The sequence below is a fragment of the Nonomuraea sp. NPDC050547 genome (assembly GCF_044457345.1).
Classification (GTDB): Bacteria; Actinomycetota; Actinomycetes; order Streptosporangiales; family Streptosporangiaceae; genus Nonomuraea.
The window spans coordinates 1-110,846 of the sequence record NZ_JBITGW010000014.1; the positions used below are offsets into that span (position 1 = coordinate 1).

The following is a 110,846-nucleotide window of genomic DNA, read 5'->3' on the forward strand; positions in this document are numbered from 1 at the left end:
GGGCACACGCAGAAGGAGCCGCCCGGTGGTGTGCACAGCGAACCAGCCGACCACGCTCTGGGCCGCTCACGCGGAGGGCTGACCACCAAGACCCACCTAGCGTGTGAACAGGGCCGCAAGGTGCTGGCCATGGTGGTAACCGCCGGGCATCGCGGCGACAGTCCACAGTTCATCGCGGTCCTGGGCAAGATCCGTATCGTCCGGCCCGGCGGGCGGCCCCGGACCCGCCCCGATCGGGTGCTGGCCGACCGGGCCTACACCAGCAAGGCCAACCGCGAGCATCTGCGCCGACGCGGGATCAAGGCCTGCATCCCGAGCAAGGCCGACCAGGACGCCCACCGGCGCGCGAAGGGGTCGAAGGGTGGACGGCCACCGGGCTTCGACCCCGTCCTCTACCGGCTGCGCCACGCTGTGGAATGTGGCATCAACCAGCTTAAGCACAACCGTGGCATGGCTACCCGCTATGACAAACTCGCCGTCCGCTTCGAGGCCACCGTCACCATCGCCGCCATCAACCAATGGCTCCGCGACTTATGAAACACGCCTTAGGTGAACGGGTTCCCGGCGGGGACCACGGTGCCCGCGCCGCCCAGCGGCGGGAACCACAGCACGAACGTCGCCCCGGCGCCGAGCCGGGAGAAGACCGCGACCCTGCCCCCGTGCGACTCCACGATCTGCCGGACGATGGCCAGGCCCAGGCCCGTGTGCCGGTCGCGGCGGCTGCTCTCGCCCCGCCAGAACCGGTCGAAGACCCTCGGCTGGTCCTCCTCCGCCAGGCCGGGGCCGTCGTCGGCGACCGCGGTCCAGAGCCAGCCGTCCTCCCGGCCCGCCGCCACCCGGACCCGGCCGTCGAGAGGCGAGAGCCGTACCGCGTTGGACAGAAGGTTGGCCACGGCGCGCCGCAGCGCGTCGTGGTCGCCGCTCATCGCGAGGTCCTGTTCCAGCCGGCGGGTCAGTGTGAGGCCGCGGGCGTCGGCCAGCGCGGCGTACTCCTCGCTGGCCTCCTGCACCACGCGGCCCAGGTCGAGGTCGGCGTCGGCGAAGGCGGCGCCCTGGCGTCTGGCGCTGGCCAGCAGGTCTTCGACCAGGCGGGTCATGCGGGTCGTGGCGCGGTCGACGACGGCGACCGCGGGGGTGCGCTCCTCGTCGCTGGCGTCGGGGGTGGCGAGGACGGCGTCCACGTTGGCCCGGATGATCGTGAGCGGGCTGCGCAGCTCGTGCGAGGCGTCGTCGATGAGCCTGCGCTGGGCGCTGAAGGCGGACTCCAGCCGGTCCAGCATGGTGTCCACGGTGTCGGCCAGGTCGCGCAGTTCGTCGCGCGGGCCGTTCAGCCGGATGCGCCGGGTCAGGTCGGTGGCCTGGATCTCCTCGGTCGTGCGCGTGATGGCCCGCACCGGGCGCAGTACGCGGCCGGACAGCACCCAGCCGATGCCGAGGCCGGCCAGGAACAGCGCGCCGAGCGTCACCAGTGAGTAGTCGCGCAGCGTGGCCAGGGTCCTGACGTTGATCGCGTTCTCGACCTCCTCGACGAACACGACCTCCTCCTTGCCCACGTACTCGCCGCCCCGGTAGGCCTTGGCGTACTCGGTGGTGTAGGGGCGCTGGTCGGTGGTCGTGGAGATGCCCCAGTAGATGCCGCCCAGCACCAGCGCGGCCAGCACGAACAGCAACCCCGAGTACAACACCGTCAGCCGGAACCGGATCGTGTGGATCATGCCGGCTCCTTCAGCCGGTAGCCCCTGCTGATGACGGTCTCGATGAGGCCGTCCTCCTGGAGCTTGCGCCGCAGGTTGCCGACCGTCACCCGGACGGTGTTGGTGAACGGGTCGGCGTGCTCGTCCCAGACGTGCTCCAGCAGTTCCTCCGAGGAGACGACGTGCCCCGGCCTGGTCATGAGGTAGTGGAGCACGCCGTACTCCTTGGGGGTGAGCGCGAGCGCGCGGCCGCCCAGCGACACCTCCATCCTGGCCGTGTCGATCCGCAGCTGCCCGACTTCCAGGACGGAGGTGCCGCCGGTGTCTCTGCGCAGGAGCGCGCGCACTCTGGCCAGCAGTTCGGGGAAGGCGAAGGGTTTGACGAGGTAGTCGTCGGCGCCTTCGTCGAGCCCGCGGACCCGGTCGTCGAGCCGGTCGCGGGCGGTCACCATGATGACCCGCACGCCCTTGCCCGCCGCCCGGATCTCCCTGCAGACCTGGAAGCCGTCGCCGCCGGGCAGGTTCAGGTCGAGCAGCACCAGGTCGTACGTGTTGACCTGGAGCTTCTCGTGCGCGACGGGCGCGTCCAGAGCCACGTCCACGGCATATCCGGCGCGGGCCAGGCCGACGCGCAGCGCGTCGACCAGATCCTCTTCGTCTTCGACGACCAACAAGCGCATATTTCCTAGTCTCTGATGATTTGTTCGGCTATGGGAGCTGCGCGATCGATAGGGATCGCGAAGCCGATGCCGATGTTGCCGCCGCCCCGGCTCGACGCGATCGCCGTGTTCACCCCGACGACCTCGCCGCGGGCATTGACCAGCGGGCCGCCGGAGTTGCCGGGATTGATGGAGGCGTCGGTCTGCACCGCGCTGCGGGAGGTGCCGCCCAGCCGTACCCGGCGGTCGAGGGCGCTGACGATGCCCGAGGTCACCGTGCCCGACAGGCCCAGCGGCGAGCCGATCGCCAGCACCTGGTCACCGACCGCCAGGTCGGCCGAACGGCCCAAGGTGGCGGGCGCGAGCCCAGTGACGCCCGCCACCTCCAGCACCGCCAGATCCTCGTCCTGATCAGCACCCAGGACTCTGGCGGAGAACCTGCGGCCGTCGTTCAGCACCACGCTCACCGTGCTCGCCTCGCCGACGACGTGCGCGTTGGTGATGATGTGGCCGGCCCCGTCCACGATGAAGCCGGAACCGCCGCCCCGGCCAACGTCGATCGAGACCACGCTCGGCAGCAGCCGCGCCGCCGTACCGGACAGTCCCGTCGTGTTGGGCGCGGCGGGGGCCGCGCGGGGCAGCGTGACCGGCGCCGGATCCGCCGCCAGCCCCGCGCCGGCGAACCCGGCCACCGCCCCGGTCAGCGCGGCGACGAGCACCGCGCCGAGCAACAGCGCTCCTCCGCGAGGAGCCCGCCCAGCCGGTACGCCTCCTGCCTCCTCCACCCCCGCCCGCTCCGCTCCCGCACCCTCGGCTCCCGCCCTCTCGGCCGCCGGCTCCCAGGGTGCCGGGTGACCCGGCGACGGCGAGACGAAGTCGGGCCCACGCGGCGTCCCCAGCCCTCTGCGCGTCCCGGTCATGGCAGCCTCGAGAACCAGATCATGGACCCGACGGCCGCGAGCAGCGCCGCCACCAGGCCCGCCGCCACGAACCACATCCAGATCTCCTGCCGTTCCGTCCGGTAGCCGACCGAGGTGCCGATGTCCTCGTACACGGCCTGCAGTTCGTCGCCGCTGGCCGCCTCGTAGAAGCCGCCGCCCGCGGCTCCCGCCAGCTCACGCAGCGCCGGGCCGTCCACGGGCACCGGGACCCGGCTGCCCTGCAGCTCGACGGTGCCGCCCGGCGTGCCGTACGCGATGGTCGTGACCGGGACGCCGCGCGCGGCGGCCTGCCCGGCGGCCTCGCGGATCCCGCGCCCGGTGGTGTTGGAGCCGTCCGACAGCAGGACGATGTGCGCGGGCGGCGGTTCCGCCTCGCGGTCCACGCCGGCGATGGCCTCCAGCGAGGAGTGGACCGCGTCGCCGATCGCGGTGCCCGATGAGGTGGTCAGGCGGTCCAGCGCGTTGAAGACGGCCTGCCGGTCCGTGGTCGGCGGCACCGCCACCGACGCCTCCGACGAGAACGTCACCAGCCCGAGGTTGAAGCGCTCCGGCAGCCCGCGCACGAACTGCGTCGCCGCCGCCCGCGCCGCCGTGAACCGGTCGGGGGCCACGTCCGTGGCGCCCATCGAGGCCGACACGTCGAACGCCACCATGATCGTGGCCCGTTCCCTGGGCACCTGCACCTCCGCCGTGGGCCGGGCGAAGCCGACCACGAGCAGCGCGAACATCCCCAGCAGCGCCCCGGCCGGAACGTGCCGCCGCCAGCGCGGGCGCTTCGGGGCCACCTTGTCCAGCAGGTCGAGGTTGGTGAAGCGGACGGCGTAGGCGCTGCGCCGTACCGACATCAGGACGTAGGCGAGCGCGAGCAGCGCGACCGGCACGAGCAACCACAGCCAGACCGGAGAGATCAGCGTCATGCGGCGCCGCCCCCTCCCTGCCCGGACCCACGCGCGCCCAGCCGGGCCAGCCGGCGCCGGCGCAGCACGTGCTCCACCAGGTCGCGCACCCAGTCGCCGTCGGTGCGCAGCCGCAGGTGCGCGGCGCGGGCCCGGCGCAGCGCCGTCTCGATCCCGGCCCGCTGCCCGGCGGCGGCCTCGGCGTAGCGGCGGCGCAGCCGGGCGCCGGCCGTCGCGTACTCGCGCCGCCGGCCCGTCTCCGGGTCCATCAGCGTGAGCAGCCCCACGTCGGGCAGCGCGAGCTCGCGCGGGTCCAGCACCTCGACCGCGAGCACCTGATGGCGTACGGCCAGCCGCCGCAACTCCGGCTCCCACGTCTCCGGCGGGTCCAGGAAGTCGGACACCACCACGACCAGCCCGCGCCGCACCACGGTTCGGCCCAGCCGATGCGCCGCAGTACCCAGGGCGGCGGCCTTCGTCCCCGGCCTGGCCCGCGGCATCGTGAAGATCTCCTGCAGCAGCGCCATCAGGTGCGGCCGGCCGGTCCTGGCGGGCAGCGCCCTGAGGCCGGAGCCGTGCAGGAGGTGGGCGCCGATCCGGTTGCCGGTCCGCTGGGTCAGGAACCCGATCGCGGCCGTCGCGGCCAGGGCCAGGTCCCGTTTCTCCATCGCGGCGGTGCCGAAGTCCATGCTGGCGCTGGCGTCCAGCAGTACCCACAGCTCCAGCTCACGGTCGGCGACCACGTCGCGTACGTGCGGCTCGGCGGTGCGCGCGGTCACGTTCCAGTCGATCCGCCGCACGTCGTCACCCGCCTGGTACGGCCGCGCCTCGGCGAGCTCACTTCCCGGACCGGGCAGCAGGCCGAGATGGTCGCCCTGCAGCAGGCCGTCGAGCCGCCGGGTGATCGTCAGCTCCAGGCGGCGCAGCGCGGGCTCGGCCCGCTCGTACCCGTGAAGGTTCAAGCCGCCGACTCCCCCGCCCGAGCGCCGCGAGGCCCGTCTGCGGGGCGATCACCGGCGTCGGGACCGCCGCCAGGACGCGGTCCACCAGCTGACGGGGCGTGACCCCCTCGGCCAGCGCGTCGAACGACAGCACCAGCCGGTGCGCCATCACGTCGTGCGCCACGTCCCTGACGTCCTCCGGCAGGACGTACTCCCTGCCGCGCAGCAGGGCCAGCGCGCGACCGGCCGCCAGCAGGCCCAGCGTGGCGCGCGGGCTGGCGCCGAAGGCCAGCATCCGCTCCACGTCGGGTACGGCGTAGCGGGCCGGAGCCCGGGTGGCGTAGACAAGGCGGACCGCGTAGTCGGCGACCGCGTGGTGCACGAACACCCGGTCGGCGCGCCGCTGCAGCGCGATCACCCGGGCGGGGTCCAGGATCGCCCGCGCCCGCGGCGGGTCCACGCTCATGCGATAGACGATCGCCAGCTCCTCCGATTCGCTGGGATAGCCCACGTCGATCTTCATGAGGAACCGGTCCCGCTGCGCCTCGGGCAGGTGGTAGACGCCTTCCGACTCAATGGGGTTCTGGGTGGCCAGCACCAGGAACGGCGCGGGCACCGGGTGCGTGACGCCGCCGATGCTCACCTGCCGCTCGGCCATGATCTCCAGCAGGGCCGACTGCACCTTGGCCGGGGCGCGGTTGATCTCGTCGGCCAGCAGCAGGTTGGCCATGACCGGGCCGAGTTCGATGTCGAAGCTCTCGGTGGAGGGGCGGTAGATCCGGGTGCCGACGATGTCCGACGGGACCAGGTCGGGCGTGAACTGGATCCTGGCGAACGTGCCGCCCACCACCCGGGCCGTCGTCTCGGCGGCGAGCGTCTTGGCGATGCCGGGGACGCCTTCGAGCAGGCAGTGGCCACGCGCCAGCACCGCCACGAGCAGGCGCTCGACCATGTGGTCCTGGCCGACGATCACCCGCTTGACGGCGAAGAGCGCGCTCTCCAGCAGGGCGGTGTCCTCCCGGGCATCGTCCGGCGCCTGGGTCACGGCTGGACCTTGCCGTCGGGGCAGTCGTTCAGCACGAGCCTGAGCTCGATCGGTGCGGGTGCGGGGGCGGCGGCGTGGGCGGCGCCGGTGGTGGCCAGGACCGCCCCACCGGCCAGCGCCAGCGCCGCCAGGCGTGGCAGGCGTGCCCGCCGGGCCCCGGAAGCATCGGCCGGACGCGATATGCGAAGCGACATGCTGTTCCTTTCGCGGGATGGGCATCAGGACGACTCCCGATGTCATCGCCCATGTCACCAAGCACCCGCGAAAGCTGCCGTAACGCACACCTTTATACGATTTTTCGCCTGACAGGCCCCCTAGAGGGCTATATCCCGTGCCGATCCCCTTGTACGGAGAAGACAGGACGACCCACCGCCGGCGCAACGGCCTCGCCGGACCCTTGCGGCTCGTCCCAAGCTCTGCGGGTTGTCCCGAGCTTTGCGCTCGCCTCGACCCTTGAGGCCCATCCCGAGCTTTGAGGATTGCCCGGCGCGGCCTTTATCTGAGCTTTCGGTGGCCCGGCGTACGGTCCGGACATGATGTCACCCTTCAAGCGGTATCTCGCGGAAGAGGTGGCCCTCGACCACGCCGAGGGACTCATCCCGCGCCGCGAGGCCCTGAGGCGGCTGGGCCTGCTCGGGCTCACCCTGCCCGCCGCCGGCGCGCTGCTGACCGCCTGCGGCGCCGACCCGCCCACCGGCACACCGGCCACCGGCATGACCCCGGCCCCGACGCGCGCGCAGCCGAGTCCCTCGGGGACACCCGTCGGCCCCTCTCCCCTGCCGACCGAGGCCATCACGTTCCCCGGCCCGCAGGGTGCGGCGCTCCAGGGCGCCTGGGCGGCGGCCGCGAGCCCCAAAGGCGCGGTCCTGGTCATCCACGAGAACCGCGGTCTCAACGACCACACCCGATCCGTCGCCGGGCGCCTGGCCGCGAGCGGCTACTCCGCGCTCGCCCTCGACCTGCTCTCCCGCGACGGCGGCACCGCCTCCTTCACCGACACCGCGCAGGCCACCGCCAAGCTGGGCGAGATCACGCCGGAGCGGTTCGTCGCCGACATGAAGGCCGCGCTGGGCGAGCTCCAGAACCGGGCGAAGGGCGCCAAACTGGGCATGGTCGGCTTCTGCTTCGGCGGCGGCATGACCTGGCTGCTGCTGTCGTCGGCCGAGCCGCGCCTGGCCGCCGCGGTCCCGTTCTACGGCCCGCTGCCCGCGGGCGCCGACATGACCGGCACGAAGGCCGCCGTCCTCGGCGTCTACGCCGAGCAGGACGACCGGGTCAACGCCACCCGCGACGCCGCGCGGGCGGCCCTGGAGAAGGCCGGTCTCACGCACGAGATCGCCACGTTCGAGGGCGCCGGGCACGCGTTCTTCAACGACACCGGCCAGCGCTTCAACCCCGCGGCCGCGGCGCGGGCGTGGGATCGGCTGCTCGGCTGGTTCGGCAGCCACCTCAGCTGAGGGACGTCACCCGGCCCGGTCGAGTAGCCGCCGCCTCCCGCGGCCGGGTGACCAGCACGAAGTCCGAAAACCGCGCCTCCATTCCGCCCTCGCCGGTGTTCTACTCAACATGAGCATCTACACCACCATCGACAGCCCGATCGGCGAGATCGTCCTCACCGGCACCGGCGGGGCGCTGACCTCCGTCAAGGTGGGCGCGGCCGTGCCGAGCGGGGCCACCAGGGACGACGCGCCCTTCGCCGAGGCCGTGCGGCAGTTCGCCGAGTACTTCGCCGGCGAGCGCACCGCCTTCGACCTCGACCTGCGGCCGTCCGGGACCGCGTTCCAGCACCGCGTCTGGGCCGAGGTCGCGGCCGTGCCGTACGGGAAGACGACCACCTACGGCGAGATCGCCGCGCGCATCGGCGCGCCGCGCGACCGCATCCGCGCGGTCGGCGCGGCGGTGGGGGCCAACCCCCTGCTGATCGTACGGCCGTGCCACCGCGTCATCGGCGCGGGCGGCGCGCTGACCGGCTACGCGGCCGGGATCGAGCGCAAGCGGTTCCTGCTCACCCACGAGGGCGCCCTCCAGCCGGCGCTCATCTGAAGGACGATCATGACCGACATCCAGGACAGAACATCCGACGCCGCGATCCGGGACCGGGTCGCGGCGACCGACTGGCCCGCGGTCGCCCGCGAGGTCGACGCCCACGGCTGCGGCCTCACCGGCCCGCTGCTGACGGCGGCGGAATGCCGGGAGATCGCCGGTCTGTACGACGACGTGGCCCGCTTCCGCTCGACGATCGACATGGCCCGCTACCGCTTCGGTTCAGGGCAGTACCGGTACTTCCGGGAGCCGTTCCCCGAGGTGGTGGCGGCGCTGCGGGAGACGCTCTACCCCAGGCTGCTGCCCATCGCCCGCGAGTGGGCCGCCCGCCTCGGATGGGCTGCCACGTGGCCGGAGGAGTTCGGCGAGTGGCTGGAACGCTGCCACGCCGCCGGTCAGGTCAAACCCACACCGATCCTGCTCAAGTACGGCGAGGGCGACTGGAACGCCCTGCACCGGGACCTCTACGGCGACCTGGTCTTCCCGCTCCAGGTGGTCGTCGGCCTGGACGTGCCCGGCGCCGACTACACCGGCGGCGAGTTCCTGCTGGTGGAGCAGCGGCCCCGGGCCCAGTCGCGCGGCACGGTCACCATGCTGCCGCAGGGCCACGGCCTGGTGTTCACCACCCGCGACCGCCCGGTGAGATCGGCCCGCGGCTGGTCGGCCGCACCGGTGCGGCACGGCGTGAGCACGGTCCGCTCGGGCCTGCGGCACACCCTGGGCCTGGTCTTCCACGACGCCACATGACAGCGGCCGAGCGCGCGTACGCGCTGACCGGGGCCGACGGCCGCACCTACCTCGGCCCGGCGCCCGGGACGCTCGGCGGATACCGGCGACGGCGCATTTACGGGCGGCTGGACTGCCCGTCCGCGCTGCGGGCCATCGCCGCGGGCGGGTACGTCCGGCACCGGGTCTTCTTCGCCGACGAACCGACCGCGCTTGCGGCGGGGTATCGGCCGTGCGCGGTGTGCCTGCCCGAGAAGTACCGGAAGTGGAGGAAAAGTGGTTGAGCCAGGACAGGTCCGGGACGTGGCGGAGCTCGCCGGGCTGTTGAAGTGGCAGGTTCCCGGGGTGGTGAGCGTCACCGTGGGACACGGCCGCGACCCCGGGTCCGTGGCGGCGGCCGAACGGTTCGTCCGGGAGTGGGAGGCCGGGGGCGGGGTGGTGGGCGAGGTCGTGAGCTGGCCGGAGGAGGCCGCCTCGTGGCTGCGGCAGGCCCGCCGGTTCGCCTCGGGCGGGCCGGACGCGTGGGTGGTGATCGCCGGGCCGGCCGGGTGGGCGGGCATGCGGTCCCGCCTCCTGCGGCACACCACCTGGGACCCGGCCCGCACCCTGATCGCCCCCGCAAGCCCCTGACCACCCCGGACCCCGGCAGCCCGTGACCCCCACGAACCCGTGACCGCCCGGACCACGAGGGCTCTGACGCCGCGGCCCGCCGTACCGGAAAGCGCCGTACCGGAAGCGTTGTACCGGAGAAGCGCGGGAGGGCGCCCGGCGGGGAGCCGGACGCCCTCGTATGTCTGTCGGGACCTCAGTCGTTGAGGTGCTGGCGGAGGTAGGAGTCGACCTGGTCGAGCGCGATGCGCTGCTGCGCCATCGAGTCGCGCTCGCGGATCGTCACCGCCTGGTCCTCCAGGGTGTCGAAGTCGACCGTGATGCAGAACGGCGTGCCGATCTCGTCCTGGCGGCGGTAGCGGCGGCCGATCGCCCCGGCGTCGTCGAACTCGACGTTCCAGCGGCGGCGCAGCTGGGCGGCGAGGTCGCGGGCCTTCGGCGACAGGTCGGCGTTGCGCGACAGCGGCAGCACCGCGGCCTTGACCGGCGCGAGGCGGTGGTCAAGGCGCATGACCGTGCGCTTCTCCATGACGCCCTTGGCGTTGGGCGCCTCGTCCTCGGTGTAGGCGTCGAGCAGGAACGTCAGCGTGGCGCGGTCGACACCGGCCGCGGGCTCGATGACGTAGGGCACGTAGCGCTCGCCGGTGTCCTGCTCGAAGAAGGACAGGTCGACGCCGGAGGCCTTGCCGTGGGCGGTGAGGTCGAAGTCGGTGCGGTTGGCGACGCCCTCGAGCTCACCCCACTCCGTGCCGGTGAAGTTGAAGCGGTACTCGATGTCGACGGTGCGCTTGGAGTAGTGGGACAGCTTGTCCTGGGGGTGCTCGTACAGGCGCAGGTTGTCCTTGTTGATGCCCAGGTCGGAGTACCAGCGGTAGCGCTCGTCGATCCAGTACTGGTGCCACTCCTCGTCGCTGCCGGGCTTGACGAAGAACTCCATCTCCATCTGCTCGAACTCGCGGGTGCGGAAGATGAAGTTGCCCGGCGTGATCTCGTTGCGGAACGACTTGCCGATCTGGCCGATGCCGAACGGGATCTTCTTGCGCGCCGACTGCTGCACGTTGAGGTAGTTGATGAAGATGCCCTGCGCGGTCTCGGGGCGCAGGAAGGCCAGGCCGGACTCGTCCTCGACCGGGCCGAGATAGGTCTTCAGCAGGCCGCTGAACTGCCGCGGCTCGGTGAAGGCGCCCTTGTTGCCGCAGTTGGGGCAGGTGATGTCGGCCAGGCCGTTCTCGGGGGCCTTGCCGTTCTTCTCCTCGTACGACTCGATGAGGTGGTCGGCCCGGAACCGCTTGTGGCACGACTGGCACTCGGTCAGCGGGTCGGTGAACGTCTCCACGTGGCCGGAGGCCTGCCACACCTCGCGGGCCAGGATGACGCACGAGTCGAGGCCCACCACGTCGTCGCGGGCCTGCACCATCGACTGCCACCACTGCCGCTTGACGTTGTTCTTCAGCTCCACGCCCAGCGGACCGTAGTCCCATGACGCACGGAGGCCTCCGTAGATCTCGCTCGACGGGTAGACGAGCCCGCGGCGCTTGGCGAGGCTGACGATGGTGTCCATGACGTCTGTACGGCGTGCCATGAGGATGGGTCTCTTTCCGGCTGGAGGTCGGCGAGGGGAAACGGATGAGGTCCCAGCTTAGGGGACGTCCGGTCGCCCTCGCGCGCGACTATTCCTCTTGTCCGGATACGTAGATGTCCTCGAAGGCGCTCGGCTCGTTGACCATGAGAATCATCAACGGATACATCGCCATCTTCGCGGCTGAAAGGGCGCGGCGATAGTAGCCCGCGCCCTCCCATTCGCTCACCAGCGCCCACAGGTTCGGCTCATCGACGGAACGCGCCAGCCTCCCGCGGAGGAATCCCGGCTGGGCGCGCAGGGTGTCGACGATGTTCTGACCTTGCTTGAGGAACTCTTGGGACTGAGCTTCCGGAACCATGTAGCGAATGACGGCGAGCACCTTCTTAGAATGTCAGACGATCTCCCGCAGCCGCGCGATCGCGGCTGACTCCGCCGCGTGGATCGCGCTCACCCGTTCGGCGATTGCGGAGAAATCCACCTTTCTCGGCGCGCGATCGGCTTCCGCCCGCAGCCGCCACAGCTCCGCCGCGTCCTCCTCGCGGGCCGCGCCGTCCGACAGCACCGCCTCGCGGACCGCCACCGTCAGCTCCCGGATCCGCCCGAACTCCTCGTACGGCACCGCCGTCTCCGCCATCTCATGCCACATCCCATGAATCCGCCGGAACGCGGTCGCCGACTCCCCCAGCTCCTCCCTCTGGAGCAGCCCGGCCGCCGCGTCAAGCCCGTCCGCGAACAGATCGCGCAGATTCCCGCCGTCGATGCCCACCGGCTCGACGCACTCCCAGATCGACAGCAGCGCCCCGGCCAGCCGCGTGCCGTCCCCGAACACCTTCGGCCACCCCTTGGCGTTGCGCTCGTCGGTGAGCAGGCGGCTCCACTTGCGCCAGGCGGGCAGCGAGAACGAGTCGGACGCCGACGACAGGTGCTCCGCGCAGTCCCTGAGCCCCTCGAGCACCGCCCCCGCCAGGTCGACCCGCGCAGGAGGCTCCCCCAGCACATACAGACTGTTCTTGTACGAGGTGACCCGCCCCCTGGCCGCCTCCATCCGGTCCTCCGGCACCAGGATCGGCCCGCTGCCCCGGTCGTCGACGTGCACGTAGCCGCCGGACCTGCGGTAGGCGATGACGGGGTGCCCGCCGTACCCGTCGAGCTCCTTCGGCAGCCGCCAGTACCCGATGTGATAGCGGTCGGGCAGCACCACGCACGGCCGCCCCGCGTCGAGTTCCTCCGCCATCCGCCGCGCCGCCCCCTTGGCGCCGCCCGTCGTGTGGTGCGTGTACGGCACGCCGAGCCGGTCGAGCGTCTTGGTCATCCAGCGGTCGTAGTACTGCCACTGGTTGAGGAAGGCCATGACCAGGGCGGCGCTGTTGTGCCGCTTGAACTCCCAGAGGATGTACCCGGCCCCGATCCCGCCGCCCGCCAGGAGCACCAGCGGCTCGGGAACCCCCGTGAGCCGCGACACGACCGCCGTGCTGGGATGCTGCCCGCCCTTGAACTCCCACCCGTGATCGCCGGGCGTCGCCTGGGCGCCGAGCGTGTGCCGCCTGGCGGTGGTGTAGCTTTCGCCGGTCTTCGCCATGCGTGCCCGGACGCGGGCTTTGAGCTGCTTCTTGTCGGTCATAACCGGTGTCCGTGTCCGCGGTCGCGCAGGGGCCCGGTCCACGCCCGCCGACCCCGGCCGCCGCGATGCTCTGGGCTATGCCGAAGATTCGTCCCCCGAGGCGCCTGCGTCCCCTTTGCCTCCGTGGTGCTCGGCGGGCAGCGTGGATGCTCGCTTTCAGGAGGTGCGGCGCTGGGAGTCGCCGTGCCGCCCATCCTAGGGACCCCATGAGCTCCTGTCACGCGCCCCGCCCCCGTTGTCCCGGCACGCCTTGCCCTCCTCCCGTGGACTCGCTGCCCGCCTCAGAGGAGGGCAGCTCGCCTGGCCAGCGCCCTGGGAGCGCGGAGGGTGGCCGGAGGGAGGCGAGGTCCCGGAGGTTGGGTGCGGGGTGGGTGGGCCGGGGAGTTGGGGTTGGTGGGGGCGGGGTTGGGGGGTGGGGGGTTAGGCTCGGGCCGTGGCCCAAGACAATGACCGCAGGCATCCGCTGGCCCAGCCCAGGGCGGCGGCCAAGGCCAAGCGCCCGTTGCCGCCCGGTGAGCGGTTCTTCACGCCCGGCGCGACCGGCCTGCGCAAGGCGGTGGAGCAGCGCAGCGCCACTCCCATGGCCTATCTGTTCACGCAGGTTCCGCGCTGGATCACGCCGGTGGTCATGGTCGTGTTGCTGCTGGCGGGGTTCGCCGTGCAGAACTGGCTGGGCGGGGTGGCGGTGCTGCCGGTGGTCGCCTTCGTGGGGCTTCTGGCGTACCTGTCGTGGCCGTCGCTCAGCACCGGCGGCAAGCTGCTGCGGGTGGCCATGCTGACGTTCCTGCTGCTGGTCGTGGCCAGCCGCTTCGGCGCCTTCTGACCGACCGCACCCTCCGCCGCCCGGTCGCGGGTGGCGCGGCCGGGCGGCGGTGCGGGGTGGGGTCAGCTGGCCAGCAGGGTGTAGGTGGGGAAGTTGCCGGGCAGGCGTTCGCCTTCCGGGCCTGTGGTCACGGCTCGGACCAGGAGGTCGCCGCCGACGAAGGCGCCGCGCCACGACGCCCCCAGGCCGCCGAACAGCTCGTCCCGGTCCCCGCGCGAACGCGGCTTGTTGTGGCCGACCTTGAAGGCGCGCACCTCGGGCGAGATCCGGGCGAAGGTCTCCTCGTCGTCGCAGGACAGGGTGGCGACCAGGGCGCCGTTGCTGGCGTTCATGGCGGCCAGGAGCTCGGCCTCGGTGTCCACGAGCATCATGGTGTCGACGGGCCCGAACGGCTCGGCGTGGTGCAGGGGTGAGGAGCGGGGCGGGTTGAGGATCGCCGTCGGCGCGAAGTAGGCGGAAACATCCTGGTTCGGCAGGAAATGCCCGTCTGACAACCTCGCCCGGTACAACGGCACGCCGCCTCGTGCGATCGCCTGGTCCACCTGGCCGGCCAGTTCGGCCGCCTTCGCCGCGTTGATGAGCGGGCCGAAGTCGAGCTGCGGTAACGGGTCCTCCGGCGACTCCACCGCCAGCGGATGCCCGAACCGCAACGACCCCACCGCTTCCATATAGGCGGCCAGGAAGTCCGGAAAGAGCTCACGCTGTACGACGAACCGCGGATACGCGGTACACCGCTGCTTGGCGTAGTCGAAGGACGCGCGGATCTGCCGCGTGAGCAGTTCCCACCCCGAGTACTCCCAGACGCCCCAGCAGTTGAGACCCTCCTGCTCCAGTACGTGCCGCCGCTCGACGTCGGCCAGCGAGGTCGCCACCTGGGCCCCCGCGTCCCTGCCGCCCACGAACGACACGCACCCCAGCGCGCGCCCGCCCACCAGCACCGGTGACAGCGCCGCCCCGCCCCCGCTGACCAGCGTGAACGGCAGCCCCTCCCGTACGGCCAGCGCACAGGCGAGCGTGAGGCAGGCGAGCCCGCCGTCGGTGGGCGTCTTGGCGATCACCGCGTTCCCGGCCAGCGCCTGGACCAGCATCGCGTGCATGAGCACGCTCATCGGGTAGTTCCAGCTGGCGATGTTGCTGACCGGTCCGGGCAGCGGGGTGCGCCCGGCGGTCATGCGGTCGATCTCCCCGACGTACCAGCGCACGCCGTCCAGGCAGCGGTCCACGTCGGCGCAGGCCGTCTTCCACGGCTTGCCGATCTCCCACACGAGCAGCATCGCGAGCAGGTCGCGGTGCCCGGCCATCGCCTCGACGGCGGCCATGACGCGGGCCTTGCGTTCGGCCACCGGCACGTGCCGCCACTGCCGGTGCTCGGACTCGGCGCCGGCAACCGCGCGGCCCGCGCCCGACCGGTCCAGCCTGGGCGGGACGGCGATGGCGGTGCCGTCGATCGGCGAGAAGACCGGGTTGTCGGGGCGGCCGTCGCGGTGCCAGAAGCCGCCCCAGTGGTTGAGCACCCTGTCGTCGTGGAACGCCTCCGGCGCCGCCGTACAGCATCTGTCGTAAGTGTCCTGCCAGGCTGTGCCCGGTTTGATCCGCATCTGGCCTCCTAGTCCGACCAGTCGACGGTGACGAGCTCGGGCAGCGGCTCGAACTCCTTGATCGCGTCGAGCGCGGGGCCCATGGCCGCGTTGGCCTCCCGCTCGACCATGACCTCCACCAGCACCGGCAGCCGCTTGTGCGCCGCCTCGGCGGACGCCCAGGCCAGGGCGTCGCGGATGTCGCCCGGCCGTTCGACCCGGCGGGCCGGGCAGCCGAAGGACTCCATCGCCTTGACGTGGTCGGCTCCGCCTTCGCCGTCGTGGAGATCCACGGCGTCGTTCGTGTCGTACGGGAGCTCCTCCTGCCTGATCAGCCCGAGGCACTCGTTGTTGATCATCACGATGACGAACGGGACCCGGTACCGCGCCGCCACTCCGACCTCCTCCATCAGGCGCTGGAAGGAGTGGTCGCCGACGATCGCGACGACCTGTCGTTCCGGATGGGCGCATTTGACGCCGATCGCTGCGGGCACCTCCCAGCCCGGCGGCCCGGCCTGCCCGCACACGAGGTAGCGGCGGGGCAGGTAGGTGGTCTGGAACTGGCCCGACCAGATCTGGTGGAGCCCGATCGCGGTGACGAAGGTGGTGTCGCGCGGGTAGAAGGCGTTGATCTCCCTGAACACGCGGGGCGGCTTGATCGGCACGTCGTCGAAGTCGTCGCGGCGTGCCATCGTGCGGCGCAGCTCGCCGACCCTGCGCACCCATTTGCCGGGCCGCAGGGCCGCAGTACGGCTGCGCGCCTCCGCCACCATCTCAGCCAATACGGGCCTGGCATGCCCGAACACCCCTAAGTCCGGCTCGAAGACCCTGCCGAACTGGGTGGGTTCGATGTCGACGTGGATGAAGCGCCGGCCCTTGCGGTAGACGTCCAGCTCGCCGGTGTGCCGCCCGCCGAAGCGGACGCCGACGGCGAGCACCAGGTCGCCGGCCAGGAACGCGGCGTTGCCCCAGCGGGTCTGCGCCTGGATCCCGGGCAGGCCGGCGAACAGGGGGTGGTCCTCGGGAAAGGCGCCCTTGCCCATGAGCGTGACCTGGACGGGGATCTGGAGGTGCTCGGCGAGTTCGAGAAGTTCGCCGCAGGCCCCGGCGGTGACGACGCCGCCTCCGGCCAGGATGAGGGGCCGCTTGGCCGTACACACCATGTCGACGGCCGCGCGCACGACCCGCGGCAGCGGGCGCGGGACCGCGACCGGCAGCGGCGCGTCCAGTGCGCGGTCGTACGGGCAGGTGCCGCGCTGCACGTCGATGGGCAGGTCGACGAGGACCGGGCCGGGCCGGCCGGAGCGGGCGATCCTGAACGCCTCGCGGAAGACCCACGGCGCCTGGGCGGGCTCCTTGAGCTGGACGGCCCATTTGGTGACGGGCCTGGCGACCTCCACGATGTCGGCCGTGTGGCCGGTGACGCAGATCATCGGGACGGAGTCGGCCAGCGCGGCGTGGAGACCGGTGACCATCCCGGCGCCCGAGGTGCCGACGCAGACGCCGGCGTCGCCCGTCGCCCTGGCCCAGCCGTCGGCGGCGTGGGCGCCGCCCTCCTCATGGCGTACCGTGACGTGCCGGATGGAGCTGTGGCGGAGCGCTGCGTACAGGGGCAGGATCGTGGCGCCCGGGGCGCCGAAGACGGTGGTCACTCCCTCCGACTCCAGCACCGCGACCACCGCCTCCACGCAGGGGACGCGCCTCATGTCACGGCCGGCGCCGACCGCAGGAGCCGCGCGGTCTCCGACGGGGTACGTCCGACCCGCACGCCGGCCGCCTCCAGCGCCTCCTTCTTGGCCTGCGCGGTACCCGAGGAACCGGAGACGATCGCGCCGGCGTGGCCCATCGTCCTGCCTTCCGGGGCGGTGAAGCCGGCCACGTAGGCGACGACCGGTTTGGTGATGTTCGCGGAGATGTAGGCGGCGGCCCGCTCCTCGGCGTCGCCGCCGATCTCGCCGATCATCACGATCGCGTCGGTGCCCGGGTCGTCCTGGAACGCCTGGAGGCAGTCGATGTGCGTGGTGCCGATGACCGGGTCGCCGCCGATCCCGACCGCGGTGGAGAAGCCCAGGTCGCGCAGCTCGTACATGAGCTGGTAGGTCAGCGTGCCCGACTTGGAGACCAGGCCGATGCGCCCGGCGGTGGTGATGTCGGCGGGGATGATCCCGGCCGACGCCTGGCCGGGGCTGATCAGGCCGGGGCAGTTGGGGCCGATGATCCGGGTCCCGCCGCGGGCCAGGGCGCGGAACCTGATCGCGTCGTGCACGGGCACGCCCTCGGTGATCACCACGCACAGCGGCACCGCCGCCGCCACCGTCTCCTCCACGGCCGCGCCGGTGAAGCGCGGCGGCACGAAGACGACGGACACGTCGGCGCCGGTCTCGCCCACGGCCTCGGCGACCGAGCCGAAGACCGGAACCGTACGCTCGCCGAAGTCGACCGTGCGCCCGCCCTTGCCGGGCGTCACCCCTGCCACCACGTTCGTTCCCGCGGCCAGCATGCGCGCGGTGTGCCGGGCGCCTTCGGAGCCGGTCATGCCCTGGACCAGCACGCGGCTGTCCTTGGTCAGGAAGATCGCCATCACGCACCTGCCGCGAGTCTGGCCGCCAGCTGGGCGGCGCCGTCCATGGTGGGCACCTGGCGGACCGCCGGGTGCCGGGCGTCGCTGAGGATGCGCCGGCCGACCTCGGCGTTGTTGCCGTCCAGCCGGACCACGATGGGCCGGGCCCGGCCGCGTTCACCCAGCAGTTCCAGCGCGGTGACGATGCCTGTGGCCACCGCGTCGCAGGTGGTGATGCCGCCGAAGACGTTGACCAGAACCGAGCGCACGTCCGGGTCGGACAGGATGATCTCCAGTCCGTCGGCCATGACCTGAGCGGAGGCCCCGCCGCCGATGTCGAGGAAGTTCGCCGGGCCGGCGCCGGCCCCGGCGACGACGTCGAGCGTGCTCATGACCAGCCCGGCGCCGTTGCCGATCACGCCCACGCGGCCGTCCAGCTTGACGTAGTTGAGCCCTTTCGCGCGGGCGCGGTCCTCCAGGCCGCCGGTCAGCTCCTCGGGTACGCGCTCGTGCCGGAACGCGGCGTTGTCGTCCAGGGTGACCTTGCCGTCGAGCGCCACGATCCGCTGGTCGGTGGTGAGGATGAGCGGGTTGACCTCGACCAGCAGGGCGTCCTCCGCCACCATGACGTCCCACAGCCGCTGCAGCGTGGCCGCGGCCGCCTCGGGCAGGCCCGCCTTGGCCACGAGCTGCTGGGCGACGCCGGCGTCCACGCCGGCGACCGGGTCGACCGCCAGCCTGACCAGCGCGCCGGGGTCGCGTTCCGCCAGCTCTTCGATCTCCATGCCGCCCTGCGCCGACACCATCGCCAGGAACGACCCGGCCGCCCGGTCGACGAGGAAGGCGGCGTAGTACTCCTCGAAGGGCACCGTGGCCACCTCCACGAGCACGGCGCGGGTGAGATGTCCCTTGATGTCCATCCCGAGGACGTGCCCGGCCTCCTCCTCGGCGGCCCCCGGCCCCGGCGCGGCCCTGATGCCGCCCGCCTTGCCTCTGCCGCCGGTCTTCACCTGGGCCTTGATGACGACGGGAGCGCCGATCTCGGCTGCTATCGCGCGGGCCTCGGCGGGGGTGCGGGCCACGTCGCCGAGGGGGACCGGGATGCCGTGGCGACCGAAGAGTTCCTTCGCCTGGTACTCGTACAGGTCCATGCGAGCCTCCTTTGTAGACGGTATACCGTATGGAATATTCCTCGTCCAGAGGCTCGACAAGGATCCGATTGTGTGGATATTCCATACAGTATGGAGAATGCAATTCGAGACTGGCGTGGCCGCGCGTACCTGCCCGGCCCCGTGCCCGCCGACCGTCCCCGCACGTTCTGGCTCGCCTGGGCCTCGATGGCGGCCATAGCCCCGCTCCAGTACGGCTACGCCGCCCTGCTCACCCGCGACCAGGCCGCGCTCATCCCGCTGGGCGTGTGGATCGTCTGCCAGGCGGCCGGAGCCCTGCTGCGCCGCCGCCTCTCGCTCACCGCGGGCGCCGTCCTCACCACCGCGGGCCTCCTCGCCCTCGGCCTCGGCGGCTCCTGGCCCTTCCTCACCGTGTACGCCGTGCTCGGCGGCCTGGGCGCCGGACTCGTCTACGGCGTGTGCGGCGAGACCGTCGCCGCCTGGCACCCGGAACGGCCCGCCCTGCGCGTCGGCCTGGTGACCGGCGCCTTCGGCTACGGGGCGCTGCCGCTGCTGCTGTGGGCGGGCCTGTTCCCCGGCACGCTCCCCCAGGCGTTCCTGGCCTCTGGGGCCGTCGCCGCCCTGGTCATCGGCACCGCCGCCCGGCACCTGCGCATGCCGCCTCCCCTGTGGTGGCCCGACACCGTCGACCCCCGCTCGTACGCGCTCGACGCCGCCGTCCTGCGCCGCACGCCCGGGGCGCTCCGCGAGTTCTCGCTGGCCCAGGCGCTGCGCACCAGGGCGTTGCCGGTGCTGGCGGCCATCCTGGTGGGCGCGGGGGCGGTCTCGATCGCCGACGTGGTCATCGTGGCCGCGTCGGGCGCCTGGGGCGCGGTGGCGATCCTGGTGGGGCTCAACGGGGCGGGCAGGGCGCTGGCCATGCGGTGCTCGGAGGCGCTGGGCCGTACGGCGGTGCTGGCCGTCGTGCTCACCCTGCTCGCGCTGGGCCAGCTCCTCCTGGCCGCCCACGCGAGCACCGGCGCCTCTCTCGGGCTCTGGGCGGGGGCCGTGGCGGCGGGCCTGGGTGGCGGGGCCTTCTATCCGCTGGTCGCCAGCCTGGTCCGCGACTACTTCGGCGTGGCCGGCACCGGCACCATCCATCCGGTCGTCTACAGCGCCAAGGCCGCGGCCGGGCTGGTGGCGGTGGCGCTGAGCTGGCTCGCGCTGTCCGGGTCCGCCACGCCCGCGCTCCTGCTCGCCGCCGCGTGCGCGGGGCTGCCCGCGCTGGCCGCCCGGCGGTTGCGCGCGCCCGGCAGGCCGGTCACGATCCCCGTGTGATGAGGCTCACCGGAAAGGTGAGAAGCGCAAACTGTATGCTGTAGGCAGTCGACGACAAACCGTTAGTGGAGCCGCGAACATGTTGCTGTCGGATCAGGCCGGTCAGACCGCGGCCAAGATTCCCCGCCCCGCCACGCTCCGCGAGAGCGTCATCGAGGCCATCCAGGAGCTCATCGTCTCCGGCCAGCTCAAGCCCGGTCAGCACCTGGTCGAGAGCGAGCTGGCCGAGCTGCTCGGCGTCTCCAGGCAACCGGTGCGCGAGGCGCTCCAGCAGCTCAGCGGCGAAGGCTGGGTCGACCTCTTCCCCGGCCAGGGCGCCTTCGTGCACGTGCCGACCCTAGAAGAGGCCGACCAGCTGCTCGCCGTACGCACGCTGCTGGAGACCGAGTCGGCGCGGCTGGCCGCGCAGAACGCCGGCGAGGACGGCGTGAGGCAACTGCGCGCCCTGTGCGCGCGCGGCGTCGCGGCGGTGCGGTCGGACGACGTCGACGGCGCGGTCGCCACCAACTCCGAGCTCCACGCGCTCGTGACGGCGCTGTCGGGCAACAAGGTGCTGGCCGAGCTGGCCGCCCAGGTGGCCAGGCGGGTGCGCTGGTACCACACGCCCGTGGCCAGGCGGCGCGGCATGACCTCGTGGGAGGAGCACACCGCGCTCATCGACGCCATCGAGGCCCGCGACGAGGCGACCGCCGCGCGGATCATGCGCGAGCACACCGAGCACACCCGCGCCTCCTACCTGGAGTCGCGCGCGGGCCAGCCCGTCGAACCCGCCCCCAAGCCGGTACGGCGCCGCCGCCGCACCGGCTGACCCGCCGATTACCAGACCCCTCCTCGGGCAGAGGAAGACACCGGACAGGAGGTGACGTGACGATGAAGGCGTTGTTGAGCTTTCTCCGCGGTGATCCCATGGGCCAGAGCGGAGACGGACGCTCCTTCGGCGTCGGCCTGAGCGCCGCGCTCAGAAAGCACTACTCGGCCGAGCAGGCCGACCGCTACCTGCGCCTGTGGACCGCCGACCGCGATATCCACAGATCCCCTCGACCGTGACAGCCCCGCCGGTACCCTTGTTTCCATGCCGTACCTCGAACAACGCATGGACAGCGTTGAAACCGACATCAAGGAGATGCGAAGCGACATCTCCGATCTGAAAGCGGACATGACGGTCGTCAAGGCCGACATTGCCGAGATGAAGAGCGACATCGTCGTGATGAAGAGCGACATCGTCGTGATGAAGGGCGACATCGGCGTCCTTCAGCGGTCGGTAGGCAACATGGAGAAATCCATGGCCATCATGAGAGATGACATCAACGACATCAAGGCCAATCAGATGGAGACAAGTAACCTGCTGGCCAGGCTCGTAGCGAAGCTCGAAGGCGTCTAGGCCGCGAGCGGACCGGCCGCGCCCGCCCGCGGCCGTGTCAGCGCTCAGCCGGCTCCTCGTCCCGAACGGCACGGGACTTCAGCAGGCTGAGCACGGTGGTGACGGCGAGCGTCCCGAGGATGACGCCGAGAGAGACCACGATCGGGATCTCCGGCGCCCAGGACACCCCGTCGTGGTGCAGCGCCTCCAGGATGAGCTTCACCCCGATGAACGCCAGCACCACCGACAGCCCCTTGCTCAGGTAGACGAGCCGGTCCAGCAGCCCGCCGATCAGGAAGAACAGCTGCCGCAGCCCCATGAGCGCGAAGGCGTTGGCGGTGAACACCAGGTAGGGCTCCTTGGTCAGGCCGAAGATGGCCGGGATGGAGTCCAGGGCGAACAACAGGTCGGTGGTCCCGATGGCGACCATGACGATGAGCATCGGGGTCACCATGCGGCGGCCGTGGTGCACGGTCAGGCGGGCGCCGTGGTAGGTGTCGGTGGCCGGCAGCACGCGGCGTACCGTCCGCAGCGCGATGTTCTCGGAGAACTCCGCTTCCTCCTCCTCGTGCCCGATCAGCTTCCACGCGGTGTAGACGAGGAAGGCGCCGAAGACGTAGAAGAGCCAGTCGAAGCGGGTCACCGCCTCGGCGCCGGCCGCGATGAAGCCGCCGCGCATGACCAGCGCCAGCACGATCCCGATGAGCAGTACCTTCTGCCGGTACTGCCGCGGCACCCGGAACCGGCTCATGATCAGCAGGAAGACGAAGAGGTTGTCGACGCTGAGGGAGTACTCGGTGATCCAGCCGGCGAAGAACTCCCCGCCGTGCGCGGGCCCCGAGAACATCAGCAGCCCGAAGCCGAACAGCACGGCCAGGGCGACGTAGAAGGAGACCCAGCCGACGCACTCCTTGAAGGAGGGTTCGCGCGGGTTGCGGGCGACGAGGGAGAAGTCGAGGGCGAGGATGAGGCCGAAGCCGCCGATCGTGGCGAGCCAGACCCATACGGGCAGGTTCATCGTCTCCTCACGGTCAGGCGTTCGTGCAGCCACACGAAGCCGATGGCGAAGCCGACGCTCACCATCGCCTGGTAGGCCAGGAACAACAGGACGCCGTCCCGCATCCCCACCCCGGCCAGGCTCTCCTGGATGAGTCTGGACATCGGAAACGCGACCATCCAGAACAGGGCGACAGGTGCGAAGGCCCCGGGCCGGAAGAGCCAGCGTCCGATGAGCAGGCCGTACGCGCCGCCGCACAGCGCCAGGGGTACGGCCAGCGCGAGCGCCGACAGCGCGGCCCGTCCGAGAGGCTGCCCCGCGAGCAGGGTCAGCCCCCCGGCGGCCACGCCGGCGACGGCTCCGATCGCCGCCCCGGGCAGGGCGGGTTCGAGGCTGTGCCGGATCGCCATCAGTCCACGACCACGCCGAACGCGAACAGGCTGTAGAAGAGCATGCCCAGGTAGAACACCGCGCCGAAGCCGACGATCACGTTGGTCCACCACTTCGGCCGGATCGGCTTGGGCAGCATGCGGTTGTTGACCAGCAGCAGCGTCACGCAGTAGGCGCCCATGGCGAACGTCGACAGGAACGCCAGCGTGTCCAGGATCCCGCTGGGCCCGTCGGCCGGGCCGAAGAGCAGGATCAGGATGCCGAAGATGATCACACCCCAGAGGAAGCCCGCGTACAGGTGGGACATCTTCCGCTTGCGGGCGCCGGGCACGAAGTTGTAGGTCATGTCGGCCTGCCCGCGCGAGAACGAGTCGAACAGCCCGAGCGTGGCGTTGAGTCCGATCAGCGCGATGAACCCGAGGAAGACCACCCCGAGCACCGAGCTGCCCGCCGAGGAGACGGCGTTCGACATCGCGGTCAGCGCCACCTCCCGGTCGTCGCCGGAGATGATCGTGCGCACCCCCGGGTTCTGCCGGACGGCGGCCTGGGCGATGACCGTGAAGGAGATCGTGACCAGCATGGTCACGCCCCAGAACAGCAGCAGCGCGTCGAAGGTGACCCAGCGCCGCCAGCCCTTCCACTTGGCCATCTCGGCGGGGTCGTCGGTGTCGAACATGAAGCCGCGCGCCGGCATCGCCTCTTCCTCGCCGGCGTGGCGCAGGCCGCGGATGCGCGGGATGTGCGCGCCCATGCCGGCGCCGGAGTCGCGCAGGTGCAGCGTGTACCACATCTGCTGCATCCCGGACGGCCCGGCGAACGCGCACGCCCCGACGATGACCGGGAACCACGCGGCCGACAGCGCCTCGGGCGGCAGGTAGCCGAAGGAGAACATGCCGGTGATCGTGGAGACCACGTCACCCCAGGAGCCGACCATCGCCGCGACCACCGCGGTGCTGAGCACGAGCACGCCGATGAGCACCGACAGCAGGTTCTCCAGCACGTTGTAGATCACCTTGGCCAGGGAGAAGACCACCCCGACCAGGATGAGCCCGATGACCGCGGTGACCACCCAGGGAATGCCGGTGATCTCCTCGAAGGCCGCCGCGCCCGCCGACAGGTGGCCGGGCCAGATGTAGACGGCGATGGCCGTCACGAAGAAGAACCACATGATCGGTTTGAACACGCGGGCGGCGCCGGAGAAGATGCTCTCCCCCGTCGCCATCGCGTACCGCGCCATCTCCAGCATCACGACGGCCTGCAGGGTGACGCCGATCAGGAACAACCACCTGATCTCCGGCCCGAACAGCAGGACGAGCCTGGGCCACATGTAGGACTCGCCCATCCCCACGCCCAGGGCGACCAGGAAGACGGTCGGCCCGAGAATGTGCACCGACGGGGGCGCGTCGGGCAGTTTTCTGATGGGCATCGGCTCCAGCCGGCCCGCTTTCCATACGCGTTCGTCCTCAACCGGCGGCGCCGCGGCCGCCGATGGTTTGGATGTGTCCACCTAAGGACCTCCTGGGGGGAAAGGTTGGTTCCTGTGGGCTGCCCCGATGTGCCCCCTCGCCTGCCGCGTCCGGCTCTTAACGCAGCAGTCCGGCCGCTCTGGCCCAGCGATACTTCGCGCCGAGCACGGCCACCGGCTTCTCAGTCGTGTACGGGTAGGCGATGACTCCGTGGTCGAACAGGTACGCGCAGGCTTCCTCCACTTCGGTGTCACCGGCCAGGGACGCGACGACCGGCTTGACGTTGCCCTTCTCCCGCTCCTCCGCCACCACGCGGGCGAGGAGTTCGGCGAAGACCATGGGCGGGGTGACGATCGTGTGCCAGTACCCGAGGACCAGCGCGTGCACGCGCCCGTCGGACAGCCCGAGCCTGACCGTGTTCTCGTAGGTCGACGGCGGTTCGCCGCCGGTGATGTCGATGGGGTTGCCCGCGGCCCCGAAGGGCGGGATGAAGGCGCGGAAGGCCTCGTCCAGGTCGGCCGGGATGTCCATGAGCGTGAGCCCGGCGTCCACGCACGCGTCGGACAGCAGCACGCCGGATCCGCCCGCTCCGGTGATGATGACGACGTTCTCCCCCTGCGGGGCGGGCATCAGCGGCAGCGCCCTGGCGTACTCCAGCATGTCGTTGAGACCGGGGGCGCGCACGACTCCGGCCTGGCGCAGGATGTCGTCGTAGACCTTGTCGTCGCCGGCCAGCGCCCCGGTGTGGGAACCGGCCGCCCGCGCGCCCATCGCCGTACGCCCGGCCTTGAGCACGATGACGGGCTTGTTCTTGACGACCCTGCGCGCGGCGTCGACGAAGCCGCGCCCGTCCTTGAGGTCCTCCAGGTGCATGGCGACCGCGCGGGTGTTGTCGTCCTGCTCGAAGAAGGTGAGCAGGTCGTCCTCGTCGACGTCGGCCTTGTTGCCGACGCCGACGATCGCCGAGACGCCCATCTTGGTGGTACGGCTGAAGCCCAGGATGGCCATGCCGATGCCGCCGCTCTGCGAGGTCAGCGCGACACTGCCCTTCACGTCGTACGGCGTGCAGAACGTGGCGCAGAGGTTCTCCGGCGTGTAGTAGTAGCCGTAGATGTTGGGCCCGAGCATCCGCACCCCGTGCCGGCGCGCGATCTCGACGATCTCCCGCTGGCCGTCGAGGTTGCCGGTCTCGGCGAACCCCGACGGGATCATGATCGCTCCCGCGACCCCCTTCTTGCCCGTCTCCTCCAGCGCCGGGGCCACGAAGGCGGCGGGGATGGCGAAGACGGCGACGTCCACGTCGTAGGGGACCTCGGCGATGCTCTTGTAGGCGGGCAGTCCCATGATCTCGGTGGCCTTGGGGTTGATCGGGAAGATCTGGCCCTGGTAGCCGCCGTTGATGAGGTTGCGCATGACCGAGTTGCCGATCTTGCCCTGTTCGGCGGAGGCGCCGATGACGGCGATGGCGCGCGGCTTGAAGATGCGGGTCATCTGGGCGAGGATGCGCTCCCTCGGCAGGCGTTCGACCGGCGCGGGCGCGGCGCCGACGAGGATGCGCACGTCGGCGGCGACGGCCCCGGAGGCGCTGGCGAAGACGGGGTTGAGGTCGATCTCCACGATCTCGGGGTGCTCGTCGACCAGCCTGCCGACGCGCTCGATGAGCTGGGCGAGTGCGGCGCGGTCGGCGGGCTCGGCACCGCGCGCCCCACGCAGCACCTCCGCCGCTTTGATGTCGTCGAGCATCGTCAGGGCATCATCACCCGAGACGGGGGCCAGGCGGAAGGTCACGTCCTTGAGCACTTCGACCAGGACTCCGCCCAGGCCGAAGGCGACGACCTTGCCGAAGGTGGGGTCGGTGACGGCGCCGACGATGACTTCGTAGCCGCCGCCGACCAGTTGCTGGACCTGGACGCCGTCGATCTGGGCGCCGGGGTTGTAGGCGAGCGCGCCGGCGATGATCTTCTGGTGGCCCTCGCGGACCTCCTCGGGGGTCTTGAGCCCCACGAGCACGCCGCCGGCCTCTGTCTTGTGCAGGATGTCCGGTGAGACGATCTTCAAGACCACGGGGAAGCCGATTTTTGCTGATATTTCGACCGCTTCCTCGGCCGTGGTGGCCAGGCCCTCTCCCGGGGTGGCGATGCCGTACTCCTCGCAGATCGTCCTCCCCTCGGGGGCGGTCAGGGCCGTGCGGCCCTCGGCCAGCGCCTTCTCGATGACTTCCCTCGCGGACATCAGATGACTCCGTTCGTCTTCAGCTCGGCCAACTCGCCCGCGCTCACGCCGAGCGCACCGTAGATCTCCTGGTTGTGCTCGCCGAGCAGGGGCGGGGTGCGCACGTCCACCGGCGAGTCGGAAAGCTGCAGCGGGCTGCCCACGGTGACGAACTCGCCCCGCTCCGGGTGCTCCACCGCGACGACGATGCCCTCCTCGCGCAGGCTCTCGTCCTGCGCCAGCTCCCTGGTCGACAGGATCGGGCCGCACGGGACGTTCTCGGCGTTGAGCCGGTCGAGCACCGACCACTTGTCGTGGCGGATGGTCCACTCCTCGATGAGCTGGAACATCTTGTCGAGCTTGCCCAGCCGGGCCTCAGGGGTGGCCCACTCGGGGTCGTCGGCCAGCTCGGGGCGGCCGATGATGCCGGCGATCGGCCGCCAGCCGACCGGCTGGACGATCACGTAGATGTAGTCGTTGGGGCCGCCCGGCGCGCAGCGCACCGCCCATCCGGGCTGGCCGCCGCCGCTGGCGTTGCCCGAGCGCGGCACCTCGTCGCCGAAGCTCCTGTTCGGGTACTCGCGCAGCGGCCCGTGCGCCAGCCGCTGCTGGTCACGCAGCTTCACCCGGCACAGATTCAGGACGGCGTGCTGCATCGCCACCTGCACCCGCTGCCCCCGCCCGGTGCCCTCCCGCTGGTACAGGGCGGCGAGGATGCCCGCCACCACGTGCACTCCGGTGCCCGAGTCGCCGATCTGCGCGCCCGTGGCCAGCGGCGGCCCCTCCTCGAAGCCCGTCGTGGTCATCGAGCCGCCCATGGCCTGGGCGATCACCTCGTACGCCTTGAACTTGGCGTACTTCCCGGCGCCGAAGCCCTTGATCGAGGCGTAGATGAGGCGCGGGTTGAGCTCGCTCAGGCGCTCCCAGGTGAAGCCCATCCGGTCGACCGCGCCGGGCCCGAAGTTCTCGACCAGGATGTCGGCGCCCTTCACCAGTTCGGTGAACAACTCCTTGCCCCGCTCGGACTTCATGTTGAGGGTGATGCTGCGCTTGTTGCAGTTGAGCATCGTGAAGTAGAGGCTGTCGACGCCGGGTTTGTCGCGCAGCTGCTGACGGGTGATGTCGCCCGTGGGCGCCTCCAGCTTGACCACGTCGGCGCCGAGCCAGGCGAGCAGCTGGGTGGCCGACGGCCCGGACTGGACGTGGGTCATGTCGAGGACGCGGACGCCTTCCAGAGCCTTCATCTGAGCCTCACTTGTACATCGTCTGGTTCATGGTTCCGGGGGCGTAGACCTCGGGGTCGACCCACACGTTGATCAGCGAGGGCTTGCCGGACTCGCGGGCCCTGCGCAGGGCCGGGGCGATCTCGTCCGGGTCGCGGACCTCCTCGCCGTGGCCGCCGAGCAGCTTGGCGAAGTCGCCGTAACGGATGTCGCCCAGCGTGTTGCCGACGCGGGCGCGGTCCTCGCCGTACTTGGCGGCCTGGCCGTACCTGATCTGGTTCATCGAGGAGTTGTTGCCGATGACGCCGATGAACGGCAGGTCGAAGCGGATCATCGTCTCGAAGTCCCAGCCGGTCAGGGAGAAGGCGCCGTCGCCGAACAGGCAGAGCACCTCCTTGTCGCGGCGGGCCTGCTTGGCGGCCATCGCGAACGCCATGCCGACGCCGAGGGTGCCCAGCGGGCCCGGGTCCATCCAGTGGCCGGGCGACTTGGGCTGCACGACCTGGCCGGAGAAGGTGACGATGTCGCCGCCGTCGCCGATGTAGATGGTGTCCTCGGTCAGGAACTCGTTGATCTCGTGGACGAGGCGGTAGGGGTCGATGGGCGTGCTCGCCGACAGCTGCCTGGGCAGGCGCTTGTCGTAGGACTGGGTCTCGACCGCGCGCAGTTCCTCGATCCACTCCTTGCGCCTGGCGGCGGCGTCGCTGATCCGGCCGCTGGCCGCCTGGACCGCGGCCGACAGGATGAGCCCGGCGTCGCCGACGATGCCCAGGTCGATGTCGCGGTTCTTGCCGACCGTGCGGTAGTCGAGGTCGATCTGGACCACGGTGGCGGCCGGGGACAGGCGCTTGCCGTACCCCATCCTGAAGTCGAACGGCGTGCCGACGATGATGATGAGGTCGGCCTCGGTGAAGGCGTACCTTCTCGAGAGCTGGAAGTGGTGCGGGTCGCCGGGCGGGAGTGTGCCGCGCCCGGAGCCGTTCATGTAGGCGGGCACGTTCAGGCTTCTGACGAAGTCGATGGCCGCGTCGGTGGCCCGGCAGGTCCAGACCTGGCTGCCGAGCAGGATGCACGGCTTCTCGGCGTGGGCGAGCATGTCGGCCAGGCGCTCGATCGCCTCCGGGTCGCCGGCCTGCCGCGTGGAGGCCCGGTAGTTCTTGGGGATGCGCGCCTTCTCCAGCGGGATCTTCGCGTCCAGCACGTCGCGCGGGATCTCCAGGAACGACGGGCCCGGAGCGCCGTGGTAGCACTCGCGGAAGGCCATCGACACGATGTCGGCCACGCGTTCGGTGCTCGGCACCGTGGCGGCGAACTTCGTGATCGGCGTCATCATGTCCACGTGCGGCAGGTCCTGGAGTGAGCCCATCTTGTGCTGGCTCAGCGCGCCCTGGCCGCCGATGAGCAGCATGGGGCTCTCCGCGCGGAAGGCGTTGGCCACGCCGGTGACCGCGTCGGTCGTGCCCGGTCCCGCGGTGACCACCGCGCAGCCGGGTTTGCCGGTGATGCGCGCGTAGCCGTCAGCGGCGTGCGCGGCCACCTGCTCGTGACGAACGTCGATCACCTCGATGCCCTCATCGACGCAACCGTCGTAGATGTCGATGATGTGCCCGCCGCACAGCGTGTAGATCACATCCACGCCCTCGGCCTTGAGCGCTTTGGCTACCAGATGACCGCCAGAGATCGTTTCCGACATCGTGCACCCTTCTCGGCGACTGTCTCCCGCATACTGCATACCGTATGACGCCAATGGTTACTCCCTTGTGAACGGCCTGTCCAGACCTCTACGGCAACTCGATCAACTCCACGGGCCCGCCGCACCACCCCGGCGGCACCGCCGCCAGGGCCTCGGCCAGCGCCGCTCCCCACAACGAACCCGGCCGGTCGCGCCCCACGGGAACCGCGCCCTCCTCCGAGCGCCGGACCGGCACCAGGCGGGTGTCGCGCGGATGCGCCCGCACCGGCCCCGCCAGCGCGCTCATCTCGCCCCGGTACGGCCGGCCGAGCAACGGCACCAGCAGCGTGAGGGCCGCCCCGAACGCGGCGAAGGGGTTCCCCGGCAGGCCCACGAGCATGGCCCCCGACTCCAGCCCGGCCAGGATCTGCGGATGCCCGGGGCGCACGGCCACCCCGTCGACCAGGATCTCCGCGCCCCGCAGCACGGCACGCAGATGGTCGGCCGGACCCTTGGACGAGGCCCCGCAGACCACGACCACGTCGGCGTCCTGGCTCGCGAGCGCCTCGCGCAGCGCCCGCTCGCCGTCGGGCAGCCTGGCGACGCCGGCCAGGCGGCCGCCCGCCCACTCGACCAGGCCGGGCAGCATCGGCCCGATGGCGTCGCGTACCCGGCCGGGCCCCGGCACGCCCGCGAAGACCACCTCGTCCCCGGTCACCAGCACCGACACGGCGGGTCTGGGCACCACACGCAGCCGGTCGTGCCCCAGCCCGGCGGCCAGCCCCAGCACGGACGGGGTCACCACGGTCCCGGCGCCGAGCACCACGGCGTCCTCGGGGATGTCCTCGCCCCGGCGCCTGATGTGCCGTCCCGCCTCGGCCGGGCCCTTGACCCACTTGCCGTCGGCGTCGGCGGCCTCGTAGGGCAGCACCGCCGCCGAGCCCGCGGGCACCGGGGCTCCGGTGGCGATCTCGACGGCCTCGCCGTCCGCCAGCGACGGGTACGCCGCTCCCCCGGCCAGCACTCTGCCCATCAGGCGCCAGGGCGGCGGGCCGCAGACCGCGTAGCCGTCCATGGCCGACACGTCCGTGCCCGGCACCGGGACCAGGGCGCGGAGGGGTGCGGCCAGGCGGCAGCCGTACACCTCGGCGAGGGGGAGATCGGCCGGTGCGGGCGGGCGGGCGCGGGCGGCGGCGAGGGCGCGCGCCCGCTCCCAGGACAGCGTGCTCATGGGGCGGCTCCTTGACCGGCATTTTTCCATACTGTATACCGAATGCAGATTCCGACGCGAGAACGGAGCGCAGCATGAAAGTCGCTGTTCTTGGCGCCGGCGCCATCGGCGCATACGTGGGAGCCGCCCTGCACAGGGCGGGAGTCGAGGTGCATCTGATCGCGAGAGGCGAGCACCTTGCGGCCATCCGCCGCGAGGGAGTACGGGTGCTCAGCCCCCGGGGCGATTTCGTCGCCCACCCCCATGCCACCGACGATCCGGCCCACGTCGGCCAGGTGGACCACGTCTTCCTGGGCCTCAAGGCGAACAGCTACGCCGCCGCGGGCCCCATGATCAAGCCGTTGCTGCACGAGGCCACGAGCATCATCGCCGCGCAGAACGGCATCCCGTGGTGGTACTTCCACGGGCTCAACGGCCCCTACCGGGGCTACCGCATCGAGAGCGTCGATCCGGACGGGGCCGTCACCGCGGCGTTGCCGCTGGAGCGCGCGATCGGCTGCGTCGTCTACGCCGCCACCGAGATCGAGGCGCCGGGCGTCATCCGGCACCTGGAGGGAACCCGGTTCTCCATCGGCGAGCCGGGCGGGCAGCTGAGCGCCCGGTGCGCCGCCTTCAGCCGGGCCGCGGTCGAGGGCGGGCTCAAGTGCCCGGTCGAGGCCGACGTCCGGCGCGATGTGTGGATCAAGCTGATGGGCAACATCGCCTTCAACCCGATCAGCGCCCTGGCCCGCGCCACCATGGCCGGCATCGCCCGCCACCAGGGCACCCGCGAACTGGTCATGGCCATGATGCGGGAGACCGTCGAGGTGGCGGGAAGGGTCGGGTGCGATCCGGGTGTGTCGATCGAACGGCGGCTGCGCGGCGCGGAGAAGGCGGGCGAGCACAAGACCTCCACGCTGCAGGACCTGGAGAAGGGCAAGCCGCTGGAACTGGACGTCCTGCTGGCCGCGGTGGTCGAGCTGGCCGATCTGACCGGCGCCGAGGTGCCGGTGCTGCGTGCGATCCACGCGGTGAGCGACCTGCTGAACGAGAACGTTGCTCCTACGGCCTAGCCAGGCATACCGTAGGCTGTATACAGAATGGAGGGATCATGAGCTACGACCGCCTGACCCATCCACTGGTGCGCGAGGACGGCGTGCTGCGCGAGGCCACTTGGGACGAGGCGCTCGACCGCGCCGCCGAGGGCTTCAGGCGCGCCGTCGACCGGCACGGCCCCGACACCTTCGCGATGTTGTCGTGCGCCCGCTCCACCAACGAGATGAACTACATAGGCCAGAAATTCACCCGTGTGGTCATGGGCACCAACAACGTGGACTCCTGCAACCGCACCTGCCACGCCCCCAGCGTGGCGGGGTTGTCGGCGGTGTTCGGCAGCGGTGGCGGCACCTCCTCCTACCAGGAGGTCGAGGACACCGACGTCATCGTGATGTGGGGCTCGGCCGCCAGGAACGCCCACCCGATCTTCTTCCACCACGTGCTCAAGGGCATCCACAAGGGCGCCCGCATGTTCGCCGTCGACCCCAGGCGCACCGGCACCGCGCAGTGGGCCGACCGCTGGCTCGGCCTGAACGTCGGCACCGACATCCCCCTCGCCCACGCCGTGGCCCGCGAGATCATCCACGCCGGCCTGCACAACAAGGCGTTCATCGAGCGGGCGACGGCGGGCTTCGCGGAGTTCGCCGCCTCGGTCGAGCCGTGGACGCTCACCGCCGCCGAGCAGGTGACCGGCGTGCCGGCCGAGGCGATCAAGGAACTGGCCCACGCCTATGCCCGCGCCGACCGCGCCCAGCTGTGCTGGACGCTCGGCATCACCGAACACCACAACGCCACCGACAACGTGCGCGCGCTGATCAACCTGTCGCTGCTGACCGGCCACGTCGGCCGCTACGGTTCCGGCCTGTCACCCCTGCGCGGCCAGAACAACGTGCAGGGCGGCGGCGACATGGGCGCCATCCCCAACCGCCTGCCCGGCTTCCAGGACATCCTGGATCCAACGGTACGGCGGCGCTTCGAGTCAGCCTGGAACATCGGGATTCAGCCGAAATATGGTCTTAATCTCACCCAGATGCTGGAGGCGATGGCCGAGGGCGAGGTCACCACCTGCTACCTCATCGGCGAGAACCCCGTCCAGTCCGAGGCCGACTCGCTGGCCTGCGTCAAACGCCTGTCCATGCTCGACCACCTGGTCGTCCAGGACATCTTCCTCACCAAGACCGCCCAGCTGGCCGACGTCGTCCTGCCCGCCAGCGCCGCCTGGTGCGAGAGCGACGGCACGTTCACCAACAGCGAGCGCCGCGTCCAGCGCGTCCGCAAGGCGCTCGACCCGCCGGGCGAGGCCCGCGACGACATCTGGATCATGTGCGAACTGGCGCGCAGGCTCGGCCACGACTGGCACTACGACGGCGCCGAAGAGGTCTGGAACGAACTGCGCGCCCTCTCCCCCGCCCACGCCGGCATGACCTACCAGCGGCTGGCCGACCTGCAGGGCATCCAGTGGCCCTGCCCGTCCGAGGACTCCGTCGAACCGCCCTACCTGCACGGGCGGCTCTGGGAGAGCGACCCGGCCAGGCGCGGCACGCCGGCGCCGTTCGCCGTGCTGCGTCACTCACCGCCGGTGGACCTGCTCGACGAGGAGTACCCGCTCCGGCTCACCACCGGACGGCGGCTCGACTCCTACAACACCGGCGTCCAGTCCTCCGGGTTCGCCTCGCCGCTGCGCCGCGGCGAGACCATCGAACTGTGCCCGGAGGACGCGCTGCGCCTCGGGCTCGCCGCCGGGGAGGAGGTGCGGATCACCTCCAGGCGCGGCTCGGTCGTCGCGCCCGTCTTCATCGACCCCGCGCTGCGGCCGGGGCTGGTCTTCATGACGATGCACTTCCCGGACGAGGTCGACACCAACGCCCTCACCATCGAGGCGACCTGTCCCATCGCGGGGACGGCCGAGTTCAAGGCGGCAGCCGTACGCGTCGAGAAGCTTGTGGCGGTGGGCTGATGGACCTGCGCTTCCGCGACGCCGAGCCCACCGCGGAGGAGCGCGCCGCCGTCGACGCGCTGCTCGGGCCGCCCGCCACCGCGTGGGACGGCGGCGACAGAACCGCCGCCGACCTGCGCTCCGCCACCCGCGCCGAACCGGCGCGGGACCTGCTGCTGCCCGCGCTGCACGCGGTCAACGACCGGATGGGCTGGATCAGCGAGGGCGCGCTCGACTACATCTGCCGCCGGCTGACCGTGCCGCCCGCCGAGGCCTTCGGGGTGGCGTCGTTCTACTCGCTGTTCTCCCTGTCCGAGCGCCCCGCCTCCGTGCTGCACGTCTGCACGGACCTGGCCTGCCACGCTCAGGGCGCTTCCGAGGTACGGCAGGCCGTCGCGGACCGGCTCGGACCGCCGGGGAAGTCCTGGCAGGAGAGCCCGTGTCTCGGGTTGTGCGAGCGGGCACCTGCCTGCCTGACGTTGACGGCGGGCGATCCGGCCTCGGCCACGGTGGACGCCCCCTATTCCGCGGGTCAGGCCGGTGAGCCGCCCGTGGCGGCGGCGGTGCCGCAGGCCGGGCAGGACGGTCTCGTGCTGCTGCGGCGGGTCGGGGTCGTGGATCCGCTGAGCCTGGACGACTACCGGGCGCAGGGCGGGTACCAGGCGTTGCGCCGCGCCTTCCAGCTCGGCCCCGCCGGGGTGATCAGGGAGGTCACCGACTCAGGGCTGGTCGGCAGGGGCGGCGCCGCGTTCCCGACCGGCCGCAAGTGGGAGGCCACGGCCCGCCAGCCCGACCATCCGCGCTACCTGGTCTGCAACGCCGACGAGAGCGAGCCGGGCACCTTCAAGGACCGCGTGATCATGGAGGGCGACCCGTACGCGCTGATCGAGGCCATGACGATCGCCGCCTACGCCACCGGGTGCGCCAAGGGCTACCTGTACATCAGAGGCGAATATCCGCGGGCGCGGCACGCGCTGGAGAACGCCATGGCCACGGCCCGCGCCCGGGGCCTGCTCGGCGCGGACATCCTCGGCCAGGGGTTCTCCTTCGACATCGAGCTCCGGCGGGGGGCGGGGGCGTACATCTGCGGGGAGGAGACGGCGATCTTCAACTCCATCGAGGGGCGGCGCGGCGAGCCGCGCAGCAAGCCGCCGTTCCCGGTGGAGAAGGGCCTGTTCGGCAAGCCGACCGTGGTCAACAACGTGGAGACGCTGGTCAACGTGCTGCCGATTCTGGAGAGGGGGCCGTCGGCTTATCGGGGAGCGGAGCCCAAGTTGTTCTGCGTATCCGGAAATATCGTGAAACCTGGGGTCTATGAGCTGCCCTTCGGCGCCACGCTCAGGGAGCTTCTCGACCTGGCCGAGCCCACCGGCACGGTCAGGGCGGTGCTGCTGGGCGGCGCGGCCGGGGCGTTCGTCACCGACCTCGACATCCCGCTGACCTTCGAGGGCACCCGGCAGGCCGGTGCCACCCTGGGCTCCGGCGTCGTGCTCGTCCTCGGCGACGACGTCGACCTCAAAGCCATCCTGCTGCGCATCGCCGAGTTCTTCCGCGACGAGTCGTGCGGGCAGTGCGTGCCGTGCCGGGTCGGGACCGTGCGGCAGGAGGAGGCACTGCACCGCCTCTCGCGCCGCGTCGACCACTCCGACCTGGTCCTGCTACGCGAAGTCGGCCAGACCATGCGTGACGCCTCCATCTGCGGGCTCGGCCAGACCGCCTGGAACGCGGTCGAATCCGCCATCGACCGGTTGGGAGTCTTCAAGTGATCCCGTTGCAGCCCCCCCGGCGGCTGATCGACGTCGAGATCGACGGCGAAGCCGTACGCGTGCCCGAAGGAGCGACGCTCCTCGACGCCTGCGCGACGGCGGGAAAGGACATCCCGACGCTCTGCCACGGCGACACCCTCACCCCGAAGAACGCCTGCCGCGTCTGCGTGGTCGAGGTCGAGGGCGCGCGCACGCTGGCCCCGGCCTGCTCGCGCAAGGCAGAAGCCGGGATGAAGGTCGCCACCGGCACCGAGCGCGCCCGCCACAGCCGCAAGGTCGTCCTCGAACTGCTGGCCTCCTCCACCGACCTGTCCACCACCCCGCGGGCCAAGGAATGGATGGCCGGGTACGGGGCCGACCCGGCCAGGTTCGGCGAGGACGCGGCCACCGTCGAGCAGCCCGCCAAGGTGGACAACGACCTCTACGTACGCGACTACGGCAAATGCATCCTCTGCTACAAGTGCGTGGACGCCTGCGGCGAGCAGTGGCAGAACTCCTTCGCCATCTCCGTGGCCGGACGCGGCTTCGACGCCACCATCTCCACCGAATGGGACGCGGCGCTCACCGACTCGGCCTGCGTCTACTGCGGCAACTGCGTGGAGGTCTGCCCGACCGGGGCACTGTCGTTCAAGACCGAATTCGACATGCGCGCCGAAGGCACCTGGGACGAGGACCGCCAGAGCGAGACCACCACCATCTGCAGCTACTGCGGCGTCGGCTGCAACCTCACCCTCCACGTCCAGGACAACAAGATCGTCAAGGTGACGTCGCCCCACGACAACCCCGTCACCCACGGCAACCTCTGCGTGAAGGGACGCTTCGGGTACGGCTATGTCTAGAGTGACGATCAAGCGCCCCATCCTGCGCGTGCGCGACACCACGACCCGCCGCTTCGACTCCCTGGCCGCCGAGGAACCCCTGGAGATCCGCCTCGACGGCACCCCGCTGACCGTCACCATGCGTACCCCCGGGGACGACTTCGACCTGGCCGCCGGATTCCTCGTCAGCGAGGGCGCCGTGGGCCGCGCCGCCGACGTCGCCGCCATCCGCTACTGCGCGGGCGCCCTGGCCGACGGGACCCAGACGTACAACGTCCTGGATGTACGGCTGGCGCCCGGCGTACCCCGCCCTGAGCCCCGCAACTTCTACACCACCTCCTCCTGCGGCGTATGCGGGAAGGCGTCGCTGGAGGCGGTACGCACCGTGGCCCGCTGGACGCCGCGCGAGGACCCCGTCAGGCTGAGCCGCCAGACGATCACCGCCCTGCCGGATCGGCTGCGCTCGGCCCAGCGCGTCTTCGACCGGACCGGCGGGTTGCACGCGGCCGGCCTGTTCTCACCGGCCGGCGAGGCGAGGTGCGTACGCGAGGACGTGGGCCGGCACAACGCCGTGGACAAACTCCTCGGCTGGGCCCTGCGCGGCGACCTGCTGCCACTGCGCGAAACCGTCCTGATGGTCTCCGGCCGCGCCTCCTTCGAACTGGTGCAGAAGGCGGTCATGGCCGGGATACCGGTGCTGGCCGCGGTCTCGGCACCCTCCTCCCTGGCCGTGGAACTGGCCGCCGAGGAGGGGATGACGCTGATCGGCTTCCTGCGGGGGGAGTCGATGAACGTCTATGCCGGCGAGCACCGCCTCGACGTCACCCCGGCCACCGGCCTCGGCTCGGCCGGTGGACGCAGTCCGGGATGATGACGGGATGCCGAACGGTGCTCCGGTGCCCCCGACACCGTCCGGCATCCCACCGGGCAACCAGCCGCTTCACGCCAATGGACCTACGCGAACAGGCGCTTCGCGCCATTGGGCCCGATGCCTGGCCGCACCAGAAGGTGCAAGGAATCAAACCTCCCCGCGGACGAGCTGCGTCCGGCTCGGGCGCATCAGCCACACGGCGGCGGCGAGCGTGAGCACCCAGCCGATCACTTCGATGAGCAGGTGATCCGTTGCGTTGGGGACGGATTGCAGCAGATACACCCGGACGCTGTTGATCGCTCCGTGCGTCAAGACCGCGGGCCAGACGCTCCCCGACCGCCAGCGAAGCGCGAGCAACATCGGCGCCCATGGCAGCATGCCCGCGTAGTAGATGACGAGGTCCCAAAGGGGTCGATCGCCGATGACGGCGAGGACCGGCAGGTGCCAGACGATCCAGACCAGGCCGCTGACAAGGGCCAGCGGCCAGAATCCCCATGACGCGGCGCGTGTCGCCAGCCAGCCGCGCCAGCCGAACTCTTCACCGATGGCGAAGACCGACTGCATGAGGAAGACCGGAACGATCCAGATGGCCGCCACGAGGATCTGGTCGAGCGGGTTGAGCTGCCAGATCCCCGATGCCAGGGCGATGGCGGTCTGGATCGCGGCGATCGCGGCGATGAGGCCGATGCCGATGCCGGCCCACTTGGGTGTGCCGCGCCACCTGGTGGCGAACGTCTCTCGGAACGTTCCGGGTCGTCGGGCAAGCCACATGATGATCGCCGCGAGCAGCGGGGTCAGTTGCAGGATCGGCGTGATCAGGTTGTTGAAGTCCGTCGAGACGAGCCGGAAGACCATCGGAACGGACAACGCGAAACACAGCAGAACGGCGATCGTGAAGAACCACGTGACATCGAAAGTAGTTGATCTGGCGGAACGGGAGCGCGTGGGAGACGCGGTCATGATGACCTCGATTCGTGCGGGCGAGGATTTAGCTCGATGAACATACGGTGATCTTGGTGTAGCGCGGATCGGCCATCTTGAACTCGGGGAGAACCTCGATGACCTGGTCGTCCACGGAGATCCGGCCCGTCAGCCGCATGATCGCCGTCATCGACTCGCTCAAGGACGCGATACGGGACGGCGTCCGGGGCGTCACCGCGTGGTCGTCCCCATCCCGGCCGCGGGCGATCGCCTCGGCGGACGACCCGTCGATCGGCTCCCGGTCACCGGCACAGGCCGGGGCCGTCCGGCCGATGGGCATGACGACGCCGCGAAGTATGAGACGGAGGAAACGCACGTTCCCGAAGCTAGGCCGGGCGGAACCTGTCCCGCCTCACCCGAAGGGGTGAAACCGGTACCGCCCGTCAGGATGGAATTCGTGCACGCGGTCACGCAGGTCGAGCTTCTGCCGGCCGGCGATCGGCCGGGGGTTCACTCGTGATCACTGTGGTGGCAGGCTCCTAGAGTTGCCTCCACTGGTCCGACGGGGAGACGCCCGGTAGTGGCTTGCCGATGAGGGCCAGAGGGAGGAAGAAGCCGCCGGTGTGCAGGACGGTCAGGTACGTGCTGCCGGCGAGTTGCCCGGCGCGCAACTGGACCAGGCTGATGGTGGTCTGCGGGATCGTGCCGTTGCCCGTCGCCTTGTACAGGGCGCCGCCGATGTCCTTGAGCTCGGGGATGAGCGCGAGGGGGTTGGACAGGCGCGACTGCTGCTCGATGGCGGTCATGGTGGTGGGTTCCCTTCTGAACGGTGGTCTCGCCGCTATGACGGATCGCGCGTGACGAAGGTGACGGCGCGGTGCAGGGCGGCGGCGAGGCGGTCGTGTTCGGGGTAGGACCAGCCGAAGCCGAAGCGGCGCCGGGTGTAACCGAGGACGATGCCGGTGCGGGGGTCGGCGAAGGCCTCGGAGCCGGCCGAGCCGTCGTGGCCGAACGCGTTCGCGCTGAGGAACGGGTAGCGCAGCCCCTTGGCCTGGAATCCGAGCGCGTAGTTGCCCTGGTCGCCGCGGACCAGGTCGGCGCCGGCGAAGTGCGGCTGGGCGAACTCGGCGACGGTGTCCGGCTCGAGTAGCGGGGGACGCCCGTTCACGCCCCACAGGACCGCCGCGTACAGGGCGGCCAGGCCGCGGGCGCTGCCCACGCCGCCGGCCGACGCCTGGCCGTTCGCGCGGACGGTACGGTCGTTGGCGAAGGCCGCCTGGTCGAGCGGAGGCGTGCTGTTGAGCCCGTATCCGATGCCCGGGAGGCTGTGCGGGCCAGGGACGTTCGTCCAGAACGCGGCTTCCTGCTCAGGCGTCGCCGTCCACCATTGGATCGGGCGGAACCGGGCCTCCTCGGACGACGGCAGTCCCAGGTAGAGGTCCAGCCCGTACGGGATCCGGATGCGCTCGTCGTAGACCTGCCGCAGCGTCTGCCCGGCCACCCGACGAACCACCTCGCCGGCCATGGCGAAGAAGACGAAGCCGCCGTAGCCGTAGGCCGCGCCCGGCCGCCAGTACGGGCGCTGCGCGGCCAGGCGGCGCGCGATCACCGCGTCGTCGGCGAGTTCGGCGGCGGACAGGCCGCCGTCGACTCCGATGACGCCGGAGCGGTGGGTGAGCACGTCCCGCAGCGTGATCGTGTCCTTGCCCGCGGCGGCGAACTCCGGCCAGTGCCGGGCCACGGGCTGGTCCAGGTCGAGAACTCCCTCCTGGGCCAGCACCGCCACGACCAGCGTCGTGGCGCCCTTGGTGGAGGAGTAGACGCCGGCCAGCGATCCGTCCCGCTCATCGCGGCCACCTTTCCCGAGTGTCTTTCCCGGGATGACGGTGAGCGCGGGTCAGAGGTGACCGGTCACCCTTTCTCGGTTTGACACGTCACCTGTATGAGGGGAGAGGTACGCGACCCATGACGCGCTGGCTGTCCGGTTCGAAGGGCACCGCCCTCATCTGAGGGCGGTCGCCTACCGTATGCTCGGCTCGCTGAGCGAGGCCGAGGACGCGGTCCAGGAGTCGTGGCTACGGCTGGCGCGCTCGGACCACCACCCGCCCGGCGCTCGTGAGCGGCCTCGCCGGCTTGGTCAACACCATCGACGGCCGGCTGGTGTCCATCATGAGTTTCACCGTCTCCGGCGGCAGGATCGCCGCGATCGACATCCTGTCCGACCGCGACCGGCCGGCCCGGCTCGACCTCGCCCATCTGGAGCCGTGATCGGTCAGGGGGCCAGGAGGTCGTTCAGTTCCGCCTCGAAGAGCAGGGCGGTGTCGATGCGCATGCCGTTGAAGTGGCCGGCGAGTTCCAGGGAGAGGACGCCGTGCACGCGGGTCCAGAAGCTCAGGGCCCGGTGAAGCGCCTCGGGCGGGGCGGAGTGGCCGGCGGCCCAGTCGCGGTGGTCGGCCAGGTGCGCGTCGAGCGGCGTCGCGGGGGCGTGCGCGGGTAGTTTGACGGCGGCGTCGAGCAGGGCCGTCATGATCTCGGAAGAGATGAGCGTGATGTCGTCGGGCGCCCGGTAGCCGGGGACGGGGGTGCCGTAGATCAGCAGGTACCGCTGGGGGTCCTCCAACGCCCAGGCGCGCATCGCGTGTGCCAGCCCGGCCAGGTCGGCACCGGCCGCGGCGGCTTCCTGGACGGTGTCGGCGAGGCTTCGGTAGGCGTCCCTGATGAGCTCGGTGATCAGGTCGTCGCGGCTGGCGTAGTAGCGGTAGAGGGCGGGGCCGCTCATGCCCATCTGTTTGGCGATCGCGTTGAGGGAGAGCGCGGAGGCGCCTGTCGTGGCGATCTGTTCCCAGGCGTGTTCCTTGATCTCCGCGCGTACCTGGGCCCGATAGCGCTCGCGGGGGGTCAGCGTCTCCGCCATCTCCAGCCACCTTACATCGTGAAGATTTCGTTAGAAGGTATCACGAAACCTATTGACGCCTTCTTCCGTTGTTAGTTATAACTTCTAACGTAAGCATGAAGCCCTAACGGAACAGAGGAAGCGCCATGACCACCGCAACCATCCGCCGCACTCCGCTCGCGGTGACCATCTCCGCCTGGGCGGTTCCCATCATGGTGATCGGCCAGTTCGCCATGCTGGCGGTCATCCCGGTCGTCATCGCCCTCGTCGGCGCGCTCCGCAGCGGCCACGACCGGCTGGTCCGGTGGACGGCCGCGGCCGTGGCCGCCGCGTGGACGATCCCGTTCGTCATCTGGCAGGCGCGTCCCGACGGCGCGCCGAGCATGTCCAAGGACATCCACCCCGGCTTCGTCGCCTTGATCGTCGTCGCGTCCGCCGCGCTCATCCTCGCCATCTTCCGCGCCCGCCGCGGCTGACCGCTCCCCACCAGACGCCCCGAAAGGAACCACCATGTCCACGAACCGCACCCGCTTCGCCGCCCTCACCGTCTCCGTCGCCACCGCCGTCCTCGCGGGCAACGTCTCGGCCGCCCAGGCCGCCACCGCGCGTCAGCTCGGCCCCGCCGGGCTGACGTGCCGCGGCGCGGGCGTGGACCCCGGCGCCAAGGTCCGCTACCGGAGCGAGATCCTGATCAAGGCGCCCCTGCGCACCATCTGGAGCCTGCAGACCGACGTGGAGCGCTGGCCCCGGTGGCAGAAGCCCGTCGCCACCATGGAGCGCCTGGACAAGGGCCCGTTCCGCAAGCACTCGCAGTTCCGCTGGACCACCCCGGTGCCCGCCACCCCGGTCAGCCCGCCCACCACACTCGTCATCACCTCCACGGTGAAGCAGGTGAAGAAGGATCGGTGCATCCGCTGGACCGGGCCCGCGATCGGCAAGGGTCTGCGCATCGACCAGGGCATCCACGTCTGGACGTTCGAAAAGGTCAAGGGCGGTGTCCTCGTACGCACCGAGGAGACCCACGCCGGCGAGCAGATCGAATCCGACGTCCCGCTCGCCACCCAGTTCCTCGGCCAGGGCCTGGAGGCCTGGCTGAGTGCCCTGAAGACCACGGCCGAGGCCGGCCACCAGCGATAGAACCGCCGTCCACGAGGCCCGCACCGGCGCGAAGAGCGCCGATGCGGGCCTCGGCGTTACCAAGGCGTCAGCGCCGATGCGCCCAGGCAGGTGTCCAGACCTCGCCATCCTGGCCGCCGGGCCACCTGGAACCGAAGTGGTCGCGAAGGGCGGCGAGTGCCGGGTGCGGGTTGTCGCGGTGCCAGGTCAGCGAGTGCGGATAGACCGGCATCGGACCACGTACGGCGATGCGCCGCAGCCCCTGGTCGGCGGGCCAGACGAGCCGGGTCTGCTCCCCCACGAACGTCGCCAGCGACCGGGAGTCGGCGATCGTGTCCAGCAGCGGCTCGGTCCCGAAGTCGGGCCCGGTGGTCTCGATCGTGAGCCCGAACGCGGCGGCGAGGTCGGCGTAGTAGGCGGCCCACTCGGTTCCGGGGACGATGCCGGGCATCCAGATCCGGTGCCCGGCCAGGCCGGCGGGCGTGACCGTGCGGGCGGCGGCGAGGTCGTGGGCGGGGCCGGTGACGAGCTGGATGGGTTCGTCGTGGACCCGGGCGGCCTCGATGTCGCCGGGCAGCCGCCGGCCGGGCATGGTGACGGCGCGGAAGGACGCGTCGATCGTGCCGGACGCGATGGCGGCGAGGGCCGCGTCGGCGTCGAAGAGGGTCACGACGTCGAGTTCGATCTCGGGACGCGCCCGGTGGAAGGCGCCCAGCAGAGCGGCGGGGGCGAGCCGCCGGCCGATCACGTCGACGCGCAGCGCGCGGCTGCCGGGGCGTACGCTGGCGACCGCCCGCTCCGCCGCCCGCAGGAGGTCGCGGGCGTGCGGCAGGAACGCCTGCCCGTCGATGGTGAGCCGGGTTCCGCGCGCGGCACGCGTGAACAGCCGCACCCCGAGGTCGCGCTCCAGTGCGGCGACGCGCTTGGACACGGCCTGCTGGGTGATCGACAACTCGTCGGCGGCGTCCTGGAAACGCCCCGCGTCCGCGGCGGCCACGAAGGTGCGCACAGCATCGAGATCCACGCCGCCCGATGCTAGCCGCACAACGTCTGGTTGTGGCCGAAGGGCGGACGGGGCCCGGCGTCGTCGCCGCGCCTGGCCTCGTCCGGCCTGCCGTACCGGAGAGTCAGCCCTTGTCGGCTTCTCCGGTGGCGGCTTCCTGAGCTTCTTCCGGGGAGGCCTCCAGGTCCTGCTCGGCGTCGGCGCCCGCCTGGGCGGAGGCCTTGTCCAGGCGCACCCACGAGGTGACGCTCTCCACCGCGAACAGGACGAACAGGTACGCCGTGAGCACCGCCAGCACCGGCAGCAGAATGTCCAGGGCGGCGCCGGCGCCGATGATCAGCAGCCGCACCTCCCAGCCGAGGCCCGCGTGGAAGACCCAGGCGGGCGGCCAGATGCTCTGGCGGGTGCGGTAGACGGTGTCGTAGGTGTGGTAGCCGACCACGTACACCAGCACGAACAGCAGCCACTTCGGCGCGTCGGCGGCCAGGCCCACCAGGATCACGGTCAGGAACTCGGTGCCGCGCAGCAGCGGCGGCGTGAGCCAGTCGAAGCGGCCCAGGTGGTCGCGCGGGGCGGTGGGCAGCACCAGCAGGACCACGACCAGCGGCGCCACGAAGAGCATCGGGCCCGGCTTCAGCAGCCCGGCGACGCCCAGGGCGATGACGACCAGCAGCGCGGCGAGCGTGGCGGGGACCGGAGGGAGGCCCTTGCCGATCTTGCCGGCGACGGCGTGGACGAGGAGCCCGTCGTCGCGGTAGGCGAGCAGACGGGCCGTCTGGATACGGCGCCGCTCCTCGTCGGGGTCGGGTGTGGGGGTGGCGGCGGCCTGCGGCTGAGTGATCATGCGAGCGACCTCATGAGGCGTCCGGTGAGGGTGTAGGCGGCGGCGACGGTGCCCCAGGCCACCAGGGTGATGAAGGTGACGCGGGCGTCGAAGAGGGCGGCGGTGATCGCGATGGCCGCGAACCGCTCGCCGATGGGGAACACGACCATCTTGCGGGCCCAGTGGACGGCCCGGTAGCGCCCGGCCTTGGTCCACATCTTCAGCAGGCCGCGGATGCCCTGGCTGCGCTCGATCTTGCGCTTCTCCAGGTCCTTGCGGAGTTTGCGGTCGTCGGGGGCGTCCAGCGCCAGCGTGGGCAGCTGCGCGGGGGGCTTGCGGCGGTTGGAGATGCCGAAGGAGAAGTCGAGCAGGTGGCGCACCGACTGCAGGCCGAGCGCGGCCAGCGCGAGGATCCAGATGTCGTCGCCGTTGCCGGAGACCACCCAGCCGACGGCCAGGCCGGCGAAGACCACGTACTCCTTGAACCGATCGAAGGTGGCGTCCAGCCACGCGCCCAGCACGCCGAACTTGCGGGCGTAGCGGGCCACCTGGCCGTCGACGCAGTCGAAGACGAAGGCGAAGTAGATGAGCACGCCGCCGGCGACCATCCACGGCCGCTGGCCGGTGGCGAAACAGCCCGCCGCCGCCACGCCGAGCAGGATGGAGATCAGCGTCACCTGGTTGGGGGTCAGGCCGCGGCGCGCCGCCCAGCGGGCGATGAAACGCGAGTACGTCGAGACGAAGTAGGTGGTGAAGAAGCCGTCGGCGCCCTTGACCGCGTTGTCGAGCTTGGCACGGTCCTCGTTCATGCCGGCCATCTCGGAGCCGGCCTCGTTGGCCTCCTCCTGGGTGGAGACCCGGCGGAAGAACAGGTCGCGGCGGCCGCGGATGCCGACCGAGACGCCCTTGCGCACCAGCCCGAACGCGACCAGCTGCGCCAGGTCGTCGTCGGGGCCGAAGCCGCCGGCCAGGTCGGCCAGCTCGCGGCAGGTCTCGGCGAGCACCGGCAGGTGCTGCGCCTTGATGTGGAGCGGGCCGAGCAGCACCGTGTTGGGCCTGGTCACCGCGATGGTGGCGGTGCCGACGGAGACGATGCGGGACTTGCCGGCGCGGGCACGGACGGGCAGGCCCTCCAGGGTGCGGTCGCCGATCTCGGGCTCGGCCTCGTCGATCGGGACGATGTCGGCGGCGCTGTCCTCCTGCGTGTCCTCACCGTTGTCCGGCCGCGGCTCCTTGGCCACGAGCGCGAGGGCGCCCCGCTTGGCCTTGGTGATCTGGTAGATCAGCTCGTCGTGGATGACGGAGTTGGCCGGGAGGATGAGAAGGTTGTCCGTTGCGGATTCTGCGACGTCGGCAAGGGCACGCAAAGCGGCGGCCACGTCGTGGGGCTCGATCGTGGCCGGCTGCGGATCCAGGGAGAGGATCTGACCGCGCAGTCTCTCGCCAACCGTGGGGTTGCCGGGCAGCGCGGCCAGCCGAAGGCCGGTCGGAGCGGTGTCGGGGCCGGGCGAAGAGCCCAGCAGGACCACGCGGGTCATGACTCCCTTTCGAGGCAGTTGCGGGGGGTTGAACAACGGGTAATGCGGGGACAGACGTCAAAGTCTAGTGAGCCTTGAGTAAAGCCGGTCCACCCCTGTGCCCCAATAGGATGTCCTCGTGAGTCTCTATCGTGACGAGGGCGTGGTCCTGCGCACGCAGAAACTGGGCGAGGCCGACCGCATCATCACGGTGCTCACCAAGCGCACGGGCAAGGTCAGGGCGGTCGCCAAGGGCGTGCGCCGCACCACGAGCAAGTTCGGGGCGCGCCTCGAACCGTTCACTCACGTAGATCTTCAACTGCACGTCGGACGCTCCCTCGACGTCGTCACACAGGCCGAGACGCTCAGGCCGTACGGCGAGGCGCTGGCGATCGACTACCCGAAGTACACCGCGGGCAGCGCGATGCTGGAGACCGCCGACCGGCTCACCCACGGAGAGAAGGAGCCGGCGCTGCGGCAGTTCCTGCTCCTGGTGGGCGGGCTGCGCACGCTGGCCGAGGGCGAACACGAAGCCAGGCTGGTCCTTGACGCGTATTTCCTGCGCTCGCTGGCCGTCGCCGGGTACGCTCCGGCGCTGGAGGCGTGCGCCAGGTGCCGTGCCCCGGCGATCAGGGCGTTCGCGATCGTGGCCGGTGGCGTGGTCTGCGGCGGCTGCAAACCGGCGGGCTCCGCCGTACCGTCGATCGAGACCATCGGGCTCATGACGGCGCTGCTGAAGGGCGACTGGGCGGCGGCCGACGCCTCGCTGCCGCGCCACCGCGGCGAGTGCAGCGGGCTGGTGGCCGCCTACCTGCAGTGGCACCTGGAGCACGGCATCCGCTCGCTCCGACACGTAGAAAGAGAACCGGTTTGAACGTCCGTCCCCCGACGCCCCACCCCTCCGGCGTGACGCCGCCGCCGATCCCCCGTGAGCTGGTGCCCAGGCACGTGGCGATCGTCATGGACGGCAACGGCCGCTGGGCCAAGCAGCGCGGGCTGCCGCGCACCGAGGGGCACAAGGCGGGCGAGGCGTCGCTGTTCGACGTGATCGAGGGCGCGATCGAGCTGGGCGTTCCCTATCTGTCGGCCTACGCCTTCTCCACGGAGAACTGGAAGCGTTCGCCGGACGAGGTGCGCTTCCTCATGGGCTTCAACCGCGACGTGATCCGCCGCCGCCGCGACGAGCTCAACGCCATGGGCGTGCGGGTGCGCTGGGCGGGCCGGCCGGGGCGGCTGTGGAAGAGCGTGATCTCCGAGCTGGAGACGGCCCAGGAGATGACCGAGCGCAACCGGACGCTGACGTTGCAGTTCTGCGTCAATTACGGCGGCCAGGCCGAAATCGTCGACGCCGCGGTGAAACTGGCCGCCGACATCGCCGCAGGCCGGGTGAAACCCGGCAAGGTCAACGAGAAGGTCTTCGCTCGCTACCTGGACGAACCGGACGTCCCCGAGGTCGACCTGTTCGTCCGCTCGTCGGGCGAGCAGCGCTTCTCCAACTTCCTGCTGTGGCAGTCGGCCTACGCGGAGATGGTCTTCCTCAACCGCCTCTGGCCGGACTTCGACCGGCGCGATCTGTGGGAGGCCTGCGAAATCTACGCCAAGCGCGACAGAAGGTACGGCGGAGCCGTACCCAACGAAGTCGCCCGCTGAGACGGGAGGGGGCCCGCGCCACGCGGACCCCCGGAATCCGTCAGGCGCGGCGGCGCGCGCGGTAGGCCGCGACGTGCATGCGGTTTCCGCAGGTACGGCTGTCGCAGTAGACCCGCGAGCGGTTGCGGGACTCATCCACGAACACCCGGTCGCAGTCGGGCGCCGAGCAGGTGCGCAGCCGCTCCCACTCGCCCTCGACGAGCAGATGGGCCAGCGCCACCCCGCAGTCGGCGGCCACGTGCTCGGACAGCACGGCATCCTGCGCGAAGTAGTGCATGTGCAGCGGATGTCCGTCGTGCTCGGCCAGCCGGGGCGTGATACGCGTGTCGGCCAGCAGCGAGTTGAGCAGCCGGACCGCGACGGTCTGGTCGGTGGCGAGGAACACCCGGTGGAAGGCCTCCCGCAGCATGCGTACCTGGCCCAGGTCGCGCGGGGTGAGCACGCCGATGCCGCTGACCTGCCGCGACTCGACGAAGGCCTGCAGGTCGCCCAGATCCGCCAGCCCGTCGTCGCCCCCGGTGGAGGGCGAGGTGTTCACAAGCTCGACGACGGTGGCCAGCGAGTGCACCATGTCATGGCCAAACGGCATATTGACTCCTGTCTACGCCTGCTCATAGCGTGGACGAAGCGTATCTCTACAACGGGCGGGCGGGGGTCCTCGGTGAGTGCACATCGCCGTATCGTGCTGATCGCGGTGGTGGGCGCGCTGGTCATCTCCATGTCCGGGCCGCTCGTACGCCTGTCCGGCGTGTCACCGGCCACCTCGGCGTTCTGGCGGCTCGCCTACGCGGTTCCGCCCTTACTCCTGCTGGCCTGGCTGGAGCGACGCCGGCTCGGCCCCCTGCCGGCCAAGGGCCGCTACCTGTCCTGGGCCGCGGGCTTCGTCTTCGCCCTCGACCTGCTGTTCTGGCACACCGCGATCGAGTACGTCGGCGCCGGGCTGGCCACCGTACTCGGCAACCTGCAGGTCTTCCTGGTGGCGTTCGCCGCCTGGGCGATCTTCCGGGAACGCCCCTCCTCCCGGCTCATGATCGGCACCCCGGTGGTGTTCACCGGCGTCGTCCTGATCTCCGGCCTCTTCGACAGCGCCGCCTATGGCGCCGACCCCGGACTCGGTGTCGTGTTCGGCCTCGCCACCTCGGTCGCCTACGCCGCGTACCTGCTGCTGATGAAGGCCGCCGGCCCGCACGCCATGACCCCCCTCGCGCACACCGCCGCGGTCGCCACGCTCTCGGTGGCCGTCCTCAGCCCGCTGTTCGGCGGCGCCGACTTCACACCGGACTGGCCCGCCCACGGCTGGCTGCTCGCCCTCGCCCTGGGGCCCCAGGTCGTCGGCTGGGCGCTCATCACCTGGGCACTCCCCCGCCAGCCGGCCGCCCTCACCGCGCTGCTGCTCCTCATCCAGCCGATGACGACGGTCGCGCTGTCGGCGCTCCTGCTGGACGAACGTCCGTCGCCGTGGCAGCTCGCCGGCTGCGTGGTGATCATCATCGGCGTCCTGTACGGCTCCCGCGGCTCCTCACCCCCGCCACCCGGCCCCCCGCAACCGGCCGAGGCACTCGGCACCTCGTCCCGCCGGACCTGAGGCGCCCGGCACGATCGTCGATCATCCACCACGTGGTGTACCGGCCGAGAATCCGGACGCTATGGTGCGCTTTGCCGCCATTTGATCTCTATCGCATGGAGCGCACGGTGCTGGAGACGAGAGAGCCTGACTGGGCGCATGTGGCCTGGTCGGTGACCAAGGTCCTGGTCGTCACCACGGCGCTGTCCCTGGCCGCATGCGTGGCGGACCGGGCGCTGTGGGTGTTCGTCGAGTTCGGCACCGACCAGACGGCCAGCGTGTACGGCACGGCCGCCCGCATCGCCAATCCCGACAAACGTTTCCTCTACGGCTCAAGCGACGGCTCCGGGCTGCTGGAGAAGACGCACACGCTGCGGGGTGAGCCGCGAAGGGCCGGGCCCAGCGCGGGCCGGACGGAGTACACGATCACGGAGAACGTGTTCGGCTCCGTCAGCGCCCCCCACCTGGACAAGCCGGAGGGGAGACTGGCCGACGCGATCGACTCCGTGGAGCCGGGCCACGACCCGGCCCTCAAGGACGAGGCCAGAGAGATCATCGACGCGCTGCCCCAGACGCTCAAAACCGTCGCCGTCGTGGGGTTCACCCGCGAGATGACCACCACGCAACTCATGGCCTTCAACCGCACGCACAGGATCTGCGGAGGCCCGGACGTCTCCTACATCTACCATCCGTCCTACTACGACGACTCCAGCGAGCCCGACTCCATGAACGCGGTCATCTGGAACCGCAACATGACCCAGGACGCCTACATGCCGGAGGTCCAATACCAGTGCGAGGGGGAGCCCAGCCCGGCGCTGGAGGAGTTCCGCGAATGGGTGGGGCTGCTCGATGAGGGAGACGACCTCTACGCGTTCGAACTGGACCACGAATGGCTCACGACGGCGGCCAAGGAGGGCGTCGTCTACGGACTGCTCCTCGACGGCTGGAAGCTGAGCGACGTCAGGAGGCTTCTCGACGACCCGCAGGTGGACACCATCCACCTCGCCGACGTCGCCCACGACATCAGCGGGACCCGTTAATGGCCGGGAATGCTGATCGGCACCGAGATGTGTTCGTGCGTGATCAGCCACTTGCCGGCTGACCGACGGCAGCACACGGTCGATCGCACCCACACCTCACCTTCGGGACCGCTCTTCCGTGCTCCCGAGTCCAGGTGCAGCATGTGCGCGAACGCCACGTCCCCGCTCACCGCGACGTTCAGCTCGTGCGTTTCCAGGCCGATCGGACCGTCGTAGCTGTCGAACCACCGCACGAAATTGCGGCGGACGTCATCGGTGCCCGCGAACTGGAGCGGCGGTACGACGTCGTAATAGACGATGCCGTCGGCGTAGTGCGACATGAGCCGGTCGATGTCCTTTTTCTGGGCGGCGTCGACGCGGCCTTCCAGAAACGTCCTGAACTCGGATTCGCTCGAAGTCATCTCATTCTCCGTTCAACAACGTGCTGTCGGTAATCCGACGACGCAGCTCTCCGGAACGTCAGGCCGGCGCCGGTAGTTCGACCGATGCGGCCCGATCGTCCGCGCTTCTAGCGTTCAGGTGAGCCACAGAACGGAGAACCCACGATGGGACAGCTAATCGTCCACAACTCCATCAGCGCCAACGGGGCCTTCGAGGCGCCCTCGCCCGAGGACTGGCTGGTGCTCGACGACGACAGCGCCAACGCCTCACTGGAGCAGTTGACGCTGGCCGACGCGATGGTCCTCGGCCGCAAGACCTACGAAGGGCTGGCCGCCGCCTGGCCGCACCTGACCGGCCATCCGGCGATGGGGCGCTTCGCCGGCCGTATCAACGCCATGCCGAAGTACGTCGCGTCGCGCACGCTGACCGGGCCGCTGGAGTGGAACGCCGCCCTGATCGAGGGTGAGCTCGGCCAGGCTGTGCCCGAGCTGAAGAAGGCGCACGGCGGCAACCTGATCGTCTCCGGCGCCGGCGAGTTCGCGCACGCCCTCACCCGGCAGGGGCTGGTCGACGAGTTCTGGATCTGGATCCACCCGGCCCTGTGGGCGACGGGCCCGCGCTTCTTCGACGGTGTCGGCCCCGTCCGCCTGCAGCTGGTGGCGGCGACGCCGTACCGGTCGGGCGTCGTGTGGCTGCGCTACCGGACCGCGAGCGGCTGAACCCACGACCTGCCCGCCTTCGTGGCCATCCCGCTCACGTGCGCGGTGTGGCGTGTGGCCCCCAACGGCCGCCCCCTGGTGTGCCGTAGAACCACTGGGCCCTCGGGATGCGGCCTCCACGTCTGTCCGGCCTTGCCGTCGGCAGGTCATGGGCCCACGACAGTCACCGCGGCTGCTGTTCCGCGATGACCGCCCAGTCGTCGGCCCCGCGGCCGTCGGCGACGGCCTGATCGAAGACGGTTCGCAGGAGTTCTCCGACCGGGAGCGGAATGTCGTGGTCGTGCGCCGCGTCGAGCGCGAGGTGGAGGTCCTTGCGGCCCAGCACGGTAGTGAATCCGGGCGGCTGGTAGCGCCGTTCGCCGCACGGTCATCGGATTCGGCACCGGTGGATCATCGCAACCCACGGCAGGCGGCCGACGCGATCAGGGCCACGGTGGACCAGATCGCCACCCGACGCCGGGCAGCGAAGCCGCCACCGCCGAAGTACGGCAGTCGATGTCTTCCACCACGGCCTGGCCGATCTTGTTGCCGCGCTGCGAAGCCGAAGCTCAGAGGTCGAACTCGTGCTTGCCCGCCCCGTCCAGGAACGCCGCCCACTCACCGTCGGTGAAGATGAGCGCGGGGCCTTCGGGGTCCTTGCTATCGCGGACTGCGACGATTCCAGGGAGATGGGTGGCGACTTCCACGCATTGCCCGTTGTCGCCGCTGGCAGTGGCCTTTCTCCATGCGGCGTTGTCGAGGTTCACCCGGTCCGTTTCTCATCGCATCCTCTAATGCCTGAGACGTGACGCCTTCGGTTGCGTGTCCGCTCTGATGCTGTCACATCTGCCGGTGGGGGTTGGTGCGCGATCCGGCGGATGCTGATGCCCCTTCCGAACGGACTGTCGAACGTTCGATGCGGCGCAACCCTGGAAGAGCTCAAAAGCCACCTGGAGTCCGAGGCCCGTCTTCAAGCGATTCCACGGCCGCGGAAGTTCCGGGGTGTGGCTTGAAGCCAACCCGGCGAACCTGGGCGTCAGCCCCATGAGAAAAGCGCGCGGAGCGGAGCGGAGCACCTTTGGCCAGGGTGGGATCCAACTGCTCAACCACTTGGCTGGGCAACGGGCGGGCCTCAAGAGGGCGGTCCGAGCGCAGCGAGGCCCTCCAGGGGTCGGGGCCGGCCCCGACCGGAAGAACGCGCGGAGCGAAGCGGAGCTCCTTGCTTTTCAGGCCGAGCACCCAGCGCAGGTCCCGAACACCTCGACGGTGTGGGTGATCTCGGTGAAGCCGTGTTCGCTGCCCACCGCCTCAGCCCACCGCTCCACCGCGGGCCCGGCCACCTCGACCGTCCGCCCGCACCGCCGGCACACCAGGTGGTGGTGATGGTCGTCGGTGGCGCAGGCCCGGTACACGGACTCGCCGTCGTCCGTACGCAACACGTCGACCTTGCCCCCGTCGGCCAAGGCCTGAAGCGCGCGGTAAACAGTAGTGAGGCCGATCTTGGCCCCATCCTGCCGCATCTCGGCGTAGACGTCCTGCGCGCTGCGGAACCCCGCGCTGCGGCGCAGCGTGTCGTGGACGGCATCGCGTCTGGTCGTCATGTGGTCTCCTGTGGTCGGCCTCGCCGTACGAACTTACCGACCCCGAGGGCCAGCACGAAGCCGGCGAGCGCGAGTAGGACGATCGAGGCTCCCGGCGGCACCTTGGGCGAGACCGTGGACACGAGCAGACCGCCGACCGCCGCCATCATCCCGAACACCGTCGCCAGCCCCATCGTCGCCTTGAATCCCCTGGTCAGCTGCTGGCTCGTGGCGACCGGGATCACCATGAGCGCGCTGACGAGCAGCAGCCCCACCACCCGCATGGCGATGACCACGGTCAGTGCCGCGGTCACGGCGATCAGCAGGCTGAGGAATCGCACCGGCAGCCCGCTCGCCTTCGCCACCTCCTCATCCTGGCAGAGCACGAACAACTCTCTCCCGAAGAACCCCACGACCGCCAGCACCGCGACGGCGAGCCCGCCGATGATCCAGATGTCCTGGCGGGTGACGCTGGCGATCGCGCCGAACAGGAAGGAGTTGAGTTTGGCGTTGCTGCCGCCGGGCGCGATGGCCATGAGCATGACGCCGCCGGCGATGCCGCCGTAGAACAGCAGCGCGAGGGCGACGTCGCCGCTGGTACGCCCGCGCGCCCGTACCAGCTCGATGGCGATGGCTCCGGCGACGGAGACGAGCACGGCGGTGAGCACCGGCGCCGTGTCGGTCAGGAATCCGAGGGCGACGCCGGTCAGCGCCACGTGGCCGATGCCGTCGCCGAGCAGGGCGAGGCGGCGCTGCACGATGAACGTGCCGACGGCGGGCGCGCACAGGCCCACCAGCAGGGCGGCGATGAGGGCGAGCTGGAAGAACTCCCTCTGGAGAAGGTCGCTCACGGTGCACTGCCAATCGGTCGGGGGTGGCTACGGTTTGACGCGGAGGTCGGTCAGCGGGCCGGTGACGGTTTCCTCGGCGTGCGGGTGGACGTGCTCGTGTCCGGGTTTGGCGCATTCTCCTTCCGGCTGCGGCGGCCGTCCGTCGTGCTCGATGAGCCCGGCGCGTACCACGACGCCGCGTGAGATGACGGGTTCGAGCGGGCCGAGCTCGTGGGCGACGAGCACGACGGTGCGTCCTTCGCGGACGAGCGTGGCGAGCGTCCCGGCCAGCAGCTTCTGGCTGTCGGCGTCGACGCCGGCGGTGGGCTCGTCCATGACGAACGTGTCCGGCTCGCCGGCCAGCGCCCGCGCGATGAGCACCCGCTGCTGCTGCCCGCCGGACAACGACTGCACGGGGTCGCCGGCCCGCTCGGACAAGTCGACCGCCGCGAGCGCGCGCGCCACCGCCGCGTGGTCTTCCTTGCTGGTACGGCGGAGCCTGCTCTGCCTGGCGATGCGCCCGGAGGCGACGATCTCCCTGACGGTGGCGGGCACGCCGCCGCCGACGGCCAGGCGCTGGGGCACGTAGCCGATGCGCCGCCAGTCGCGGAATCTGCCGGGCGGCACGCCGTACAGGAGAGTCTGCCCGCCCGACAGCGGCGTGAGGCCGAGCAGGGCGCGCACCAGCGTCGACTTGCCGGAGCCGTTGGCGCCCATGATGGCGACGACCTCACCGGGGCACACGGTGAGGTCGACGCCGCGCAGGATGGGGCGGCGGTCGAGGGTGACCTGGCCGCCGGTCATCTGGAAGACGGTGTTCACGCGCAGCCCAGGGCGGTCTGGAGTGTCTTGAGGTTCTGCCGCATCTGGGAGAGGTAGTCGCCGTTGCCCGGCTTGCCCTCCAGCGGGTCGAGTACCGCGGTCTTGGCGTGGACCTCCTGGGCCAGTACCTCGGCGACCTTCGGGCTGACCAGGGCCTCGGTGAAGATGGTGGTCACCTTTTCGGCGTTGGCGAGCTTGGCGACCTCGGCGATGCGGGCGGGCGACGGCTCGGTCTCGGGGTCGAGGGTGATGCCGATCTGCTTGAGCTTGTAGCGGTCGGCGAGGTAGCCGAACGCCTCGTGGCTGGTCACCATGGTCTTGGTGGTGCAGTTGGTCAGGCCCTTGGTCATCTCCTGGTCGAGCGCGGTGAGGTCGGCGGCCGTCTTGGCGGCGCGGTCCTTGTACGCCTGTGCGTGCGCCGGATCGGCCTGGGCCATGCGCTCGCCCAGCTTCCCTGCGACGGCGGCGAACCTGGACGGGTCCAGCCACAGGTGCGGGTCGTAGGAGACCTCGTGCTCGTGCGCCTCTTCTTCCCCGGCGTGCTCGGGGGCGGGCAGTGTCTTCACGGCGGTCGCCGCGTCGAAGGCGCGCTCGCCCTGCTGCGCGAGCGCGTCGTCCACGGCCGGCTGGACGCCTTTGATGTAGACGGACAGGGTGGCGTCCTCCAGGTCGGCGATCTGCTGGGCGCCGAGTTCGAGGTCGTGCGGCTCGACGCCGGGGGCGGTGAGCACGGACACGTCGATGTCAGCGCCGCCGACGCGCTCGGCCAGCCACTGCAGCGGGTAGAAGGCCGTGACCACGCGGGGCTTGTCGCCGGCGGCGGCGGGGGCGGCGGCGCCCGAACCGCAGGCGGCGGTGGCGAGGAGTCCGGCACCCGCGAGCAAACCCACAGCGCGCACCCGGAAATGTCCTGACATCATGGGAGTCATTATGCGGCAAAATGAAAATGGTTGTCAAAATCAGGTGTGATCTCCGCACGGCGGTTCGAAGGTCAGACCCGGGAAGTAGTGCTGCCACTCGGCGGCGGTGATCCGCGGCGTCGCCAGCGCGCACAGCCGCCGCGCGACACGTTCCGGATCCATGTCCCACAACCTGGCCGTGCTGTCGCTGCTGCCGGTGACCAGGGTCGCGCCGCCGGGGCCGAAGGCGACGGAGTTCACCCGGTCGGTGTGGCCCGCCAGCGGCACCGGCGGGCCGGGGCTGCGGGGGCGCGTGATGTCCCAGACGCGGGCCGTACCGTCGAAGCCCGCCGTGACGAGCGTGCGGCCGTCGGGACTGAAGGCGAGCCCGTTGACGCTGTTGCTGTGTCCCGTCAGGACCGACAGCGGCCGCGGGCCGCGCGGGTCGGACAGGTCCCAGAGGCGGGCGGTGTGGTCGTAGCCCGCGCTGGCCAGCACATCGCCGGAGGGGGCGAACGCGACGGCGGCCACGCTGTTGGCGTGCGCGCTGATCGTCGACAGCGCGACCGGGCGGCGCGGATCGGACAGCTCCCACAGCCGCACCGTACGGTCGGCGCCCGCGCTGGCCAGCACGCGTCCGTCGGACCTGAAGGCCAAACCGAGCACCCGATCGGTGTGCGCGCGCAGGACGCGGGTCTCGACCGGCTCGCGCGGGTCGGACAGGTCCCACACGCGCACGACGCCGCCGTCCTCGCCCACCGCCAGAACCCGGGCGTCGGGCCGCAGCGCCAGCGTGAACGTGTTGGCCGGCGCGCTCACCATGCCCAGCCGCACCGGGCGGCGGGGGTCGCGCACGTCCCACACGCGGGCGGTGCGGTCGAGGGAGACGGTGACCAGCCGGGCGCCGTCGGGGGTGAAGGCGGCGGTCAGGACGTTGTCGGTGTGCTCCTTCAGCGTCGCCAGCGGCGCGGGACGGCCGGGGTCGGACAGGTCCCACAGGTGCGCGCGGCGGTAGCTGTTGGCCACGAGCAGGCGCCCACGCGCGCCGGGCACCGCCGAGTGGATCGGGCCGCTGTGGCCGTACAGGACCGGGCCCCTGACCTCCCACAGCCGGGCCGTGGTGTCGCGGCCGCCGCTGGCCAGCGTGCGGCCGTCGGGACTGAAGGCGACCGCGTAGACGGTGTCGGTGTGCCCGGTCAGCGTGAGGGGCACGGCGGCGAAGCGGGGCTCGGCGATGTCCCACAGGCGCACGGTGAGGTCGTAGCTGCCCGTCGCGACGGTACGCCCGTCGGGACTGAAAGCCACCGCGACGATGCCGTTGACGTGCCCGGAGAGGGCCGCCAGCGCGACCGGTCGCGCGGGGTCGCGCACGTCCCACAGCCGCAGCGTGTTGTCGAAGCCCCCGGTCGCCAGCGTGCGGCCGTCCGGGCTGTAGGCGGCGGCCAGCACCCGGTCGGTGTGCCGGACCTCGGCCATCCGCCGCGGCTCGCGCGGGTCGGCGACGTCCCACAGGCGCACGGTCGAGTCGCCGCTGGTGGTGGCGAGCGTACGCCCGCCGGGGGCGAACACCGCCGCCGAGACGCCGTCGCCGTGCCCGCCCAGCACCGACAGCCGCTCGGCCCGAGCCGGCGTCGTGACGTCCCAGAGCCGGACGGTGCGGTCGGCGCCCGCCGAGGCCAGCGTCCGCCCGTCCGGGCTGAACGCCACCCGCCGGATCTCGCCTTCGTGCCCCCGGAGCGTGGCCGCGGCGGCCGGGCGGGCGGGGTCGGCGAGATCCCACAGCCGCGCGGTGCCATCCTGCCCCGCGGTGGCCAGCAGCCGCCCGTCGCCGCGGATCGCCGCCCCGAGCAGGCCGCCCGAGCCCGGCAGCACGGCCAGCGGGCGTGGCGCGTGCCGCGCGCCGACGTCCCACAACCGGACCGTGCCGTCCGTGCCGGTGGTGGCGAGCAGCCGCCCGTCCGGGGTGAACTCGGCCGCGTAGACCGCCCCGGTGTGCCCGGTGATGCGCGTCGAGTACGGCGTCGCGAACGTGCTGAGCAACGCCCCCCGGGCCTCCGCCGTGGGCGCCAGCCGGTAGGCGGCCAGGCCGATCTGCGCGGCCAGCGCCGGGTTGGTGCCGCGCAGCGCGACCGCCTCGTTGGCGGCCTTGCCGGACAACGCCTGGTTGCGCTGGTCGCTGACGGTCTCCACGCTGCGTACGCTGACCACGGTCGCCACCACGGTGAGCAGCAGCATCGCCGCCAGCCCCGCGACCAGTTGGTAGAGCCGCCGGGTCCTGCGGCGGGCGGCGGCCAGCTCACCGGCCTCGCGGGCGGCCGAGGCGTCCAGGAACGCGCGGTCCTCCTGCTGGATCGTGGCCAGCTCGCGGGCGGCGGCCAGCCGGGCGCCCCGGTAGAGGAGCGCGGGGTCGCGGTGTTCGCGTTCCCAGGCGGCCGCCGCGTCGGCGAGCTGCCGGCGGATCACCAGCCCGGCCCGGTCCTCCTCCAGCCACTGCCGCAGCAGCGGCCAGGCCGTCAGCAGCGCCTCGTGGCTGATCTCCACCGAGTCGGTGTCGGCGGTGATCAGCCGTTGCGCCACGAACCGGTCGAGCACCTCCTCGGGTAACCGCTCGGTGGCCACCCGCCGCCGCGTGTCGGCGGTGTCGGCGGCCACGTGCACCAGATCGACGAACAGCCGCCTGGCCAGCTCCTGCTGCGGCCCGCTGAGCGAGGTGTAGACCTGGGTGGCGCTGGCCGCGACCGCGCCCTCGATGCCGCCCACCGCCCGGTAGTCGGCGATGGTCAGACGGCGTCCGCCGCCCTGCCGCCAGGTGGCGTACAGGGCGTGCGACAGCAGCGGCAGCACCCCGGCCTCGTGGGCGCCCGCGCGCGGGGCGACCTCGCTCAGCAGGAGGTCGACCAGCCCCTCCCCCAGCTCCACGCGGGCCTTGCGCGCCGGTTCGACGATGGCCTCGCGTAGTTCTGCCTCGCTCATCGGGCCCACCGCGAACTGGCCGTCCCTGGCCGCGGCCAGCAGCGGCGGGTGGCGCAGGGCGTGGGCGTAGAAGTCGGCGCGCAGGCCCAGGACGACCGTCGCGCCGTCGCTCGCCGCCTCGGCCAGCTCGGCGATGAGCGCCTGGCCGGGCGAGCTCGTGGTGAAGACCTCCTCGAACTGGTCCACGACCACGAGCCCGGACAGCTCACCGGGCGGGCGCGTGCCGGGCGTGAACAGCAGCGCGGGCCGCTCGCCCAGCGCGGGGATGAGCCCGGCGCGCAGCAGCGAGGACTTGCCCGAGCCCGACGCGCCGACCACCAGGTGAAGGCCGTGGCCGCGGGTGACGCGCTCCACCAGCTCCTCGGTCAGCGCCCGGCGGCCGAAGAACCACTCGGCGTCCTCGACCTGGAATCCGGCCAGCCCGCGGTACGGTTCCGGTCCGGCCGGCCTGGGGCCGGGGGCGCGGCGTACCCGCCGCCAGGCTTCCACCCAGCGCTCCAGCTCGGCGACGTCGTCGACCCCGCACGCCCGCAGGACGCGGTCGAGCAGGTCGCGCGAGCCCGTCGCGGGCAGTCCGCGGCCGGCGAACCAGTCGCCGACCGTGCTGTGCGCGCCGTGCACCCCCGTCGCCGCGGCGACCTGGCGGACGGTGAGGCCGGCGCGCTCGCGCAACGCGGTCAGCTCGCGGGCGAAGTCCTGGCGGGTGTGGATCAGGTCGATCGCGTGCGAGCTGCCGGACATTCGAGTCTCGATTCGACACGTGGCGACGGCTGGTCACCGCGATGGTACGTGTCAGCCGGACTTCGGCCGCCAGCCGGGCGGGGGATCCTCGCCGACCCGCCCGTCGATGGACTCACGGAGCAGATCGGCGTGCCCGGTGTGCCTGCCGTACTCCTCGATGAGGTCGCAGACCAGCCTGCGCACACTGGCGTGGTTGCCGTCGGGGTCGCTGATGTGCGCGAGCTGGTCGAGGCCCCCGTCGGCCAGGGCCGCCCCGAGCCGCGTGCGGGAGCGTTCCACCGCGCCGTCCCACAGGGCGTAGAGCTGCTCGGGGGTGTGGCCGGTGGTGGCGAACTGCCATTCGTCGCCGCTCCGGTCGATGGTGTCCCACGGCGGGCCGACCGGCTCGCCTCTCATCTTGGCCGTGAACATGTGGTCCTCCACGAGGGCCAGATGCTTGAGCAGACCGCCGATGGTCAGGTCGGAGGCGCCGATCCGGGTCCGCAACTGCCCCGCGTCGAGGTCGTCGGCCTTCCACCGGAACGTCGCGCGCAGCCGGTCGAGCGCGCCGATCAGGTGCTCGGTCTCGGTGCCGGCGAGGGGTGGCTCCCAAGGGGTGTCGCTGTCGCTCATGGCCGACACCGTAGCCGCCGCCTCCGACAGTCTCGGCACAATGAGGTCATGCGATTTCCCGATGGCTTCGTGTGGGGCGTCTCCTCGTCGGCCTATCAGATCGAGGGCGCGGCGGCCGAGGACGGCAGGGGGCCGTCGATCTGGGACACCTTCTCCCACGCTCCCGGCCGGATCGCCGACGGGAGCACCGGCGACGAGGCGTGCGACCACTACCACCGCCACGCCGAGGACGTCGGGCTGATGAAGGGGCTCGGGGTGCGGGCGTACCGGTTCTCGGTGAGCTGGTCCAGGGTGCTGCCCGACGGGGCGGGAAAGGTCAACGCGGCCGGGCTCGACTTCTACGAACGGCTGACCGACGACCTGCTCGGCCAGGGAATCGCCCCGTACGCCACCCTCTACCACTGGGACCTGCCCCAGGCGCTGGAGGACCGGGGCGGCTGGCCGAGCCGCGACACCGCCGAACGGTTCGCCGACTACGCGGCGGTCGTGCACGAGAGGCTGGGTGACCGGGTCGACACCTGGTTCACGATCAACGAGCCGTGGGTGGCGTCCTTCCTCGGCTACGCGGCCGGCACGCACGCCCCGGGGCGGCGCTCGGCGGCCGAGGCGTTCAGGAGCGCGCACCACATGCTGCTGGCCCACGGGCTGGGCGCAGGGGCGCTGCGGGAGGCGGGCGCGCGGCGGATCGGCGTGGCGCTCAACCTGTCGCCCGTGCTCACGCCTGGCCAGCTCGGCGACCAGGACCAGGAGCTGACGCCCGAGGACGCCGGGGCGGTGTCCAGGATCGACGCGCTGCTCAACCGCCAGTTCCTGGACCCGATGCTGCGCGGCTCATATCCGCCGGAGCTGCTGGAGGTGGTGGAGCGGCACGCCGGGCTCGATCATGTGCGCGACGGCGACCTCGATCTCATCGCGCGGCCGATCGACGTGCTCGGCGTCAACTATTACGCGCCGCACGTCGTCCAGGCGCAGCCCAGCCGGCCGGGCGAGCCCGCCTTCCCCGGCAGCGAGGGCGTGCTGTTCGCCGCCACGCCCGGCCCCGCCACGGCGATGGGCTGGCCGATCGTGCCGAGCGGGCTGACCGTCCTGCTGCGCAGGCTGGCCGCCGACCATCCCGGGCTCGACCTCATGGTCACCGAGAACGGCGCGGACTTCGGCGACGGCGAGCGCGACGCCGAGCGGGTCGCGTTCATCGAGGCGCACGTGCGCGCCGCCCACGCCGCGATCTCCGACGGGGTACGGCTGCGCGGCTTCCTCGCCTGGACGCTGATGGACAACTTCGAGTGGGCCGACGGCTACCGGCGCAAGTTCGGCCTGGTCCACGTCGACTTCGCCACCCAGCGGCGCGCCGAGAGGGACAGCGCGCGCTGGTTCCGCGAGGTGATCGCGCGCAACGGCCTGCCCGCCGCGCCCCGGCCGACGCTGGAGACGGTGGCGGCGCGCGCCGGAGTCTCCAGGGCGACGGTCTCGCGCGTGGTGAACGGCGAGGCGTCCGTCCGCCCGGAGGTCAGGGCCAGGGTCCAGGCGGCGGTCGAGGAGCTCGGCTACGTGCCGAACCAGGCGGCCCGCAGCCTGGTCACGCGGCGCACCGGCACGGTGGCGCTGGTGCTGTCCGGGCCGCGCCACGACAACGCCGCCCTGGTCTCGGCGGTCGTCCAGTACGTGACCAGCGTCCTGGAGGCGAGCGGCCGCCAGGTGCGGCTCATGCTGGCCGACTCCGAGCAGAGCCACCGCCGTGTCCTGGCGCAGGCGGAGGGACGGCACGTGGACGGCATGATCCTGCTGCCGCCCGACCGTCAGGACCCGCTGGCGGAGCGGCTGGCCGAGACGGAGGTGCCGCTGGTGCTGCTCGGCGGTCCCCTGGTGGCCGCCGAGCGCGCGGGCGGCGGCCCCGTCGTGGCCGCCGACGACGCGGGCGGCGGCGCCGCGGTGGCCCGCCACCTGCGCGAGCTCGGCCGCTCCCGCCCCGCCGTCCTGACCGGTCCCGGCGCGGCGGCCGGTGAGCGGGTGCGCGGCTTCCTGGAGGTGTTCCCGAGGGCGGAGGTCTCCGACGACGCCGGGCGCCTGCTCACCGGACAACCCGAGGCGGCGCGCACCGAGGCGGTGCGCACCCACACGGTGCGCCCCGACGCGGTCTTCGCCGTGACCGACGCGCTGGCGCTGGAGGTGCTCGGGATCGCGCGGGAGGCGGGCCTGCGGGTTCCCGAGGACCTCGCGGTGGCCGGGTTCGGGGACGGCGAGGCCGGGCGGCACACGCTGCCTGCGCTCACCACGGTCGCCGTCCCGGTGACCGAGCTGGCGCTGGCCCTCGCCAGGTCGCTGCTGTCCGCGCTGGACGGGCAGCCCGTCGCGCCGAGCGTCCTGCCCGTCCACCTGGAGGTCAGGGGGAGCACGGTCAGCGGCGGGCGATGATGCGCTCGGCCCAGCTGGCCGCCTCCGGGTCCTTCAGCCCCTCCACCACGCCGCCCAGGTAGGCCGTGGCCAGGCTGTGGAAGCCGTTGTCGAGCTGGCGAACGCGTCCGGCCCGCCGCCGGTCGGCGCCCTGGAGGTGCTGGCCGATGCTCTCGGCGTACCCGGCGTCGTGCTGGTAGGCGGCCTGGGCCCGCGCGCAGGCCGCGGCGTCGTGGTCGCGCTTGGCACGCAGTTCGCGCAGCCGCCGGTCGTTCGGGTTGTGCATGCGGCGGCCGAGGTCGGCGGCGATGAGCGCGGTGGCGATCAGCAGCGCGAGCAGCAGCACCATCGTGGGCAGCTCGCCGACGCCCTGGGAGGTGGGGCCGATCTCCTGGCCGTCCACGACCAGCGGCTTGACCAGGGCGTCGCGGCGCAGGACGGCCACGGCGACGATCAGGCCGAGCCACACCAGCGCCACCGCGGACAGCAGCCAGCGTCCGCGGGCCGGGCTGCCGTTCTCCTGCCAGGCGCGGAACGCCCTGCCGTACATGTGCGGCGCGACCAGCATGATCAAGGCGGCGCCGGTGGCGAGCAGGGCGGTCATGGCGACGCTGTCACCCCAGCTCAGGATGACCTGGTAGAGGATGGGCACCTCGACGATCAGCAGGAGCAGCAGCAGGAGCGCGCCGGGCAGCCAGCGCCGGATCGCCGGCCAGCGGCTGCCGGACAGCGCGATCGAGCTGGGCCGCCCGTCGCCGGGGCGCCTGCTGGGCTGCTCCAGCTCGGCGACGTGGCGCTGGGAGTCGTCGAGCGCCTTGCGCAGGTCGGAGAAGGTGCGCTGCGACTCGGCCAGCCTGATCTTCTGCGCCTCGAACTCGGCCTTGGCCTGCTGCGTCTCGCGCTCGGCGCACTCCTCGACGCGGGCCAGCTCGGCCAGCCGTTCGTCCTCCAGCTCGTGGAAGCGCGGGACGCTGCCGGTCTCCAGCGTGAGCGTGTCGATCTGCCCTTCGGCGGCGTGGCCGCGGCCCAGCTCGCGTTCCTCGGCGCGGCGGCGCCGCCAGTCGGGCAGGTGGTACAGGTCCCCGTCATAGGCGATCGCGGGGGTGATCCGTGCGACCTGCGCGGGCTCGTCGGGAAGGTCCTTGTGCCGTTTGCGTAAACGCATCGCCCCTCCAGCTTCTGCTTCGATGCTAATCGCCGAAATTCACGGAGAATGGCTTGCGTGAGCGAATTGCCGGTTATCGATATCGCGCCCCTCCTCTCCGGTACGGCCGGCCGCGTCCCCGACCAGATCGGGGCGGCCTGCCGTACCAGCGGCTTCTTCTACGTCACGGGGCACGGCGTGCCGCCCGCGCTGATCGAGCGGCTGGACGCGGCGGCGCGCGCGTTCTTCGAGCTGCCGATCGAGGTCAAGAACGAGATCTCCATGGAGCGCGGCGGGCGGGCCTGGCGCGGCTTCTTCCCGGTCGGCGGCGAGCTCACCTCGGGCCGCCCCGACCTCAAGGAGGGCATCTACTTCGGCGCCGAGCGGCCGGCGAGCGGCACGCCCCTGCGCGGGCCGAACCTGTTCCCCGCCCAGGTTCCGGAGCTGCGTGCGGCGGTGCTCGCCTACATCGAGGCGATGACCGGGCTCGGCCAGGCCGTCATGCGCGGCGTCGCGCTCAGCCTGGGCCTGCCCGGCGACTACTTCAGCGCCGGGTACACCGCCGACCCGACCGTCCTGTTCCGCGTCTTCCACTACCCGCCGTCGGAGCCGGAGGCGGACGGGTGGGGCGTCGGCGAGCACACCGACTACGGGCTGCTCACGCTGCTGCTCCAGGACGCCAACGGCGGGCTGCAGGTCCACACGCCCGATGGCTGGATCTCGGCGCCGCCGGTCCCGGGCACGTTCGTGTGCAACATCGGGGACATGCTCGACAAGCTCACCGGCGGCCTGTACCGCTCGACGCCGCACCGGGTGCGCAACCTGAGCGGGAACGAACGGCTCAGCTTCCCCTTCTTCTTCGATCCCGGGTGGGACAGCGAGGTGCCGCCGCTGCCGTACACCGAGGGCGGGCGGGCCCGGTGGGACGGGCAGGATCTGCGGGCCTTCACCGGGACCTACGGCGAGTACCTGCTCGGCAAGGTCTCCAAGGTCTTCCCCCAACTGCGCGCGGACGTCCTGGACTAGAGCAGGTCGGAGGAGACGGCGCCGGCGGCCTCGAAGGCCTCCCGCCAGAAGGTCTCCAGCAGCGGGAAGCGGTCCGGGTTCGAGGTCTTGGCGCGCAGGAAGCCGTGCACCACCACCTCGTACCCGGTCAGGTCCGGCAGCAGGCGGGCCTGGCGCAGTTCCTCGATCTTGCGTTTCCTGCCGGCGTCGGTCAGGTCGAGCTTGTTGACGTCGAGGTCGCCGCGGTTGTTGATCAGGTCGCTGAAGACGGCGATCCGGTGCGCGCTGTCCGGCCGGCGCTGGGCGTTCATCTGCTTGACCAGGTAGCGCAGCGCGCCGATCACGTCCGAGCCCTTGCCCTCTTCCGGGCAGTCGAACAGCTTGAGCGCCTTCGGCAGTACCTGTCCCAGGCGGTGCTTCCTGATGCGCTCGTCGACCACCGGGTTGTCGTTCGGGTTCTCCTGCGGCGACGCGGCGATCTTGACCGGGGTCTCGCGGCACGTGCTGCTCTCCGAGGCGCCGGTGACGGCGGCGAAGCCCATCCAGTCGCAGCCGCCGGTGAACTCCGGCAGCTTGGCCGACACATCGCTCCTTGACGTGGCCGGTTCGGCGTACGAAGTGGAGTCCACGACGGTCCCGCACAGGGCGCGCGCGTCCGTCCCGCATCCGCTCACACCCGCGCCGGCCAGCACAACGACCACGACCCCCGCCAGCCGCCTCACGCGTCCCCCTTCTCGTCAGGTGAAGCCTCTTCGAGTTCCGGAGTCTGGGCGGTGGTCAGCTCGCGCCGCCCGTTCACCTCGGCCTGCCAGAGCTCGACCCGCCGCTCCACCTCCTCCAGCAGCCCGCCCATCTCCTCGCTCCCCGCGACCGGGGCGGCGGTGTCCATGGCGATCACCTCGCCCTTCCACAGCGGCGGGATCTCCTCGCGCCGTGGATGGGCCCGCATCACCCCGCTCCGGTAGGCGGCGATCATCCGCTGGGCCCAGGCGTGCACCTGCTCCACGTCGTGGTTGCGCCGCAGCACCGCGCCGTTCCACTCGCGCGTCAGCCGTTCCACCTGGGCCCGCGCCCCGAACACCCGCTCGGCGGAGTCTCTGGCCTCTGCCGCCCGCCGCCGTTCCTCCCGCCGCCGCCTGGCCTCGGCGATCGAGATGAACTCGTCGTCCCCCCGGCCGTTGGCGGCGTGCGTCCCGTTGGGCGACGCGGGCCGGGCGAAGTCAACCGTCATCCGCAGTACGGCCTGCCGCGCCTCGCCCGCCTCCCGTAACAGGACGGTTCGTACCTCGGCCAGTTCGCGGTCCAGCCGGGCGATCCGCTCGCGGGCCATGGCCCGGATCTCGCCCAGGTAGGCGGGCCGGCAGTCGGGGTCGATGAACTCGTGCGGCGCGTGCTGGCGGGCGTCGCGTACACCTTGCCGGTGAGCGTCCTCCCGCTCCTGATCCAGCCCTGTGCTCCGTTTGAACAGCCGCGCCAAGAACGCCATCCGCGTCTCCCGAGTGCCCCTGGACTCTCCACACTAATCGCCCAACCCATCCCGAAAGCGGCTTCTCCCCCGAAACGGAGTCCGGCTGCGGCTTCGTGATCACGACGGTCGTGGAAGAAAGGAGGTGGGAGCGTTCCTGGAATGCGGGGGTGCGGGCGGGTCCGGGCGGGTGGCGAGGCTGTATACAGGTCGCGTGGAACTGGATCGGCTGGACCGCGACATCATCGGGGCGCTCATGGAGGACGCTCGGGCGACATACGCGGAAATAGGCCAGCAAGTGGGTCTGTCGGCGTCGGCGGTGAAGCGGCGCGTGGATCGGTTGCGTGAGGCGGGGACGATCACGGGCTTCAGCGCCGTGGTGGCCCCGCAGGCCCTGGGGTGGACGACCGAGGCGTACGTGGAGCTCTTCTGCCAGGGCAAGACGAAACCCTCCGACATCGCGCTGGCCGTGGCGCGGTTTCCCGAGGTGGTGGCGGCTGCGACGATCACCGGCGAGGCCGACGCCCTTCTGCACATCCGGGCGACCGACGTGGGCCATGTGGAGCGGGTCATCGAGCGCATCGCGGCCATGCCGTTCGTGGTGCGAACCAAGAGTTCGATCGTGCTGTCGAGGCTGGTGGACACCGCCGTACCGACCGCACGCAACGGATCGCCCATCACCGGGTAAGACTCGCAACAGACCCGCGCCAACACGCAATATCAGCCGCTTGGCCTGCATAATCATGCATTCTTAGGCTGTCTCCGTCCCCCCGAGATACCCCTGGTGGCCCGGAGGGGATCCCCCGACGAAGATGACGGAGACCCGCATGCCCAAGCACTTCCTGATGTGCCGCCCCGAGCACTTCACGGTGGAGTACGCGATCAACCCCTGGATGGACCCCGAGGCGGGCGCCGATCGCGAAGTCGCCGTGCGGCAGTGGGAAGGGCTGAAGGCCGCCTATGAGACCCTCGGCCACCAGGTCAGCCTGATCGACCCGATCGAGGGCCTGCCGGACATGGTGTTCGCCGCCAACGGCGCCACGGTGGTCGGCGGTCGCGTGTACGGCGCGCGGTTCGCCTTCCCCGAGCGCGGCCCGGAGGGCCCGGCTTACCTGCGCTGGTTCGTGGAGCGCGGTTACCAGGTGAAGAACCCCGAGCACGTGAACGAGGGCGAGGGCGATTTCCTGACGCTCGACGAGTTCGTCCTCGCGGGCACGGGCTTTCGCACCGACGTACGGGCACACCAGGAGGCCCAGGAGTTCCTCGGCCGCCCGGTGATCTCGTTGTCGCTGGTCGACCCGCGTTTCTACCACCTCGACACGGCGCTATTCTCACTCGACGGACGCAATGTCGCCTACTACCCCGGCGCCTTCTCCGAGGGCAGCCAGGAGGTGCTGAAGCGACTGTTTCCCGAAGCGGTCCTGGCCACGGCGGCCGATGCCGAGGTTCTCGGTCTCAACGCGGTCAGCGACGGCGAGCACATCGTCATCAACTCCGAGGCGGGCGAGCTCCAGCTGGAGCTCAAGCGGCGCGGCTACGAAGTGATCCCCGTCGAACTGGCCGAGCTGCGCAAGGCCGGTGGCGGGCCGAAGTGCTGCACGCTCGAAATCCGGGCATAACAGAAAATCCCGGACATAACATGTAATAGGGGGAGATAATGACCAGCACCACACAAGAGCTGATTGAGATCAGCGAGCGGCGCAGCGCGCACAACTACCACCCGCTTCCCATCGTGATCCACGAGGCGCACGGCGCCTGGGTGACCGACGTCGAGGGCAAGCGCTACCTGGACTTCCTGGCCGGATACTCCAGCCTGAACTTCGGCCACGGCAACCCGAAGATCATCGAGGCGGCCCAGGCCCAGCTGCAGAACCTCACGCTCACCAGCCGCGCCTTCTACCACGACCAGTTCGCCGCATTCTGCACCGGACTGGGCGACCTGACCGGCAAGGACATGATCCTGCCGATGAACACCGGCGCCGAGGCGGTCGAGACCGCGATCAAGGTCTCCCGCAAGTGGGGCTACGAGGTCAAGGGCGTCGCACCGGAGCAGGCCAACATCATCGTGATGGAGGACAACTTCCACGGGCGCACCACCACGATCATCAGCTTCTCCACCGACCCTGACGCGCGCGACAACTTCGGCCCGTACACGCCCGGCTTCAAGATCGTGAAGTACGGCTCCGCCGAGGCCGTCCGCGAGGCCATCGACGCCAACACCGTCGCGGTCCTGGTCGAGCCCATCCAGGGCGAGGCCGGAGTCCTGGTGCCGCCGGACGGCTACCTCACCCACATCCGCGAGATCTGCACCGAGAACAACGTTCTCATGATCGCCGACGAGATCCAGTCCGGCCTCGGCCGTACCGGCAAGACGTTCGCCTGCGACCACGAAGGCGTCGTGCCCGACATCTACATCATGGGCAAGGCCCTCGGCGGCGGCGTCGTCCCGGTCAGCGCCATCGCGGCCGACGAGGACGTGCTCGGCGTCATCAAGCCGGGCCAGCACGGCTCCACGTTCGGCGGCAACCCGCTGGCCTGCGCCGTCGGCAACGCCGTCATCGAGATCCTCAACACCGGCGAGTACCAGGCCAGGGCCACCCAGCTCGGCGAGGTCCTCCACGCCCGCCTGAACGAGCTGATCGGCAAGGGCGTCGTCACGGTACGCGGACGCGGGCTGTGGGCAGGCGTGGACATCGACCCGTCGCTGGCCACGGGCCGCGAGGTCTCCAAGGCCCTGATGGCCCGCGGCGTCCTGGCCAAGGACACGCACGGGTCGACGATCCGGCTGGCTCCGCCGATCGTCATCTCCGAGGAGGACCTCCTCTGGGCCGTCGACCAGCTCGCCGACGCCATCGCCTCCTTCCGGTAACCCCGATACGGGCCTCCCGGACGACCGCCTCACACCCGTCCGGGAGAACGGCCCCGCCTCCAGGCGGCGCTCACCAGAGGGGGTGCGCCCGCCGAGGGCGACCGGGGAGGTCGTACCTGCCCGGACGGCCCTGTGGGGCGCCCCTCACCAGAGGCGCCCCGGTTTCGGGAGGCGGCTCGCCAGGAGTGATCCTCCCGGTGAGCCGCCTTCTGCGCGTCCGGGCGCGGATCGCCTGAGGAGCAGGGTGGCGATCAGCTTCCCGGCGGGATCGGAGTCGGCTCCCGGCTCGCCTCAGGTTCCGTTTCGGCGGACGACCGCACCCGGACCCCCGGTTCCCCCTTTCTTCCCCACCCTCCTGGGGACCGGACGGAAACACCGGGACACGGACAACCCCGACCGTGGGAACCCGCGGCGCGAAGCCCAATGCGGGGACCCCTAGCCCAGAGGACCGGAAGAGCCCAAGCCCGAAAGGCCCGAGCGCGAGGGGCCGAGCGCGAGGGGCCGAGCCCGCGCTCGAACCCGAGGACCGCGGGGGCCCGAGCCCGGGAGCCCAAGCGCGGAGGGCCGAGCGCGGGGGCCTCTGGTGGCGGGGAGCGAGGGGAACGCGGCGTCCCTGCACGCGGGCATGCGGGCGTCCCGGGGACACGGGCACTCCCGGGACAGGGGCACGGGCACCCGCGTCCCGTGGGCTTGGGCGCCTCGGGGCGGGGCACGGGCGCCTCCGGGACGGGTGGTGGGTTAGGGGTGGTGCCAGGTGAGGAGGCCGTCGGGGGCGGGGCCGGGGGTGAAGCCGGCTGCCGTGAGTTCGGCGGTCAGCTCCTCCAGGGTGGGCCGGTAGCCGTCGCTGTCCACGATGTCCTCGCTGATGACGACCCCCCGCTGCAGCACCCGGTAGGAGAAGCGCGAGGTGGCCATCTCGGGCGTGGCCGACACGACCTGCCCGAGGATCTCGTAGGTGTGCCGCCCCACCCGGTACGACCCCATGACCTCCGGCGGGCCGGGAACACCCACGGGCCGCTGCCGCCAGTTGAAGATCAGGCGACCTCCGGGCCGGAGCTGCCTGGCCACCGTCTCCCACAACTTCGGGCGTTCCGGGGGCGCGAAGCCGTACAGGACGGAGATCATCACGGCGGCCTCGACGGGCTCGTCGAGGTCGGCGTCGAGCGCTCCGCAGGGCAGGACGGTCACCCGTTCACGCAGGGAGGGCCGGTCGGACAGGCGGGAGAGCAGGATGGCGCGCATGCCGAGCGACGGCTCGACCGCGAAGATCTCGCCGGGCACGGTGTCGCCGATGACCTGGGTGATGAGGCCGGTTCCGGCGCCGATCTCCAGGACGCCGCCGGTGACGCCGTCGAGGAGAGGCGGCAGGAGCTTCCTGATCTCGGGGACGTGGCCGTCCTCGTGCCACAGGTCGTAGAAGGGTGCGGTGCGGGTGTAGGCGTCCAGAGTCACAAGACTCGAACGATAATGGTTTTCATGTTAGATGTACAGTGTCGATGGGTTTGACCGTGTTGTCCGTTGCCTCGTACCAGGTGACCGAGTTCGGGAAGGTCAGCACGGCCAGCGCGTTCTGGAACCACGGCCCGTGCGTCACCCTCCACCGGATCGGCGGGCGCGGGATGCGGGCGAGCCTGGCCAGCGTCCCCCCGATCAGCGTGGCGATGCCGAACTGGGTGAACACGTTGGCCAGCCGCAGCAGCCTGCTGAGCGGGTTGCGGATGGGCGAGCAGACCAGCTGGGTGATGTTGCGGGACTTGGCGACGTAGGAGTAGTGGACGTCACCGGACAGGATCATCACCGGCACGCCCGTCTTCAGCAGGAGCTTGGCCAGCGCGTCGAACGAACGCCGGAACGCCGCCCAGTGCTCCAGGTCGAACGCCTGCCGGAACATCTCCGAGAGCCGCGCGACCGGCTTGCCCCACTTGCCGTCACACAGCGCCTCGTTCCAGTTCTGCACGGAATGCACGCCCTCGGGCAGCATGAACGGGATCGACGAGCCGATGATCAGCCGCTCGGCCGGCAGCGCCACCTGCTCCTCCAGCCAGGCCCACTCGACGTCGTCGAGCATGCGCCGGTCGCCCGGCGTGAGCTGGCGGGCGCAGCGGGTGTCGACGATGAGCAGCCGGGTGTGGCCGAGGTCGCGGGCGTAGCTCCACCGGTTGCTGCTCGGCTCGGCGTCGGCCCGCTCGGCGAAGGCGTCCAGGCGTTCGGAGCCCGCGCCCTTCAAGAGGTCCTGCAGCAGCGGATCGGAGGCCCGCTCGGCCGGCGAGAGGTTGCCCAGGTGCTGGTAGACCCAGTACGCGCCGAGCCCGGAGATCACCCGGTGCTTCCACCAGGGCACGCCGGCCATGGTCTCGCGCCAGGTCTGGGAGGTGTTCCAGTCGTCGCGCACGTCGTGGTCGTCGAAGATCATGGCGGTCGGCACCGTGGACAGGAGCCAGCGCAGCTCCGGTTCGGTCCAGGCCAGCCGGTAGAGCTCGGCGTACTCCTCGAAGTCGGCGATCTCGTCCTGCGGCGCGGTGGTGCGCCGGGCGCGGATGTAGTCGAGCATCTCGGGCGAGGGGTTGTCGGCGTAGACCTGGTCGCCGAGAAGCAGCAGCAGGTCGGGCCAGGTGGGGTCGTCGGCGGTCTCGAGGTGGTCGCCGTAGGCGCGCAGCACGTCGGGGCCGTGCGTGCGCACGTGCGCCGCGTCATGGGGCACGCTGGTACGGCAGGAGCCGAACGCCAGCCGGCGCGGCCCCTCGGGCGGAATCAACCGGATCCGGCTGGGCGCGCGGCCCTCCAGCGGCCAGACGGGGGTCCCGTCCAGCTCGACCCGGTACTCCGGCACGTCCCGTGTCAGCTCGGTGAGATCGACGATGGCGTAGTGGTGGCCGTGCACGGTGAACGTCGGCGAGGAGTGCTCCCCGTCGCGTGTCGAGACCGTGACCTGGCATGGCTCGTCGGTTTCCACCCATATGGACGCGCTGGTCTCATCGACGTAGCGCAGCATGGGACCGATCACCAACCCGGGCATCCCACCCCCTCATGTGACAGTTCGGCGAAGAGCTTCTACCCAGCCTGCCAGTGTGGCACGTTCCCTGAGCGACGATCACGCGCTTGGATTTGTCCACAAGGGATCGGCTGCGAATCTGGACAGAATCCCTACACAATTCGAAACCACTCGATATAGGCTGATCACGACAAGAACGTCCAAATGGATCGAGCAACGGCGCTTAATCCACTGATTTGGGCGTACATAACAGGAGGATTTCCTTCCATGAGCATCATGGTGCCGTCAAAGACGCCGGCCCTGATCACCCCTGGACAACAGGCTCTCGACTCCGCTCTGCACCAGCTCGGCCACGCGGCCGAGCACCTCGGTCTCGACGACGGGCTGCGCACGATGCTGGCCACGCCACGCCGTTCGCTGACCGTCTCCGTGCCGGTCCGCCGCGAGGACGGCCGCATGGACGTGGTCCAGGGCTTCCGTGTCCAGCACAACGTATCGCGCGGCCCCGCCAAGGGCGGCATCCGCTTTCATCCCAGCACCGACATCCACGAGGTCACCGCGCTGGCGATGTGGATGACGTGGAAGTGCGCGCTGGTCGGCATCCCGTACGGCGGCGCCAAGGGCGGCGTCTCCGTGGACCCGGCCGCGCTGACCACCCGCGAACTGGAACGGCTCACCCGCCGCTACGTCAACGAGATTTTGCCGCTCATCGGCCCGGAGAAGGACATCCCCGCCCCCGACGTCGGCACCGACGAGCAGACCATGGCGTGGATCATGGACACCTACAGCGTCAACGCGGGCTACTCGGTGCCCGGCGTCGTCACCGGCAAGCCGATGACGCTCGGCGGCTCCCTCGGCCGTGCGGGGGCGACCTCGCGCGGCGTGCAGATCGCGGCCCTGGCCGCGCTCGGCCGCTCGCCGGAGGACGTGAGCGTGGCCGTGCAGGGCTTCGGCAAGGTGGGCGCGCCGGCCGCGCAGTACCTCGCCGACGTGGGCTGCAAGGTCGTGGCCGTCTCCGACGTGCGCGGCGCGATCTACTCGCCGTCCGGCCTGGACATCGCCGATCTGCGCGCCCACAGCGCCGAGACCGGCAGCGTGTACGGCTACCGCCACGCCGACGCCATGAGCCACGCCGACCTGTTCGAGCTGGACGTGGACCTGCTGATCCCGGCGGCGCTGGAAGGTGTGATCACCGAGGAGAACGCCCCGAGGGTCCGCGCCCGCCTCATCGTCGAGGGCGCCAACGGCCCGACCACCCCGGAGGCCGACGAGATCCTCGCCGCCTCCGGCACCACCGTCGTGCCGGACATCCTGGCCAACGCGGGCGGGGTGATCGTGTCGTACCTGGAGTGGGTGCAGAACATGCAGGCCTTCTCCTGGAGCGCCGCCGAGGTCGAGATGAAGCTGCGCGACCTGATGCAGAGCGCGTACGGCGAGGTGAAGTCGCTGGCCGCGGAGAAGAGCCTGACGCTGCGCCAGGCCGCCCACGTCATCGGCGTGGGCCGGGTGGCCGAGGCGCACCAGATGCGCGGCCTCTACCCGTGAGCGCGACTTAAGTAGGTGGCGCGACCGCCCTGGGACCGATGTTCCGGTCCCGGGGCGGCTGCGAGGCTGGGCCCCATGAGAGCAATCGTGGGGGTCATCCTCCTCATCCAAGGGGTGGCCGGCTTCGTCGGCCTCACGTTCTTCGACTCCAAGTGGGGTCTGCTGCACCGCGTCGCCGAGGTCCCGAACTGGGGCTACCTGGGCATCGCGCTGGTGGGGGCCGGCCTGGTCATGTGGGGTGAGTCGGCGAAGAAGAAGAGCTGACCCGTACGCTCTGACCATGACCTACCCGGATCCGATCTACCACGGTGACCAGGGCGAGAAGAACGCCCTGCACCGGCCCGCGGGCCACGCGCCCGAACTCGTCTATCCCAACGGCAACGAGGTCCACTACATCGCCACCGGCGCCTCGACCGGCGGCCTGTTCGGCCTCTACCGCTGGGTCATGGGACCGACGCCCAGCGGGCCGGGCCCCCACTTCCACAAGACGATCACGGAGTCGTTCTACGTGCTGCGCGGCACGATCCGCATCTTCAACGGCGACCAGTGGCTGGAGACCGAGCCGGGCGACTGGGTCCACGTCCCGGCCGGGGGCATCCACGGCTTCAGGAACGAGTCCGGCGAACCCGCCGAGATGCTCCTGCACTTCTCCCCGGGCGCGCCTCGCGAGGGGTACTTCGAGGGCCTGGTGGAGTCGGCGGACATGACCGACGAGGAGCGTGCCGCGTTCTACCTGCGCCATGACAACTACTGGCTGTAGGGATCAGGCGTACGGCGCGGTGATGACCTCCATGTTGTGGCCGTCGGGGTCGTCGAAGTAGACGCCGCGCCCGCCGTACAGGTGGTTGATCTCGCCGGGGGTGTGGTGGCCCGGGTCGGCCCAGAACTCCAGGCCCGCCTCCTCGATGCGCGCGAAGATCGCGTCGAACTCCGGCTCGCTGACGATGAAGCAGTAGTGGTTCGGCTGGATCGACGTGGCTTCCATGTAGTCGAGCGTGACGCCGTTGGAGGTCTCCAGCGGCGTGAACGGCCCCCAGTCCTTGCCCACCGGGAGGCCGAGGATCCTGCCCAGGAACTCGGCGGAGGCACGCTTGTTCCGGCTCTGCACAATCGTGTGGTTCAAGTCGACTGCCATACCACCCACGCTATGCCCGGCCCGGCCCCGAGGCCAGGCGGCCGGGCGGGCTTGGCGCGTCGGCTCACGAGCCCCATAAGTCCATAATTGCCCCTTTCGCGTGGATGCACCGCCGGTAGATACTCGCGATCATCAAGCCCCTACAGGGGCTCCATGAGAGGACCGGCAACATGCCCACACCCCCCACCACCGTGGAGCAGTTCGGCTACCGCCAAGAGCTCCAGCGATCCCTGGGCTTCGCGGATCTGATGATCTACGGGCTCATCTTCATGGTGCCGATCGCGCCGTTCGGCATCTTCGGCAGCGTCTTCTCGGCCTCCGGCGGCATGGTCGCCCTGGCCTACGTCGTCGGCATGGTCGCGATGGCGTTCACGGCGCTGTCGTACGCCCAGATGGCGCGGGCCTTCCCGATGGCCGGATCGGTCTACACCTACGCCGGCCGCGGCATCGCCGCCCCCGTCGGGTTCATCGCCGGATGGGCGATCCTGCTCGACTACCTGCTGGTGCCCGGCCTCCTGTACCTGGTCGCCGGCGTGGCCATGAACTCCTTCGTGCCCGTCATCCCGGTATGGGGATGGGTGGTGGTCTTCGTGGCCCTCAACACCGTGGTCAACTACCTGGGCATCCAGATGACCGTGCGCATCACCCGGATCATGCTGGTCGCCGAGCTGATCGTGCTCGCGATCTTCCTGGTGGTCGGCGTGGTCGCGCTGGCCCAGGGCAAGGCGCAGACGGGCGCGCTGACCCCGCTCTTCGACTCCTCGACGTTCACCCTGCCGCTGGTGTTCGGGGCCGCGTCGGTGGCGGTGCTGTCCTTCCTCGGCTTCGACGGCATCTCGACACTGGCCGAGGAGAGCCGCGAGGACGGCAGGCGGCTGGGCCGTTCCATGGTGGCCGCGCTCGCGCTGGCGGCCGTGCTGTTCGTGGCGCAGACCTGGGTGGCGGCGCTGCTCACGCCCAACCGGGCCACGCTGCTGGAGAAGGGCGACCCGGCCGGCAGCGCCTTCTACGACACCGCGGCCTTCGCCGGCGGTCCCTGGCTGGCCACGCTCACCGCCGTAGCCACCGCGATCGCCTGGGGCTTCGCCAACTCGCTCGTCGCCCAGGCGGCCACGTCCCGGCTGCTGTTCGCGATGGCCCGCGACCGTCAGCTGCCCGCGTTCCTGTCGCGCGTCCACCCCCGCCACAAGGTCCCGGTCAACGCCACGCTCGCGGTCGCCGCGCTCTCGCTCGCGCTGGGCGTCTACATGAGCACCCGCGAGGACGGCATCCCGCTGATGAGCTCGCTGGTCAACTTCGGCGCGATGACCGCCTTCCTGCTGCTGCACGTCGCCGTCGTGGTCCACTATCTGCTACGGCAGCGCAGCTCCAACCTGATCGCCCACCTCCTGGTCCCGTTGCTGGGATTCGCGATCCTGGTCTTCGTCGTCGTCAACGCGAACGTGGCCGCGCAGCGGCTGGGGTTCGCCTGGCTCGGGCTGGGCCTGGTGGTCCTGGCCGTCACCTACATCGTGGGCCGCCGCCCGCGCCTGCCGAAAGAGGTCGTGTGAACATCCACCCCTACCGCCCCGGGCCGGACGAGCTGAGCTACACCTTCGGCGGCCGGGCCCCGGTCGGCGAGGTACGGCCCGGCACGATCCTGGAGCTCTACACCGAGGACTGCTTCGGCGGCCGGGTGCGGACCGTGGACGACCTGCCGTCACAGGTGTGCGAGTTCCCCTATCTCAACCCGGTGACCGGCCCCTTCCACGTGGCAGGCGCCGAGCCCGGCGACACGATCGCGCTGCACTTCGTCTCGATCACCCCGGCCCGCGACTGGGCGATGTCCACGACGTTCCCGCACTTCGGGGCGCTGACGGCCACCCACACGACCGCGATGCTGCATCCGGCGCTGGAGGAACGGGTCTGGCGCTACGACCTGGACCTGGAACGCGGCGTGGCCGTCTACCGGGCCAGGAAGAGCGACTTCACCGTCGAGCTGCCCCTGGACCCCATGCACGGAACCGTCGGCGTCGCCCCGGCGGCCGGTGAGGTCAAGATGACGATCACGCCCGACGCCCACGGCGGCAACATGGACACCCCGGAGCTGCGCGCCGGCGTCACGGTCTACCTGGGCGTCAACGTCGAGGGCGGCCTGTTCGCCATCGGCGACGGGCACGGCCGCCAGGGCCACGGCGAGGTGTGCGGCACCGCGCTGGAGGCCGCGATGAACACCGTCGTCGCGGTCGACCTGATCAAGGGCGTGGGCACGCCGTGGCCGCGCATGGAGGACGACCTGCACCTGATGTCCACGGGCTCGGCCCGCCCCCTGGAGGACGCCTACCGCGTCAGCCAGCACGACCTGGTCACCTGGTCGGCCGAGCTGACCGGGCTGGAGACGCTGGACGCCTACCAGCTCATCAGCCAGGCGGGCCAGGCGCCGGTCGGCAACGTGTGCGACACCAACTACACGATGGTCGCCAAGGTCGCCAAGGCCCACCTGAAGGATCCGGCCGCCTACGGCTCCGCCCACGCCCGGCTGCGGGCCCTCGGCGCGGAGTATCTTTCTTCGCGCTGAAAGGCGAGTGTCGCAGGTCAGGGTAATGATCACCTTCGATCTACAGTGGAGGCGTGCTCCGGCTGCTGCTGTCCATGACCCTGCTCAACCCGACGGCCGAGCCACCCCTCGACGCCGTTCCCGCCACCCACGTGCTCACCCCCGGCGGCGACCGGCTGGGGTACGCCCCGGCCGGCCGCGCCCGGCCCGACACCGGTGTGCTGATCGGCCACGACCCGGTGGCGGGGACGGCCGTGATGTGCGGCGGCGCCGTGCTGAGGTCACGGAGCAGGAGCCTGGTCCTGACCGCGGCGCACTGCCTCTACCACCGGGGCAGGCCGCTGCGCGGACTGGTGTTCATGCCCGGCTACGACGGGGGGCGGGCGCCCATGGGCGTATGGCCCGCCGTGCGTACCTGGGTGCCCTCGGGGTGGCGCGACCGGCCGGACTCCCCCGCCCGGCTGCCCTACGACGTCGCGCTGGTCGGCGTCGCCGGGAAGGGGCGTTCGACCCTGGAGTCGGTGGCCGGGCGCGGGCTGCGGCCGGTGGCGCGCGGGACGCTGTCGCGGCGCCGGGCACTGGACCTGCTCGGGTATCCGGCCGGGCGGCGCTATCCGGGCACGCGGCTCTACCACTGCCTGGGGCAGGCGGCGCCGTACCGGGGAGTGCTCGTCACGCACAACTGTCACGCGTCCGGCGGCGGGAGCGGCGGCCCGGCCCTGTACGGCGGGGCCGTGGCGGGCGTGGTCTCCTCCTCGAGCCCGCTGTCGGACCCGGCCGGGTTCACGGTGCTGGCACCGCTGGACTCGCGGCCCTTCGCCCGCATGCTGAGCAGGGCCGACCGCGTCATGCGGCGTGGCTGACGATCTCCTCGCAGATCGCGTGGCTGACCAGCGCGTCACCGGCGTCCAGGACGCGGCCCTCGCGCACGGCGGCCAGGAAGTCCAGCGTGATCTGCTCGATGCCGCGCTGCCGTGAGACCGGCACCCAGTCGGGACGGCGGCGCAGGACCTCGCCGGACCCGGTGTAGTCGACGACGTCGCCGAGGTTGACCACGCGGCGCTTGACGCCGTCGCCCATGACCTCGCAGCTCTCCTCCGAGGCGCCGCTGAGCCGGTTCATGACGCCGATGGCGGTGAAGCCGTCGCCGGACAGCTCCAGCGTCACGTGCTCGACCTGGCCGGCGCGGACCCGGGTGCGGATGCGGGTGCCGCTCACCTCGCCGGGGGCCAGGAAGCGCAGGGTGTCGACGACGTGGATGAAGTCGTCGAACATGACCGGGCGGGGAGCGTCGGGGTGGTTCTCGCGGTTCTTCTGCATGATCACCAGGTGCCTGGGCAGCTCGGCCAGGCCGGCGTAGCCGGGGGCGTACCGGCGGTTGAATCCGACCTTCAGCGAGCGTCCGGCCTCGCGCGCCAGGCTCACCAGCCGCTCGCAGTCGGCGAGGTTGTCGGCGATCGGCTTGTCCACGTAGACGTGGACGCCCGCGCGCAGGAGGGTGTCCACGATCTTGGGGTGGGCGCTCGTGGCGGCGTGGACGAACGCCGCGTCGAGCCCCTCCTCGACCACCTGCTCGACCGTGGTGAAACGTTTGGCGATCCGGTGGACCGCGCCCAGGCGGTCGAGCGTTCCGGCGTTGCGGGTGCACAGGTGGAGGTCGAGGCCGGGCTGGGCGGCCAGCACGGGGAGATAGGCCTTCTCCGCGATGTCGCCCAGGCCGATCATGGCAATCTTCATCCGGCCAGGCTAGCCTTCAGCGCCTCGTCGATCGGCGTGGGCGCGACGTCGAAGGTGCGCTGGAAGGCGCTGGAGTCGAGCACGAAGGGCGCGACGAACTGGTAGCGGATGTGGCGGAACTCGCCGATCAACGGGTTGAACAGCCCGGCGACCCGAAGGACCGGCCACGGCAGCGCGCTCATCTTGGGCTCGGGGCGGCCGAGGACGGCGGCCATGCCCGCGCCGATCTGCCGGAAGGTCATCGGCTCGTTCGTGGGCACGTGCCAGGCCTTGCCCCAGGCCCGCTCGTCGGCGGCGGCGGTGATGAGCGCGTCGGCGACGTCGGGCAGGTAGGTCCAGCTGTGCGGCACGTCGGCCGGCCAGACGAGCTGGATGGTCTTGCCCGCCTTGAGCGGGTCGATGAAGCGCCCGCCCAGGTACGACTGGTCGGTGGCGCCGGGGCCGAAGAAGTCGGAGCCGCGCACCTCGGTCACCCGGATGCGGCCGGCCTCGTGCAGGGCCAGCGCGTCCTGCCACATCTTCGCCCTGACCATGGCCTTGGGGCTGCGCGAGGCCAGCGGGAGGTCCTCGGTCATGGGGCCGTCGACGGGTCCGTAGGGGTAGAGGTTGCCGAGGATGGCCAGCACGGCGCCGGTGGACTCGGCGGCGGCCAGGAACGCCGCGGACATCGGCGGCCAGTCGGTGAGCCAGCGGTGGTACTTCGGGTTGACGCAGTTGTAGAGGGCTTCCGCGCCCTTGGCCGCCTCGGTCAGCCGGACGGCGTCGGCCACGTCCGCGGCCACCTTGACGACGCCTTCCGGGCCGCTGCCCGATCGGGTGACGACCGTGACGTCCTGGCCGAGGTCGCGGAGCTTGACGGCGAGGTGGGTCCCGACCTGGCCGGAACCGACGATGACGTGCTTACCCATGATCAGGCCTGCTTCCAGATGAGGCGGAGGGTCGCGTTGACGGCGAAGAGGATCGCGAAGACGGCGGCCGGAGCGGCGGCGCCGGCGGCGTAGAGTGCGGCGGCCCCGCCGCCGAACCAGAGGATCTCCAGGACGCCCCGCCAGATCCCGGTGGCCGGGAAGGTGGCGTTGACCCCGCCACCGGCGCCGAACAACGCCCAGGCGGCGATGAAGAGGGCCGGCGCGCCGAGCCCGGCGAGCGTGTTGATGATCCAGTTCGAGCTCACGGTGAAGCCCCAGTATCCGACTGCGGCGATGACGCCGAGTTCCAGGAGGAACATCAGCACCATGTTCGCGTTCTTCATCATCTTTGGGACTCCAACCTTCGTGACTGCCGTTCGCTTACGAGAGCAATGCTCTCTCAAAAGAGCACCTTTCGTCAAGAGCGGTGCTCTCGTTTATTCTCACCGCTCTGGTAACGTGCTGAGCATGACCGCTAGCAGGACCGCCAGAGAACGCGTCCGAGCCGAGCTCACCAAGGAGATCGCCGACATCGCCCGGCGCCAGCTCGCCACAGAAGGGGCCGGCGGACTGTCGTTGCGCGCCGTGGCCCGCGAGATGGGCATGGTCTCCTCGGCCATCTACCGCTACTTCCCCAGCCGGGACGACCTGCTGACCACTCTGATCATCGACGGATACAACGCGATCGGGGAATGCGTGGAACAGGCCGACGCCGCCACCGAGCGGGGCGACCACCTGGGCCGCTGGCTGGCAGTCTGCCATGCCGTACGCGACTGGGCGCTGACCAACCCCCACGAGTACGCCCTGCTGTACGGCTCGCCCGTACCCGGCTACCAGGCGCCGATGGACACCGTGGAGGCGGCGGTCCGCGACACGGTCGTCTTCGGCCGCATCCTGTCCGAGGCCCATGAGGCGGGCGTCCTCGATCCCCCCGACATCGCGCCCGCTCCCCCGCCGTCGCTGGCCGAGGACGCCGCGCTGGTCCGCGCCGTCATGCCGGGGATCTCCGACCTGGTCGTCTTCCGCGCGATCAACGCCTGGACCGGCCTGTTCGGCTGGGTCAGCTTCGAGCTGTTCGGCCAGTTCAACAACACGCTGGACAACCGCAGGACCGCCTTCGAGCACGCCATGCTCAACAACGCCGCCCTCATGGGACTGGGCATCCCAGAAGCGGCACGATGATCTCGTCGACCACCTCGACGATGAGCGTGTCGGGGATCGGCGGCCCGTTGAACAGGAAGTACTGCCTGATCATCGCCTGCCCCACGTCCAGCCGGCGGGGGGTGACCGCGCCGGCCTCGACCTCGCCGCGCTCGACCGCGCGGCGGACCACCTCGTGCATCATCCTGCGCCCCGCGCCCTGGGAGTTCTCGCGCAGCGCGGCGCCCCGGCCGCGGTCGCCGAGCGCCTCGCTGAGCAGCCCGCGCATGGCCTCGCCGGGGGCTCCGTCCAGCGCGGCCGCGGTGTGGCGGAGCACGGCCAGCAGGTCGCCGCGCAGGCTGCCGGTGTCGGCCACGTCGGAGGGGTCGGGCAGGACGGAGTAGACCGCCGCCATCACCAGCTCCAGCCGGGTCGGCCAGCGGCGATACAGCGAGGCCTTGCCGGTCCTGGCCCGCTCGGCGACCCGTTCCATGGTCAGCTTGGCGTAGCCGACCTCGGCCAGCTCGTCGAGCGTCGCCTGGAAGATGGCGGCGTGCAGCGCCTCGCCCCGGCGGCGGGGCTGTTTGCGGTGGTCGGTGACCATGGATGCATCCTATGGAGCCTTGCCGACCGTGCCGGTGTCTCCGTCCACGACGACCATGAGGCCGTCGGTCAGCACCGAGGTGCCCTCGCCGGTGCCCATGACAGCCGGGATGCCGTACTCCCTGGCCACGATCGCCGCGTGCGAGCCGGTGCCGCCGGTGTCCACGACGACCGCGGCGGCCCGCTGGAACAACGGCGTCCACGACGGGTTCGTGTATGGGCAGACCAGCACGTCCCCCGCGGCCAGCCGGCCGAACTCCCCGGGTTCGCGGATCACCTTGACCGGCCCCGTCACCGTGCCGCCGCCGGCCGGGGCGCCGGCGACCAGCGCGGCACCGGCCTTGGGCGCGGGGAAGATCGCGCGGGGGTCGATGAGGCGTACCCCCCGCAGTTCGTCCCGCTTGGCCGCCCTGGCGAGGATCGTGGCGCGCAGCCTTTCCCGGTACGGCCCCGCCGCCGGATCCTCGACGCTTTCCAGCTCCTCCAGCCGCAGGTGGAAGACATCCTCCGGGTCGGCCAGCCCGAGCCGCCTGCCCATCTCCACCAGCGACCGGCGCAGGATGGGCTGCGGCATCGTGAAGGAGAAGTGGCTGTCCTCGCGGAAGGCGAGCCCGGCCCGCGCCGCCCTGACCAGCCGCTCGACGCGCCGCCTGCGCCGCGGCGAGCGCAGCCGGGGATGGCTCAGCAGCCGCTCCAGCGGATCGGGGCCGTGCTCTCGCGCGGCGGGGCTGCTCGCGAGCAGCTTGACCATGTCGAGCACGGTGCCGGGGGCGTCGCTCCAGGTGGGCGGGGTGACGAGGATGGGGCTGGCGGTCTCCCGATGCCCGTACTCAGCAAGGAAGGCCTGAAATTTCAGGTCGAAGTCGGAGTCGTGGAGATGGGCGGCCAGCTCCTCCAGCCCCCGGTTGGCGTCCTCCGTCCGGCTGCCGCCACCCGTGATCACCGTCCCGAAGTGCTTGCCCAGCCGGTACATCTTCAACGTCACCAGCAGGCGCGCCAGCGCCAGACCGGTGCCCGGCAGGTAGTCGATGCGCAGGTCGGCCACCGGCCCCACCAGGTCGAGCGCCCGCCGGGGCATGGCCCGCAGCTCCGGCCACGGCAGCGCCGCCAGGTCGATCGCCGCCAGCTCCCGCTCGCGTTCCAGGAAGGCGACGAAGCGCGGGTCGCGCGTCCAGGTGGCCGGGTCGAACCGGCGAGCCTTGCGCAGCACGCGGAACGGCAGCCCCAGCAGCCGCGGGCTGGGCCGGGGCGTGGGCGGGACCATCCGGTAGACGACGCCGTCCTCCTCCCTCAGGAAGCCGTCGAACGCGCCCCGGATGCCGAAGTCGGCGGCCACCCTGGCCATCAGTCCGGCGGGGCCGTGCGGGAGCCAGGTCGTCATGTCGATCGGGTAGGGGCGCACCGGCAGATACTCCAGCAGGATCCCGGCGATGCGGCGTTCGACGGGGTTGAGCCTGCGGCCCAGCGGAGGCGGCGGGAGCGCGGTCATCGGGCGGGCCTGCAGCAGGCTGACCCGACCTTCCGCGTAGGCCCATTCGAGGTCCATGGGGCGGCCGAAGTGGCCGGCCACCCGGACGCCGAGCTCGGCCAGCTCGCGCAGGGCCGTCTCGGGCAGGCGTTCGGCCCGGTCTTCCTCACGGGTCTCGGTGGTGCCGCCGCCCGCCGTACCTCTGATGACCACCTCGCGGCGGCCCGCGCGGAAGGCGGTGAGACGGCCCGCGCGGTCGAGCACGTAGTGGTCGGGGGTGACGCGGCCGGAGACGACGGCCTCGCCGAGGCCGCTGCTGGCGTCCACGACCAGCGTGGCGCGCTCGCCCGTGACGGGGTCGGCGGTGAACATGACGCCCGCCGACTCCGCCTCCACCATGCTCTGCACGACGACCGCGATGCGCACGTCGGCGTCGGGGATGCCGAGCCTGGCCCGGTAGGCGACGGCGCGCTCGGTGAACAGCGAGGCCCAGCATCGGCGGACCGCGTCCAGGAGCGGGTCCTCGCCGATGACGTTCAGGAAGGTGTCCTGCTGGCCGGCGAACGCGGCGCCGGGCAGGTCCTCGGCGGTGGCGCTGGAGCGCACGGCCACCGGCCCGCCGCCGAGCGCGGCGTAGGCGGCGGCGATCTCCCGCCGGAGGCCGCCGGACATCTCGGCGCCCGCGGCGGTCGTGACGACGAACCCGTCCGGGACCGGCAGCCCGAGCCGGACCAGTTCCCCCAGGTTGGCGCCCTTGCCGCCGGCCCGATCGAGGTCGGCGCGGCCGAAGTCGCGCAGGGGTGCGACGCGTGTCATACGTTCTCCTCCACATGGGATCTGGTACGCAGCGGGCGTACGGGCAGCGCGAGCGCGAGCAGGAACGCCACCCCGAGCAGCGGCGCCATCATGGCGAAGACCGGCGGCACGGCCTCGGCGAACCCGGCTCCGGCCAGCCGCAGCGTGATCAGGGCCCCGACCACCGCCACCCCCGCCGATGCCCCGATCTGCCGCAGGAACGTCACCGCCGAGGTGGCCGTCCCGAGGTCGGCGTGGACGACCGTGTTCTGCGCGACCAGCACCATGACCTGCATGACGAGCCCGACGCCGAGCCCGGTCAGCAGCATCACCGCGGCGATCGCCACCGCGCCCTCGGCCACGGCCAGCAGCCCGAGTCCGAGCGCGGCCACGAGCGCGCCCGCCACGGGGTACGGCTTGTAGCGCCCGGTCCTGGTGATCAGGCGGCCGGAGACGATCGTGGTGGCCAGCACGCCGCCCATGAGCGCGGTGACCAGCAGCCCGGCCTGGGTGGCGGTGGTGCCGAGCGCGATCTGCAGGTAGGCGGGCATGTAGGTGATCGTGCCGAACAGCGCGAACCCGATGAGAAAGCTGATCGCCACCGGTACGGCGAAGCCCCGGTCGCGAAAGAGCCGCAAAGGCAGGATGGGATCGGCCGCCCGCCGCGCCGTGATCAGCCACGCTCCGGCGCCTGCGGCCGCGAGCGCGAGGTAGACCGGCTCTCCGGTCTGCCCGAGCAGCACCATCCCGACCACCGCCACGGCCAGCGTGAGCGCGCCCGCCACGTCCAGCGGGGTTCGCGCGCCCGGCCTGGGCAGGTGCAGCGTACGGCTGAGCACCACCAGCGCGAGCAGCCCGAGCGGCGGGTAGATCGCGAAGATCCACCGCCAGCCCACGGTGTCGATGAACAGCCCGCCGACCAGCGGGCCGCCGACGGCTGCCACGACGTAGGCGGCGCCGATGAGGCCGAGGTAGCGGCCCCGTTCCCGGGGGCTGACGATCTCGCCGATGATGGCCTGGGCGCCGATCATCAGCCCGCCGCCGCCGATGCCCTGGAGCGCGCGGAAGGCCACGAACTGCGGCATCGACCCGGCGACCGAGCACAGGACGGCGCCGGTCACGAAGATCACGATGGCGGCCTGCATGAGGGGCTTGCGGCCGTAGCGGTCGCCCAGCTTGCCGTACACGGGCATCACGACCGTGGCCGCGACCAGGTACGCGGTGACGACGGCCGGCATCTGGTCCAGCCCGCCGAGGCTCGCGGCGACGGCGGGCAGGGCGGGCGCCATGATCGTCTGGTCGAGCGCGCCCAGCAGCATGGCCAGCATGAGCCCGGTCAGCGTGAGCCGCACGCCACACCTCCTTAGAGAACGTATCGTTCTCTAAGGAGAGTAGATGAATTCCCCGTGAATGAAAAGAGCGCTCCGCCGGGCCGGCGGAGCGCTGGGAGAGGATCGCGCGGAGGGGAGTCCTGCGCGCGTGTCCTAGCGGGAGGCGCGGTTGACTGCGGAGATGATCGCCTTGAGCGAGGCGGTCGTGGTGTTGGCGTCGATGCCCACGCCCCACAGGATCCGGCCGTCCACCTCGCACTCCAGGTAGGAGGCCGCCTTGGCGTCGGTGCCCGCGCTCATCGCGTGCTCCACGTAGTCGAGCACGCGTACCTGGATGCCGATGCCGGCGATCGCGTCGATGAAGGCCGAGATGGGGCCGTTGCCGTTGCCCTCGATCTCGCGGATCTCCCCGTCGAGGCGGATGTCGGCGCCGATGCGATCCTGGTCGTCCACGGTCGACTCGTGGCGGTGGGCCATGAGGCTGAGCCGGCCCCAGCGGTTGCCGGGCGTGGGCAGGTACTCGTCCTGGAAGATCTCGAACATCTCGGCCGGCGTGACCTCGCCGCCCTGCGCGTCGGTGCGGGCCTGCACGACCTTGGAGAACTCGATCTGCAGACGGCGCGGCAGGTCGAGCTGGTGGTCAGCCTTCATGATGAAGGCGACGCCGCCCTTGCCGGACTGGCTGTTGACGCGGATGACCGCCTCGTAGCTGCGCCCGATGTCCTTGGGGTCGATCGGCAGGTACGGCACCGCCCACGTGAAGGAGTCGACCGGCACGCCCGCCGCGGCGGCGTCGGCGGCCAGGTGCTCGAAGCCCTTCTTGATGGCGTCCTGGTGGGAGCCGGAGAAGGCGGTGTAGACCAGCTCGCCGCCCCACGGGTGGCGCGGGTGCACGGGCAGCTGGTTGCAGTACTCGGTGACGCGGCGGATCTCGTCGATGTCACTGAAGTCGATCTCGGGGTCGACGCCCTGCGAGAACAGGTTCATGCCCAGGGTCACCAGGCAGACGTTGCCGGTGCGCTCGCCGTTGCCGAACAGGCAGCCCTCGATGCGGTCGGCGCCGGCCATGTAGCCCAGCTCGGCGGCGGCGACCGCGGTGCCGCGGTCGTTGTGGGGGTGCAGCGACAGGACGATCGAGTCGCGCCTGCTCAGGTTGCGGTGCATCCACTCGATCTGGTCGGCGTAGACGTTGGGCGTGGCCATCTCGACGGTGGCGGGCAGGTTGATGATGACCTTGCGGTCGGGGGTGGGCTGCCACACCTCGGTGACCGCGTCGCACACCTCGACGGCGTAGTCCAGCTCGGTCCCGGTGAACGACTCGGGCGAGTACTGGTAGGAGACGTCGACGTCGCCGGCCTCCGCGAGCTTGCGGACGAGCTTGGCGCCCTCGACGGCGATGGCGGTGATGCCCTCGCGGTCCTGGCCGAACACGACGCGGCGCTGGAGCGTGGACGTGGAGTTGTACAGATGGACGATGGCCTGCCTGGCGCCCTGGATGGACTCGAAGGTGCGCTCGATCAGCTCGGGCCTGGCCTGGGTCAGCACCTGGATCACCACGTCGTCCGGGACGCGCCCCTCGTCGATGATCTGGCGGACGAAGTCGAAGTCGGTCTGGCTGGCGGCGGGGAAGCCGACCTCGATCTCCTTGTAGCCCATCCTGACCAGCAGGTCGAACATCTGGAGCTTGCGGTGGGAGTCCATCGGGTCGATCAGCGCCTGGTTGCCGTCACGCAGGTCTACCGCGCACCATCGGGGTGCCTTGGTGATCACCTTGCCGGGCCAGGTGCGGTCGGCGAGCCGGACGGGCTCGAACGCCTGGTAACGCTGGACGGGCATGGAGGTGGGCTGCTGAGCGGTCATCTGAGGTGTCCTCAAAGTCGGTCCGAACGGCCGACGCGCATGGCTCGCTCCGCGACGAGGGAGCCGGCCTGCTTTTAGAGGCCCTCGCCGCGGCAGCTAAGAAGCAGCCCGCGCAGCATGCGATTCACGTTAGCAGACGTCTCGCCGTGCGCCCTCCCCGATCTCACCTGATGAGAACCGAAAGACAGGTCACACAGCCCTCCAGCTTCTCAAACTCCGAGATATCCACGCTCATGACATGAAGTCCCCTGTTTCGCAGCATGCGGGCTGTTTCCGGGGCGGAGGCCGCCATCAGCACGGTCTCCTCGTCCAGCACGACCACGTGCGAGCCCGCCTCCTCCGGGGGCTCCAGCAGGTCCGGCAGATCCACCAGCGAAGGGTCGCCGATCAGCGTGCCGTCCGGCAGCGCGGTCACGGCCGACTTCAGATGCAGCACCCCGCGCAACTCCACCGGGACCACGCGCCGGTCGGGCAGGTGCCCGGCGAGCTGGGCGATGCCCTCGTCGTTGGTGCGGGCTGAGCGTCCGGCGTACACGGTCGCGCCGACCTGAAGGACGTCGCCGCCGTCGAGCGTGCCGGGCGCCTCGACGGTCACGGCGCGCAACCCCTGGCGCCGCACGGCCTCCGCGACCGCCGCCACCTCGGGCCGCCGTTCCGGCGCCCCTGGACGCGTGAGTACGGCCAGCCGCCCGCACACACCACCACGGTGTCCTCCACGAACACCGCGTCCGGCAGGTCGTCGGCCCGCGGCACGTGGACCGGGTTCCAGCCCGCCTCCCCCAGCGCGCCGACGTAGGCCGCGTGCTGCTCCAGGGCGAGCGCGTGGTCGACCGCCCGCCGTTCGAGATGGGTGACGATGCCCTCGGCCAGGCGCGAACCAGGTTCCCTTACCACCGCGATACCCCGCATAGGGCGTGTTCTATCACGCGCCGGTTAGAGTCAGGATCATGCAGGATAACGAGATTCTCACCAGGATCAGCGCCCTCGTCGCGGAGGAGCACGAGCTGCGCAACCGCCTGTCCACGGGCGAGGTGACCTCGGAGGAGGAGAACGCGCGGGTCAAGGAGCTGGAGGTCGCGCTGGACCAATGCTGGGACCTGCTCAGGCAGCGCCGGGCCCGCCGGGGCATCGGGGAGAACCCCGACGAGGCGGCCGCCCGCCCGGTCAGCGAGGTCGAGAGCTACCAGCAGTAAAACCGGTGGCGGGAAGAGGCGCGCGTGCGTTTGCCTGACGGCATGACGATCCAGCAAGTAGATCTCGGCGGCCCCCTGGACGAGGTGTACACCGCCTACCGCGCGGCCACCGGCCACCGGCCGGGCCCGGTCATCTCACAGCGCCACTACGAGTGGCTGATGCGCCAGGGCGACTCCGGCTCCCGGGTCGAGGCCTGGGCCGCGGTCGAGGACGGCCAGATAGTCGGCGGTCTCGGCCTGCAGTACCCGCTGCTCGACAACACGCATCTCGTCGTGGTGTTCGAGGCGTTCGTCGTGCCCGGCCACCGGCGGCGGGGCGTCGGCAGGGCGCTGTACGAGCACACGAAGGAGCGGGTCAGGGCCGAGGGCAGAAGGCTGCTGGTCGGCGAGACCGAGAAGACGGGCAGCGGGGCCGCGTTCATCGCCGCGATGGGCGGCCAGGTCGTGCTGCCCGAGGCCCGCCGTACGCTGGACCTGCGTAAGGCCGACTGGCCGGCGATCAGGGCGATGCTGCCGCAGGCCGAGGGCTACCACCTGGAGCGCTTCACCGGCCCCGCGCCCGAGGAACTGCTGGCCGATCTCGCCCAGCTCATCGGCGGCATGAACGACGCGCCGCGCGGCTCGGACATCGAGGAGATGCGCTTCGACACCGGCCGCATGCGCGAGTTCGAGGCGTCGATCGTGCCCAGCGGAAGCGACTCCTACGCCATGATCGCCCGCCGTACCTCCGACGGCGCCCCCGCGGGCTACACGCGCATCTACATCGAGGCCGACCGCTCCGACGGCTGGGCCCGCCAGGCCGACACCACCGTGCTCGCCGCCCATCGCGGCCGCAGGCTCGGGCTGCTGCTGAAGGTCGCCAACCTGCTGTGGCTGCGCGAGAGCGAGCCGCAGGTGGAGCAGGTCGTCACCTGGAACGCCACCTCCAACCGCCACATGCTGGCGATCAACGAGGCGATGGGCTTCGAGCTGCTCGACGAGTGGAGCACCTGGCAAACGGACGTCTGACGTTTCGCCGATGTTAAGCGCAGGTTAGATATGCGCCCGCCCCCCTTGGCAGGGGAACCTTCGGCGGAGAGGCTCTGGCCAGCACAGACGCCCCCCTGGAGGTATCCCGTTGAGCAAGGCACGCATGCCGTGGAAGAACGTCATCGGCGGTTCTGTCGGCAACCTCGTCGAGTGGTATGACTGGTTCGTCTACGCGAGCTTCGCCACCTACTTCGCGGCGTCCTTCTTCCCCAAGGGGGATTCCACCGCCCAGTTGCTGAACACCTTCGGCATCTTCGCCGTCGGCTTCTTCATGCGCCCGATCGGCGGCTGGCTGCTCGGGCGCTACGCCGACCGCAAGGGCCGCAAGGCCGCCATGACCATGACGGTCACGCTGATGTCGGCCAGCGCCCTGCTGATCGCGATCGCGCCCACGTACGACACGATCGGCGGCGCTGCCGCGGTGGTCCTGCTCGTGGCCCGGCTGCTCCAGGGCATCTCGGTCGGCGGCGAGTACGCGGCCAGCGCCACCTTCCTGACCGAGGCCACCCCGCCCGGCCGGCGCGGGTTCGCCTCCAGCTTCCAGTACGTCTCGATGACCGCCGGCCAGCTCGTCGGCCTCGGCCTGCAGATCATCCTGCAGAACTCCATGACCGAGGAGGCCCTGAAGTCCTGGGGCTGGCGCATCCCGTTCATCATCGGCGCCCTGGCCGCCGCGGTCGTGTTCTACCTGCGGCGCAGCCTGATGGAGACGGAGGCCTACGGCGAGGAGTCCGCCGGCGCGCACGACGCCAAGGACCGCGGCACGCTCAAGGCGCTCTTCACGCACAAGAGGGAATTTCTGCTGGTCATCGCCCTGACCATGGGCGGCACCGTCGCGTACTACACCTACACGACCTACCTGACCACGTACCTGTCGAACACCGCCGGGCTGTCGAAGGCGACCGCCTCGACCGTGAGCTTCTGCGCGCTGTTCATCTTCATGTGCATCCAGCCCGCGGCCGGCGCGCTCTCGGACCGGATCGGACGGCGGCCGCTGCTGATCACCTTCGGCGTCGGCTCGACACTCGGCACCGTGCCGCTCATGTACGCGCTGTCGTCGGTCAGCGGCTTCTGGAGCGCGCTGCTGCTGTCGCTCGTCGGCCTGCTCATCATCACCGGCTACACCTCGATCAACGCGGTGGTGAAGGCCGAGCTGTTCCCGACCAACATCCGGGCGCTCGGGGTGGCGCTGCCGTACGCGATCGCCAACGCGCTGTTCGGCGGCACCGCCCAGTACGTGGCGCTGTGGTTCAAGGGCGCGGGCATGGAGCCCGGCTTCTACTGGTATGTGGCCGGGTGCGCCGCCGTCTCCCTCGTCGTGTACTTCAGCATGCGCGAGACCCGCGACGCCGCCCTGACGCGCAGTGAGCGCGGCGTGGCCGAGGCGGTTCCCGAGCGCGTCTAACCTGGTCGGCATGCGAGTTCTCCTGGTCGAGGACGACGACCGGCTCGCGGCGGCACTGACCACGGCACTGTCGCGGCACGGGCACGAGGTCGTCCGTGCCGCGCTGGCCGTGGACGCCCTCCGCCTGGCGGGGGGCGTCGACTTCGTCCTGCTGGACCTCACGCTGCCCGACATGGACGGGCTCGACGTGCTGCGACGGTTGCGCCGCAGCTCCGCCGTACCGCTGATCGTGGTGACGGCGCGGATCGAGGAGCGGGAGGTGCTGCGCGGGCTGCGTTCCGGCGCGGACGACTACCTCGTCAAGCCGTTCCGCACGGCGGAGCTGATGGCGCGCATGGAGGCGGTGCTGCGCCGCGGCACCCGTCCGCTGCCGGTGCGCGACGAGGTCGTGACCGTCGGGGACGTGCGGATCGACCTGGACGCCCGGCAGGTGCACGTGGCGGGCGCGCAGATCACGCTGACCCGGCGCGAGTTCGACGTGCTGGCGCTGCTGGCCCGCAGTCCCGGCGTGGTGCGCAGCCGCGAGGAGATCCTCGACGAGGTGTGGGGCGACCCGCTGCTGTCGGCCTCCCGCTCGCTCGACGTGCACGTGGCGGGCCTGCGCGCCAAGACGGGCCGGCCCGGCCTGGTCGAGACCCTGCGCGGCACCGGTTACCGCCTGGGTTCGACGGCGTGAACTCCCGGCTGGTGGTGACCTTCACCACGCTGATCGTCTTCCTCATCGCGGCGCTGGCCGTACCGCTGGGGCTCTTCTACGCCTCGCACCGCACCAACCGGCTGCTGCTCGACCGCCGCGCGGACGCCACCCGCTTCGCCGAGCTGGCCGACCAGTCGGCGCGCGACGCCGACCACTCCGCGCTGAGCGCGGAGATCGAGCGCTACAGCGAGCTGTACGGCGCCGCCGTCCGCGTGCTCGGCCGCGACAGGAGGGTGCTGGCCGAGGCCGGGCGGATGACAGCCGACACGGGCGCGGCGACGAGGCTGGCCCTGTCCGGCCGCACCACCGAGGAGTTGCCGGCCATCGGCCCGCTCGGCCCGCGGACGGTGCTGCTGGCCGAGCCGGCGGGCCGCGACGCCCAGCTGTCCGGCGTGGTGCTCCTGCAGGTCCGCACCGACAACGCCCGCACGGACGTCACGCTCGTCTGGGGCGCTCTGGCGGCCGGCGCCCTGATCGCGCTGGCCTACTCGGTGCTGGCGGCGCGCCGCCTGGCCCGCTGGATCCTGCGCCCGGTCACCGAGCTCGACCGCACCACGCGGGCGCTCGCCGAGGGCCAGCTCGACGCCCGCGCGCACCCGGGCAACGGCCCGTCGGAGCTGCGCCGCCTGGAGGAGCGCTTCAACGCGATGGCCGACGCCGTCTCCGGCGCGCTGGAGCGCCAGCGGGCGTTCGTGGCCGACGCCTCGCACGAGCTGCGTACCCCGCTGACTGTGCTGTCGCTGCGTCTGGAGAACCTGGAGCCGCACCTGCGCGAGGAGGGCTCGGCCGAGTACGAGGAGACGCTGGCCGAGCTCGACCGCCTGGCGCTGCTGGTCGAGGACCTGCTGGCGCTGGCCAAGGTCGAGGCGGGCACGGTCGCGGCCACCGCGCGGACCGCCCTCGCGCCGCGCCTGGTGGGCTGGCGCGAGGTCTACACCGCGCGCGGCCTGACGATGGAGATCGAGATCCCGGCGGAGGCGGAGGTTCCCGAGCCGGTGGCCCGCATCGCCGACATCGCGCTGGACAACGCCCAGAAGTTCGTCCCCGCCGGCGGCAGAGTCGCGGTGACCCTCGACGAGGGCGTGCTCCGGGTCGCCGACGACGGCCCCGGGCTCGGCGAGGACGAGCGGGCCGAGGCACAGGGCCGGTTCTGGCGCTCCGGCTCCCACGCCAACGTGCCGGGCAGCGGCCTGGGCCTGGCCATCGCCGCCGAGCTGGCCAGGGCGTGCGGGGCGGCGCTCAGCCTGCTGCCCGCCCACCCGCACGGCCTGGTCGTCGAGGTTCGCCTGGGTTCTCAGAACCAGAGCCCGCAGTGATGCCCGCCCTTCATGTCGTACGGCCGGGCCGCCCCCTGCGCCAGCTCCAGCGCCCGGTCGGTCCCGTCGAGACGCGGCCAGGGCGGGCCGCCGCCCCCGTTCGGGTCCCCGGTGCGGACGAACCGCGTCCAGTAGCCCACCACCCGCTCGGCCAGCGCCCGCTGCCCGGCGGTCTTGCCCGGCGCGTCCACGAAGTCGAACAGGGCGAACGTCTCTGCCCCGTGCGCGGTGACCTCGCCCATGTGCGGGGGCAGCGGCCCGGCGACCGCGGGCGCGGTGGGGTCGGTGAACAGGTAGGCGTACGTGGGGGCCTTGCGCGCGTGCAGGCGCCCTGACTTCCAGGTGGGGCAGATCCAGTCGCGGTCGCTGAACACCCTGCTCACCGCCGCGGCGGCCGAGGGATGGTCGCGGCGCGGGTAGCGCTCCGCGACGCGGGCGGCGGCCGCGCCGAAGGCCTTCTTCAGCAGGGCCGGGTAGTCGCGCTCGCCGATGCCGCCCGGGTAGGCCCAGAGCGTGAACTCGGCGTGCTCGTCGCGCGTGTTGCCCTGCAGGAGCGGGACGGCCGCCTCCTTCCCCGCGGCGAACACCTTGGCGGGCTCGCGCGGGACGAACGGCGTGCCGTACGACAGGAGCGGGAAGCCGCCCGTGTGCGGCAGCAGGTCGCCCGCCTTCTTGCCGCGCAGGCAGGCCACGTCCGCGCAGGACATCCGCTCGGCCAGCGCGCGCCCGTTCCGCTGGACGGTGCCGAGCGGGTGCCAGGACGACACCTGTCCCAGCCCGGGGCCGAGCGCGCCGGCCGGATGGCTCATCAGGCACGATCCGCTCTCGACGACGGCCTGCCCGAACAGGCCCTTGGCGGGCGGTGAGGTCATGAGCGTGCAGACGCTCATCGCCCCTGCCGAGGCTCCGGCGAGCGTCACCCTGCCCGGATCGCCGCCGAAGCGCGCGATGTTGGCCCGCACCCAGTTCAGGGCGGCCACCTGGTCCTGCAGGCCGAAGTTGGTCTCGCGGCCGAGCTCGGGGTGGGCGAAGAAGCCGAAGACGCCCAGGCGGTAGTTGACCGTGACGACCACGATGTCGCCGGTTTCGACCAGGCGCGTGGGGTCGTAGATGGAGCCCGCGCCGCTGAGGAAGCCTCCGCCGGGCACCCACACCATGACCGGCCGGTTCGCGCCCGGCCGGGCGGGGGTGGTCACCTCGACGGTCAGGCAGTCCTCGCTGGTCGGCGTGCCCTTGGGCATGTCGGGCGCCTCCAGTTGCATGCAGGCGGGGCCCGGTCTGGTCGCGTCGCGCACGCCTTTCCACGCGGGCGCCGGCCGGGGCGCGCGCCAGCGCGCTTCGCCGACGGGCGGGGCGGCGTAGGGCAGGGCGCGGAACCTGCGCACGCCGCCGTCCTCGGCCCCGCGCACCTCGCCCTGGGCCGTCCGCACGACCGGCCCCTTCACCCCTGCGGGAGGTACGGCCGCGCCGCATCCCGTCAGCGCGGCGGCCACCACCAGGACGGACAGGATCCTCCTCACCTGCCCTTCCCCTTCCGCGCCGCCCAGGCCGCCGAGAGCCCGCCGGCGACGACGGCGAGCGCGTAGCAGGCCATCCACGCCGCGAACCCGCCGGGCAGCCCTTGCAGGAGCCCGCCTTCGGTGTGGTCGACCAGCAGCCTGATGGCTCCCTGCGCGCCCACGACCAGCAGTAGGACCCCGATCACCTGCACCGCCGTGTATTTCACTGCGAAACCTCCCCATGTTTTGTGGTTCGATCGCACCATAATCCGTTTTGGTACGATCGCACCACAAACCAAAGTCGAAGCTCGCCCCGACCAAGGACGGACGCATGCCCCGCCACGCCGACCACGACCAGCGCCGCCGCCAGATCGCCGAGGCCGTGTGGCGGCTGGCCGTCAAGGGCGGGCTGGAGCACGTCACCCTGCGGCAGGTCGCCACCGAGGCCGGGGTGTCGGCCCGGCTTCTGCAGTACTACTTCGGCACCCGCGACCAGCTCCTGCTCGGCGCGCTGGAGATCCTCAACACGGTCTCCGGCGAGAGCGCGCGGCGGCGGCTGGAGCGGATCAGCGAGAAGCCCGACCCGCGCACGATCGTGCGCGGGGTGCTGATGGAGTTGCTGCCGCTGGATGCCGAACGCCGGGAGCGGCACCTGGTGTTCGTCGCGTACTTCGTGCACATGCTCGCCGACCCCGCCCTGGCCGCGACGGTCCGCGAGACGCCGCCGGGTCTGCAACGGCTGCTGGTCGACATGCTCGGCCAGGGGCGCGAGCAAGGGCAGGTGGGGCCGGAGGTGGACATCCCGGCGGAGGCCGCGTTCCTGCTGGCCGGGGCCGAGGGGCTCCAGGCCGGTGTGCTGCTCGGCCAGCACACGCCCGAGCAGGCCGTGGCCCTCATCGACCACCAGCTCGGGCGGATCTTCCGCTAGCCGTACGCCGAGCGGTAGTAGCGGGCGGCGCCGGGGTGGAGGGGGACGGCGCCGGTGCCGATGGCGTAACGGCGGTCGAGGCGGCCGCCCGGGGCGTCGGGGGCCTGGAGGCGGTCGCGGCTGGCGAACAGGGTCGCGGTCAGCTCCCTGGCCAGCTCCACGTCCAGGTCGCGGCGGCAGACCAGGTAGCTGGGCGTGCCGACGGTGGCCACCGGCTCGGCGGCGCCGTACACGCCGGCCGGGAACGCGGCGTGCTCGTACAGCGGGCCGTGCGCGCGGCGCAGGACCGGCACCAGCGTGTCCAGCGCGAGCAGCCGCACGTCGTCGAGCACGGCCAGCGCGGGCGTGGGCACGCCGCCCGACCAGAAGAAGGCGTCGACCCTGCCGTCGCGCAGCGCCTTGATCGACGCGTCCAGCCCGAGTTTGAGCGGGCGGGTGCCGGTCAGCCCCGCCGCCCGCAGCACCCGCTCGGCGGTGACGGCGGTGCCCGACCCCTCCGCGCCGAGGGAGACCGACCGTCCGGCCAGGTCCCGGGGCGCCATGACCGCCGAGCCCGCCCGTACGACCAGGTGCACGTAGTTCATGTACATGCGGGCCAGCGCGGCCACCGGCTGCCGGCGCACGCGCACCGCGTGGTCGGCGCTGTCGGCCAGCGCGAACGCGGCGTCGGCCCGGCCGTCGCTGAGCATCTCCAGGTTCTCGACGCTGGCGGCGGTCTTGAGGACGCCGACCTCGAAGCCGACCCGCCGCAGCTCCGCCGCGAACCGATCTCCCAGCTGCTCGTACGGCCCACCCGCCGACCCCGTGGCCAGCCGGATCCGCCCGCCCTCCCACTCCCCCGCGGCGCAGCCCGCCAACGCCAGCCCGGCGAGGGCGAAGAGGCAACGGCGCGGCAGACTCACCCCACCAAGGTATCCGCACCGCCGAAATGGGGGTGATCCCCCGACGGCCCGCGTGGCATCCTGACCGTGTGGACGAGACGGATATACGCCTGCGCATCGCCTCCGAGCTGCGGCTCTTCCTGCCCGCGAGCCGCCGCCAGGAGTGGCAGCGGGCGCAGGCGGACCGCACGTCCACGCTGGGGCACGTGGTGGAGTCCCTGGGCATCCCGCTGACCGAAGTGGGCCCGATGACGGTGACCGGCACCGGCGTGGGCCCCTCCTACCAGCCGCGCGGCGGCGACGTCGTGGACGTGGCCCCGGTCCCCAGGCCCCAGCCGCTGTCGGCGGAGCCGCGCTTCCTCCTGGACGTGCACCTGGGCACGCTGGCCAGGCGGCTGCGGCTGCTCGGCATCGACACCGCGTACCACAACGACATGGACGACCCCGCGCTGGTGGTCCAGGCCAACGCCGAGCGCCGGGTGCTCCTCACCCAGGACCGCGGCCTGCTGCGCCGCCGGGCGCTGTGGCTGGGCGCGTACGTGCGGGGCGCCAAGGCCGACCTCCAGCTCGGCGACCTCCTGGACCGCTTCGCCCCGGCGCTGCGCCCCTGGACCCGGTGCACCGCCTGCAACGGCGTCCTGGCCGAGGTGCCGAAGAGCGAGGTGGCGAACACCCTGCGCGACGGCACCCGGCGCAGCTACGACGCGTACGGCCGGTGCCGCGAGTGCGGCCAGGTGTACTGGCGCGGCGCCCACAGCGACCACCTGGAGAAGATCGTCACGCGTGCGCAGGCCGCCCTAACCGGCATCGGCGCACACGGGGAACGGTTCCGCCTCCGGTAGGTGGCGGATCCATTCCTGGCTGGTGAGCGGCCTTCCCGCGGCCTGGCAGGCGGCCCGCGCGAGGCGTACCGGATCGAGCGGGTGGGTGCGCAGCACGCCTTCGGGCGTCGCGCTGAGGAGCGTCCCGCCGTCCTCGCCGAAGGCGATCGCCGCCCCCTCCATGAACCCGTACTCCGTCATGCCGTCGAAGACGGTCCCGAGTGCCTGCCGCGTCCCGATGTCCCACAGCCTGATCTGGTCGCCGAAGCCGTAGGCGGCGAGCATCGTGCCGTCCCGCGACCACGCCAGCCCCGTCGCCTCGAACCCCGGCGGCACGGGCAGGTCGTCGATCCTGGCCGTCAGCCGGGCGTCCCAGAGCACGAGGCGGCCCGTCATCCAGACGGCCAGGTACCGGCCGTCGGGGCTGAAGGCGTAGACCTGCAGCGACGTGCCCAGCATGCGGGGACGGGCCAGCCGCGCTCCCTTGAGCGGGTCGATCAGTGCGGTGGCGGTCATCAGGACGCGCCCGTCGGGACTCCAGGCGGTGACGCCCTCGCTCTCGACGTCCGTGGCGAGCGACGAGCCGCTCCGGAGGTCGCGTAGTTCAAGGGGCAGCGCCCCGTCCACCCCGCCGGTGGCGATGGCGAGGGTCCGGCCGTCGGGGCTGAACTCCAGGCCGTAGACCGAGCTCGCCTTGGGGTTCGCGGGCCGGAAGGAGGTGAGCTTCGTCCCCGTGCCCGTGTCGATCAGCATCACGCCGTCGTCCGTGCCCACGGCCAGCCGGCGGCCCATGGCGTCGAAGGCCAGCTTGCCCTGCAGCGTGGGGTCGCCCCAGGCGATGGGGGCGCCCACCGGGCGTCCGCGTGCCACGTCCCACAGCCGCACCTCGCCTCGCGCGAAGGTGGCGAGTAACCGGCCGCCCGGGGCGAACTCGCCGGTGCCCAGCGAGTCCCCGCGGACGACCGGCTTGTCGAGGAGGGCGGCCAGGCTGACCGTGTGGATCACGCCACCGCTCATCACCAGGCGGATGGCCCGGTCGCCCGGGTCGAGGCGGAGGTACTCCAGGTCCTCGGACATCTCCATCCGCAGGACCTGGTGACCGTCCGAACGCCGCTGCACCGCCATGTCGCCCAGAAGATCCCAGTGTGCGATCAGCTCGTCGCCGAAGCCGAAGGCGAGGGTGCGGGCGGTCTCGCCGGGGATCACGCTACGGCGCGTGGCGCCCGACACGAGGTCGCGCATCTCAAGCCGGCGTTCGGTGTCCTGCGAGAGCTCCTGTGTGTACGCCAGCGACCGGCCGTCCCCGCTGATCTCGACGGTCTCGACGTCCCGCGTCATCGGCAGTCCGGGCAGGTCGATCCGCCGGTTGGCGCGCAGGTCCCAGAGCTCGACCCTGCCACGCCGCGGTGTCACCACCCCGCGCGCACCCCGGCCGTCGACGGCGGACAGGTCCGCCCGCAGCGCCTTCCTGTCCTCGACCGTCCACCAGCGCCGCCCGCCCTCGGCGTCGGGGACGGCCAGCAGCCGCCCGCCGGCCTCGAAGGCCAGCTCGCCGGGATCGGTGACATCCAGGCCCGTCGCGAACGCGCCGCCGATCGGCCGGCCGGACGCGAGGTCCCACAGCCGCACCGCACGGTCGTCCTGGAGCGCCAGGGTCTTCCCGTCGGTCGTGACCGCGGCCCGCCCCGCGGCCCCGACGCCCGTGAACTGCCTGAGCTGACGGTGCGCCCGCACGTCCCACAACCGCGCCTGCCCGTTCTGCACCGCGACGAGCAGGCGCCCGTCGCGGCTCGTGGCGTACACCACGTCGGACGCGGCGTCGGGGTCGGTGAAGGTGTCGGTGAACCGCTGCGAGCGCGAGTCGATCAGCGCGGCCCTCGTCTCCGGGATGCCGGGATCCAGCCGGTACGCCGCCACGCTCAGCAGCATGGCCAGCTTCGGGTCGTTGACCCGCAGCCCGGCGGCGCGCAGGGTCAGCGCGCGGGCGGTGGCGGCGTCGCGCTGGGCCGCCACCTCCGTCCTGCGGTACTCGGCCAGGGCCAGACCGCCCAGGGCCAGGACGAGAAGGACGGCCATCGCGCCGGCCAGCATCGCGCGCAGCCGTACCTGGCGGCGGGAGCGGGCGGTGGCGGCGTCCAGGAACTCGCGCTCCAGCCGCACCAGCGTGAGGTCCCGGCGCTCGGCCGCCGCCCAGCGCAGGGTGCGGTCCAGGTGGGAGCCGTGCAGGAGGTCGGCGGGCTTCCTGCCGTGGCCGTCCCAGAAGCGCGCAGCCTCGGCCAGCCGGCGCTGCACGGGCAGGCCGTCGCGGTTGTCGGCCACCCATTCCCGCAGTCTGGGCCAGGCCTGCACCAGGCCGGGCCTGGCCAGCGCGTACGTGCCCTCGCCCGGCGCGGACACCAGTCCCGACGCGGTGAACAGCGCCAGCAGTCCGTCGACCGCCTCCTCCTCGGGCAGTTCGGCGCGGGTGACCTCCCTGACGCTCTCGCCGTCGGCCATGCGCAGGAACACCTCGGGCGCGGCGGCCCGTTCGCGTTCCGACAGCTCGCCGTACAGCTCTTCGGCGACCGCGCCGAGGCCGGGCTCGGCGGCGGGCCCGCCGAGCGTGGCGGCGAGCGCGCCCCCACGGGCGAGCGGCGCGTCGGCGTCACCCTCGCCCGCGTCACCCGCGTCCGCGTCACCCACGTCACCCGCGTCCGCGTCACCCACGTCCGGCAGCCCCAGCAGTGCCAGCAGTACGGCCCGCGCCCGCGGCCGCCGTCCCGGTTCCTGGGCCAGCGCCGCGGCCACCAGCGGCCCGAGGGGCTCCGGCAGGTCCTCCACGTCGGCCCGGAACCCGAGCACCTCGGACACCACCGCGACCGGATCGCCCGTCTCGACCGCGTCGGCCCCGCGCGCCGCGAACAGCACGACCAGCCCCCACGACCACAGGTCGGCCGCCGCGCCGGCCCCGCGCCCGGTGAACAGCTCGGGCGCCATGTAGCTCGGCGTCCCCATCACCGGCCCCGTCGTGGTGGGCCCGTCCTCCCGCGCCACCCCGAAGTCGATCACCCTCGGCCCGTCCGGCCCCAGGATGATGTTGTCCGGCTTGAGGTCGCGGTGCACGACGCCGGCCCGGTGGATGGCGGCCAGCGCGGTCGCCACGCCGACGGCCAGCCGGTGCAGCCCCTCCCCCTCGTACGGCCCGGCCTCCGCGACCACCTCCCGCAGGGTCCGCCCCGGCACGAACTCGCTGACGATGTACGGCACGCCGAGATCCACCTCGACCACCCGGGCGGTGCAGAAGGCGGCCACCCGCCGCGCCGCGTCCGCCTCCTTGCCCAGCCGCCGCCGGGACTCGGGCGAGTCGGCTCGCGGTACCTTGATGGCGACCCGCTCCCCGGAGGGCCCGTACGCGTCGTAGACCACCCCCTGCCCGCCCGCGCCGAGCCGGCCCGCCAGCCAGTAGCCGCCGAGCCGGTGTGGGTCAGAAGGAGTAAGCGCCGCCATCAGATATGAAATTCTGTGCCCAAAAAAGATCACAGACGCCTGGATTGCGGGAAATAGCGTGGAATTTCGGATCATGGGGCCGCTAGAGGTGCGCGACGGCGGGGAGGACCGCACCCCCACCGCACCCAAGCACCGCGACCTGCTGACCATGTTCGTGCTGAACGCCCGCCGCCCGCTGAGCGTCGGACGGCTGCGCGACCTGTTATGGCCCCGCGAGGGCGGCGACCGCTCCGACTCGCTGGTCCGCGGCTACATCGGCCACCTGCGCCAGCTCCTCGGCAAGGACGTGATCACCACGGTCTCCGGCACCTACACGCTCGCCGTGGAGGAGGAGCAGCTCGACGTCAACCGGTTCAGGAGCCTGGTCGAGCAGGGCGGCTACGACGAGGCGCTGACCCTGTGGCGCGGCCCGGCGCTGGAGGACGTCGACCCCGACGGCTCGCGCTGGCTGGAGACCGGCCGGCTGCGCGAGGAGCTGGAGGAGCTGCGCCTGCTGGCCATCGAACGCAGGAACCAGCGGGCCCTCGACGCCGGCCGGCACCGGGAGGTCCTCGCCGAACTGCGCGGCCTGGTCGCCGGGCACCCGCTCTGGCAGCGATTTCGCGGGCAGTACATGCTGGCCCTCTACCGCAGCGGCCGGCGCGTGGACGCCCTGGCCGCCTACGCCGCATTGCGCGAGGAGCTCGACGGCGGCCACGCCATCGAGCCCGACCCCGATCTGCAGCTGCTCTACCACCGCATGCTCCACGACGACGTCTCCCTGCACGTCTCCGCCGGGCCGCCGGTGCTGCTGCCGCGCGACGTGGCCGACTTCACCGGCCGGGGCGAGCTGCTGGAAGAGGTGGTCGGGGACCAGGTGGTCGTCCATGGCCAGGCGGGCACGGGCAAGTCGGCGCTGGCCGTACACGCGGCATGGCAGCAGCGCGCGAGCTTCCCCGACGGCATCCTCTACGCCGACCTGCGCGAGAACGGCGACCCCGCCGCGGTGCTCGAGGACTTCCTGCGCTGGCTCGGCTGCCCCGCGCAGGCCGTCCCCGACTCACCCGAAGGCCGCGAGCGGCTGCTGCGCGCCTACGCGGCCGGCCGCCGCCTGCTGGTCCTGCTCGACAACGCCACCGACGAGGAGCAGGTACGCCCGCTGCTGACCTCCTCCCCCACGATCATCACCAGCCGGTCGGCGCTGGCCGGTCTGCCCGGCGCCAGGCGGCTGCCGGTCGGCGTGCTCGGCCCGGAGGAGTCGCTGGAACTGCTGACCAGAAGCTCGGGCCGCGAGCCCGGCGAGGCGCTGGTCCGGCTGGCCCGCTTCTGCGGCGGCCTGCCGATCGCGCTGCGCGTGGCCGGCTCACGGCTGGCCGCCCGGCCCGCCTGGACCGCCGACTACCTGGTCGGCCTGCTGGAGAACGAGCACCGCCGGCTCGACGGCCTGCACGCCGGCGACCAGACCGTGCGCAGCGCGTTCGCCATCGGCTACGACGGCCTGCCGGAGGCGGCCGGGCGTACGCTGCGCGGGCTCGGCGCGCTGTCGGCGCCCGATGTGGGCGACTGGGTGACCGAGGTCTTCGGCGGCCAGGCCGAGGCGCTGGTCGAGGCGGGCCTGCTGGAGGCGCACACGGTGGACGTGGCCGGGCAGGTCCGCTACCGCATGCACGAGCTGGTCCGGTTGTTCGCCCGCGAGCAGCCGGACCCGCCGGGGCTGTCCGCGCTGCCCGCGCTGGTGCTGGCCAGGGTGCGCGTCTCCCGCTTCCCCCTGGTCTCCGGCGACCCCGCGGCCGCCTTCGCCACCCGCGAGATCAAGGAGTCGGTGCAGTGGCTGGCCGCCGAGCGCGGCTTCCTCGTCGCCCTGACCGGTGACCTGTGGCGGGCCGGGCTCGACGCCGACTGCTGGCAGCTCGCGCACCTGCTGACGCCGTTCCTGGAGCGCCACCGCCACCTCGACGACTGGCGTACCGTCCTGGCCCACGCCCTGCCCGCCGCTCAGGCGACCGGCGATCCCCGGGCCGAGGCCCTGATCCTGCGCGATGAGGGCGACCTGCTCCTCGCCGAACACCGCTGGCAGGAGGCGCACGAACGCCTCCGCCTGGCCCTGGGCCTGTTCCACCGCACGGGCTCCGTGCGCGAAGCCCACCACACCCGCCGCCGCCTGGGCCGCGCCCACCTGGAGCTGGGCCGCCCGCAGGACGCCGAACGCCTGCTGACCACCTGCCTGGAGGCGGCCGAGGGCGAGCGCGAGCGCGCCGACACCCTGCTCGCCCTCGGCGAGGTGCTGCGCCGCGCGGGCCGCCCGGAGGAGGCCGCAGCGCACCTGAGCGCCGCCGCCGAACACCTCGCCGGCCTCGGCGACCGCCACCGCCGCACCGACGCCCTGCTCGCCCTGTCCTCGGTACGGCTGGCGCAACACGACGTCCCGTCCGCCCGCGACGCCGCCGAACAGGCCAGGAGCATCGCCCTGCGGCTCGGCGACCGCCTGCTCGACGCCGCGGCGCTGACGGCCTTGGCCGAGGTCAACACGGCCGAGGGCGCCACCGGCCGCGCGGCCGAGCTGACCGCCCTCGCCCGCGACATCCTCAAGGAGCTTGTCTAGACAGCTGTGCCACTTGTCCACCCTTGACCAGGGTGGATACTTGTCAGACTGCGTACATCTTGGCTTTACTTTGCCAGTGGATGCTCTCTTCGGACAGCCAGCCACTAGGAGCCCCGATGCGTCTACTCCCCCTGTTAGCCGCCGCCCTCCTCGCCCTGACCACCGTGACCGTTCCCGCCCGCGCCGCCGCCCCCGACGGCACGCTCGCCCTCGAATCGAGCGCCGTGCGGGCCGGCGACCCGATCAGGCTCTCCTACTCCACGCCCCGCCCGCACGCCAAGAACTGGGTCGGCCTCTACACCGAACCCGGCGACGGCCCCGTCGCCGAGCAGTTCGTGGGCCCGTCGCTCACCTGGGTCTACACCCCCGACGCCGGCGGCACCGCCACCCTGCCCACCCAGGGTTTGGAGCCCGGCGACTACGTCGTCTACTTCCTCGCCCAGGACGGCTACGCCTGGCTGGCCCAGCCCGCCCGGCTCAAGCTCGTCAGCTCCGCCGCCCTGCACTTCGTCACCTCGCCCTTCACGCTGCGCAACGGGCGGGCCGGCACGCCGTACGGTGCGAGCGTCACAGGACTGGTGAAAGGCGACACGAGCGGACTGACCTTCACCAAGAAGGCGGGCGCGGCGTGGATCGCGGTCGCCGCCGACGGCCGCGTCAGCGGCACCCCCACCGCGGCCGGAACCTCGGCGCTCACCGTCGAGGCGCGCAACGCGGCGGGACAGACGAGCACGGCATCGGTCTCGATCCGGGTACGCGGCGCGAGCGAGACGCTGGTGCCCCGGCTGAAGGCGATGAGCTGGAACCTGTGGCACGGCGGCAGTCAGGTCTCCGGCGGCCGTGAGAAGCAGCTGCGCTTCCTGCTGGACCGCGACGTGGACGTGGTCGGCCTGCAGGAGACGTCCTCGACCTCGGCGCAGGAGCTCGCCCAGGCACTCGGCTGGGACCACTACCAGGCCGGCGCCGACCTGGGCATCATCAGCCGCTACCCGATCACCGCGCGCGGCCCGCTGCCGTCGCAGTCGGGGCTCGCCGGCATCTACGCGCGCGTCCGCCTCGACGAGCGCACCGGCCGCGAGCTGGTCCTGTGGAACGCCCACCTCGGCTACACCCCCTACGGCCCCTACGACGCCTGCTTCTCCAACCGCACCACCCAGCAGTTGCTCACCCGGGAGGCGAACTCCGGCCGCACCGGCCAGATCCAGGCGATCGTCCAGGCCATGGGCGGCCACCTGCAGGCCGCCGGGACCCACCCCGTGCTCCTGACCGGCGACTTCAACGCCCCCTCGCACCTCGACTACACCGCCGCGGCGGCGTCGTCCCACTGCGGGCGCTCCGGCATCCCGTGGCCGACCTCGAAGGTTCCCGAGCAGGCGGGCCTCAAGGACTCCTACCGCGTCGCCCGTCCCAACCCGGTCACCGCGCCCGGCAACACGTGGTCGCCCGTCTACAAGACCTTCACCGGCGGATACGGCTACGACCACCGCGCCGGCGACCCCGAACCGCAGGACCGCATCGACTTCGTCCACTACGCCGGCGGGCTGAGCGTCGAGTCCTCCGACGCGGTCGTCGCCGGAACCCCGGCGCCCCACCCCGGCCACGGCGGCAACGAGTGGACCTCCGACCACGCCGCCGTCCTGACCACGTTCACGCTCAGCTGACCCATGGGGGCGGCGGGGAAACCCGCCGTCCCACCCCGGTCAGCCGCGGCGTGGGAGCAGGGAGAGAACGGCGAAGACCACGACGGCCAGCGCGCTGCCCAGGGCGGCGAACCACCCGTACTGCAGCACCGGCTCGATCGCCAGGAATCCGCCCAGGTCAACGGAGATCCGGTCGCCCGCGTCCCGCGGGCCGGCCACGAACAGCACGAGGACGGCCGCCGCCACCCCGCCGGGGATCGCCGCCAGCCCGGCCCACGGCCGGCGTCCCGTCATCAGCCCGGCCACCCCGAACGCGCCCGCGACCAACCCGGCGATCAGGGTGTAGACGCCGAAGCCGTCGTCGATGCCGCGCACGGTCCTGACGACGCCCGCGCCGATCAGGTCACTGCGTGCCGAGAGCCCCGCCCAGGGCAGGATCGCGCAGACCACCAGCAACGCCCCGGCCGCGACGACGGCGAGCGCGTAGCCCCTGCGCGCCTTGCGTTCCGGCCTGCCCGACACCCGCGACGAAAGGTAGTCGCCCACCCGATCACCATAAGCCCGCCCGGCGTCGCGCACCACAACCCCGCCCGGGGCTCAGTCGAAGAAGCCCAGCCTGCGCAACTGTTTCGGGTCGCGCTGCCAGTCCTTGGCGACGCTGATGCGCAGGTCGAGGTAGACGCGGGTACCGAGCAACGCCTCGATCTGCTTGCGGGCCCTGGTGCCCACGTCGCGCAGCCGTTCCCCCTTGTGCCCGATGATGATGGCCTTCTGCGAGGGACGCTCCACGAACAGGTGCGCGTAGATGTCGAGCAGGTCGTCGCGGCCCTCACGGGGCAGCATCTCGTCGACCACGACGGCGATCGAGTGGGGCAGCTCGTCGCGTACCCCTTCCAGCGCCGCCTCCCTGATCAGCTCGCCGACCAGGACCTGCTCGGGCTCGTCGGTGAGGCGGCCGTCCTCGTACAGGGGCGGCGACTCGGGCATGTGCCGGACGAGCACGTCGGCCAGCGCGCCGAGGTTGTCGCCGGAGGTCGCGGAGACCGGGACGATGTCGGCGAACTCCCCCAGCTCCGAGACGGCCAGCAGCTGCTCGGCGATCTGCTCCTTGGAGGCCAGGTCGCACTTGGTGACCACGGCCACGACGGGCGTCTTCTTCACCGCGGCGAGCTTCTCGGCGATGAAGCGGTCGCCCTTGCCGATCGCGTCACCGGCGGGCACGCAGAAGCCGATGACGTCCACCTCGGTGAGCGTGGACAGCACCAGGCTGTCGAGGCGCTCGCCGAGCAGGGTGCGCGGCCGGTGCAGGCCCGGCGTGTCGACGATGATCAACTGGGCGTCGGGCCGGTGGACGATGCCCCGGATGACGCGCCGGGTGGTCTGCGGCTTGGACGAGGTGATGGCCACCTTGGTACCGACCAGGGCGTTCATCAGCGTGGACTTGCCGACGTTCGGCCTCCCCACGAAGCAGGCGAAACCGGCGCGATGGTTGTCTGGCGAAGTCACATAGTCGATTGTGGCCCATCAGCCACCGTGCTGCCGCCACCAGGCATACGCGTCGGGCAGCACGTGCGGCGACCACGAGGTCATGTCGAGCGCGGCGAGATCCCCGGGAAGGGCCCAGGTGAAGTCGTTGATCTCCTCGCCGTCGGGGGTGGGCGTGACGGCTTCGGTGAGGACGCAGGCGTAGGCGGCGATGACGTAGGCGACCTCGTGGCCGTTGGGGTAGTGGGTGCGGAAGTCCGGCCCGCCGTACACGCCGATCAGGCCGCGCACCGAAGCCTCCACGGACAGCTCCTCGCGCAGCTCGCGCACGACGGCGTCCTGCGGCCGCTCGTCAGGGTCGATGCCGCCGCCGGGCGTCGCCCACTTCCCGACGTCGCCGTGGCGTGCGAGCAGCAGCCGCCCCTCCGCGTCGAACACACACGCCGTCACCGAGGGCAGCACCAGCAACCGCCCGCCCACCGCGGCCCTGAGCTCGGCCAGGAACGGCGACATCGCCATGTCAGCCCCTCAACCGGCCGTCGGGACCGGCCACGAGCAGCCTGCCGCCCAGCTCGCCGACCACCGCGGCGTCCGCCTCGCTCGGGCCCTCGCCCTCGGTGACCAGCGCGGCGGCCTCCAGGGTCCGCGCGCCGCTGGAGATCGCCATGGCCGCGGCGACCTGCACGGCGGAGAGCGTGAGCGCGTCGAGCGCGACGTTGGTGGCCGAGTAGGTGCGCCCGGTCTCATCGCGTACGGCGGCGCCTTCGCGCGAGCCGTTGCGCGCCCTGGCCGACCGGGCCAGCGTGATGATCTTGCTGTCTTCGGGATCGAGAGTCACGGGAGACTAGGTTAGGCCCTGGCCATCCCGAGCACCGACCGCGCCAGCTGCTCCGTGCGCTTCGGGTCGACCCGCTTGAGCCCGGTGTGCACCAGCGACACCAGCGTGTCCCCCTCGCGCACGAGCAACACGTTCAGCGCGTACGGATACCCGTTGAGCCGCCCCGCCAGCTCCGCCGCCACCGCCTCGTCACCCACGCCGCCGACCGGCAGCGTACGCAGCCGCAGATCGGTCCCTGCACCGGCGCTCACCGCATGACATCCCCGCAGCGCCTTGCCGAGGTCGTCGATGTGCCACTCGGCCTCCGCCCCCGCGTACCGCGCCAGCGCCACCCCGGCCGTCTCCCCCAGCGCGTTGCCGGGATAGCTGGCCGCCGCCTGCGCGGTGAGCGCCCGCCGCGGCGCCTTCCCCGCCACCGGATCGAGTACGGCCCGGCAGTTCCGGTCACGGGCGGCGAACGGCACTCTCCACGCCTCCTGCGGCCGTGGCGAGAATCCGTCGGGCAGCTTGGGATCCTTGTTCAGGATCTCCTTGAGCCGCTCCTGCGCCCGCATGTCGAGCTGCGCGTCGACGGTGCCGCCCCCGCACGCGGTCAGCCCCGCCATGAGCAGCGCGCCGACGATGATCCATACTCCGCGTTCCATGTTCCCCCCGGAGGGCGATCTCCCCAGAACGCGAATGCGGCAATCCACCGGAGAAGCCATCAGACACCCATGGAAACGCTTAAGGGTGCTCTCGCCCGTTTTATCGGACGAGAACACCCTTTACGCCGAGCAACGTCGCGATCGGCTAGCTGACCGAGACGTTGCCGTCCCCCCAGGGGCTACCTCGCGCCGCGAACCCCACCCGGCGTCCGGATCACCCCTCTGCGACACCCACCGCACTGGGCGTCTGTGAATAGATTGCGACACGTCGCTTGCATTTCGCTTGTAGAACACTTAATACGACTTTGTACGACTTCCCAGGCCCTCCCACCTGCGAAAACCCACCCACAAGGCGGCAACCCCGGAGCCGCGCCACCCCGAGCCCTGACCCCACGGGCAAGCGCCGCCAAGGGAGGCCGCGCCCGTCCTGGCCACGTGCCTCCCGACGGCGTCCGCCAAAGAGGCCGCGACCCGTCGAGCCCGCGCCAAGGTGGGCGACCCCGCACCCGCGCTGCCGAAGAGCGCGGTCCGACCTCGGTGGATGAGGAGGGTGGGGTCAGTCCTGTTCGGCGGAGGCGGGGATGGGTTCGCCGGACTCGGGGCGGACGCGGCGTACCACCACCGTGCTGATGCGGTTGCGGCGCCCGGCCAGGCTCTCGGCGGTCAGCTCCAGCCCCGCCACCCGCGCCTGCGACCCCGCGATGGGAACCCGCCCCAGCGCGTGTGCCAGCAGCCCGCCCACCGTCTCGACGTCGTCCACCTCGATCTCGGTGTCGAACAGCTCGCCCAGCTCGTCCACCGGCATCCGCGCCGTCACCCGCATCGCGCCGTCGGGCATGGCCTCGACCCGGGGCGCCTCCTGGTCGTACTCGTCGGTGATCTCGCCGACGATCTCCTCCAGGACGTCCTCGATGGTGACCAGCCCGGCGGTACCGCCGTACTCGTCGATGACGATGGCCAGGTGGATCTGGCGCGCCTGCATCTCGCGCAGCAGCTGGTCGATCGGCTTGCTCTCCGGCACGTACGTGGCCGGCCGCATGATCGACTCGACCTTCTCCGTGCCCTCGCCGCTCTCGTGCACGCGCCGGGTGATGTCCTTGAGGTACGCGATGCCGATCACGTCGTCCTCGTTCTCCCCCACGACAGGGATGCGCGAGAACCCACTGCGCAGGTGGAGCGAGAGGGCCTGGTCGAGCGTCTTGCCGCGTTCGATGAACACCATGTCGGTGCGCGGCACCATGACCTCGCGCACCAGCGTGTCACCCAGCTCGAAGACCGAGTGGATCATCTCCCGCTCGTCCGGCTCGATGACCCGCCGCTCCTCGGCCAGGTCGACCAGGTCGCGCAGCTCCGCCTCGGAGGTGAACGGGCCCTCGCGGAAACCCTTGCCGGGCGTGAGCGCGTTGCCGAGCAGGATGAGCAGCTTGGGCAGCGGACCGAAGATCTTGGTGAGGCCGTAGACGACGGGGGCTCCGGCCAGCGCGATCGGCTCCGCGTGCTGACGGCCCAGCGTACGGGGAGAGACGCCGACGATCACGTAGCTGACCACGATCATGACGGCGGCGGCGCTCACGTACGCCCAGCCCTGATCGCCCTGAACGTCGATGAACAGCAACGTCACGATCACGGTGGCGACCAGCTCGCAGCTCAGCCTGAGCAGGAGCAGCAGGTTGAGCGAGCCGGACGGGTCGGTGACGATGTCCTGCAGGCGCTTGGAGCCTCTCCTGCCCTCGCGCACGAACTCCTCCGCCCGCACCCGGGAGATGCGGGTCAGCGCCGTCTCCGCACTGGCGATCAGGCCGGCGATCACCACGAGGAGGATGGCCAGAGGCAACCAGGCGTTCACCGCGGGGAGCGCACCTCTTTCCACGACGCGAGAAGCTGGGCCTGCAGCCCGAACATCTCCTTGTGCTCCTCAGGCTCTGCGTGATCGTAGCCGAGCAGGTGGAGGATGCCGTGGGTGCACAGCAGCTCCAGCTCGTCGGCGGCGCTGTGGCCGGCCTCGGCGGCCTGCCTGGCCGCGACGGGCGGGCACAGCACGACGTCGCCGAGCAGGCCGGGCTCGGCCGGGCCCTCGGAGTCGCCGCGGGCGCCGCCGCCGGGACGCAGTTCGTCCATCGGGAAGGCGAGCACGTCGGTGGGACCCGGCTCGCCCATCCACTTCTCGTGGAGGTCGGCCATGGTGTTCTCGTCCACGATGAGGAGGGACAGCTCGGCGAGCGGGTGGATGCCCATCTCGCCGAGCACGTGGGTGGCGAGGGCGACGAGCGTCTCGTCGTCGACCTCGTCACCCGACTCGTTGTTGATCTCGATGCTCACGCGCCCTCCTTCGCCGGGCGCGCGAGCGGGAGATCCGGTAGCTCTCTCATCGCCTGGGCCCCCGCTGCTGCTTGACCGACTTCAGCTCCTGCTGCTTCAGCACGTCGTAGCGGCCGTAGGCGTCGACGATGTCGCTGACGAGCCGGTGGCGCACCACGTCGACGCTGGTCAGCGTCGCGAAGTGGATGTCGCGGATGTCGGAGAGGATGCCCTGCACGACGCGCAGGCCGCTCTCGGTGCCGGAGGGGAGGTCGACCTGCGTGACGTCACCCGTCACCACGATCTTGGAGCCGAAGCCCAGCCGGGTCAGGAACATCTTCATCTGCTCGGGCGAGGTGTTCTGCGCCTCGTCGAGGATGATGAAGGCGTCGTTGAGTGTACGGCCGCGCATGTACGCCAGCGGCGCGACCTCGATCGTGCCCGCGGCCATGAGCTTGGGGATCGTCTCTGGGTCGAGCATGTCGTGCAGCGCGTCGTAGAGCGGCCGGAGATAGGGGTCGATCTTCTCGTAGAGCGTGCCGGGCAGGAAGCCCAGCCGCTCCCCCGCCTCGACCGCCGGCCGGGTGAGGATGATCCGGTTGACCTTCTTCTCCTGAAGCGCGCGGACCGCCTTGGCCATGGCCAGGTAGGTCTTGCCGGTGCCGGCGGGGCCGATGCCGAACACGACGGTGTGCTTGTCGATGGCGTCGACGTAGCGCTTCTGGTTGGCCGTCTTGGGGCGGATGGTCCGCCCCCTGGAGGACAGGATGTCGAGCGACAGCACCTCTGCGGGCCGCTCGGAGGTCATCTTCATCATCGCGATGCTCCGCTCGACGGCGTCGGGCGAGAGCTCGCCGCCGTTGCGCAGCACCTCGACCAGCTCCTCGAACAGGCGCACGACGGCGCCGCTCTCGTCGGGGGTCCCGGTGATGGTGATCTCGTTGCCCCGGACGTGGATGTCGGCCCGGAAGGCGCCCTCGATGACGCGCAGCAGCTCGTCACGGGAGCCCAGGAGGCTGACCATCGGGTATTCGTCCGGGATCAGCACCTTGGCCTGAGTGCGCGAGGGAGGTGCCGTGCGTCGGGATTCGTGTAGTTCGGACATGGGTCAGGCCCTCGGGCCTGATGCCTCCCGGTCTTAATTCGGGTGTACTTCTCTGGCCCCATCGTAGCCGGGAGTGGCCCGCGCGCTCGCGTCAATATCAGCCGGGAGGCCAGGTCAGGTTGCGCCCGCCGAGAACATGCGCGTGCACGTGGAAGACGGTCTGCCCCGCACCGGCCCCGGTATTGAACACGACGCGGTACCCGGTTTCGGCCACCCCTTCCTGCACGGCGACCGCGTGGGCGGCTTTCAGCACGTCGTCGGCCAGCCCGTCGTCGGCCACGGCCAGCGCCGCGGCGTCGGGGTGGTGCTCCTTGGGGATCACGAGCACGTGGGTGGGCGCCTGCGGGTTGATGTCACGGAAGGCGAGCGTGCGGTCGCTCTCGTGGACGACGTCGGCCGGGATCTCCTTGGCCACGATCTTGCAGAAGAGGCAGTCGGTCACGGGAGTAGCCTATCGAGGCGACCCGTTGCCAATCGGTAATCCTGCGTACCGTGCGCCGGAAGATCCACGCGGTTAGGGTGTGTGTGCGACACTTCAGCACAAAAGACGATTCAGGCTCGGGCGAGGCCACCTGGCGAGGACACGACTGGGTAATGCATCCCAAGGAACCGGGAAAACCTCAAGAACCGGATGAGCGTAAACCCGCAGGGAAGGCCGAGCGTCCCATTGATGTGACCACCGAAACCCTTCTGGCCGACAGGTCGCTGGGGGCGGTGCCGGTCGGATGGGACGCCGACGTGGCCGTTACCGCGCTGTACAGTGCGCACTTCCGGTCATTGGTTCGTCTCGCCGTGTTGCTCGTGCGCGACATAGCAACCGCGGAGGAAGTCGTGCAGGACGCGTTCGTCGCCATCCATGGCGCCTGGCGCAGA

General features: G+C 71.5%; 112 protein-coding genes and 2 pseudogenes (1 of these 114 running past the window's edge). 47 read left to right on the top strand and 67 right to left on the bottom strand.

Annotation, left to right across the window (positions count from 1 at the left end):
• A partial coding sequence (locus ACIBHY_RS31710; RefSeq protein WP_397308626.1) for an IS5 family transposase occupies window positions 1-537 on the top strand: 537 nt, incomplete at its 5' end.
• An 8-nt stretch (window positions 538-545) separates the two neighbouring features.
• Here ACIBHY_RS31710 and ACIBHY_RS31715 read toward each other — a convergent pair.
• The 7 genes from ACIBHY_RS31715 to ACIBHY_RS31745 form a co-directional block, all read right to left on the bottom strand.
• Window positions 546-1,715 (bottom strand): sensor histidine kinase, encoded by a 1,170-nt coding sequence (locus tag ACIBHY_RS31715; RefSeq protein WP_397308627.1) that lies wholly within the window; start codon window positions 1,713-1,715, stop codon window positions 546-548.
• Window positions 1,712-2,374, bottom strand: a complete 663-nt coding sequence (locus ACIBHY_RS31720) for a response regulator transcription factor (protein ID WP_379622096.1) — start codon at window positions 2,372-2,374, stop codon at window positions 1,712-1,714. Before ACIBHY_RS31720 ends, ACIBHY_RS31715 begins: the two co-directional genes overlap by 4 nt.
• Before the next feature lie 5 nt (window positions 2,375-2,379).
• Window positions 2,380-3,084, bottom strand: coding sequence for a S1C family serine protease (locus ACIBHY_RS31725; RefSeq protein ID WP_397308628.1), 705 nt, complete (start codon window positions 3,082-3,084; stop codon window positions 2,380-2,382).
• 185 nt (window positions 3,085-3,269) lie between these two features.
• Complete coding sequence (locus tag ACIBHY_RS31730; RefSeq protein ID WP_397248817.1) at window positions 3,270-4,211, bottom strand: VWA domain-containing protein; 942 nt, start codon at window positions 4,209-4,211, stop codon at window positions 3,270-3,272.
• The gene (locus ACIBHY_RS31735; RefSeq protein ID WP_397308764.1) at window positions 4,208-5,116 is read right to left on the bottom strand and encodes a DUF58 domain-containing protein; all 909 of its coding nucleotides are present in this window, start codon (window positions 5,114-5,116) and stop codon (window positions 4,208-4,210) included. Before ACIBHY_RS31735 ends, ACIBHY_RS31730 begins: the two co-directional genes overlap by 4 nt.
• Complete coding sequence (locus ACIBHY_RS31740) at window positions 5,028-6,176, bottom strand: AAA family ATPase (RefSeq protein ID WP_397308629.1); 1,149 nt, start codon at window positions 6,174-6,176, stop codon at window positions 5,028-5,030. The genes ACIBHY_RS31735 and ACIBHY_RS31740 overlap by 89 nt, the downstream gene beginning before the upstream one ends.
• On the bottom strand, window positions 6,173-6,370 hold the full coding sequence (locus ACIBHY_RS31745) for a hypothetical protein (RefSeq protein WP_397248811.1): 198 nt from the start codon (window positions 6,368-6,370) through the stop codon (window positions 6,173-6,175). Before ACIBHY_RS31745 ends, ACIBHY_RS31740 begins: the two co-directional genes overlap by 4 nt.
• Before the next feature lie 339 nt (window positions 6,371-6,709).
• Here ACIBHY_RS31745 and ACIBHY_RS31750 point away from each other — a divergent pair, with 339 nt between their 5' ends.
• The 5 genes from ACIBHY_RS31750 to ACIBHY_RS31770 all read left to right on the top strand — a co-directional run bounded on the left by ACIBHY_RS31750 (window position 6,710) and on the right by ACIBHY_RS31770 (window position 9,575).
• Window positions 6,710-7,633 carry a dienelactone hydrolase family protein gene (locus tag ACIBHY_RS31750; protein WP_397308630.1) on the top strand — a complete coding sequence of 308 codons (924 nt, stop codon included), beginning with the start codon at window positions 6,710-6,712 and terminating at the stop codon, window positions 7,631-7,633.
• Window positions 7,634-7,742: 109 nt separating this feature from the next.
• On the top strand, window positions 7,743-8,219 hold the full coding sequence (locus ACIBHY_RS31755; RefSeq protein WP_397248807.1) for a methylated-DNA--[protein]-cysteine S-methyltransferase: 477 nt from the start codon (window positions 7,743-7,745) through the stop codon (window positions 8,217-8,219).
• Window positions 8,220-8,228: 9 nt separating this feature from the next.
• On the top strand, window positions 8,229-8,966 hold the full coding sequence (locus tag ACIBHY_RS31760) for a 2OG-Fe(II) oxygenase (protein ID WP_397248805.1): 738 nt from the start codon (window positions 8,229-8,231) through the stop codon (window positions 8,964-8,966).
• Window positions 8,963-9,229: an Ada metal-binding domain-containing protein gene (locus ACIBHY_RS31765; RefSeq protein ID WP_397248803.1), complete on the top strand. Its 267-nt coding sequence runs from the start codon at window positions 8,963-8,965 to the stop codon at window positions 9,227-9,229. Before ACIBHY_RS31760 ends, ACIBHY_RS31765 begins: the two co-directional genes overlap by 4 nt.
• Window positions 9,222-9,575 carry a hypothetical protein gene (locus ACIBHY_RS31770; protein ID WP_397248801.1) on the top strand — a complete coding sequence of 118 codons (354 nt, stop codon included), beginning with the start codon at window positions 9,222-9,224 and terminating at the stop codon, window positions 9,573-9,575. The genes ACIBHY_RS31765 and ACIBHY_RS31770 overlap by 8 nt, the downstream gene beginning before the upstream one ends.
• Window positions 9,576-9,750: 175 nt before the next feature.
• Here ACIBHY_RS31770 and ACIBHY_RS31775 read toward each other — a convergent pair whose 3' ends face one another.
• The 3 genes from ACIBHY_RS31775 to ACIBHY_RS31785 all read right to left on the bottom strand — a co-directional run bounded on the left by ACIBHY_RS31775 (window position 9,751) and on the right by ACIBHY_RS31785 (window position 12,757).
• Window positions 9,751-11,136, bottom strand: a complete 1,386-nt coding sequence (locus ACIBHY_RS31775; protein ID WP_397308631.1) for a glycine--tRNA ligase — start codon at window positions 11,134-11,136, stop codon at window positions 9,751-9,753.
• A gap of 88 nt (window positions 11,137-11,224) precedes the next feature.
• A complete protein-coding gene (locus ACIBHY_RS31780) occupies window positions 11,225-11,515 on the bottom strand; it encodes an antibiotic biosynthesis monooxygenase family protein (RefSeq protein WP_184966420.1) in 291 nt (96 codons plus the stop codon).
• Between the two features lie 12 nt (window positions 11,516-11,527).
• Window positions 11,528-12,757 carry a BtrH N-terminal domain-containing protein gene (locus ACIBHY_RS31785; protein WP_397308632.1) on the bottom strand — a complete coding sequence of 410 codons (1,230 nt, stop codon included), beginning with the start codon at window positions 12,755-12,757 and terminating at the stop codon, window positions 11,528-11,530.
• Between the two features lie 433 nt (window positions 12,758-13,190).
• On the opposite strand from ACIBHY_RS31785, the gene ACIBHY_RS31790 reads away from it, so the two are divergent.
• On the top strand, window positions 13,191-13,580 hold the full coding sequence (locus ACIBHY_RS31790; RefSeq protein WP_397248795.1) for a DUF6703 family protein: 390 nt from the start codon (window positions 13,191-13,193) through the stop codon (window positions 13,578-13,580).
• Window positions 13,581-13,642: 62 nt separating this feature from the next.
• Here the strand turns inward: ACIBHY_RS31790 and ACIBHY_RS31795 are convergent, their stop codons facing one another.
• Genes ACIBHY_RS31795 through sucC form a run of 4 tightly spaced genes read right to left on the bottom strand, consistent with a single transcriptional unit; the run spans window position 13,643 to window position 18,868 of the window.
• Window positions 13,643-15,178 (bottom strand): aldehyde dehydrogenase family protein, encoded by a 1,536-nt coding sequence (locus tag ACIBHY_RS31795; protein WP_397308633.1) that lies wholly within the window; start codon window positions 15,176-15,178, stop codon window positions 13,643-13,645.
• An 8-nt stretch (window positions 15,179-15,186) separates the two neighbouring features.
• The gene (locus tag ACIBHY_RS31800) at window positions 15,187-16,863 is read right to left on the bottom strand and encodes a thiamine pyrophosphate-dependent enzyme (protein ID WP_397308634.1); all 1,677 of its coding nucleotides are present in this window, start codon (window positions 16,861-16,863) and stop codon (window positions 15,187-15,189) included.
• Window positions 16,860-17,738, bottom strand: coding sequence for a succinate--CoA ligase subunit alpha (gene sucD / locus ACIBHY_RS31805; protein ID WP_397248789.1), 879 nt, complete (start codon window positions 17,736-17,738; stop codon window positions 16,860-16,862). The genes ACIBHY_RS31800 and sucD overlap by 4 nt, the downstream gene beginning before the upstream one ends.
• Window positions 17,738-18,868: an ADP-forming succinate--CoA ligase subunit beta gene (gene sucC / locus ACIBHY_RS31810; protein WP_397248787.1), complete on the bottom strand. Its 1,131-nt coding sequence runs from the start codon at window positions 18,866-18,868 to the stop codon at window positions 17,738-17,740. The genes sucD and sucC overlap by 1 nt, the downstream gene beginning before the upstream one ends.
• Before the next feature lie 90 nt (window positions 18,869-18,958).
• Here sucC and ACIBHY_RS31815 point away from each other — a divergent pair, with 90 nt between their 5' ends.
• The 4 genes from ACIBHY_RS31815 to ACIBHY_RS31830 all read left to right on the top strand — a co-directional run bounded on the left by ACIBHY_RS31815 (window position 18,959) and on the right by ACIBHY_RS31830 (window position 21,545).
• Window positions 18,959-20,164, top strand: a complete 1,206-nt coding sequence (locus ACIBHY_RS31815) for a hypothetical protein (RefSeq protein ID WP_397308635.1) — start codon at window positions 18,959-18,961, stop codon at window positions 20,162-20,164.
• Between the two features lie 79 nt (window positions 20,165-20,243).
• Complete coding sequence (locus ACIBHY_RS31820; protein ID WP_379622058.1) at window positions 20,244-20,972, top strand: GntR family transcriptional regulator; 729 nt, start codon at window positions 20,244-20,246, stop codon at window positions 20,970-20,972.
• Window positions 20,973-21,028: 56 nt separating this feature from the next.
• Complete coding sequence (locus ACIBHY_RS31825; protein WP_397248781.1) at window positions 21,029-21,211, top strand: hypothetical protein; 183 nt, start codon at window positions 21,029-21,031, stop codon at window positions 21,209-21,211.
• A 25-nt stretch (window positions 21,212-21,236) separates the two neighbouring features.
• Window positions 21,237-21,545 (top strand): hypothetical protein, encoded by a 309-nt coding sequence (locus tag ACIBHY_RS31830; protein ID WP_397248779.1) that lies wholly within the window; start codon window positions 21,237-21,239, stop codon window positions 21,543-21,545.
• 37 nt (window positions 21,546-21,582) lie between these two features.
• Here the strand turns inward: ACIBHY_RS31830 and ACIBHY_RS31835 are convergent, their stop codons facing one another.
• The 7 genes from ACIBHY_RS31835 to ACIBHY_RS31865 form a co-directional block, all read right to left on the bottom strand.
• Entirely contained in the window at window positions 21,583-22,542 is a 960-nt protein-coding gene (locus ACIBHY_RS31835; RefSeq protein ID WP_397308636.1) for a TerC family protein, read from the bottom strand.
• The gene (locus ACIBHY_RS31840; RefSeq protein WP_379632684.1) at window positions 22,539-22,931 is read right to left on the bottom strand and encodes a hypothetical protein; all 393 of its coding nucleotides are present in this window, start codon (window positions 22,929-22,931) and stop codon (window positions 22,539-22,541) included. The genes ACIBHY_RS31835 and ACIBHY_RS31840 overlap by 4 nt, the downstream gene beginning before the upstream one ends.
• Window positions 22,931-24,418, bottom strand: a complete 1,488-nt coding sequence (locus ACIBHY_RS31845; RefSeq protein ID WP_397248775.1) for an Nramp family divalent metal transporter — start codon at window positions 24,416-24,418, stop codon at window positions 22,931-22,933. The genes ACIBHY_RS31840 and ACIBHY_RS31845 overlap by 1 nt, the downstream gene beginning before the upstream one ends.
• Window positions 24,419-24,494: 76 nt before the next feature.
• The gene (locus ACIBHY_RS31850; protein ID WP_397308637.1) at window positions 24,495-26,609 is read right to left on the bottom strand and encodes an acetate--CoA ligase family protein; all 2,115 of its coding nucleotides are present in this window, start codon (window positions 26,607-26,609) and stop codon (window positions 24,495-24,497) included.
• Complete coding sequence (frc, locus tag ACIBHY_RS31855) at window positions 26,609-27,832, bottom strand: formyl-CoA transferase (protein ID WP_397248771.1); 1,224 nt, start codon at window positions 27,830-27,832, stop codon at window positions 26,609-26,611. The genes ACIBHY_RS31850 and frc overlap by 1 nt, the downstream gene beginning before the upstream one ends.
• A 7-nt stretch (window positions 27,833-27,839) precedes the next feature.
• Window positions 27,840-29,504, bottom strand: coding sequence for a thiamine pyrophosphate-binding protein (locus ACIBHY_RS31860; protein WP_397308638.1), 1,665 nt, complete (start codon window positions 29,502-29,504; stop codon window positions 27,840-27,842).
• An 88-nt stretch (window positions 29,505-29,592) separates the two neighbouring features.
• Window positions 29,593-30,714, bottom strand: a complete 1,122-nt coding sequence (locus tag ACIBHY_RS31865; RefSeq protein ID WP_397308639.1) for a molybdopterin molybdotransferase MoeA — start codon at window positions 30,712-30,714, stop codon at window positions 29,593-29,595.
• A 74-nt stretch (window positions 30,715-30,788) separates the two neighbouring features.
• Between ACIBHY_RS31865 and ACIBHY_RS31870 the strand changes: the two genes are divergently transcribed.
• Genes ACIBHY_RS31870 through fdhD form a run of 5 tightly spaced genes read left to right on the top strand, consistent with a single transcriptional unit; the run spans window position 30,789 to window position 37,140 of the window.
• Window positions 30,789-31,766, top strand: coding sequence for a 2-dehydropantoate 2-reductase (locus ACIBHY_RS31870; RefSeq protein ID WP_397248765.1), 978 nt, complete (start codon window positions 30,789-30,791; stop codon window positions 31,764-31,766).
• A 38-nt stretch (window positions 31,767-31,804) separates the two neighbouring features.
• Window positions 31,805-33,706 (top strand): molybdopterin oxidoreductase family protein, encoded by a 1,902-nt coding sequence (locus ACIBHY_RS31875; protein WP_397248763.1) that lies wholly within the window; start codon window positions 31,805-31,807, stop codon window positions 33,704-33,706.
• Window positions 33,706-35,451 carry an NAD(P)H-dependent oxidoreductase subunit E gene (locus ACIBHY_RS31880; RefSeq protein WP_397248761.1) on the top strand — a complete coding sequence of 582 codons (1,746 nt, stop codon included), beginning with the start codon at window positions 33,706-33,708 and terminating at the stop codon, window positions 35,449-35,451. Before ACIBHY_RS31875 ends, ACIBHY_RS31880 begins: the two co-directional genes overlap by 1 nt.
• Complete coding sequence (locus ACIBHY_RS31885; RefSeq protein WP_397308765.1) at window positions 35,451-36,290, top strand: 2Fe-2S iron-sulfur cluster-binding protein; 840 nt, start codon at window positions 35,451-35,453, stop codon at window positions 36,288-36,290. Before ACIBHY_RS31880 ends, ACIBHY_RS31885 begins: the two co-directional genes overlap by 1 nt.
• On the top strand, window positions 36,283-37,140 hold the full coding sequence (gene fdhD, locus ACIBHY_RS31890) for a formate dehydrogenase accessory sulfurtransferase FdhD (protein WP_397308640.1): 858 nt from the start codon (window positions 36,283-36,285) through the stop codon (window positions 37,138-37,140). Before ACIBHY_RS31885 ends, fdhD begins: the two co-directional genes overlap by 8 nt.
• Before the next feature lie 147 nt (window positions 37,141-37,287).
• On the opposite strand, the gene ACIBHY_RS31895 is transcribed toward fdhD, so the two are convergent.
• The 4 genes from ACIBHY_RS31895 to ACIBHY_RS31910 form a co-directional block, all read right to left on the bottom strand.
• Entirely contained in the window at window positions 37,288-38,100 is an 813-nt protein-coding gene (locus ACIBHY_RS31895; RefSeq protein ID WP_397308641.1) for a lysostaphin resistance A-like protein, read from the bottom strand.
• 28 nt (window positions 38,101-38,128) lie between these two features.
• Window positions 38,129-38,437, bottom strand: a complete 309-nt coding sequence (locus ACIBHY_RS31900; protein WP_397308642.1) for a hypothetical protein — start codon at window positions 38,435-38,437, stop codon at window positions 38,129-38,131.
• A gap of 163 nt (window positions 38,438-38,600) precedes the next feature.
• Complete coding sequence (locus ACIBHY_RS31905) at window positions 38,601-38,867, bottom strand: hypothetical protein (RefSeq protein WP_397308643.1); 267 nt, start codon at window positions 38,865-38,867, stop codon at window positions 38,601-38,603.
• A gap of 35 nt (window positions 38,868-38,902) precedes the next feature.
• Window positions 38,903-39,943 (bottom strand): serine hydrolase domain-containing protein, encoded by a 1,041-nt coding sequence (locus ACIBHY_RS31910; RefSeq protein ID WP_397308766.1) that lies wholly within the window; start codon window positions 39,941-39,943, stop codon window positions 38,903-38,905.
• A 91-nt stretch (window positions 39,944-40,034) separates the two neighbouring features.
• Here ACIBHY_RS31910 and ACIBHY_RS31915 point away from each other — a divergent pair.
• Both ACIBHY_RS31915 and ACIBHY_RS31920 read left to right on the top strand, forming a co-directional pair.
• Window positions 40,035-40,157: pseudogene (locus ACIBHY_RS31915) on the top strand (sigma factor); the annotation flags it as partial.
• A gap of 19 nt (window positions 40,158-40,176) precedes the next feature.
• Complete coding sequence (locus ACIBHY_RS31920; RefSeq protein WP_397308644.1) at window positions 40,177-40,329, top strand: hypothetical protein; 153 nt, start codon at window positions 40,177-40,179, stop codon at window positions 40,327-40,329.
• A gap of 4 nt (window positions 40,330-40,333) precedes the next feature.
• Here the strand turns inward: ACIBHY_RS31920 and ACIBHY_RS31925 are convergent, their stop codons facing one another.
• The gene (locus ACIBHY_RS31925) at window positions 40,334-40,975 is read right to left on the bottom strand and encodes a TetR/AcrR family transcriptional regulator (protein WP_397308645.1); all 642 of its coding nucleotides are present in this window, start codon (window positions 40,973-40,975) and stop codon (window positions 40,334-40,336) included.
• Between the two features lie 125 nt (window positions 40,976-41,100).
• Here ACIBHY_RS31925 and ACIBHY_RS31930 point away from each other — a divergent pair, with 125 nt between their 5' ends.
• Both ACIBHY_RS31930 and ACIBHY_RS31935 read left to right on the top strand, forming a co-directional pair.
• Window positions 41,101-41,430 carry a hypothetical protein gene (locus tag ACIBHY_RS31930; protein WP_397248749.1) on the top strand — a complete coding sequence of 110 codons (330 nt, stop codon included), beginning with the start codon at window positions 41,101-41,103 and terminating at the stop codon, window positions 41,428-41,430.
• A gap of 34 nt (window positions 41,431-41,464) precedes the next feature.
• Window positions 41,465-42,091 (top strand): SRPBCC family protein, encoded by a 627-nt coding sequence (locus ACIBHY_RS31935; protein WP_397308646.1) that lies wholly within the window; start codon window positions 41,465-41,467, stop codon window positions 42,089-42,091.
• Window positions 42,092-42,158: 67 nt separating this feature from the next.
• On the opposite strand, the gene ACIBHY_RS31940 is transcribed toward ACIBHY_RS31935, so the two are convergent.
• The 3 genes from ACIBHY_RS31940 to ACIBHY_RS31950 form a co-directional block, all read right to left on the bottom strand.
• Window positions 42,159-43,094, bottom strand: a complete 936-nt coding sequence (locus ACIBHY_RS31940) for a LysR family transcriptional regulator (protein WP_397308647.1) — start codon at window positions 43,092-43,094, stop codon at window positions 42,159-42,161.
• 103 nt (window positions 43,095-43,197) lie between these two features.
• On the bottom strand, window positions 43,198-43,917 hold the full coding sequence (locus ACIBHY_RS31945; RefSeq protein WP_397248743.1) for a DUF5941 domain-containing protein: 720 nt from the start codon (window positions 43,915-43,917) through the stop codon (window positions 43,198-43,200).
• Window positions 43,914-45,434, bottom strand: coding sequence for a CDP-alcohol phosphatidyltransferase family protein (locus tag ACIBHY_RS31950; protein WP_397248741.1), 1,521 nt, complete (start codon window positions 45,432-45,434; stop codon window positions 43,914-43,916). Before ACIBHY_RS31950 ends, ACIBHY_RS31945 begins: the two co-directional genes overlap by 4 nt.
• A gap of 118 nt (window positions 45,435-45,552) precedes the next feature.
• On the opposite strand from ACIBHY_RS31950, the gene recO reads away from it, so the two are divergent.
• Window positions 45,553-46,287 carry a DNA repair protein RecO gene (gene recO, locus ACIBHY_RS31955; protein WP_379622000.1) on the top strand — a complete coding sequence of 245 codons (735 nt, stop codon included), beginning with the start codon at window positions 45,553-45,555 and terminating at the stop codon, window positions 46,285-46,287.
• Window positions 46,284-47,063, top strand: a complete 780-nt coding sequence (locus tag ACIBHY_RS31960) for an isoprenyl transferase (RefSeq protein ID WP_397248738.1) — start codon at window positions 46,284-46,286, stop codon at window positions 47,061-47,063. Before recO ends, ACIBHY_RS31960 begins: the two co-directional genes overlap by 4 nt.
• Before the next feature lie 40 nt (window positions 47,064-47,103).
• On the opposite strand, the gene ACIBHY_RS31965 is transcribed toward ACIBHY_RS31960, so the two are convergent.
• On the bottom strand, window positions 47,104-47,652 hold the full coding sequence (locus ACIBHY_RS31965) for a CGNR zinc finger domain-containing protein (RefSeq protein WP_397248736.1): 549 nt from the start codon (window positions 47,650-47,652) through the stop codon (window positions 47,104-47,106).
• Between the two features lie 72 nt (window positions 47,653-47,724).
• Between ACIBHY_RS31965 and ACIBHY_RS31970 the strand changes: the two genes are divergently transcribed.
• Together ACIBHY_RS31970 and ACIBHY_RS31975 are read left to right on the top strand one after the other, a co-directional pair.
• Entirely contained in the window at window positions 47,725-48,648 is a 924-nt protein-coding gene (locus tag ACIBHY_RS31970) for a DMT family transporter (RefSeq protein ID WP_397308648.1), read from the top strand.
• Between the two features lie 95 nt (window positions 48,649-48,743).
• Entirely contained in the window at window positions 48,744-49,667 is a 924-nt protein-coding gene (locus tag ACIBHY_RS31975; RefSeq protein ID WP_397308649.1) for a hypothetical protein, read from the top strand.
• On the opposite strand, the gene ACIBHY_RS31980 is transcribed toward ACIBHY_RS31975, so the two are convergent.
• The gene (locus ACIBHY_RS31980; protein WP_397248730.1) at window positions 49,664-50,068 is read right to left on the bottom strand and encodes a YybH family protein; all 405 of its coding nucleotides are present in this window, start codon (window positions 50,066-50,068) and stop codon (window positions 49,664-49,666) included. The two genes, ACIBHY_RS31975 and ACIBHY_RS31980, sit on opposite strands and share 4 nt — an antisense overlap.
• 144 nt (window positions 50,069-50,212) lie before the next feature.
• Here ACIBHY_RS31980 and ACIBHY_RS31985 point away from each other — a divergent pair, with 144 nt between their 5' ends.
• Entirely contained in the window at window positions 50,213-50,767 is a 555-nt protein-coding gene (locus tag ACIBHY_RS31985; RefSeq protein WP_397248728.1) for a dihydrofolate reductase family protein, read from the top strand.
• A gap of 163 nt (window positions 50,768-50,930) precedes the next feature.
• Here the strand turns inward: ACIBHY_RS31985 and ACIBHY_RS31990 are convergent.
• The 8 genes and pseudogenes from ACIBHY_RS31990 to ACIBHY_RS32025 form a co-directional block, all read right to left on the bottom strand.
• Window positions 50,931-51,107 (bottom strand): annotated as a pseudogene (locus ACIBHY_RS31990) (NAD-binding protein); the annotation flags it as partial.
• Between the two features lie 208 nt (window positions 51,108-51,315).
• The gene (locus ACIBHY_RS31995) at window positions 51,316-51,513 is read right to left on the bottom strand and encodes a DUF397 domain-containing protein (RefSeq protein WP_397308650.1); all 198 of its coding nucleotides are present in this window, start codon (window positions 51,511-51,513) and stop codon (window positions 51,316-51,318) included.
• Between the two features lie 459 nt (window positions 51,514-51,972).
• A complete protein-coding gene (locus tag ACIBHY_RS32000) occupies window positions 51,973-52,347 on the bottom strand; it encodes a Fur family transcriptional regulator (protein ID WP_397248724.1) in 375 nt (124 codons plus the stop codon).
• Window positions 52,344-53,177, bottom strand: coding sequence for a metal ABC transporter permease (locus tag ACIBHY_RS32005; RefSeq protein ID WP_397308651.1), 834 nt, complete (start codon window positions 53,175-53,177; stop codon window positions 52,344-52,346). The genes ACIBHY_RS32000 and ACIBHY_RS32005 overlap by 4 nt, the downstream gene beginning before the upstream one ends.
• 27 nt (window positions 53,178-53,204) lie before the next feature.
• Window positions 53,205-53,960: a metal ABC transporter ATP-binding protein gene (locus tag ACIBHY_RS32010; RefSeq protein ID WP_397249143.1), complete on the bottom strand. Its 756-nt coding sequence runs from the start codon at window positions 53,958-53,960 to the stop codon at window positions 53,205-53,207.
• 14 nt (window positions 53,961-53,974) lie between these two features.
• Complete coding sequence (locus ACIBHY_RS32015; protein ID WP_397248720.1) at window positions 53,975-54,898, bottom strand: metal ABC transporter substrate-binding protein; 924 nt, start codon at window positions 54,896-54,898, stop codon at window positions 53,975-53,977.
• A gap of 39 nt (window positions 54,899-54,937) precedes the next feature.
• Window positions 54,938-58,591 (bottom strand): helix-turn-helix domain-containing protein, encoded by a 3,654-nt coding sequence (locus ACIBHY_RS32020; protein WP_397308652.1) that lies wholly within the window; start codon window positions 58,589-58,591, stop codon window positions 54,938-54,940.
• Window positions 58,592-58,642: 51 nt separating this feature from the next.
• Window positions 58,643-59,203, bottom strand: coding sequence for a DinB family protein (locus tag ACIBHY_RS32025; protein WP_397308653.1), 561 nt, complete (start codon window positions 59,201-59,203; stop codon window positions 58,643-58,645).
• Between the two features lie 48 nt (window positions 59,204-59,251).
• Here ACIBHY_RS32025 and ACIBHY_RS32030 point away from each other — a divergent pair, with 48 nt between their 5' ends.
• Window positions 59,252-61,615 carry a GH1 family beta-glucosidase gene (locus ACIBHY_RS32030; RefSeq protein ID WP_397308654.1) on the top strand — a complete coding sequence of 788 codons (2,364 nt, stop codon included), beginning with the start codon at window positions 59,252-59,254 and terminating at the stop codon, window positions 61,613-61,615.
• On the opposite strand, the gene ACIBHY_RS32035 is transcribed toward ACIBHY_RS32030, so the two are convergent.
• Window positions 61,599-62,759, bottom strand: a complete 1,161-nt coding sequence (locus ACIBHY_RS32035; RefSeq protein ID WP_397248712.1) for a hypothetical protein — start codon at window positions 62,757-62,759, stop codon at window positions 61,599-61,601. The genes ACIBHY_RS32030 and ACIBHY_RS32035 overlap by 17 nt on opposite strands.
• Before the next feature lie 57 nt (window positions 62,760-62,816).
• Here ACIBHY_RS32035 and ACIBHY_RS32040 point away from each other — a divergent pair, with 57 nt between their 5' ends.
• The gene (locus ACIBHY_RS32040) at window positions 62,817-63,764 is read left to right on the top strand and encodes an isopenicillin N synthase family dioxygenase (RefSeq protein ID WP_397248710.1); all 948 of its coding nucleotides are present in this window, start codon (window positions 62,817-62,819) and stop codon (window positions 63,762-63,764) included.
• Here ACIBHY_RS32040 and ACIBHY_RS32045 read toward each other — a convergent pair.
• A complete protein-coding gene (locus ACIBHY_RS32045; RefSeq protein WP_397248708.1) occupies window positions 63,761-64,465 on the bottom strand; it encodes a hypothetical protein in 705 nt (234 codons plus the stop codon). The genes ACIBHY_RS32040 and ACIBHY_RS32045 overlap by 4 nt on opposite strands.
• Complete coding sequence (locus ACIBHY_RS32050) at window positions 64,462-65,229, bottom strand: hypothetical protein (RefSeq protein WP_397248706.1); 768 nt, start codon at window positions 65,227-65,229, stop codon at window positions 64,462-64,464. Before ACIBHY_RS32050 ends, ACIBHY_RS32045 begins: the two co-directional genes overlap by 4 nt.
• Window positions 65,230-65,422: 193 nt before the next feature.
• Here ACIBHY_RS32050 and ACIBHY_RS32055 point away from each other — a divergent pair, with 193 nt between their 5' ends.
• From ACIBHY_RS32055 to rocD, 3 genes are all read left to right on the top strand, one after another.
• Window positions 65,423-65,896: an Lrp/AsnC family transcriptional regulator gene (locus ACIBHY_RS32055; RefSeq protein WP_184966517.1), complete on the top strand. Its 474-nt coding sequence runs from the start codon at window positions 65,423-65,425 to the stop codon at window positions 65,894-65,896.
• A 139-nt stretch (window positions 65,897-66,035) separates the two neighbouring features.
• Window positions 66,036-66,827: a dimethylargininase gene (gene ddaH / locus ACIBHY_RS32060; protein WP_397248704.1), complete on the top strand. Its 792-nt coding sequence runs from the start codon at window positions 66,036-66,038 to the stop codon at window positions 66,825-66,827.
• 38 nt (window positions 66,828-66,865) lie between these two features.
• Window positions 66,866-68,077, top strand: a complete 1,212-nt coding sequence (gene rocD, locus ACIBHY_RS32065; protein ID WP_397248702.1) for an ornithine--oxo-acid transaminase — start codon at window positions 66,866-66,868, stop codon at window positions 68,075-68,077.
• Window positions 68,078-68,815: 738 nt separating this feature from the next.
• Here the strand turns inward: rocD and ACIBHY_RS32070 are convergent.
• Together ACIBHY_RS32070 and ACIBHY_RS32075 are read right to left on the bottom strand one after the other, a co-directional pair.
• Window positions 68,816-69,529: a methyltransferase domain-containing protein gene (locus ACIBHY_RS32070; RefSeq protein ID WP_397308655.1), complete on the bottom strand. Its 714-nt coding sequence runs from the start codon at window positions 69,527-69,529 to the stop codon at window positions 68,816-68,818.
• 22 nt (window positions 69,530-69,551) lie between these two features.
• Window positions 69,552-71,093, bottom strand: a complete 1,542-nt coding sequence (locus ACIBHY_RS32075; RefSeq protein ID WP_397248698.1) for an alkaline phosphatase D family protein — start codon at window positions 71,091-71,093, stop codon at window positions 69,552-69,554.
• Between the two features lie 243 nt (window positions 71,094-71,336).
• Between ACIBHY_RS32075 and ACIBHY_RS32080 the strand changes: the two genes are divergently transcribed.
• The 3 genes from ACIBHY_RS32080 to ACIBHY_RS32090 all read left to right on the top strand — a co-directional run bounded on the left by ACIBHY_RS32080 (window position 71,337) and on the right by ACIBHY_RS32090 (window position 73,374).
• A complete protein-coding gene (locus tag ACIBHY_RS32080) occupies window positions 71,337-72,614 on the top strand; it encodes a Glu/Leu/Phe/Val dehydrogenase (protein ID WP_397308656.1) in 1,278 nt (425 codons plus the stop codon).
• A gap of 75 nt (window positions 72,615-72,689) precedes the next feature.
• A complete protein-coding gene (locus tag ACIBHY_RS32085) occupies window positions 72,690-72,878 on the top strand; it encodes a hypothetical protein (protein ID WP_397248694.1) in 189 nt (62 codons plus the stop codon).
• A 16-nt stretch (window positions 72,879-72,894) separates the two neighbouring features.
• Complete coding sequence (locus ACIBHY_RS32090) at window positions 72,895-73,374, top strand: cupin domain-containing protein (protein ID WP_397308657.1); 480 nt, start codon at window positions 72,895-72,897, stop codon at window positions 73,372-73,374.
• Window positions 73,375-73,377: 3 nt separating this feature from the next.
• Here the strand turns inward: ACIBHY_RS32090 and ACIBHY_RS32095 are convergent, their stop codons facing one another.
• Entirely contained in the window at window positions 73,378-73,749 is a 372-nt protein-coding gene (locus tag ACIBHY_RS32095) for a VOC family protein (RefSeq protein WP_397248690.1), read from the bottom strand.
• 170 nt (window positions 73,750-73,919) lie between these two features.
• Between ACIBHY_RS32095 and ACIBHY_RS32100 the strand changes: the two genes are divergently transcribed.
• The 3 genes from ACIBHY_RS32100 to ACIBHY_RS32110 are packed head-to-tail and all read left to right on the top strand — an operon-like array spanning window position 73,920 to window position 77,148.
• Window positions 73,920-75,299, top strand: a complete 1,380-nt coding sequence (locus ACIBHY_RS32100; protein ID WP_397308658.1) for an APC family permease — start codon at window positions 73,920-73,922, stop codon at window positions 75,297-75,299.
• Entirely contained in the window at window positions 75,296-76,306 is a 1,011-nt protein-coding gene (locus ACIBHY_RS32105) for an acetamidase/formamidase family protein (RefSeq protein WP_397248686.1), read from the top strand. The genes ACIBHY_RS32100 and ACIBHY_RS32105 overlap by 4 nt, the downstream gene beginning before the upstream one ends.
• Window positions 76,307-76,359: 53 nt before the next feature.
• The gene (locus ACIBHY_RS32110) at window positions 76,360-77,148 is read left to right on the top strand and encodes a trypsin-like serine peptidase (RefSeq protein ID WP_397308659.1); all 789 of its coding nucleotides are present in this window, start codon (window positions 76,360-76,362) and stop codon (window positions 77,146-77,148) included.
• On the opposite strand, the gene ACIBHY_RS32115 is transcribed toward ACIBHY_RS32110, so the two are convergent.
• From ACIBHY_RS32115 to ACIBHY_RS32125, 3 genes are read right to left on the bottom strand one after another with little or no spacing between them, the layout of a single operon-like run.
• A complete protein-coding gene (locus ACIBHY_RS32115; RefSeq protein ID WP_397248682.1) occupies window positions 77,132-78,022 on the bottom strand; it encodes a Gfo/Idh/MocA family protein in 891 nt (296 codons plus the stop codon). The two genes, ACIBHY_RS32110 and ACIBHY_RS32115, sit on opposite strands and share 17 nt — an antisense overlap.
• Complete coding sequence (locus ACIBHY_RS32120; protein ID WP_397248680.1) at window positions 78,019-78,930, bottom strand: NAD-dependent epimerase/dehydratase family protein; 912 nt, start codon at window positions 78,928-78,930, stop codon at window positions 78,019-78,021. Before ACIBHY_RS32120 ends, ACIBHY_RS32115 begins: the two co-directional genes overlap by 4 nt.
• Before the next feature lie 2 nt (window positions 78,931-78,932).
• Window positions 78,933-79,277, bottom strand: coding sequence for a YrdB family protein (locus ACIBHY_RS32125; protein WP_397248678.1), 345 nt, complete (start codon window positions 79,275-79,277; stop codon window positions 78,933-78,935).
• Between the two features lie 121 nt (window positions 79,278-79,398).
• On the opposite strand from ACIBHY_RS32125, the gene ACIBHY_RS32130 reads away from it, so the two are divergent.
• Window positions 79,399-80,112: a TetR/AcrR family transcriptional regulator gene (locus tag ACIBHY_RS32130; RefSeq protein WP_397248676.1), complete on the top strand. Its 714-nt coding sequence runs from the start codon at window positions 79,399-79,401 to the stop codon at window positions 80,110-80,112.
• Here ACIBHY_RS32130 and ACIBHY_RS32135 read toward each other — a convergent pair.
• From ACIBHY_RS32135 to ACIBHY_RS32160, 6 genes are all read right to left on the bottom strand, one after another.
• Window positions 80,078-80,674, bottom strand: coding sequence for a TetR/AcrR family transcriptional regulator (locus ACIBHY_RS32135; RefSeq protein ID WP_397308660.1), 597 nt, complete (start codon window positions 80,672-80,674; stop codon window positions 80,078-80,080). The two genes, ACIBHY_RS32130 and ACIBHY_RS32135, sit on opposite strands and share 35 nt — an antisense overlap.
• Window positions 80,675-80,683: 9 nt before the next feature.
• Window positions 80,684-82,957 (bottom strand): PEP/pyruvate-binding domain-containing protein, encoded by a 2,274-nt coding sequence (locus tag ACIBHY_RS32140; protein ID WP_397308661.1) that lies wholly within the window; start codon window positions 82,955-82,957, stop codon window positions 80,684-80,686.
• Entirely contained in the window at window positions 82,954-84,288 is a 1,335-nt protein-coding gene (locus ACIBHY_RS32145) for an MFS transporter (RefSeq protein ID WP_397308662.1), read from the bottom strand. Before ACIBHY_RS32145 ends, ACIBHY_RS32140 begins: the two co-directional genes overlap by 4 nt.
• A gap of 132 nt (window positions 84,289-84,420) precedes the next feature.
• Window positions 84,421-86,127: a 2-isopropylmalate synthase gene (gene leuA, locus ACIBHY_RS32150; RefSeq protein ID WP_397308663.1), complete on the bottom strand. Its 1,707-nt coding sequence runs from the start codon at window positions 86,125-86,127 to the stop codon at window positions 84,421-84,423.
• 163 nt (window positions 86,128-86,290) lie between these two features.
• The gene (locus ACIBHY_RS32155; protein WP_397308664.1) at window positions 86,291-86,722 is read right to left on the bottom strand and encodes a hypothetical protein; all 432 of its coding nucleotides are present in this window, start codon (window positions 86,720-86,722) and stop codon (window positions 86,291-86,293) included.
• Window positions 86,719-87,036, bottom strand: a complete 318-nt coding sequence (locus ACIBHY_RS32160) for a hypothetical protein (RefSeq protein WP_397308665.1) — start codon at window positions 87,034-87,036, stop codon at window positions 86,719-86,721. Before ACIBHY_RS32160 ends, ACIBHY_RS32155 begins: the two co-directional genes overlap by 4 nt.
• A gap of 38 nt (window positions 87,037-87,074) precedes the next feature.
• Here ACIBHY_RS32160 and ACIBHY_RS32165 point away from each other — a divergent pair, with 38 nt between their 5' ends.
• The 5 genes from ACIBHY_RS32165 (at window position 87,075) to ACIBHY_RS32185 (ending at window position 91,767) form a co-directional block, all read left to right on the top strand.
• A complete protein-coding gene (locus ACIBHY_RS32165; protein ID WP_397308666.1) occupies window positions 87,075-87,320 on the top strand; it encodes a DUF2630 family protein in 246 nt (81 codons plus the stop codon).
• A 24-nt stretch (window positions 87,321-87,344) separates the two neighbouring features.
• Window positions 87,345-88,328, top strand: coding sequence for a GNAT family N-acetyltransferase (locus tag ACIBHY_RS32170; RefSeq protein WP_397308667.1), 984 nt, complete (start codon window positions 87,345-87,347; stop codon window positions 88,326-88,328).
• A gap of 109 nt (window positions 88,329-88,437) precedes the next feature.
• On the top strand, window positions 88,438-89,754 hold the full coding sequence (locus tag ACIBHY_RS32175) for an MFS transporter (RefSeq protein ID WP_397248660.1): 1,317 nt from the start codon (window positions 88,438-88,440) through the stop codon (window positions 89,752-89,754).
• Window positions 89,755-89,764: 10 nt separating this feature from the next.
• Window positions 89,765-90,430: a response regulator transcription factor gene (locus tag ACIBHY_RS32180; protein ID WP_397248658.1), complete on the top strand. Its 666-nt coding sequence runs from the start codon at window positions 89,765-89,767 to the stop codon at window positions 90,428-90,430.
• The gene (locus ACIBHY_RS32185) at window positions 90,427-91,767 is read left to right on the top strand and encodes a sensor histidine kinase (RefSeq protein ID WP_397308668.1); all 1,341 of its coding nucleotides are present in this window, start codon (window positions 90,427-90,429) and stop codon (window positions 91,765-91,767) included. Before ACIBHY_RS32180 ends, ACIBHY_RS32185 begins: the two co-directional genes overlap by 4 nt.
• Here the strand turns inward: ACIBHY_RS32185 and ACIBHY_RS32190 are convergent.
• Window positions 91,746-93,287 (bottom strand): carboxylesterase/lipase family protein, encoded by a 1,542-nt coding sequence (locus ACIBHY_RS32190; RefSeq protein ID WP_397308669.1) that lies wholly within the window; start codon window positions 93,285-93,287, stop codon window positions 91,746-91,748. The two genes, ACIBHY_RS32185 and ACIBHY_RS32190, sit on opposite strands and share 22 nt — an antisense overlap.
• Entirely contained in the window at window positions 93,284-93,493 is a 210-nt protein-coding gene (locus ACIBHY_RS32195) for a hypothetical protein (protein WP_397248654.1), read from the bottom strand. Before ACIBHY_RS32195 ends, ACIBHY_RS32190 begins: the two co-directional genes overlap by 4 nt.
• A gap of 104 nt (window positions 93,494-93,597) precedes the next feature.
• On the opposite strand from ACIBHY_RS32195, the gene ACIBHY_RS32200 reads away from it, so the two are divergent.
• A complete protein-coding gene (locus ACIBHY_RS32200) occupies window positions 93,598-94,194 on the top strand; it encodes a TetR/AcrR family transcriptional regulator (RefSeq protein WP_397248652.1) in 597 nt (198 codons plus the stop codon).
• On the opposite strand, the gene ACIBHY_RS32205 is transcribed toward ACIBHY_RS32200, so the two are convergent.
• Entirely contained in the window at window positions 94,191-95,096 is a 906-nt protein-coding gene (locus ACIBHY_RS32205; protein ID WP_397308670.1) for a TAXI family TRAP transporter solute-binding subunit, read from the bottom strand. The two genes, ACIBHY_RS32200 and ACIBHY_RS32205, sit on opposite strands and share 4 nt — an antisense overlap.
• 26 nt (window positions 95,097-95,122) lie before the next feature.
• Here ACIBHY_RS32205 and ACIBHY_RS32210 point away from each other — a divergent pair, with 26 nt between their 5' ends.
• Entirely contained in the window at window positions 95,123-95,917 is a 795-nt protein-coding gene (locus ACIBHY_RS32210) for a Mut7-C RNAse domain-containing protein (protein ID WP_397308671.1), read from the top strand.
• On the opposite strand, the gene ACIBHY_RS32215 is transcribed toward ACIBHY_RS32210, so the two are convergent.
• Window positions 95,873-99,382 carry a protein kinase gene (locus ACIBHY_RS32215; protein WP_397308672.1) on the bottom strand — a complete coding sequence of 1,170 codons (3,510 nt, stop codon included), beginning with the start codon at window positions 99,380-99,382 and terminating at the stop codon, window positions 95,873-95,875. The genes ACIBHY_RS32210 and ACIBHY_RS32215 overlap by 45 nt on opposite strands.
• Window positions 99,383-99,440: 58 nt before the next feature.
• Here ACIBHY_RS32215 and ACIBHY_RS32220 point away from each other — a divergent pair, with 58 nt between their 5' ends.
• Together ACIBHY_RS32220 and ACIBHY_RS32225 are read left to right on the top strand one after the other, a co-directional pair.
• A complete protein-coding gene (locus ACIBHY_RS32220; RefSeq protein ID WP_397308673.1) occupies window positions 99,441-101,963 on the top strand; it encodes a BTAD domain-containing putative transcriptional regulator in 2,523 nt (840 codons plus the stop codon).
• Between the two features lie 116 nt (window positions 101,964-102,079).
• On the top strand, window positions 102,080-103,624 hold the full coding sequence (locus ACIBHY_RS32225) for an endonuclease/exonuclease/phosphatase family protein (protein ID WP_397308674.1): 1,545 nt from the start codon (window positions 102,080-102,082) through the stop codon (window positions 103,622-103,624).
• Window positions 103,625-103,663: 39 nt separating this feature from the next.
• Here ACIBHY_RS32225 and ACIBHY_RS32230 read toward each other — a convergent pair whose 3' ends face one another.
• From ACIBHY_RS32230 to ACIBHY_RS32270, 9 genes are all read right to left on the bottom strand, one after another.
• Window positions 103,664-104,149, bottom strand: coding sequence for a hypothetical protein (locus ACIBHY_RS32230; protein WP_397308675.1), 486 nt, complete (start codon window positions 104,147-104,149; stop codon window positions 103,664-103,666).
• Between the two features lie 51 nt (window positions 104,150-104,200).
• On the bottom strand, window positions 104,201-105,109 hold the full coding sequence (gene era, locus ACIBHY_RS32235) for a GTPase Era (protein WP_379616648.1): 909 nt from the start codon (window positions 105,107-105,109) through the stop codon (window positions 104,201-104,203).
• Window positions 105,110-105,127: 18 nt separating this feature from the next.
• Window positions 105,128-105,607, bottom strand: coding sequence for an NUDIX domain-containing protein (locus ACIBHY_RS32240; protein ID WP_397248638.1), 480 nt, complete (start codon window positions 105,605-105,607; stop codon window positions 105,128-105,130).
• A 1-nt stretch (window position 105,608) separates the two neighbouring features.
• On the bottom strand, window positions 105,609-105,926 hold the full coding sequence (locus tag ACIBHY_RS32245) for a cytidine deaminase (RefSeq protein ID WP_397248636.1): 318 nt from the start codon (window positions 105,924-105,926) through the stop codon (window positions 105,609-105,611).
• Between the two features lie 11 nt (window positions 105,927-105,937).
• Entirely contained in the window at window positions 105,938-106,570 is a 633-nt protein-coding gene (locus ACIBHY_RS32250; protein WP_397308676.1) for a hypothetical protein, read from the bottom strand.
• A gap of 556 nt (window positions 106,571-107,126) precedes the next feature.
• On the bottom strand, window positions 107,127-108,416 hold the full coding sequence (locus ACIBHY_RS32255; RefSeq protein ID WP_397248632.1) for a hemolysin family protein: 1,290 nt from the start codon (window positions 108,414-108,416) through the stop codon (window positions 107,127-107,129).
• Entirely contained in the window at window positions 108,413-108,889 is a 477-nt protein-coding gene (ybeY, locus tag ACIBHY_RS32260; RefSeq protein ID WP_397248630.1) for an rRNA maturation RNase YbeY, read from the bottom strand. Before ybeY ends, ACIBHY_RS32255 begins: the two co-directional genes overlap by 4 nt.
• 46 nt (window positions 108,890-108,935) lie before the next feature.
• On the bottom strand, window positions 108,936-109,973 hold the full coding sequence (locus tag ACIBHY_RS32265) for a PhoH family protein (RefSeq protein ID WP_397248628.1): 1,038 nt from the start codon (window positions 109,971-109,973) through the stop codon (window positions 108,936-108,938).
• Between the two features lie 97 nt (window positions 109,974-110,070).
• On the bottom strand, window positions 110,071-110,415 hold the full coding sequence (locus ACIBHY_RS32270; RefSeq protein WP_397248626.1) for a histidine triad nucleotide-binding protein: 345 nt from the start codon (window positions 110,413-110,415) through the stop codon (window positions 110,071-110,073).
• 230 nt (window positions 110,416-110,645) lie between these two features.
• On the opposite strand from ACIBHY_RS32270, the gene ACIBHY_RS32275 reads away from it, so the two are divergent.
• A protein-coding gene (locus ACIBHY_RS32275; protein WP_184967323.1) for a SigE family RNA polymerase sigma factor crosses the window boundary here: on the top strand, window positions 110,646-110,846 show its start. It continues 345 nt past the right edge of the window; the window shows 201 of its 546 coding nt (coding positions 1-201); the start codon lies at window positions 110,646-110,648; the stop codon falls past the right edge of the window.

Coding starts and splice junctions, on each gene's coding strand:
- ACIBHY_RS32240 (WP_397248638.1), bottom strand. CDS start 105,607: ATGGCGATGTCGCCGTTCCTGGCCGAGCTCAGGGCCGCGGTGGGCGGG.
- ACIBHY_RS31800 (WP_397308634.1), bottom strand. CDS start 16,863: ATGAGGCGCGTCCCCTGCGTGGAGGCGGTGGTCGCGGTGCTGGAGTCG.
- ACIBHY_RS32210 (WP_397308671.1), top strand. CDS start 95,123: ATGGGGGTGATCCCCCGACGGCCCGCGTGGCATCCTGACCGTGTGGAC.
- ACIBHY_RS31925 (WP_397308645.1), bottom strand. CDS start 40,975: ATGGCGGAGACGCTGACCCCCCGCGAGCGCTATCGGGCCCAGGTACGC.
- ACIBHY_RS32200 (WP_397248652.1), top strand. CDS start 93,598: ATGCCCCGCCACGCCGACCACGACCAGCGCCGCCGCCAGATCGCCGAG.
- ACIBHY_RS31760 (WP_397248805.1), top strand. CDS start 8,229: ATGACCGACATCCAGGACAGAACATCCGACGCCGCGATCCGGGACCGG.
- ACIBHY_RS32140 (WP_397308661.1), bottom strand. CDS start 82,957: ATGACACGCGTCGCACCCCTGCGCGACTTCGGCCGCGCCGACCTCGAT.
- ACIBHY_RS32130 (WP_397248676.1), top strand. CDS start 79,399: ATGACCGCTAGCAGGACCGCCAGAGAACGCGTCCGAGCCGAGCTCACC.
- ACIBHY_RS31815 (WP_397308635.1), top strand. CDS start 18,959: ATGGAGAATGCAATTCGAGACTGGCGTGGCCGCGCGTACCTGCCCGGC.
- ACIBHY_RS31985 (WP_397248728.1), top strand. CDS start 50,213: ATGGGACAGCTAATCGTCCACAACTCCATCAGCGCCAACGGGGCCTTC.
- ACIBHY_RS32250 (WP_397308676.1), bottom strand. CDS start 106,570: ATGGAACGCGGAGTATGGATCATCGTCGGCGCGCTGCTCATGGCGGGG.
- ACIBHY_RS32050 (WP_397248706.1), bottom strand. CDS start 65,229: ATGGCGTTCTTGGCGCGGCTGTTCAAACGGAGCACAGGGCTGGATCAG.
- fdhD (WP_397308640.1), top strand. CDS start 36,283: ATGTCTAGAGTGACGATCAAGCGCCCCATCCTGCGCGTGCGCGACACC.
- ACIBHY_RS32180 (WP_397248658.1), top strand. CDS start 89,765: ATGCGAGTTCTCCTGGTCGAGGACGACGACCGGCTCGCGGCGGCACTG.
- ACIBHY_RS31950 (WP_397248741.1), bottom strand. CDS start 45,434: ATGACCCGCGTGGTCCTGCTGGGCTCTTCGCCCGGCCCCGACACCGCT.
- ACIBHY_RS31965 (WP_397248736.1), bottom strand. CDS start 47,652: ATGCCGTTTGGCCATGACATGGTGCACTCGCTGGCCACCGTCGTCGAG.
- ACIBHY_RS32125 (WP_397248678.1), bottom strand. CDS start 79,277: ATGATGAAGAACGCGAACATGGTGCTGATGTTCCTCCTGGAACTCGGC.
- ACIBHY_RS32265 (WP_397248628.1), bottom strand. CDS start 109,973: ATGTCCGAACTACACGAATCCCGACGCACGGCACCTCCCTCGCGCACT.
- ACIBHY_RS32080 (WP_397308656.1), top strand. CDS start 71,337: ATGAGCATCATGGTGCCGTCAAAGACGCCGGCCCTGATCACCCCTGGA.
- ACIBHY_RS31870 (WP_397248765.1), top strand. CDS start 30,789: ATGAAAGTCGCTGTTCTTGGCGCCGGCGCCATCGGCGCATACGTGGGA.
- ACIBHY_RS32225 (WP_397308674.1), top strand. CDS start 102,080: ATGCGTCTACTCCCCCTGTTAGCCGCCGCCCTCCTCGCCCTGACCACC.
- ACIBHY_RS31765 (WP_397248803.1), top strand. CDS start 8,963: ATGACAGCGGCCGAGCGCGCGTACGCGCTGACCGGGGCCGACGGCCGC.
- ACIBHY_RS31750 (WP_397308630.1), top strand. CDS start 6,710: ATGATGTCACCCTTCAAGCGGTATCTCGCGGAAGAGGTGGCCCTCGAC.
- ACIBHY_RS31820 (WP_379622058.1), top strand. CDS start 20,244: ATGTTGCTGTCGGATCAGGCCGGTCAGACCGCGGCCAAGATTCCCCGC.
- ACIBHY_RS32025 (WP_397308653.1), bottom strand. CDS start 59,203: ATGAGCGACAGCGACACCCCTTGGGAGCCACCCCTCGCCGGCACCGAG.
- ACIBHY_RS32115 (WP_397248682.1), bottom strand. CDS start 78,022: ATGAAGATTGCCATGATCGGCCTGGGCGACATCGCGGAGAAGGCCTAT.
- ACIBHY_RS32085 (WP_397248694.1), top strand. CDS start 72,690: ATGAGAGCAATCGTGGGGGTCATCCTCCTCATCCAAGGGGTGGCCGGC.
- ACIBHY_RS31715 (WP_397308627.1), bottom strand. CDS start 1,715: ATGATCCACACGATCCGGTTCCGGCTGACGGTGTTGTACTCGGGGTTG.
- ACIBHY_RS31795 (WP_397308633.1), bottom strand. CDS start 15,178: ATGCGGATCAAACCGGGCACAGCCTGGCAGGACACTTACGACAGATGC.
- ACIBHY_RS32030 (WP_397308654.1), top strand. CDS start 59,252: ATGCGATTTCCCGATGGCTTCGTGTGGGGCGTCTCCTCGTCGGCCTAT.
- ACIBHY_RS32135 (WP_397308660.1), bottom strand. CDS start 80,674: ATGGTCACCGACCACCGCAAACAGCCCCGCCGCCGGGGCGAGGCGCTG.
- ACIBHY_RS32020 (WP_397308652.1), bottom strand. CDS start 58,591: ATGTCCGGCAGCTCGCACGCGATCGACCTGATCCACACCCGCCAGGAC.
- ACIBHY_RS32090 (WP_397308657.1), top strand. CDS start 72,895: ATGACCTACCCGGATCCGATCTACCACGGTGACCAGGGCGAGAAGAAC.
- ACIBHY_RS31895 (WP_397308641.1), bottom strand. CDS start 38,100: ATGACCGCGTCTCCCACGCGCTCCCGTTCCGCCAGATCAACTACTTTC.
- ACIBHY_RS31720 (WP_379622096.1), bottom strand. CDS start 2,374: ATGCGCTTGTTGGTCGTCGAAGACGAAGAGGATCTGGTCGACGCGCTG.
- rocD (WP_397248702.1), top strand. CDS start 66,866: ATGACCAGCACCACACAAGAGCTGATTGAGATCAGCGAGCGGCGCAGC.
- ACIBHY_RS32075 (WP_397248698.1), bottom strand. CDS start 71,093: ATGCCCGGGTTGGTGATCGGTCCCATGCTGCGCTACGTCGATGAGACC.
- ACIBHY_RS31745 (WP_397248811.1), bottom strand. CDS start 6,370: ATGTCGCTTCGCATATCGCGTCCGGCCGATGCTTCCGGGGCCCGGCGG.
- sucC (WP_397248787.1), bottom strand. CDS start 18,868: ATGGACCTGTACGAGTACCAGGCGAAGGAACTCTTCGGTCGCCACGGC.
- ACIBHY_RS32000 (WP_397248724.1), bottom strand. CDS start 52,347: ATGACGACCAGACGCGATGCCGTCCACGACACGCTGCGCCGCAGCGCG.
- ACIBHY_RS31865 (WP_397308639.1), bottom strand. CDS start 30,714: ATGAGCACGCTGTCCTGGGAGCGGGCGCGCGCCCTCGCCGCCGCCCGC.
- ACIBHY_RS31775 (WP_397308631.1), bottom strand. CDS start 11,136: ATGGCACGCCGTACAGACGTCATGGACACCATCGTCAGCCTCGCCAAG.
- ACIBHY_RS32035 (WP_397248712.1), bottom strand. CDS start 62,759: ATGCGTTTACGCAAACGGCACAAGGACCTTCCCGACGAGCCCGCGCAG.
- ACIBHY_RS32015 (WP_397248720.1), bottom strand. CDS start 54,898: ATGATGTCAGGACATTTCCGGGTGCGCGCTGTGGGTTTGCTCGCGGGT.
- ACIBHY_RS31755 (WP_397248807.1), top strand. CDS start 7,743: ATGAGCATCTACACCACCATCGACAGCCCGATCGGCGAGATCGTCCTC.
- ACIBHY_RS31730 (WP_397248817.1), bottom strand. CDS start 4,211: ATGACGCTGATCTCTCCGGTCTGGCTGTGGTTGCTCGTGCCGGTCGCG.
- ACIBHY_RS32010 (WP_397249143.1), bottom strand. CDS start 53,960: ATGACCGGCGGCCAGGTCACCCTCGACCGCCGCCCCATCCTGCGCGGC.
- ACIBHY_RS32120 (WP_397248680.1), bottom strand. CDS start 78,930: ATGGGTAAGCACGTCATCGTCGGTTCCGGCCAGGTCGGGACCCACCTC.
- leuA (WP_397308663.1), bottom strand. CDS start 86,127: ATGACCGCTCAGCAGCCCACCTCCATGCCCGTCCAGCGTTACCAGGCG.
- ACIBHY_RS31930 (WP_397248749.1), top strand. CDS start 41,101: ATGACCACCGCAACCATCCGCCGCACTCCGCTCGCGGTGACCATCTCC.
- ACIBHY_RS31835 (WP_397308636.1), bottom strand. CDS start 22,542: ATGAACCTGCCCGTATGGGTCTGGCTCGCCACGATCGGCGGCTTCGGC.
- ACIBHY_RS32100 (WP_397308658.1), top strand. CDS start 73,920: ATGCCCACACCCCCCACCACCGTGGAGCAGTTCGGCTACCGCCAAGAG.
- ACIBHY_RS31905 (WP_397308643.1), bottom strand. CDS start 38,867: ATGACCGCCATCGAGCAGCAGTCGCGCCTGTCCAACCCCCTCGCGCTC.
- sucD (WP_397248789.1), bottom strand. CDS start 17,738: ATGGCGATCTTCCTGACCAAGGACAGCCGCGTGCTGGTCCAGGGCATG.
- ACIBHY_RS32165 (WP_397308666.1), top strand. CDS start 87,075: ATGCAGGATAACGAGATTCTCACCAGGATCAGCGCCCTCGTCGCGGAG.
- ACIBHY_RS31840 (WP_379632684.1), bottom strand. CDS start 22,931: ATGGCGATCCGGCACAGCCTCGAACCCGCCCTGCCCGGGGCGGCGATC.
- ACIBHY_RS31945 (WP_397248743.1), bottom strand. CDS start 43,917: ATGATCACTCAGCCGCAGGCCGCCGCCACCCCCACACCCGACCCCGAC.
- ACIBHY_RS31875 (WP_397248763.1), top strand. CDS start 31,805: ATGAGCTACGACCGCCTGACCCATCCACTGGTGCGCGAGGACGGCGTG.
- ACIBHY_RS31850 (WP_397308637.1), bottom strand. CDS start 26,609: ATGTCCGCGAGGGAAGTCATCGAGAAGGCGCTGGCCGAGGGCCGCACG.
- ddaH (WP_397248704.1), top strand. CDS start 66,036: ATGCCCAAGCACTTCCTGATGTGCCGCCCCGAGCACTTCACGGTGGAG.
- ACIBHY_RS32215 (WP_397308672.1), bottom strand. CDS start 99,382: ATGGCGGCGCTTACTCCTTCTGACCCACACCGGCTCGGCGGCTACTGG.
- ACIBHY_RS31880 (WP_397248761.1), top strand. CDS start 33,706: ATGGACCTGCGCTTCCGCGACGCCGAGCCCACCGCGGAGGAGCGCGCC.
- ACIBHY_RS32095 (WP_397248690.1), bottom strand. CDS start 73,749: ATGGCAGTCGACTTGAACCACACGATTGTGCAGAGCCGGAACAAGCGT.
- ACIBHY_RS31860 (WP_397308638.1), bottom strand. CDS start 29,504: ATGTCGGAAACGATCTCTGGCGGTCATCTGGTAGCCAAAGCGCTCAAG.
- ACIBHY_RS32160 (WP_397308665.1), bottom strand. CDS start 87,036: ATGCGGGGTATCGCGGTGGTAAGGGAACCTGGTTCGCGCCTGGCCGAG.
- ACIBHY_RS31935 (WP_397308646.1), top strand. CDS start 41,465: ATGTCCACGAACCGCACCCGCTTCGCCGCCCTCACCGTCTCCGTCGCC.
- ACIBHY_RS31980 (WP_397248730.1), bottom strand. CDS start 50,068: ATGACTTCGAGCGAATCCGAGTTCAGGACGTTTCTGGAAGGCCGCGTC.
- ACIBHY_RS31830 (WP_397248779.1), top strand. CDS start 21,237: ATGCCGTACCTCGAACAACGCATGGACAGCGTTGAAACCGACATCAAG.
- ACIBHY_RS31975 (WP_397308649.1), top strand. CDS start 48,744: ATGGAGCGCACGGTGCTGGAGACGAGAGAGCCTGACTGGGCGCATGTG.
- frc (WP_397248771.1), bottom strand. CDS start 27,832: ATGAAGGCTCTGGAAGGCGTCCGCGTCCTCGACATGACCCACGTCCAG.
- ACIBHY_RS31785 (WP_397308632.1), bottom strand. CDS start 12,757: ATGACCGACAAGAAGCAGCTCAAAGCCCGCGTCCGGGCACGCATGGCG.